At 57.6% G+C, this 115,343-nt stretch carries 93 protein-coding genes, 4 pseudogenes and 1 riboswitch (2 of these 98 cut by a window edge); of the genes and pseudogenes, 47 read left to right on the forward strand and 50 right to left on the reverse strand.

All coding sequences use genetic code 11. From position 1 onward, the window contains the following. From HW450_RS10860 to HW450_RS10880, 5 genes are all read right to left on the reverse strand, one after another. Positions 1-14, reverse strand: the start of a protein-coding gene (locus HW450_RS10860) for a siderophore-interacting protein (protein WP_182385634.1). 934 nt of this gene lie to the left of the window's left edge; the window shows 14 of its 948 coding nt (coding positions 1-14); it begins with the start codon at positions 12-14; the stop codon falls past the left edge of the window. Continuing rightward, entirely contained in the window at positions 11-823 is an 813-nt protein-coding gene (locus HW450_RS10865) for an ABC transporter ATP-binding protein (protein ID WP_182385635.1), read from the reverse strand. Before HW450_RS10865 ends, HW450_RS10860 begins: the two co-directional genes overlap by 4 nt. A 31-nt stretch (positions 824-854) precedes the next feature. Then, positions 855-1,871, reverse strand: a complete 1,017-nt coding sequence (locus HW450_RS10870; RefSeq protein ID WP_182385636.1) for a FecCD family ABC transporter permease — start codon at positions 1,869-1,871, stop codon at positions 855-857. Next, entirely contained in the window at positions 1,868-2,788 is a 921-nt protein-coding gene (locus HW450_RS10875) for a FecCD family ABC transporter permease (RefSeq protein ID WP_232843386.1), read from the reverse strand. The genes HW450_RS10870 and HW450_RS10875 overlap by 4 nt, the downstream gene beginning before the upstream one ends. A 98-nt stretch (positions 2,789-2,886) precedes the next feature. Then, positions 2,887-3,954 (reverse strand): iron-siderophore ABC transporter substrate-binding protein, encoded by a 1,068-nt coding sequence (locus HW450_RS10880; RefSeq protein ID WP_182385638.1) that lies wholly within the window; start codon positions 3,952-3,954, stop codon positions 2,887-2,889. Positions 3,955-4,080: 126 nt separating this feature from the next. Between HW450_RS10880 and HW450_RS10885 the strand changes: the two genes are divergently transcribed. The 8 genes and pseudogenes from HW450_RS10885 to HW450_RS10920 all read left to right on the forward strand — a co-directional run bounded on the left by HW450_RS10885 (position 4,081) and on the right by HW450_RS10920 (position 13,737). Beyond that, positions 4,081-4,881 (forward strand): class I SAM-dependent methyltransferase, encoded by an 801-nt coding sequence (locus HW450_RS10885; protein ID WP_182385639.1) that lies wholly within the window; start codon positions 4,081-4,083, stop codon positions 4,879-4,881. Positions 4,882-4,935: 54 nt separating this feature from the next. Further along, positions 4,936-5,616: a DUF6928 family protein gene (locus HW450_RS10890; RefSeq protein ID WP_182385640.1), complete on the forward strand. Its 681-nt coding sequence runs from the start codon at positions 4,936-4,938 to the stop codon at positions 5,614-5,616. 224 nt (positions 5,617-5,840) lie between these two features. Next, positions 5,841-6,173 (forward strand): type I phosphoribosyltransferase, encoded by a 333-nt coding sequence (locus tag HW450_RS10895; protein WP_182385641.1) that lies wholly within the window; start codon positions 5,841-5,843, stop codon positions 6,171-6,173. Between the two features lie 2 nt (positions 6,174-6,175). Beyond that, entirely contained in the window at positions 6,176-7,411 is a 1,236-nt protein-coding gene (locus HW450_RS10900) for a Zn-dependent hydrolase (RefSeq protein WP_182385642.1), read from the forward strand. A gap of 261 nt (positions 7,412-7,672) precedes the next feature. After that, positions 7,673-8,983: pseudogene (locus tag HW450_RS10905) on the forward strand (ISL3 family transposase). Between the two features lie 43 nt (positions 8,984-9,026). Further along, the gene (locus HW450_RS10910; RefSeq protein ID WP_232843387.1) at positions 9,027-10,367 is read left to right on the forward strand and encodes an anaerobic C4-dicarboxylate transporter family protein; all 1,341 of its coding nucleotides are present in this window, start codon (positions 9,027-9,029) and stop codon (positions 10,365-10,367) included. Between the two features lie 24 nt (positions 10,368-10,391). Further along, entirely contained in the window at positions 10,392-11,747 is a 1,356-nt protein-coding gene (locus HW450_RS10915; RefSeq protein ID WP_182385644.1) for a M20 family metallopeptidase, read from the forward strand. A 172-nt stretch (positions 11,748-11,919) separates the two neighbouring features. Next, a complete protein-coding gene (locus HW450_RS10920) occupies positions 11,920-13,737 on the forward strand; it encodes an NAD(P)-binding domain-containing protein (RefSeq protein WP_182385645.1) in 1,818 nt (605 codons plus the stop codon). A 114-nt stretch (positions 13,738-13,851) separates the two neighbouring features. Here the strand turns inward: HW450_RS10920 and HW450_RS10925 are convergent, their stop codons facing one another. Beyond that, positions 13,852-14,076 (reverse strand): hypothetical protein, encoded by a 225-nt coding sequence (locus HW450_RS10925; protein ID WP_182385646.1) that lies wholly within the window; start codon positions 14,074-14,076, stop codon positions 13,852-13,854. A 459-nt stretch (positions 14,077-14,535) separates the two neighbouring features. On the opposite strand from HW450_RS10925, the gene HW450_RS10930 reads away from it, so the two are divergent. From HW450_RS10930 to HW450_RS10940, 3 genes are read left to right on the forward strand one after another with little or no spacing between them, the layout of a single operon-like run. Beyond that, positions 14,536-15,558, forward strand: a complete 1,023-nt coding sequence (locus HW450_RS10930; RefSeq protein WP_182385647.1) for an ABC transporter substrate-binding protein — start codon at positions 14,536-14,538, stop codon at positions 15,556-15,558. A gap of 14 nt (positions 15,559-15,572) precedes the next feature. Further along, positions 15,573-17,141, forward strand: a complete 1,569-nt coding sequence (locus HW450_RS10935) for an ABC transporter permease (protein WP_182387515.1) — start codon at positions 15,573-15,575, stop codon at positions 17,139-17,141. After that, positions 17,138-18,043 carry an ABC transporter ATP-binding protein gene (locus HW450_RS10940; RefSeq protein ID WP_182385648.1) on the forward strand — a complete coding sequence of 302 codons (906 nt, stop codon included), beginning with the start codon at positions 17,138-17,140 and terminating at the stop codon, positions 18,041-18,043. Before HW450_RS10935 ends, HW450_RS10940 begins: the two co-directional genes overlap by 4 nt. Here HW450_RS10940 and HW450_RS10945 read toward each other — a convergent pair. Then, complete coding sequence (locus tag HW450_RS10945) at positions 18,040-19,068, reverse strand: Lrp/AsnC family transcriptional regulator (protein WP_182385649.1); 1,029 nt, start codon at positions 19,066-19,068, stop codon at positions 18,040-18,042. The two genes, HW450_RS10940 and HW450_RS10945, sit on opposite strands and share 4 nt — an antisense overlap. A 142-nt stretch (positions 19,069-19,210) precedes the next feature. On the opposite strand from HW450_RS10945, the gene HW450_RS10950 reads away from it, so the two are divergent. The 3 genes from HW450_RS10950 (at position 19,211) to HW450_RS10960 (ending at position 22,843) form a co-directional block, all read left to right on the forward strand. After that, the gene (locus tag HW450_RS10950) at positions 19,211-20,758 is read left to right on the forward strand and encodes an AbgT family transporter (protein WP_182385650.1); all 1,548 of its coding nucleotides are present in this window, start codon (positions 19,211-19,213) and stop codon (positions 20,756-20,758) included. Positions 20,759-20,782: 24 nt separating this feature from the next. Further along, entirely contained in the window at positions 20,783-21,931 is a 1,149-nt protein-coding gene (locus HW450_RS10955) for a M20 family metallopeptidase (protein WP_182385651.1), read from the forward strand. Between the two features lie 369 nt (positions 21,932-22,300). Beyond that, positions 22,301-22,843, forward strand: a complete 543-nt coding sequence (locus HW450_RS10960; RefSeq protein WP_182385652.1) for a GrpB family protein — start codon at positions 22,301-22,303, stop codon at positions 22,841-22,843. Positions 22,844-23,134: 291 nt separating this feature from the next. On the opposite strand, the gene HW450_RS10965 is transcribed toward HW450_RS10960, so the two are convergent. The 5 genes from HW450_RS10965 to HW450_RS10985 all read right to left on the reverse strand — a co-directional run bounded on the left by HW450_RS10965 (position 23,135) and on the right by HW450_RS10985 (position 28,590). Next, on the reverse strand, positions 23,135-23,476 hold the full coding sequence (locus tag HW450_RS10965; protein WP_182385653.1) for a PTS glucose/sucrose transporter subunit IIB: 342 nt from the start codon (positions 23,474-23,476) through the stop codon (positions 23,135-23,137). 395 nt (positions 23,477-23,871) lie between these two features. Then, positions 23,872-24,420: a hypothetical protein gene (locus HW450_RS10970; protein ID WP_182385654.1), complete on the reverse strand. Its 549-nt coding sequence runs from the start codon at positions 24,418-24,420 to the stop codon at positions 23,872-23,874. 74 nt (positions 24,421-24,494) lie between these two features. Next, complete coding sequence (locus HW450_RS10975; protein WP_182385655.1) at positions 24,495-24,935, reverse strand: hypothetical protein; 441 nt, start codon at positions 24,933-24,935, stop codon at positions 24,495-24,497. Positions 24,936-25,557: 622 nt separating this feature from the next. Then, positions 25,558-28,326, reverse strand: a complete 2,769-nt coding sequence (locus HW450_RS10980; protein WP_182385656.1) for a DNA methyltransferase — start codon at positions 28,324-28,326, stop codon at positions 25,558-25,560. Positions 28,327-28,428: 102 nt separating this feature from the next. Beyond that, positions 28,429-28,590 carry a hypothetical protein gene (locus HW450_RS10985; protein ID WP_182385657.1) on the reverse strand — a complete coding sequence of 54 codons (162 nt, stop codon included), beginning with the start codon at positions 28,588-28,590 and terminating at the stop codon, positions 28,429-28,431. Positions 28,591-29,020: 430 nt separating this feature from the next. Between HW450_RS10985 and HW450_RS10990 the strand changes: the two genes are divergently transcribed. Both HW450_RS10990 and HW450_RS10995 read left to right on the forward strand, forming a co-directional pair. Further along, positions 29,021-30,805, forward strand: a complete 1,785-nt coding sequence (locus HW450_RS10990) for a GmrSD restriction endonuclease domain-containing protein (protein WP_182385658.1) — start codon at positions 29,021-29,023, stop codon at positions 30,803-30,805. Between the two features lie 59 nt (positions 30,806-30,864). After that, positions 30,865-31,509 (forward strand): GIY-YIG nuclease family protein, encoded by a 645-nt coding sequence (locus HW450_RS10995; protein WP_220463898.1) that lies wholly within the window; start codon positions 30,865-30,867, stop codon positions 31,507-31,509. Here HW450_RS10995 and HW450_RS11000 read toward each other — a convergent pair. The 3 genes and pseudogenes from HW450_RS11000 to HW450_RS11010 all read right to left on the reverse strand — a co-directional run bounded on the left by HW450_RS11000 (position 31,496) and on the right by HW450_RS11010 (position 34,286). Beyond that, positions 31,496-32,806: pseudogene (locus HW450_RS11000) on the reverse strand (ISL3 family transposase). The gene HW450_RS10995 and the pseudogene HW450_RS11000 sit on opposite strands and share 14 nt — an antisense overlap. A gap of 487 nt (positions 32,807-33,293) precedes the next feature. Beyond that, positions 33,294-33,548, reverse strand: coding sequence for a helix-turn-helix transcriptional regulator (locus HW450_RS13255; protein ID WP_182385660.1), 255 nt, complete (start codon positions 33,546-33,548; stop codon positions 33,294-33,296). Positions 33,549-33,620: 72 nt separating this feature from the next. Further along, positions 33,621-34,286 carry a TetR/AcrR family transcriptional regulator gene (locus HW450_RS11010; RefSeq protein ID WP_232843252.1) on the reverse strand — a complete coding sequence of 222 codons (666 nt, stop codon included), beginning with the start codon at positions 34,284-34,286 and terminating at the stop codon, positions 33,621-33,623. Positions 34,287-34,392: 106 nt separating this feature from the next. On the opposite strand from HW450_RS11010, the gene HW450_RS11015 reads away from it, so the two are divergent. The 4 genes from HW450_RS11015 to HW450_RS11030 are packed head-to-tail and all read left to right on the forward strand — an operon-like array spanning position 34,393 to position 39,744. Further along, a complete protein-coding gene (locus tag HW450_RS11015; RefSeq protein WP_182385661.1) occupies positions 34,393-35,859 on the forward strand; it encodes a flavin monoamine oxidase family protein in 1,467 nt (488 codons plus the stop codon). Between the two features lie 23 nt (positions 35,860-35,882). Continuing rightward, a complete protein-coding gene (locus tag HW450_RS11020; RefSeq protein ID WP_182385662.1) occupies positions 35,883-36,734 on the forward strand; it encodes a universal stress protein in 852 nt (283 codons plus the stop codon). 30 nt (positions 36,735-36,764) lie between these two features. Next, positions 36,765-38,363: an APC family permease gene (locus HW450_RS11025; protein ID WP_182385663.1), complete on the forward strand. Its 1,599-nt coding sequence runs from the start codon at positions 36,765-36,767 to the stop codon at positions 38,361-38,363. A 7-nt stretch (positions 38,364-38,370) separates the two neighbouring features. Continuing rightward, positions 38,371-39,744 (forward strand): NAD-dependent succinate-semialdehyde dehydrogenase, encoded by a 1,374-nt coding sequence (locus tag HW450_RS11030; protein ID WP_182385664.1) that lies wholly within the window; start codon positions 38,371-38,373, stop codon positions 39,742-39,744. A gap of 144 nt (positions 39,745-39,888) precedes the next feature. Here HW450_RS11030 and HW450_RS11035 read toward each other — a convergent pair whose 3' ends face one another. From HW450_RS11035 to gabT, 3 genes are read right to left on the reverse strand one after another with little or no spacing between them, the layout of a single operon-like run. Further along, a complete protein-coding gene (locus tag HW450_RS11035; RefSeq protein ID WP_182385665.1) occupies positions 39,889-41,109 on the reverse strand; it encodes an aromatic amino acid transport family protein in 1,221 nt (406 codons plus the stop codon). Between the two features lie 33 nt (positions 41,110-41,142). Next, complete coding sequence (locus HW450_RS11040) at positions 41,143-42,576, reverse strand: NAD-dependent succinate-semialdehyde dehydrogenase (RefSeq protein ID WP_182385666.1); 1,434 nt, start codon at positions 42,574-42,576, stop codon at positions 41,143-41,145. Beyond that, positions 42,577-43,890 (reverse strand): 4-aminobutyrate--2-oxoglutarate transaminase, encoded by a 1,314-nt coding sequence (gene gabT / locus HW450_RS11045; protein ID WP_182385667.1) that lies wholly within the window; start codon positions 43,888-43,890, stop codon positions 42,577-42,579. A gap of 114 nt (positions 43,891-44,004) precedes the next feature. On the opposite strand from gabT, the gene HW450_RS11050 reads away from it, so the two are divergent. Then, on the forward strand, positions 44,005-45,453 hold the full coding sequence (locus HW450_RS11050) for a helix-turn-helix domain-containing protein (RefSeq protein WP_182385668.1): 1,449 nt from the start codon (positions 44,005-44,007) through the stop codon (positions 45,451-45,453). A gap of 10 nt (positions 45,454-45,463) precedes the next feature. Here the strand turns inward: HW450_RS11050 and HW450_RS11055 are convergent, their stop codons facing one another. Next, positions 45,464-46,759, reverse strand: a complete 1,296-nt coding sequence (locus HW450_RS11055; protein WP_182385669.1) for a hypothetical protein — start codon at positions 46,757-46,759, stop codon at positions 45,464-45,466. Between the two features lie 98 nt (positions 46,760-46,857). After that, positions 46,858-47,301, reverse strand: coding sequence for an Lrp/AsnC family transcriptional regulator (locus HW450_RS11060; RefSeq protein ID WP_182385670.1), 444 nt, complete (start codon positions 47,299-47,301; stop codon positions 46,858-46,860). Positions 47,302-47,445: 144 nt separating this feature from the next. On the opposite strand from HW450_RS11060, the gene HW450_RS11065 reads away from it, so the two are divergent. The 6 genes and pseudogenes from HW450_RS11065 to HW450_RS11090 all read left to right on the forward strand — a co-directional run bounded on the left by HW450_RS11065 (position 47,446) and on the right by HW450_RS11090 (position 55,120). Then, positions 47,446-48,675, forward strand: coding sequence for an NAD(P)/FAD-dependent oxidoreductase (locus HW450_RS11065; protein WP_182385671.1), 1,230 nt, complete (start codon positions 47,446-47,448; stop codon positions 48,673-48,675). A gap of 268 nt (positions 48,676-48,943) precedes the next feature. Beyond that, a pseudogene (locus HW450_RS11070) lies at positions 48,944-50,767 on the forward strand (pyruvate formate lyase family protein); the annotation flags it as partial. 3 nt (positions 50,768-50,770) lie between these two features. Continuing rightward, positions 50,771-51,304, forward strand: a pseudogene (gene grcA2, locus HW450_RS13185) (autonomous glycyl radical cofactor GrcA2). 77 nt (positions 51,305-51,381) lie between these two features. Then, positions 51,382-52,287 (forward strand): pyruvate formate-lyase-activating protein, encoded by a 906-nt coding sequence (pflA, locus tag HW450_RS11080; protein ID WP_182385674.1) that lies wholly within the window; start codon positions 51,382-51,384, stop codon positions 52,285-52,287. A 225-nt stretch (positions 52,288-52,512) separates the two neighbouring features. Next, positions 52,513-53,373, forward strand: coding sequence for a hypothetical protein (locus HW450_RS11085; RefSeq protein ID WP_182385675.1), 861 nt, complete (start codon positions 52,513-52,515; stop codon positions 53,371-53,373). Positions 53,374-53,539: 166 nt separating this feature from the next. After that, positions 53,540-55,120 (forward strand): cation:proton antiporter domain-containing protein, encoded by a 1,581-nt coding sequence (locus HW450_RS11090; protein ID WP_182385676.1) that lies wholly within the window; start codon positions 53,540-53,542, stop codon positions 55,118-55,120. 6 nt (positions 55,121-55,126) lie between these two features. Here HW450_RS11090 and HW450_RS11095 read toward each other — a convergent pair whose 3' ends face one another. Genes HW450_RS11095 through hutH form a run of 5 tightly spaced genes read right to left on the reverse strand, consistent with a single transcriptional unit; the run spans position 55,127 to position 59,413 of the window. Next, a complete protein-coding gene (locus HW450_RS11095) occupies positions 55,127-55,966 on the reverse strand; it encodes a hypothetical protein (protein WP_182385677.1) in 840 nt (279 codons plus the stop codon). A gap of 53 nt (positions 55,967-56,019) precedes the next feature. Then, positions 56,020-56,688: a hypothetical protein gene (locus HW450_RS11100; protein ID WP_182385678.1), complete on the reverse strand. Its 669-nt coding sequence runs from the start codon at positions 56,686-56,688 to the stop codon at positions 56,020-56,022. Positions 56,689-56,692: 4 nt separating this feature from the next. Beyond that, a complete protein-coding gene (locus tag HW450_RS11105; RefSeq protein WP_182385679.1) occupies positions 56,693-57,082 on the reverse strand; it encodes a hypothetical protein in 390 nt (129 codons plus the stop codon). A gap of 4 nt (positions 57,083-57,086) precedes the next feature. Then, complete coding sequence (locus HW450_RS11110) at positions 57,087-57,821, reverse strand: sulfite exporter TauE/SafE family protein (RefSeq protein WP_232843253.1); 735 nt, start codon at positions 57,819-57,821, stop codon at positions 57,087-57,089. Positions 57,822-57,877: 56 nt separating this feature from the next. Next, positions 57,878-59,413, reverse strand: coding sequence for a histidine ammonia-lyase (hutH, locus tag HW450_RS11115; protein WP_182385681.1), 1,536 nt, complete (start codon positions 59,411-59,413; stop codon positions 57,878-57,880). A gap of 175 nt (positions 59,414-59,588) precedes the next feature. Here hutH and HW450_RS11120 point away from each other — a divergent pair, with 175 nt between their 5' ends. Then, a complete protein-coding gene (locus HW450_RS11120; RefSeq protein ID WP_182385682.1) occupies positions 59,589-60,935 on the forward strand; it encodes an amino acid permease in 1,347 nt (448 codons plus the stop codon). 75 nt (positions 60,936-61,010) lie between these two features. On the opposite strand, the gene hutI is transcribed toward HW450_RS11120, so the two are convergent. The 4 genes from hutI to HW450_RS11140 all read right to left on the reverse strand — a co-directional run bounded on the left by hutI (position 61,011) and on the right by HW450_RS11140 (position 66,346). After that, complete coding sequence (hutI, locus tag HW450_RS11125) at positions 61,011-62,186, reverse strand: imidazolonepropionase (RefSeq protein ID WP_182385683.1); 1,176 nt, start codon at positions 62,184-62,186, stop codon at positions 61,011-61,013. Positions 62,187-62,188: 2 nt separating this feature from the next. Continuing rightward, the gene (gene hutU, locus HW450_RS11130; protein WP_182385684.1) at positions 62,189-63,868 is read right to left on the reverse strand and encodes a urocanate hydratase; all 1,680 of its coding nucleotides are present in this window, start codon (positions 63,866-63,868) and stop codon (positions 62,189-62,191) included. Between the two features lie 177 nt (positions 63,869-64,045). Continuing rightward, on the reverse strand, positions 64,046-65,428 hold the full coding sequence (locus HW450_RS11135; protein ID WP_182385685.1) for a YjiH family protein: 1,383 nt from the start codon (positions 65,426-65,428) through the stop codon (positions 64,046-64,048). 168 nt (positions 65,429-65,596) lie between these two features. Then, entirely contained in the window at positions 65,597-66,346 is a 750-nt protein-coding gene (locus HW450_RS11140) for an IclR family transcriptional regulator (protein WP_232843254.1), read from the reverse strand. Positions 66,347-66,380: 34 nt separating this feature from the next. On the opposite strand from HW450_RS11140, the gene hutG reads away from it, so the two are divergent. Then, on the forward strand, positions 66,381-67,295 hold the full coding sequence (hutG, locus tag HW450_RS11145) for a formimidoylglutamase (RefSeq protein ID WP_182385687.1): 915 nt from the start codon (positions 66,381-66,383) through the stop codon (positions 67,293-67,295). 294 nt (positions 67,296-67,589) lie between these two features. Here hutG and HW450_RS11150 read toward each other — a convergent pair whose 3' ends face one another. Genes HW450_RS11150 through HW450_RS11160 form a run of 3 tightly spaced genes read right to left on the reverse strand, consistent with a single transcriptional unit; the run spans position 67,590 to position 71,267 of the window. After that, entirely contained in the window at positions 67,590-70,064 is a 2,475-nt protein-coding gene (locus HW450_RS11150) for an FtsX-like permease family protein (RefSeq protein WP_182385688.1), read from the reverse strand. Further along, positions 70,061-70,744 (reverse strand): ABC transporter ATP-binding protein, encoded by a 684-nt coding sequence (locus HW450_RS11155; protein ID WP_182385689.1) that lies wholly within the window; start codon positions 70,742-70,744, stop codon positions 70,061-70,063. The genes HW450_RS11150 and HW450_RS11155 overlap by 4 nt, the downstream gene beginning before the upstream one ends. Before the next feature lie 4 nt (positions 70,745-70,748). Continuing rightward, positions 70,749-71,267, reverse strand: coding sequence for a PadR family transcriptional regulator (locus tag HW450_RS11160; protein WP_182385690.1), 519 nt, complete (start codon positions 71,265-71,267; stop codon positions 70,749-70,751). A 197-nt stretch (positions 71,268-71,464) separates the two neighbouring features. On the opposite strand from HW450_RS11160, the gene HW450_RS11165 reads away from it, so the two are divergent. Continuing rightward, positions 71,465-72,511 carry a bile acid:sodium symporter family protein gene (locus HW450_RS11165; protein ID WP_182385691.1) on the forward strand — a complete coding sequence of 349 codons (1,047 nt, stop codon included), beginning with the start codon at positions 71,465-71,467 and terminating at the stop codon, positions 72,509-72,511. Here HW450_RS11165 and HW450_RS11170 read toward each other — a convergent pair. From HW450_RS11170 to HW450_RS11180, 3 genes are all read right to left on the reverse strand, one after another. Next, the gene (locus HW450_RS11170; RefSeq protein WP_182385692.1) at positions 72,462-73,211 is read right to left on the reverse strand and encodes an SDR family oxidoreductase; all 750 of its coding nucleotides are present in this window, start codon (positions 73,209-73,211) and stop codon (positions 72,462-72,464) included. The genes HW450_RS11165 and HW450_RS11170 overlap by 50 nt on opposite strands. A 36-nt stretch (positions 73,212-73,247) precedes the next feature. Beyond that, on the reverse strand, positions 73,248-74,471 hold the full coding sequence (locus tag HW450_RS11175; RefSeq protein WP_182385693.1) for an MFS transporter: 1,224 nt from the start codon (positions 74,469-74,471) through the stop codon (positions 73,248-73,250). 127 nt (positions 74,472-74,598) lie between these two features. Beyond that, positions 74,599-75,834: an Nramp family divalent metal transporter gene (locus HW450_RS11180; protein ID WP_182385694.1), complete on the reverse strand. Its 1,236-nt coding sequence runs from the start codon at positions 75,832-75,834 to the stop codon at positions 74,599-74,601. 90 nt (positions 75,835-75,924) lie between these two features. Next, positions 75,925-76,045: riboswitch (SAM riboswitch) on the forward strand. Positions 76,046-76,064: 19 nt separating this feature from the next. Between HW450_RS11180 and HW450_RS11185 the strand changes: the two genes are divergently transcribed. From HW450_RS11185 to HW450_RS11200, 4 genes are all read left to right on the forward strand, one after another. Further along, positions 76,065-76,427 (forward strand): hypothetical protein, encoded by a 363-nt coding sequence (locus HW450_RS11185; protein ID WP_182385695.1) that lies wholly within the window; start codon positions 76,065-76,067, stop codon positions 76,425-76,427. A 105-nt stretch (positions 76,428-76,532) separates the two neighbouring features. Then, positions 76,533-78,146: an AbgT family transporter gene (locus HW450_RS11190; protein ID WP_182385696.1), complete on the forward strand. Its 1,614-nt coding sequence runs from the start codon at positions 76,533-76,535 to the stop codon at positions 78,144-78,146. 21 nt (positions 78,147-78,167) lie between these two features. After that, positions 78,168-79,514 (forward strand): M20 family metallopeptidase, encoded by a 1,347-nt coding sequence (locus tag HW450_RS11195; protein WP_182385697.1) that lies wholly within the window; start codon positions 78,168-78,170, stop codon positions 79,512-79,514. A 12-nt stretch (positions 79,515-79,526) separates the two neighbouring features. After that, on the forward strand, positions 79,527-80,309 hold the full coding sequence (locus HW450_RS11200) for an alpha/beta fold hydrolase (RefSeq protein WP_182385698.1): 783 nt from the start codon (positions 79,527-79,529) through the stop codon (positions 80,307-80,309). Here HW450_RS11200 and HW450_RS11205 read toward each other — a convergent pair. Continuing rightward, on the reverse strand, positions 80,301-82,004 hold the full coding sequence (locus HW450_RS11205) for an FUSC family protein (protein ID WP_232843255.1): 1,704 nt from the start codon (positions 82,002-82,004) through the stop codon (positions 80,301-80,303). The two genes, HW450_RS11200 and HW450_RS11205, sit on opposite strands and share 9 nt — an antisense overlap. Positions 82,005-82,184: 180 nt before the next feature. Between HW450_RS11205 and HW450_RS11210 the strand changes: the two genes are divergently transcribed. After that, positions 82,185-83,516 (forward strand): YeeE/YedE thiosulfate transporter family protein, encoded by a 1,332-nt coding sequence (locus tag HW450_RS11210; RefSeq protein WP_182385700.1) that lies wholly within the window; start codon positions 82,185-82,187, stop codon positions 83,514-83,516. On the opposite strand, the gene HW450_RS11215 is transcribed toward HW450_RS11210, so the two are convergent. The 3 genes from HW450_RS11215 to HW450_RS11225 are packed head-to-tail and all read right to left on the reverse strand — an operon-like array spanning position 83,500 to position 86,311. Next, a complete protein-coding gene (locus tag HW450_RS11215) occupies positions 83,500-84,636 on the reverse strand; it encodes an aminotransferase class I/II-fold pyridoxal phosphate-dependent enzyme (RefSeq protein WP_232843256.1) in 1,137 nt (378 codons plus the stop codon). The two genes, HW450_RS11210 and HW450_RS11215, sit on opposite strands and share 17 nt — an antisense overlap. Then, a complete protein-coding gene (locus HW450_RS11220) occupies positions 84,627-85,319 on the reverse strand; it encodes a 6-carboxyhexanoate--CoA ligase (RefSeq protein ID WP_182385702.1) in 693 nt (230 codons plus the stop codon). The genes HW450_RS11215 and HW450_RS11220 overlap by 10 nt, the downstream gene beginning before the upstream one ends. A gap of 20 nt (positions 85,320-85,339) precedes the next feature. Next, a complete protein-coding gene (locus HW450_RS11225; protein WP_182385703.1) occupies positions 85,340-86,311 on the reverse strand; it encodes a YeiH family protein in 972 nt (323 codons plus the stop codon). A gap of 57 nt (positions 86,312-86,368) precedes the next feature. On the opposite strand from HW450_RS11225, the gene HW450_RS11230 reads away from it, so the two are divergent. Then, on the forward strand, positions 86,369-87,622 hold the full coding sequence (locus HW450_RS11230) for an alpha/beta fold hydrolase (RefSeq protein WP_182387519.1): 1,254 nt from the start codon (positions 86,369-86,371) through the stop codon (positions 87,620-87,622). A gap of 90 nt (positions 87,623-87,712) precedes the next feature. Further along, positions 87,713-87,838, forward strand: coding sequence for a hypothetical protein (locus HW450_RS13160; protein WP_256435336.1), 126 nt, complete (start codon positions 87,713-87,715; stop codon positions 87,836-87,838). A gap of 154 nt (positions 87,839-87,992) precedes the next feature. On the opposite strand, the gene HW450_RS11235 is transcribed toward HW450_RS13160, so the two are convergent. Genes HW450_RS11235 through HW450_RS11250 form a run of 4 tightly spaced genes read right to left on the reverse strand, consistent with a single transcriptional unit; the run spans position 87,993 to position 92,840 of the window. Next, complete coding sequence (locus HW450_RS11235; protein WP_182385704.1) at positions 87,993-89,567, reverse strand: dipeptide ABC transporter ATP-binding protein; 1,575 nt, start codon at positions 89,565-89,567, stop codon at positions 87,993-87,995. Further along, complete coding sequence (locus tag HW450_RS11240; RefSeq protein ID WP_182385705.1) at positions 89,564-90,394, reverse strand: ABC transporter permease; 831 nt, start codon at positions 90,392-90,394, stop codon at positions 89,564-89,566. The genes HW450_RS11235 and HW450_RS11240 overlap by 4 nt, the downstream gene beginning before the upstream one ends. Then, positions 90,391-91,323: an ABC transporter permease gene (locus HW450_RS11245; protein WP_182385706.1), complete on the reverse strand. Its 933-nt coding sequence runs from the start codon at positions 91,321-91,323 to the stop codon at positions 90,391-90,393. Before HW450_RS11245 ends, HW450_RS11240 begins: the two co-directional genes overlap by 4 nt. Next, positions 91,320-92,840 (reverse strand): ABC transporter substrate-binding protein, encoded by a 1,521-nt coding sequence (locus HW450_RS11250; RefSeq protein WP_182385707.1) that lies wholly within the window; start codon positions 92,838-92,840, stop codon positions 91,320-91,322. The genes HW450_RS11245 and HW450_RS11250 overlap by 4 nt, the downstream gene beginning before the upstream one ends. A gap of 91 nt (positions 92,841-92,931) precedes the next feature. On the opposite strand from HW450_RS11250, the gene HW450_RS11255 reads away from it, so the two are divergent. Both HW450_RS11255 and HW450_RS11260 read left to right on the forward strand, forming a co-directional pair. Next, on the forward strand, positions 92,932-93,462 hold the full coding sequence (locus HW450_RS11255; protein WP_182385708.1) for a hypothetical protein: 531 nt from the start codon (positions 92,932-92,934) through the stop codon (positions 93,460-93,462). 89 nt (positions 93,463-93,551) lie between these two features. Further along, entirely contained in the window at positions 93,552-95,408 is a 1,857-nt protein-coding gene (locus HW450_RS11260; protein WP_182385709.1) for a BCCT family transporter, read from the forward strand. 212 nt (positions 95,409-95,620) lie between these two features. On the opposite strand, the gene brnQ is transcribed toward HW450_RS11260, so the two are convergent. After that, positions 95,621-97,006: a branched-chain amino acid transport system II carrier protein gene (brnQ, locus tag HW450_RS11265; RefSeq protein WP_182385710.1), complete on the reverse strand. Its 1,386-nt coding sequence runs from the start codon at positions 97,004-97,006 to the stop codon at positions 95,621-95,623. Between the two features lie 139 nt (positions 97,007-97,145). Then, positions 97,146-98,990 carry an ABC transporter ATP-binding protein gene (locus HW450_RS11270; RefSeq protein ID WP_182385711.1) on the reverse strand — a complete coding sequence of 615 codons (1,845 nt, stop codon included), beginning with the start codon at positions 98,988-98,990 and terminating at the stop codon, positions 97,146-97,148. Between the two features lie 90 nt (positions 98,991-99,080). Between HW450_RS11270 and HW450_RS11275 the strand changes: the two genes are divergently transcribed. Then, positions 99,081-99,602, forward strand: a complete 522-nt coding sequence (locus tag HW450_RS11275) for a hypothetical protein (protein ID WP_182385712.1) — start codon at positions 99,081-99,083, stop codon at positions 99,600-99,602. On the opposite strand, the gene crtI is transcribed toward HW450_RS11275, so the two are convergent. Then, on the reverse strand, positions 99,599-101,068 hold the full coding sequence (crtI, locus tag HW450_RS11280; RefSeq protein WP_182385713.1) for a phytoene desaturase family protein: 1,470 nt from the start codon (positions 101,066-101,068) through the stop codon (positions 99,599-99,601). The two genes, HW450_RS11275 and crtI, sit on opposite strands and share 4 nt — an antisense overlap. After that, positions 101,068-101,922 (reverse strand): phytoene/squalene synthase family protein, encoded by an 855-nt coding sequence (locus HW450_RS11285; RefSeq protein ID WP_232843257.1) that lies wholly within the window; start codon positions 101,920-101,922, stop codon positions 101,068-101,070. The genes crtI and HW450_RS11285 overlap by 1 nt, the downstream gene beginning before the upstream one ends. A gap of 92 nt (positions 101,923-102,014) precedes the next feature. Here HW450_RS11285 and idi point away from each other — a divergent pair, with 92 nt between their 5' ends. Next, positions 102,015-102,569 carry an isopentenyl-diphosphate Delta-isomerase gene (idi, locus tag HW450_RS11290; RefSeq protein ID WP_182385714.1) on the forward strand — a complete coding sequence of 185 codons (555 nt, stop codon included), beginning with the start codon at positions 102,015-102,017 and terminating at the stop codon, positions 102,567-102,569. A gap of 2 nt (positions 102,570-102,571) precedes the next feature. Here the strand turns inward: idi and HW450_RS11295 are convergent, their stop codons facing one another. Together HW450_RS11295 and treS are read right to left on the reverse strand one after the other, a co-directional pair. Beyond that, positions 102,572-103,717 (reverse strand): hypothetical protein, encoded by a 1,146-nt coding sequence (locus HW450_RS11295; protein WP_182385715.1) that lies wholly within the window; start codon positions 103,715-103,717, stop codon positions 102,572-102,574. A 14-nt stretch (positions 103,718-103,731) separates the two neighbouring features. Continuing rightward, positions 103,732-105,483 carry a maltose alpha-D-glucosyltransferase gene (treS, locus tag HW450_RS11300; protein ID WP_182385716.1) on the reverse strand — a complete coding sequence of 584 codons (1,752 nt, stop codon included), beginning with the start codon at positions 105,481-105,483 and terminating at the stop codon, positions 103,732-103,734. An 87-nt stretch (positions 105,484-105,570) separates the two neighbouring features. Between treS and HW450_RS11305 the strand changes: the two genes are divergently transcribed. Genes HW450_RS11305 through HW450_RS11315 form a run of 3 tightly spaced genes read left to right on the forward strand, consistent with a single transcriptional unit; the run spans position 105,571 to position 109,287 of the window. Beyond that, entirely contained in the window at positions 105,571-107,130 is a 1,560-nt protein-coding gene (locus HW450_RS11305) for an FMN-binding glutamate synthase family protein (protein ID WP_182385717.1), read from the forward strand. Further along, on the forward strand, positions 107,131-109,107 hold the full coding sequence (locus tag HW450_RS11310; protein ID WP_182385718.1) for a M3 family metallopeptidase: 1,977 nt from the start codon (positions 107,131-107,133) through the stop codon (positions 109,105-109,107). It begins immediately after the preceding gene. Positions 109,108-109,119: 12 nt separating this feature from the next. After that, on the forward strand, positions 109,120-109,287 hold the full coding sequence (locus HW450_RS11315; protein WP_182385719.1) for a hypothetical protein: 168 nt from the start codon (positions 109,120-109,122) through the stop codon (positions 109,285-109,287). Positions 109,288-109,553: 266 nt separating this feature from the next. Here the strand turns inward: HW450_RS11315 and malQ are convergent, their stop codons facing one another. Then, positions 109,554-111,629: a 4-alpha-glucanotransferase gene (gene malQ / locus HW450_RS11320; RefSeq protein ID WP_182385720.1), complete on the reverse strand. Its 2,076-nt coding sequence runs from the start codon at positions 111,627-111,629 to the stop codon at positions 109,554-109,556. A 96-nt stretch (positions 111,630-111,725) separates the two neighbouring features. Between malQ and HW450_RS11325 the strand changes: the two genes are divergently transcribed. The 3 genes in view from HW450_RS11325 to hemW are tightly spaced (at most 56 nt apart) and all read left to right on the forward strand, a layout consistent with a single transcriptional unit that may run on beyond the window. Then, positions 111,726-113,552 (forward strand): AMP-dependent synthetase/ligase, encoded by a 1,827-nt coding sequence (locus HW450_RS11325; protein ID WP_182385721.1) that lies wholly within the window; start codon positions 111,726-111,728, stop codon positions 113,550-113,552. 56 nt (positions 113,553-113,608) lie between these two features. Next, on the forward strand, positions 113,609-114,319 hold the full coding sequence (locus tag HW450_RS11330; RefSeq protein WP_232843258.1) for a hypothetical protein: 711 nt from the start codon (positions 113,609-113,611) through the stop codon (positions 114,317-114,319). After that, on the forward strand, positions 114,316-115,343 hold the 5' portion of the coding sequence (hemW, locus tag HW450_RS11335) for a radical SAM family heme chaperone HemW (protein WP_182385722.1). The gene runs 79 nt beyond the window's last position; 1,028 of the gene's 1,107 nt are visible here — the first part of the coding sequence; its start codon is at positions 114,316-114,318; the stop codon falls past the right edge of the window. The genes HW450_RS11330 and hemW overlap by 4 nt, the downstream gene beginning before the upstream one ends.

Consider the following 115,343-nt stretch of genomic DNA (forward strand, 5'->3'; position numbering starts at 1 on the left):
GGTCGGAAGGTCATGAAAGCTCCTTTGCATAAGTGGTGTGGTGTCGGCCGATGGGAGAAACCGATGGCAGGCCCGAAACTGGGTCGGTCACGATGAGCGTTTCCAAGTCGAATGCCTCGCGGGTAAGACGTTGGGTCAGTACGTCACTGGGAGCGCCCACAGCATGCAGGTGCCCATCCCGCATCGCCACCAGGTTGTCCGAGTAACGCGCAGCAAGGTTTAAGTCATGCAGCACCATGATGATGGTGGTCCCGTGGCGCCTATTGAGGTCCGTAAGTAAATCGAGGACTTCCAGTTGGTGCTTGAGATCCAGGTACGTGGTGGGTTCATCAAGGAGCAACACATCAGTTTGCTGCGCTAACGCCATCGCGATCCACGCGCGCTGTCGCTGGCCACCAGAGAGATCTTCCAGGCAGCGAGTAGCAAGTTCATCAACTTCAGTTGCCGCCATTGCTTCAGCGACAATCTCGTAGTCGGTGGCACTCCACCGTCCTAAAATTCCCTGGTAGGGTGTGCGGCCGCGACCAACCAGGTCAGCCACCGTCATCCCCTCTGGGGCAATGGGAGACTGCGGGAGCAGCCCAAGCCGCCTAGCTAGTTCCCGTGAGGAGTAGGAATTAAGGGCCTTGCCGTCGAGTTCAATAACGCCCGCCGTGGGGCGAATAAGCCGGGCTAAGGTGCGCAGAAATGTTGATTTACCACAACCGTTAGGGCCGACGATGGAGGTGATTTTGCCGGGCTCGAACGAAATAGTCAGGTCCTTGACAATGGGATCAGCCCCGTATCCAGCAGACAGTGCACGGGCTGTTAGCGTTGTAGGCAATTGGGTCACTCCTTGGCGGTGGCGAGGGGTGTCAGTGGGAAGTTTTCACGAGCAGATAGATCAGGAACGGCGCGCCGAGGCTGCCGGTGATAACGCCGACTGGGTAGCGTGTGCCGACGAGGAACTGCCCGGCAAAATCAGCTGCCAGGATCAGTAAGGCACCGACAATTCCAGCAGGTAAAACCAAGTTTGCGCCACGCGGGAAAAGCCGCATGGCAATGGGCCCGGCCATGAACGCGACGAAGGAAATTGGGCCGGTAGCGGAGGTGGCAACTGAGATCAGTGTCACCGCACCGATAAGCAGTGCGCCACGGAGCAGATTGACCCGCAAACCGAGTGAGGTAGCGACATCGTCCCCCAGCCGGAGGATTGACAGTCTATGGGTGCCGATGAGCAGCAGCGGTACCACGACCCCGACGGTAACCATGAGTGGAAGGCCTCGCTCCCAGGACATATTGTTGAGTGAACCGGTCAGCCAGCGGGTAGCAGTGGGTAAATCCCAGGCGGATGCTTTTGACAACACGTAGCTGGTCCACGCTTGCAACATCGCTGCGACACCGATCCCCATCAAAATAAGTCGCGTACCAGCGAAACCCGATTTAATCGAGAGTAAATAAACCAGTCCCGCGACGCTTAACGACGTCACCAGGGCCACTGCCGAGACAACAGTCTGAGGCGCGTGAAATAACACGATCATGGTGGCGCCCGCAGCGGCTGCGCCAGCTGAAATTCCGATGATGTCCGGTGAGGCCAGCTGGTTACGCAGCATGGTTTGGAAGATGACCCCGGAAACCCCAAAGGCAAAACCAGCGACGATAGCAACGGTGGCGCGCGGGAGCCGTAGCTCACCCACCGTAAAAGACGCGCCGGGGACGGTGTCGCCACGTAATACGCCGATGACATCAGCAAGTGAGTAGAAGGAATCTCCCAGCATCAGGCTTCCCAGCCACAACGCTATGGTGAGAAGTGCGATGAGGCACAGCTTGATGAGCGTCGTGGTGGTAGCGCGTCGGCGATGGTGCCGAATGGTAGTAGCTAGTGGTGTCATAATTCCCGGATCCTTGTCTGGCGCACAATCCAGATGAACAGTGGCGCGCCGAGGAAAGGCATGATGATGCCAACTGCAACCTCTGACGGATTATTGAGCAAGCGCCCAGCGGTATCTGCGAGGGTGAGTAACACGGCGCCAGCTAGGGCATTAGCTGGGAGCAAGATTCGGTGATCAGTTCCGAGGACCATGCGAATCAGGTGCGGTACGATAAGCCCCACGAAAGCAATGGGGCCGGTCACGGCAGTAACCGTGCCACACAGGAGTACCGCTCCCAGTGTTGCCAACACCCGGGTACGGGTGAGGTTGATTCCGAGTCCGGTGGCAACATCGTCGCCGAGAGCAAGCGCGTTGAGTCCATTGCAGCTCAGAAAAACAATGATGAAGCCAATGCCGAGCATGGGCAGAGCTACCGAGAGGGAGTCCCACCTGGCGCCACCGACGGAGCCGATCTGCCAATTCCGGAACGCATCCATCACTTCGGCGCGTGGTAGCAAGATGGCGCTGGTCAAACTGGATAGCGCTGCGGCCGTGGCTGCCCCGGCGAGAGCGAGCTTCAGCGGTGTAGCTCCGCCGCGGCCGATAGAACCCACGCTATAGACGAATGCTGCAGCGGCGAAGGCTCCCGTGGCGGCGATGAGCATGGTGGGGAAGGGGCGAGAAACGTTGAAAAATGCAATACTGATGACCACAGCCAGGGAAGCCCCGGACAAGACCCCGAAAATTCCAGGGTCAGCCAGCGGGTTACGCGTCACTGCTTGGAAAACCACCCCTGAGGTTGCGAGCGTAGCGCCGGCACACAATGCCAATACGGTGCGCGGAATACGTGTCCATGCTGCTGCTTCGCCCGCGGTGTCTGTTGCTCCACGCAGTGCCGAGAGAGCTTCAGCGACGGTGATACTCCGAACCCCGAACATCAGCGAAAACACTGTTGCAACCAGCGTGAGCGTCAGCAAGATGAGAAACACCGTGGCGACGCGGGTTCGGGGAGCTCGGAGTGCTGTGGCTGCCACAGTTACTGGAGTCCGTCGTTAAGCACGGCAAAATAACGGTCGATTGCCCATGGGATGGCCAGCGGGGAAGGATTGGCCGCAGCCCCGAGCGGTCCCTGCTCCAGGAAGGCGATGTGGCCGTCCTTAATAGCTGGGATTTTAGAAAGTAGTGGGTCAGCTTGCATCTCCTTGACCTTCTTCTCATCTTCGGATGCGTCGCCCGAGGAGTAGGAAATGATGAGGTCGACGTCTGCAAACTGCTCTGGTTTTTCCGTAGCAGCCTCAATCCAGAATTTCTCTGCCGTGGCTGATTGTTCCGTGACGATGTTGGGCGCGGAAAGGCCATGGCTGGTGAGGAATCCCATGCGGGGATCCTTGATGGAGTAGAAGCCGATCTTGGATGGGTCGGAGCTGCCGCCGAAGGAGGTGAACAGTACCTTCTTGTCTTTTAGGTTGGGGTACTTATCGAGGCTCGCAGCAATCTTACTGTTCAGCTCTTCCGTGAGCTTCTTGCCTTCCTCTGCCTTACCGAGGGCCTGGGAGCTAATCTCGATCATCTCCTCCAACGACGTGCCCCAGGCCATGTCGGGGTATGCGACTACTGGTGCGATCTTGGAGAGGGTGTCGTAGTCCTCCTGCGTGATCCCGGAGTAGGTGGCCAGGATGAGGTCTGGTTTGGTGTTGGCTATCTGTTCGAAAGGGACGCCATCTGTTTCGTCGAAGATCGCGGGTGCTTTGTCGCCGGAGTTTGCTCCGAGTTCTGTCAGCTTTTCTTCGACCCAAGGAAGAATGCCGTTGTTGTCGTCATCGCCGAATGTGGCTTTGCTGATTCCGACAGGAGTTTGGCCTAGGGCGAGGGGGACTTCATGGTTGGCCCAGCCGATGCTTGCGATGCGTTGTGGGGCTTTGGTGATGGTGGTTTCGCCAAAGGCGTGCTTGATGGTGACCGGGAAGGCGGATTGGGCGTCGGCCGTGCTGGCGCTGTTGCTGGTGCTCTGGTAGGCGGTGTCTGCGTTTCCGCACGCAGTCAGAGTGAAGGTGAGGGAAGCTGTGGCAAGGGCAAGTGTGAAAACCCGGAAGGTTTTGTTCATTTAGGTTCCTTTTAATGAAACAGCGGTTTGGTCAACTAAAGCGACACTAACAAAAGAAAGCCTAACCTAACAACAAATCGTTTGATGTGAGTTAGTTCTGTTTCGAGATGCGGTATTTTCGTGGATATGTCTCTCACGAAAACCCAGCAGACCCTGTTTTATCCGCTGATTGGTCGCGCGGAGGCTGCGCGGACCTGGCCCGAACTGTTTTCAGATTCTTGGGCTGAGCAGGCTCGGGAGATCGCACTCAGTCATGGGGTGGCCATTAACGATATGCCGCTATTTTCGCAGGCCTCCTATGGTTTGCGACATATCGCTTCGATAGCGGAAATCAAAACCTACCTGGCCAATCATCCTGAAGCCGCGGTGGTCAATCTCGGCTGCGGGCTGGATCGCCTGGAAGAAGATCTGGCTGAGATTCCGCACGGTCCCCTCTACAATCTGGACTTTCCCGAGGTCATCGAGTTACGCAAGCGGTGGCTACCGGCCAGCGATTCCATCGAGCTACCTTTCAGTGCATTCGAGCACGAGTGGATGAAGCAGGTGGACGCCCGCGGTGGCTTCGTCGCACTCGCGGCGGGTGTGATGTACTTCTTTGAAATTGAGCAGGCCACAGCGCTTATCGACGCCATGGGCCGCCAATTCCCGGGCGGAGAATTCATCTATGATGCTCAATCGCCAGACGTGACCAGTCGTAGCGAACGGGTACTTGCTAGTGCCGGGCTGCCAGCCACGATGCCGTTTAAGCTAGCGGATCCCTACTGCGTTCGGGATTGGTCGCCAGCGGTGTCGAATGTTGATATTGAGTTCAACTTCATGCACTACCTCCCGCAAGGGCAGCGGGAGCTACTGCCTCCTGATGTGGCTGATACCTTCACGCAGGTAGCGGAGCGGAAAGATATGTACCTGGTAAAGGTAGAGTTTTGAAAGGTTTTTTCTCACCCTGCAATGAGAGATAGCTTTTCGTTAAAATACTGTGGCATGGGTTACAGTTGTTGCTTATATGCTATCTCTGACGGAATTCCGCGCGAGGCTATCTGGACACAACCCGAAGCAGGACCAGAACGCGCTAATCAGTTCGTCCAATATTACTTCAAGGATAAGTTTGTCCTCGCTGGTGAGGACTCAATCAACCATATCGACTGTCGTGGACCAGAACTTTACTGCGGCTCGTGGGGAAACACGGTGCTGTTTTCCGGGGATATCGACACCCTCGATGTCGACTACGACATGCCTGAAGGATTCGGGTTGTGGTACCTGCAATTGGAATCAGTGGTTGACTATGTCAACTTCAGAGTTGAGGGCGGTCCATACGGGCCACGCGATTTTGAAATGGATTGTGAAACCACATGGCTCGAAGGTGTGGACTGGCCAGGCTTCTCACCACCACGTGAAGATAACCGCCGACTCCCCGTGGGAAAGAACAAAGGAAAACCGCTGGAGTTTAAGCTCTCCTACCTCCGCGGTGAACACGCCCTACCACCTGAAGAAGAATACCCGCTGCCATTTCATCCTGGTGAATACGGCGCGGCAGCATCAATTTGGGCATTCGGCATAGAGGGAGAAACACCAACAGGTGACGCCGTGATGACCCCTCTCATTGAACAATGCCGGGCAGCAACCGAGCATGTGAAGGTGCACCGTTTCGAAAACCGGGGTTGATTTTCGCACGACAAAAATCCGGCGTCGTGATTGATTGAAAAGGCATTTGTTCCCGACCGAACGAAAATTTAACAGTGAGAAATCGCACGTCATCATCTCTTTTAATTTGGATCATTAGTGATAGCGTCGTTTTTAGATGAGCTTGCTGGATTATTTAAGCACGCTTTCATTATTCAGCTGGCTCACCAGGTCTAAAGATCAGCGTGAACGGTTGGAGATACGAGATGTTTGAACTGTCGATTGCTCAGCTAAGTGAGGAATTGCGTCGTGACCTCGCCTCTTTTGGTGAGTGTGCTCGAACCAAGGGACAGTGTGAGCCAAACATACTGCGGAAAGCTGCACGAATTTTGGCAGCGCAGGTGCCACAAGGTACAACCAAGTTTGTGTGCACTCCTGAGGATCTTCCGCTGACAGTTGCGCTCAGCTTGCATACTGGCATCCCATTTTCGGTCGCTTCAGAAAAGCTTGAGGTGCCAAGTGGTCATATTCTGGTGAGTTTTGCGTCGTGCGCGAATGCACTTTCGTTAGTTGATGTGCTTGAGGAAGGCGGCGCGTAACTATGTCCGCCACCTCCTTCGCAGACCTCATTAATACATTTGCCGCCATCAGCGATCCAGCGTGCGCTGACGGGGTACAACGGCTCGGGTTCAGTGCATTAGAACGGCAATCGCATCAGGTATTCGTCGAATTTATGGAAAACCTGGGTTTGTCAGTGTGGACCGATGCAGTGGGAAATACCATCGCTCAATACCCTGGCGCACAACCGTTATCGGCAATTGGTGTTGGTTCACACCTCGACAGCGTCTATCGGGCTGGACAATATGACGGCATTGCGGGCGTAGTTACGGCAATGCTGGTTGCAGAGAGGCTGACTCAGGAAGCCGTAACAACGCGGCACCCGATTCGGTTCGTTGCTTTCGCTACCGAAGAGGGAGCGCGGTTTGGACAAGCATGTATCGGATCCCGTTTGGTTACTGGTCGCACATCAGTTCAGGACTTGCAGCGACTGAAAGACAGCGACGGTGTGAGCGCTTATCAAGCGATGAAGGACTGCGGACTCCGCCCAGATGATCTTGCTGAAGCCCTCTGGAACCCTGCAGATTGGGATTCCTTCCTCGAGCTGCACATTGAGCAGGGGCCAGCTTTGCATTCGCAGGGAATAGACATCGGCGTGGTCAACCTCATTTCGGGGTCGTGCCGCTTCTTGGTGACTTTCACCGGCATAGCCTCACACTCCGGTGGCACGCCGATGCACCTGCGAAAAGACGCATTCATGGCAGCAGCGGAGTTTGCCCTTGCCGCTGAAGCCATTGCACTTGATAGTGAACACCACGGGACACGAGTGACAATCGGTCAGGTCAGCGTTGAGCCCGGAAGTATCACGACCATTCCAGGAAAATGCACACTGTCAGTTGACGTCAGGGATATCGATAGCGTCCGGCAGCGCGAAACAGCGCGAGTTCTGGTGCACCTAGCAAGTTCAAGTGGCGAACGGAGAGGAATTGGGGTGGAAACTCAGTACCTTTCTGACGTCGCCCCTGCATTCTTATCCAACAAGATTCAAACCGCGCTGGCAGACGCCGCGCGCAGCGTGGGAGCTTCCCACACTTACATGTATTCCGGTGCTAGCCACGATGCGCAAATTGTCAGCTCGATCTGTGACACCGGCATGGTGTTCGTCCCCAGCCTCAACGGCGGGGTGAGCCATTCACCTCGGGAGCTTTCCCGAATCGACGACCTGGAAATGGGAACGAAGGTGGTGTACGAGGCAATACTGCGACTTGATCGAAAATAAAACATTCACACAAACCTTATGCACCATTTCTCTAGGAGAAAAAGATGGATTGGATACTGGTAATAGAGCTTCTAGTGATGCTCTTTTGTATCTGGTTAGGATCCCGTAGCGGTGGCATTGCTCTGGGTTTCTGGGCTCTTCCGGTTTTAGAGTGCGTAGCTGACCATGGGGTGGGGTTCGGGGTGGCACAACATATAGGGGTCCTGGCCGGTACAAGATGAGAGTTGCGAAGCTTCCATCCAACCGAACCAGGACCCTACTGTGCAGCCTACTACTGGCAACCTCGTCGCCGACACCATCTGCCGCACCGCAGAAATCGGCCTCACGATCACCGGAGCCGCCGACGCCGGAAACATCACCATCATCGACGCCACCCCGGTGGCCGTGAACCACACCTGCCCGGACTGCGGGCACCCAGGCAAGCTGAGGGATCACACCCTGCGCCGGCTCGTTGATCTTCCCGTCGTCGGGTTCCCCACCCGCCTGGACGTCCGCGTCCCCCGCTTTCTGTGCACAGAGCCCTTCTGCTCTAGGAAGATCTTCCAGGCATCCCTGGCCTGCGCGGATGACGGATCCAAGCTCACCCACCGAGTCACCCGCTGGATCCTCCAGCGCCTCGCCATTGACCGGATGAGTGTGTCTGCCACCGCCAAAGTACTCGGTATCGGCTGGGACCTGGTCAACCAGGTCGCACTCGATGCCTGCCGCCAGCTCGTCTACGACGACCCGCACCACCTCGACGGCGTGCGCATCCTCGGAGTCGATGAGCACGTCTGGAAACACACCCGAGGTTAGCCTTCGAACCTGGTGACCATCCTCGTGGACCTCACCCCACTGGTCGACGGCCGCGGGCCCGCCCGACTACTGGACATGAGACCGGGGCGGTCCGCGGACGTGCTGCGCGGGTGGCTGCAGGAACGCGACCCCGGTTTCCGCAGCCAGGTGCAGGTGGTGACCATGGACGGGTTCACCGGCTACGCCAGTGCTGTGGACCAGGTCCTCCCGGACGCGACCAAGGTGATGGATCCGTTTCATGTGGTGCATCTGGCGGCTGAGAAGCTTACCGGGTGCCGGCAACGACTCCAACGAGAGACCACCGGACGCCGCGGACGCAAAGATGATCCGCTGTATAAGTACCGTCGCACCCTGTTGACCAGGACGAACTACCTCACCGAGCGGCAGAAACAACGCCTGGACATGCTGTGGGCCACCGACGATGACTACGTGGCACTCGAGGTCACCTGGATGTTCTACCAGGACCTGATCACAGCATACGGGCACCCGCAGAAATCAGAAGGCAAGAAGTTGATGGAACGGATCATCACCACCCTGCGCAAAGGCTTGCCGAAAGGTCTGGAGGAGCTGGCTCAACTCGGGAGAACCCTGTGGCGTCGGCGGGAAGATGTGCTCGCCTACTTCGATATCGGGGCGTCCAACGGGCCGGTCGAGGCCATCAACGGCAGGCTCGAGCACCTACGGGGGATCGCCCTGGGATTCCGAAACCTCAACCACTACATCTTGCGGTGCCTGATCCACTCCGGACAACTACAGGACAAGATCAACGCACTCTAAAACCGGAAGAGCCGGTTTCTGGGGCGGTGTTGGTCTTCTCATCATTACTTTTGTTTTCCGCGAAGTACCGACTGAACCACCGGTCGATGTCATGCTTATCATTCTTGCTGTGACTTGCGCGACGGCCACAATGCAGGCCGCCGGAGGAATCGACTTTATGGTGAGGATAGCCGAAGCGATAATCAAGAAATATCCTTCCAGAATCACTTTTGTTGCCCCACTTGTGGCGTATCTATTCACGTTCGCCGCAGGTACAGGGCATATTTTGTACCCCTTGCTCCCCGTAATTCATGACACGGCATTACGCAACGGAATTCGACCTGAACGGCCGATGTCGGTATCTGTGGTGGCTTCTCTTCAAGGAATCACCGCTAGTCCGGTTTCCGCAGCTATGGCTGCTTTGATCGTGGTGGTAGAACCACTGGGTATGTCTTTGCCAAAGATCATGATGATTGCCGTGCCGGCAACAATAGTTGGTGTTTTAGCCGCGTCGGCGGTGATGCTGAAATGGGGCAAAGAACTGGAGGAGGATCCAATTTTCCAGGCTCGCGTTGCGGCAGGGGAAGTAGAGGATATCCCGGGGATCATCAAAGCTCGTCGGCTCGCTTCTCGGAAGAAGATTTCTGTGGAAGAGGCTTTGACGGAGCTGAATCTTGACACTGCTGTCGCAGTTGATGAGCAGGTAAGTGAACAAGAAAAACGTTTTGAGGAAGAGATTACTGCTGAGAAGAATGGTGCAATTCCAGGGTCTGGAAAAGTTACGGCAGCGATCTTTTTGTTGGCAGTCATCACCGTAGTTGTGTTGGGAGCTGTGCCTGAGTGGCGCCCTCCAGGGCCTGAAGGTAAGGCACTGAACATTGCGATTGTTATTCAAATCATCATGCTTACGGCAGCCGCAATTATGTGCATGATCACCAAAGTTAAAGTCAGAGCTATTGCAGAAAGTGCTATTGCAAGAACAGGGTTGATTGCTCTCGTCGGTATTTTCGGTCTGGCGTGGTTAGGGCTTACGGTGATTCAAGCGAATAAAGACACCATTGTTAATGGCCTGGAAAATATGGTGACTAATAGCCCATGGACCTTCGCAGTAGCCCTCTTTGCATGTTCTATCGTTCTGTTTTCTCAAGCATCGACGACCAGAACCTTGGCACCACTGGGAGTCTCTTTGGGACTTGCGGCCCCTGCCTTGGTGGGCATGTGGCCTGCTGTTAACGGTGCATTTTTCCTACCTACATATGGCACCAGTGTTGCAGCACTCAACTTTGACCGGACTGGAACTACTCGAATCGGCAACGCGGTGCTTAACCACTCGTTCATGGTGCCCGGTGTTGTCGCGATCATTGCAGCGGTTATCACAGGACTGTTGATTTCGACCGTCGTTTAACTCAATCCTGAAAGGAAAATCAAAATGTCTGAATATCAGCCAAGCACAGAGCCCGTTCCTCCATATGCTGGCTATCCCCAGCAGTTAGCGAAAGCCACTGCGCAACTGAAAGAATCGAGTGCGTTTTCTGTGGAGAAACGGGAGGGTGCTGCGCCCGAGCTTATGGACGCATTGGAGTCGAAGATCGACGAACTTTCGGAGACGATTGTAGGGATGTCGCATTTCCTGCACGAAAACCCTGAAGTTGGTTTTGAAGAATTTAAGGCACAAGCCAAATTCAAGGAGTATCTTGAAGCGCATGGCCTTGATGTAGAGCTCGGGGTTTATGATGTTGAGACCTCCTTTGAGTCTAAAATCAGCAATGGCAGTGGCCCAACGATTGCGATTCTGTCTGAGTACGACGCGTTGCCCAATATCGGTCATGCTTGCGGACACTGCGTCATGGGAGCAACTGGGCTTGGGGCATACTTGGCACTTGCAAAGTTGGTTCGAGAAAACCCAGATGCTTTTCAAGGCACCGTGAAATTCATTGGTACACCAGCGGAAGAAGGGACCTCGGGTAAAGCAGTAATGATTCGAGGGGGAGCCTTCAAACCAGAAGATATGGATGCAGTGTTGGCCTTGCATTCCTATGGCTACGATCTAGCAGATCAAGTCTGGTTGGGGCGCCGCACTCTCACCGTCCACTTCAAGGGTGTTCCCGCGCATGCCTCTTCGCAGCCATGGATGGGGCGTAACGCACTGGATGCTGCAGCATTGACTTACCAGGGCCTTGCCGTTTTGCGGCAGCAAATACCTCCGGTGGATCGCATTCATGCCATTATCACTGAGGGGGGAACTCGTCAGTCGATTATCACTGAGGATTCGACGATGAAGTTCTATGTGCGTTCCAAATACCCTGATACGCTGAAAGACCTCTCGGAAAGAGTGGAAAACGTGGTTAAGGGTGCTGCGCTTATGACTGGTTGTGGTGTGGAAATAGCTTGGGACGAGAGTCCTGCTACTTTACCAGTGCGCACTAACAATGAACTGGTGTCTCGTTGGGTTGCTGCTCAGCGTCGTCGGGGGAGGGACCCGCTGCCTTTGGGAGTTGTATCTGAAACCCTTGCGGCGTCAACCGATTTTGGCAATGTCTCTTATCGTATTCCAGGTATTCATCCGTTGATCAAAGTTAGCCCGGAAGATGTAGCTCTTCACACTCGGGAAATGGCGGAAGCAGCAGGTTCGCCAGCAGGCGATCAGGCCGCCATAGATGGGGCGTTTGGTTTGGCCGCAGTAGCGCTTGATTTTCTGAACGATGAAGAACTGCGTAAAGCAGTGAGTGAAGAGTTCGAAGCTGCCGGTGGTTTCATCGACGCCGAAGAATTCCTCAAGAACTAGCAGGTGCTGCCCCGTAAGAGGGGCAGCCTGAGTACCTAAAACATGTACAGCACAAAGTGTTGAACAGTTCTTGTTAAGTGGAGCCAAAGGGTACACGTCACGAATCGGGCAACGAACTTAGCCAGCTTTGCAGCGGTAACCATTGGATAAAAGCGCCCTTAGCTGTAGGACAATGCAATATAAACTCCACCCCAATGATGATCTAGATCACAGGAGTGTGATTGTGGGAATTGCTACGACTTGGCTCAATGCCTGGCAGAAACTACTTGATGGTTCCGCTCAGCCCCAGGAGGTCTTTGCAGAAGACTCGTTTTGGCGGGATTTTGTCACCTTCACCTGGAATATCCATACCGCTGAAGGGATCCCGCAGATCGAGGAACTGATAGCGCATAATCCGCCGATGCGTCCGGTCGATCGGATCCAGGTGACGGAGGAGGTTGCCGAAACTGAGGACGTTACCCGGGTGAGTTTCGACTTCGAAACCCCACTTTTCCTCGGCAAAGGCATTGTTCGCATCCGTGATGGCAAAGCTTGGACTTTGCTCACGAGCGCGCGAGAGCTGAAGGAGCGGAGAGAGAAGCGGGGACGTAATCGAGAATTGGGTGCGCAGCATGGAGTAAAAACTGATCGCCGCAATTGGGCAGACCTGAAAGCAGAGCGTGTTGCAGCGCTAGGAACCACTGAACAACCTTATGTGCTGATAATCGGAGGTGGTCAGGGTGGGATCGCGCTAGCCGCGCGTCTGAAGAGGTTGAGGGTGCCGGCACTGGTCGTCGATAAGCATGCGCGCCCCGGCGACCAGTGGCGCGGTCGCTACCACTCCCTGTGCCTGCACGACCCGGTCTGGTACGACCACCTGCCCTACCTGCCATTCCCTGACGATTGGCCGGTTTTCACCCCGAAAGACAAGATGGGGGATTGGCTCGAGCACTATGTGGGGATCATGGATCTTGACTATTGGTCCAACGCAACCTGCACCAAAGCTGAGCAAGTGGACGGTGGATGGAAGGTTCAGGTAGACCGTGACGGTGACGTGGTGGAGTTGCGACCAACTCAACTCGTGTTTGCCACCGGTATGTCGGGTGTGCCGAACATGCCGACGTTCCCCGGCCAGGAACAATTTTCGGGGGATATCGTACACTCCTCACAACACCCCGGCGGAGAAAAATATCAAGGCAAAACCGTGGTCGTGCTTGGAGCGAACAACTCTGCCCATGACATCTGCGCTGACCTGTATGAAAACGGTGCGCACCCGGTCATGGTGCAACGCTCATCGACGCACGTCTCCCGATCCGAAACATTAATGAAGCATGTCTTTGGCCCGCTCTACTCGGAAGACGCCGTGGAAGCCGGGATCGATACGGATACCGCCGATATGCTGTTCGCATCGTGGCCGTACAAACTCCTGCCCGAGGTGCAGCGGGAGGTTTTCAACACGATTCGGGAAGAAGACGCCGACTACTACCAGCGGCTCGAAGACGCCGGTTTCATACTGGACTTCGGTGACGATGACTCCGGACTCTTCCTTAAATACCTACGACGCGGCTCCGGATACTACATCGACGTTGGTGCCTGCGAGCTCGTCGCGAACGGCTCCATCGAACTCCATTCGCACTGCTCAATCGACCACTTCACACGCGATGGCGTGGTGCTCACCGACGGTGCAGCCATTGAATGTGCGGCCGTTATCTTTGCTACCGGCTTTGGATCCATGAGTGGCTGGGTAGAAAAAATCGTGGACCGCGAAACCGCCCACAAAGTAGGCCGTTGCTGGGGTCTTGGCTCTGACACCACCAAAGACCCCGGCCCCTGGGAAGGCGAACTGCGCAACATGTGGAAACCAACCACCGTGGACAACCTCTGGTTCCACGGTGGCAATCTCCACCAGTCGCGTCACTACTCCCGATACCTGGCCATCCAGCTGGCTGCGCGATATTTAGGGATGGACACGCCCGTGCACAAGATTCCAGAAGTGAATCACGTGGGGTAGGGCCTGCGCTGCTTCTAGCTGTTCATCGGGATGCTCTTTCAACGATCAGTTGAACCTATGGCTTTTGCCTATCTCGCGGCCCCGACCCCAATTAGCCTGCGCATGTAGGGTGGCTTAGTTGAGGTCAAACTCTCTTTTCAGCAGTGTTTTAGAGCGTCTGGTCGATGCAGATTCCGTAGCTACCCAGGCATTCCAGCCGAACCAATCTTGGTTGCCAGATGTTTGAACCAACGCTTGACCATCCGGGAACTCATCAACCCAGGACGCAGTGAAGTTTGGGCCTTCTGGCAAGGTGATGAGGTCGTCGTCAGGGATATGCTTCTTAAGGTATATCACCACACGGGGTTGTCTTTGAGGATGACTGTGGCGACGGCACGGATCGCAGGGTAGCCAGCGAGATCTCCGCGTAAAAAGTAGCCTGCTGGGGTTCGAGTGGGGGAAGAGAACGCATGCCGTAGCGTAATGTGATGTTTTAATCCCCCGCTTTGCAGTTGTTGCCTAATGTGACGCTGGCCCCGGTTGGTGCGTGAATGACGAAATCGACAGCGAACGTGTCGGTTGTAGGTTGGCGAGGATGGTGTGGTGCAAGCGCAGTTTTCTGAGTCAGATTCGACCGTGGGGTAATGACCGTGGCCTTTCATTCTGTAGGTAGGGGGAGAAGCTTCGTGGAGGTGAATTTTGGAAAATACCCCCGAATACCCCCGTGGCAAGATAGTTGCGCTGCGATGATTCAGGGGCCATATCAAAATGAAGGATCGTATTGCTTGATTCTTAATCAATTGAAAGGCTTCTTCGACCATGCTCCTCAAAGATGCACGCCTGGCCATCGCTACGCTGTCTGCAGCTGCTCTCCTCGTGGGTTGTGCAGAACCTGTAGAAAAGGTCGACGATAAGGCAAAGTCTGGTGAGAAGACCAAGATTACGGTGTACCCTTCGGAGCCTGAGGCGAAGGTTGATGAGATCAACAAGGCTTTCCAGGAGAAGAATCCAAACATCGAAGTTGAGGTCTTCCGAGCTGGTACCGGTGACCTGAACGCGCGCATCGAATCCGAGAAGAAGACTGGCAAGATCGGCGCCGACATCCTGTGGGCAGCCGACGCTCCAACTTTTGAGACATACGCAAAGGCAGGTGACCTGGCAAAGCTGGACAACTTGGACACCAAGGCAGTGATTGATGACGCGAAGGATCCAAACAACTTTTACGTCGGCACCCGCATCATTCCAACCGTTATTGCCTACAACACGAAGGAAATCACCGAAGCCCCAGGTTCCTGGAAGGATTTGACCGATCCTAAGTTCCTGGACAAGTTGGTTCTTCCTGATCCTGCCGTGTCTGGTGCTGCAGCGTTCAATGCATCTGCTTGGAAGAATGATTCAGCTCTCGGCGAAGAGTTCGTCAAGGGCCTTGGCGCGAACAAGCCAATGATCGCAAAGTCCAACGGGCCAGCATCCCAGGAGATTGCTTCCGGTTCTCGCCCGGTCGGCATCGTGGTTGACTACCTGGTCCGTGATCTTGCGGTGAAGGGCTCCCCAGTGGCCGTTTCTTATCCGAAGGAAGGCGCCCCATTTATCACTGAGCCCGCGGGCATCTTCAAGACTTCTGACAAGCAGGAAGCAGCCACGAAGTACCTGGAGTTCCTGATCTCCAAGGAAGGCCAGGAACTGGCAGTCAAGCAAAACTACCTCCCAGTTCGCGAGGACGCAGGTGCACCAAAGGACGCGCCTAAACTGAATGACATTGCGCTGATGGACCAGGACCTGGAGAAGATCACCGCTGATAAGAAGGCCGCCGTCGCTGCCTTCCAGGAAGCAATGAAGTGACACGAATTCGATTGATGAGGATGGGCGTTTGGCTCATCCTCATTGGCCTTTTTCTCGCTCCTCTTGGCCTGGTTGTCTCGCTCGCCTTCGGAGGCAACCAATGGCCCATTCTCTTTGAGCAAGGGCTCGGCAAAGCTACCTGGAACTCGGTCTACACCACCGTCTTCGCCAGCGTTGGCGCACTTGTTGTGGGTACGGCAGGCGCTCTCATTCTGGAACGCACCGATGTGCGTGGGGCGCAGCTGTTGAGGCTTTTCCTGCTTTCTCCGCTGCTGGTGCCACCGTTCATTGGCGCGATTGCGTGGATGCAGCTGTTTGGGCCGAAACAGGGAGTCAACAGTTGGTTTGGTCGGGAAGTATGGAATGTCTATGGCGCTGATGGCGTCATTGTGCTGATGATCCTCCACTCCTATCCAGTGGTGTATTTGGTGATCGCAGCAGCGCTCAAGCAAATCCCCGGAGACATGGAACACGCCGCCCGGATCAGTGGCGCCGGGACGTTCACCGCACTGCGCACCGTCACCATCCCGTTGCTGCGCTCTGCGCTGCTCAGTGCGTTTACCCTTACTGCAGTAGCCAATCTCGCAGACTTCGGCATCCCAGCTATTCTCGGCTCTCCCGAGCGCTTTGAAACACTGGCCACCATGATCTACTGCTTCATGGATTCCGGGACTGTAGCTAATCCACTCCAGGTAGTGTCGACAGTCGGCGTCGTGCTGTTGTTGCTGGGAATAGGTGCCGTTATCTGCGACTACCTGGTGTCCCTCTGGGCGTCGGCAAGTATGCCCGATACGGGCGCGACGCAGCGGTATCCACTTGGTATTCTGCGTCTGCCGGTCACTGTTGTCGCTTGGGGCCTCGGGCTCGCAGTGACGTTGGCGCCACTGCTCGGGCTTACCTACCGCTCGCTGCTGCCAGCTCCGGGCGTACCGTTCACTACGGAGACCGTCAGCTTCGATAATTTCCGCTTGGCGCTGGGCAACCCACGCGTCGTCGAGGGCTTTGGCAATTCCGCGCTGCTTGCTGTTTCGGCCGCCCTGTTGTGTGGCGTGCTCGGTTGGGTGGCGGGAATCATCGTGACCCGCACAAGGCACTGGAGCAATGTGCCCATGTCGCTGGTAATCCTGCTGCCCACCGCGCTACCAGGGCTGATCATTGGTGTGGGATGGCTGATTCTTGGCCGTTACACCGGCACCTACAACACTAGGTGGGTGATCCTGGGCGCATATGTGTGCGCGTTCACTGCGCTGGTACTGCAAGCCGTGCGAGCCCCATTGCAGCAAACCCCGCTCGCAGTGGAAGAAGTCGCACGCGTTTCCGGGGCCTCGCGCCTGCGCGCTCTGCTCACCACCGGTTTAATCTCGCTGCCGGCAGCCATTTCGGGTGCAGTGCTGGTGCTGGTCACCGCCGTTCGTGAGCTCACCATCTCCATCCTCTTGGTCGCGCCGGGCACCACCACTCTCGGCGTGCAAGTTTTCAACCTGCAACTGGCCGGTGACTACAACCAGGCCAGCGCTCTGTCACTCCTCTTCGTCCTCGTTGGCGTTGCAGCACTCGGCTTCACAGTAAAGGACCGCGCATGATTCAGCTCAGCGGCCTGGGGGTCACCTTCCCAGACGGCACAACCGGACTCAGCGACATCAACCTCAGCGTCGAACCCGGCGAATTCGTTGCCCTCGTCGGTCCCTCAGGATCAGGCAAGACGACGTTGCTGCGCACCATCGCCGGATTCATCGAACCAACCGAGGGCACGCTGCTTATCGACGGCGATCCGATGAGAGGAGTCCCGCCGGAAAAACGCCATCTGGGCATGGTCTTTCAGCAGCATGCAGTGTGGCCACACATGAATGTATATGAGAACGTGGCTTACCCACTGCGCCGAGGTGGCGTGTTCTCTGCGGAGCGCGTCGGCGAAGCGCTGGAAATGGTGGGGCTGGAAGGCTTTGCCAAGCGAAAGCCCGCGTCGCTGTCTGGTGGTCAGCGTCAGCGCGTCGCCTTGGCTCGCGCCATCGTGGCAGATCCGCGAGTATTACTGCTGGATGAGGCGCTTTCTGCGCTCGATGAGCCGCTGCGTGACTCCCTTCGACGTGACCTCGTTACCCTCGTACGATCGAAAGGGCTCACCACCATTCATGTGACTCACGATCGTGCTGAAGCCCTAGCCCTCGCGGATAGGGTAGTGGTTTTGTCTGGCGGAAAAATCTTGCAAGTAGCTCCGCCCGCTGAGCTGCTGTCTGCACCAATTTCTGCTGAGGTAGCGTCTTTCATTGCCGACGCAACCGTGCTGCCCTCCGGGGAATGGGTGCTGCCTTCCGATGTAACTGTTGTTCCGGAAAAAACCGGCAAACTCGACGGTACAGTTCAATCAGTGCTGTTTGAACGCGGTGGCTACTCCGTCACCGTTCTTGCTGGTGAACTGACCTTCCGCGCTTTCACTGAAGAAAAGCTCGAGGTTGGACAACACGTGGGAGTCGACTTTCCCTAGCTGGCGGGCCACAGTGCAGGCGGAGTGAATTCTCCTAGGTTTCCGTCCTCGTCGATGCTCGTCCAGTAGCGCTTCCAATCGCGCGCGATGATGTTGGTCTGGGTGGCCTTGAGCCCAGAGATCGCGGCGAAATCGTGGTTGAGGATCGTCGTGAGTTCGTGGCGATTTCTGCACACGCCGGTGGCGAAGACATCCGAGTCGCCGGCGATTTGCGTCACGAATCGGTTGGCGGGATGCGGGGAAAACTCACACAGAACGGACTCTGTGTGCTGCGGGTCGGACTGAACGCGCACCAGGAACTTGCAGCCCATGCCGATAGCTGCGAGGTTGCATTCGACGCGGGGACGGAACCAGCCGTCGTCGATAAGGCGGTTAATCAGGCGCTGCGCAGTGGGGATCGATGCGCCGATCACTCCACTAAGTTCCGTTGCAGTCAGTCGGCCATCTTGTTGTAGTGCGCTGAGCGCCATGACTTCCGCCTTGGTGCGTGGAAGCTCAGAGGTAGCTGTTATCTGAGGCAAGTGGGGTGGCCCATTCAGAGGCAGAATTGCTTGGGCTCTCTCCAGGTGTTCACCTTCCAGCAACATTGGATTCCAACCTGAAGCCTTTACAGCCCATTGCAGCACGGGAAGCGTGTAGACGGCGGAGACTCCGTCAATGCAATGAATCTGATCGATGACTCGGACGGTATCGATGTCGTTTTGGCCGTGCAGCGTGGCAAACACTGGTTCTCGACCATAAAGTGAGGCCACATGCTGGGCTTCGGGCAGCTGGGCGACTTCGCGGGCCACGGCGGAATATTCTCGCCCTGAAACGCTTATCCAAGCGTGAACCGGGTAGGTCTGGGAAAACAGATGCCAAGACACTTCACCGACTACACGAATTGTTCGCGATTCCACGAGGCGACGAAGTCGGCGGGAAGCTGTCGATGCTGAAACGCCCGCGACGTGCCCTAAGGCATCGAAGGTGGCGCGGGGATCAAAGAAAAGCGCTCCGACCAGGACAACATCTGTTTCATCAAGCATGTTTTCATCATTGCACAAAATTCTGGGTTTCAATTCCGGCATATGGACATGAATTCGTGAACAAAGTCGGCAAAGTGTGCTTTACTGTGAGCTAAGTCGCCAACAAGGGTCGAATAAATCTACTTCACTCAAGGGGGTTGAAATGTCAGCACCTGTCCAAGCTTCGACACAAGAGGTTTCGGGAGGAAAGCTCATTCAGCTTGCTTTCCGCTCAATTAATGCCATCGAAAAGTGGGGCAACAAGCTGCCACATCCGTTTTGGCTGTTCTGCATTCTTTCCGTGCTGCTCATCGTTCTCAGCGCAGTTCTCAAAGCAATGGGCGTTACCGCGGTGAACCCAGCTGACGGCAAGACAATCGCTATCAAATCGCTACTGTCCCAGGCTGGTGCAGAAGTCATCATTGGCGACGTAGTGAAGAATTTTGCGGACTTCCCGCCGCTTGCCACTATTTTGACCACGATGCTCGGCATTGTGATCGCCGAAAGGAGCGGGCTTTTCGACGCTGTCCTACGCCTGACCGTGCTGCGAATTCCAGCGCGCTTCACCACGTTTGCGCTCGCATACGCAGGCATGATCGGTCACGTTGCTGGCGACGCCGCTTACGTAACGTTGATTCCTCTTGGTGGAATCGTCTTCAAATCCTTGGGGCGTAGCCCAGTGCTCGGATGCATTGTAGCGTTCGTGTCTGTATCCGCGGGCTATGATGCATCGCCGTCGATTACTCCGACCGACATTTTGCTCTCCACCATTTCGACCGCTGCAATCCACACCATGGATCCTGCTGGATTCATGAACCCAACGTCTAACTACTTCTTCTCCTTGGCATCCTCCGTACTGGTCGCTTTGACTATCACCATCGTTGTGGAAAAGGTGCTGGTCAAGCGTCCAGATTTGGAGGAAGACGAAGACGTGACTGGCGAAGCTACCACCATTTCGTCATTGGATCTCAGCAGCAATGAACGCGCCGGAATACGCATGGCCACCCTCGTCGGAATGCTGTTTTTCGTTGCGCTCGTTATCGCTATGACAATTCCGGATTCGCCGTTCCGTGGTCCCCAGAATGAGCTGCTGAAGTCCCCAGTGATGGAAGGAATGGCAGGTGTTATTGGCCTGTTTTTCGCCTTTGTGGGCTTTGCCTACGGGAAGGCTGCAAAGACTTACTCGAAGCTTGGCGACGTCATCCCAGCCATGACTGAAGGATTTAAGTCTATGGCTCCGATTCTGGTGTTGTTCTTCGCCATCGCGCAGTTCCTCGCTTACTTCAAGTGGACGGGTATCGGTCAGGTTCTTGCGATCTACGGTGCCGATATCTTCAAGCAGATCAATGCACCTGGTTGGGCGATTCTGTTGGGAATGGCCCTCGTCATTTCGGTAATGAACCTGATCCTGACCAGTGGTTCCGCCATGTGGGCGCTCGCCGCGCCGGTTTTCATTCCAATGCTCATGCTGCTCGGAATTGAGCCGGAAGCCACTCAGGCTATGTACCGCGTCGCGGATTCGGTTACCAACTGTGTTACTCCGATGAGCCCATACTTTGTGATGGCACTCGGCTTCATCCAGTCCTACAAGAAGAGCGCAGGTATCGGCACCCTAGCTTCCTTCACGCTGCCTCTGGCAGGCGTCATCTGGGTAGTGTGGGTCGCGTTCTTCATGATCTGGTATCTCACCGGCATCCCGTTTGGATTCTAAAAAGAAAGAGGAAAGAGAAAACCAATGAAGTTGCTTACCGGAGTAGAAAAGCACCTGGATGAAATCATCTCGGATATTACTTGTTTGGTGGAAACCGAAACTTACAGCACCGACCTCAAAGGCCTAGACGATGGTGCTGACAAGATCAAAAAGATCCTTACTGCTCGCCTTGGTGCCAATATCAAAATTGAGACCATTCCAGCAGAAGGATTCGGTGACCATTTAGTGGTAACGGTGCCGGGCACGTCTGGCAAAAAGGCGTTATTTGTTGGGCATTACGATACGGTATGGCCACAGGGAACACTCGTACAGTGGCAGCAACGAGAAAAAACTGATGCGACTGGTCGACGCCAACTGTCAGGCCCCGGGATTTTTGACATGAAGACCGGGCTAGTTCAAGCCATCTGGGTTACCAAGGTACTGCAGGAATGGGATTTGCCACGCCCAACAATTACGTTGCTCATCAATGGTGACGAAGAGATCGGATCGCCTTCGTCGCGTGCGCTGATTGAAGATCACTCTAAGGGGAGTGACATGGCGTTTGTTTTCGAAGCCTCCCATGAGGGAAAGGTTAAAACGTCACGTAAGGGGGTTGGCCTTATCACCGTGGAAGCCATTGGAGTGGAGTCACACGCTGGACTCAACCCTGGGGACGGCGCTAGCGCTATCACCGCCTTGATGGAGTGGTGTTTGGAGGCAGTGAAACTGGCAAATCCTGTGGAGGGGACCACAGTGAACGTAGGGTTAATATCAGGTGGTACCGGCAGTAATGTCGTCGCAGGTAAAGCTACAGCGAAGTTGGATATTCGTCTCCGGACTTTTGCAGAACAGGAGCGACTCGATGTTGCCCTTGACCAAATTGAGTGGACTGATGATCGTGTTAAGATCAACGTCACTAAGGGATGGAACCGGCCTCCAATGGAGTTCACGCCCGCGAGCCAGGACCTGTACCGAGAATTAGAGACTACCGCCTTGGAAATGGGGAAAAGCATCGAGCACACAGCCGTCGGTGGAGCCAGCGATGCCAACTTTATTGCCCCATTGGGGATCCCTGTCATATGTGGCATTGGGGCTGATGGCGCGGGCGCGCACGCACGTCACGAATTCATTTATCCTGACTCGATTCCTTTTTTCATCGCACTGGTGGCGGGAACAGTGTCACGGCTAGCCTGAAGATGAAAAATCCCAAGGGTTTTTCAACGGTTGTTCATTGGATATAAACACATGCTCTGTTTAAACTGTCAGTGAAAGCATTCTTCGATTTCCAGCAGTTCTAGATTAAATTGGGGAGCTACAGCTTTGCCCACGCGGTAATAGAAACAATGTAGTTTTCGCGTGATTCAGGAAACTCGACTTATCTGGTACGACCTAGCATGTCGATGTGCTCGGACGCGCGAGATCGTGCGCGTCCTGCTTAGCCACCGTCGTCCTGGCCCACGGTGGCCCTTGCGCCGCGACTGGAACGTCCATAACTCTCCCATCGGTTTTCGGCTGTTTCGGTTACCGGCCCGTTTTTTCGCGGGCGGTGATAAAATCACCGCTATGTCTGTTCACGTCGTGCCGTACTCGGACGAGTGGCCAACACACTTCGCGGAGGTGGCGAGCGAGCTGCACCGCGCGCTCGAAACCGTCCCCGTCGTGGCGATCGAACACGTCGGTTCCACCGCAGTGCCAGGTCTTGCAGCTAAGCCCGTTCTCGACATCGACATCATCGTGGAACGCCAGCATGTTGATGCTGCGATTTCTGCACTTGCTACTGCTGGATACGTTCACCGCGGCGATCTCGGCGTGACAGACAGAGAAGCATTCACCGCACCAGACAATGATCCAGCCCGGCACGTCTACCTTTGCGTAGAAGACACCTTGCACCTGCGAAACCATTTGGCCTTCCGTGACGTCCTCCGGCAGCGGTCCGACCTGCGCGAGAAATACAGCGCGGTGAAAATGCACTTGGCTCGAGATCCCGAAATGGACATCGATACCTACATCGCGGGGAAGGCCGGCGTGCTGCAAGAGATACTCGCATACTCCGACCTCACCGATGAAGAGAAGGCACTGATCTACAAACTGAACACGCAAAGCTGAGGCTGGGGCTGGCTTGGGGCTTGACGACGAACCTGCCTGCGTTTTACTTGAGCAAAGCGGTGAAGTTGGAGAAGATCAGCAGTGGAGCGATACCGATGGCTACCGGTCGGTTCAGATCGAGTTTGCGGGCAATTGTGTAAGCGTACGAACCGGAAGACCGGGTTAGAGACGGAAAGCAACACACAATAGATGTCTGCCTACTTGCTCAGATAATCCAAGGTGAAGTCCAAGATCAGCAGAGGCTTCAGGATGCCGACGCCGACGATGACAGGAACGATCGGCACGAAGATGCTAACGACGAAGTCCATCACCGCATTGCCGACGTGCTTGGCCGTCCACGGCCGCTTCTCTGCGACAGTGGCTTTGGGCCTCGCTGGAACCGCCGCCAGAGCGACCGGTTTCCTTGATCATCGCCTCGTACGCCGGGACGACGTTATTGCCGATAACGATCTGGGTCTGCGGACCTGTGATGACACCAAGCACGCCATCAATAGCCTGCAGCTTTGCCTTATCGACCTTCGACTGGTCAGCAATATTAATGCGAAGACGAGTGGAGCAGTGCGGCACCAAATTGATGTTCTCGCTACCACCGACGTGTTCAGTGACTTGCTTGGCAAGGGATTGGTAGTCCATTGCGATCCTTCTTTCCGTAATGAGCCTCATGCGCTTGGCAAAAGACTTCGAAGAAACGAAAAGCTCGAACATAAGCCAATATTGCGCGCTGTCATCGAATTGTGCGAGGATCTTGCCTGCGAGACCAGTTATATATCCTGAAACTCAGTAATGTCCGATGCACATTGGAATGTCAATATGGTTTGGGTCTCTACCGATTACTTTCATGGGGGCGTTTGTGATTTTTATAGGTTCGTACAACTTGAGTTGTTTAAGTGTAAAGGCTGTTCGTGACAGTTCAGCTTGATGAACTGTCATTTCGGGCATGTACGAATTGGCACTGCAATGTTAGGCGGCGTTACTGTAGGCTCAGGCCGACTCGAAATTACGAACTCTTAGTAGTGTTAGAAAACTATCTAAAAAGAATCGGAATAAGGAACCGGGACCTCGAGGAAGCGAATTGGATCAACTGGGATTTTATCAAGTTTTCCGTTGTGTCTTCTTATCCAATGGATTCCGTTTGTATCAGTGAAAGCGATTTCAATACCTGGTTTACGACTCATTCCGCCCCAACTATTTTCGAAAGACACAATACGACTTCCAGGTGGAACTGATGAACTAGCTTTTCTAAGGTAAAGGTAATTGCCGGCCTTCTTCTCTAAGCTTCTGACTTCTTCGGAGCTGTGTGGTCCAGAACCGGAATAAATTACCAGTGAAGCAACGACATTGTATATTGGTAACTCCGAACCGTTATGGATAATAAAAGATGTGCAATTGGGGATGCTATTTCCTATATGAAGCCAGCCAGAAATTTTTGAAGCCTGATACAGTTCAATCTGTTTGAACTCTTGCTTTTCTCTTTTGATTCTTGAGGTTAGTTCAATTTTAATTTGAGTAAATGTGACGATAAAAGCCCCCAGGGTACTTAGGGAGCCTATCCAGATGGCGATTTCTGAACTTATCATGTGTTCCAGTTCTCATTCTGCTCGAAGTTGCATTTCTATCGAAAATCCCGGAAGGGAATTCCTATTTCGTTAAGTTATTCCGGATGGCTGTGGTAATGCTTAACTAGGTCATAGAATTTGAGCATTCGGCTAATTTGGCCGGAGTCGGGATTGTGGGATGAAAAGTAGTGCCTAAGTTCTGGACTGTGGTAGAAAAGCTTAGTTGAAGGTGAATATCCCAGTTTATAGATCGCTGAGATGGTCAATTTTATTGACTCAAGATCGGAGATAGGTCTGTCGCTTTTGGTTTGACAAACTCCGTAGCTTGCGGATCGCGTGAATCTGCCGAATATTCGTTCAAGCCGTCTAAACCACTTTGGGCGTTGTTGACATTCTGCGAGTGCGATTGCTGAAACAATGTTTGAAAGTTGCGGATCTTTGTTGCAAAGTGACGGAATTTCATTCCAGGTTTCAGCGCCAATGTCTTCAATTAGTTCATTTACCAGCTTTTTTCCTTCGAGCTTCTTCGCTGTCATTATTGACCTAAACATGAAAATTAAGATGGCGGCAAAAAAGCCTGACCAAACCGAGGTTACTAACTCCTTAGTTTCGGGAACGAGGATTGCAAAGTGTTTTCTAAAATGGTATACAGTGCTCGCTGAAATGATTACTGTAATTAATCCGTTAATGTGATAAACCGAAAAAAGTATTCGGTTACTTTGTGCGGGTCTATTCCATAAATTTATAATTGACGAAAAGTCGGTAATTGACAGATAAAGGCCAAGATATACAAGGAAGCAAATGGTTGTCGGACCTCCGATACGATCAACGAATGTGGTCGCGAACAATGTGACAATAGCTACCGGTGTCGCGCGGAAGACGACAAGGCTGCGGAACGGTGAGGTTCGCACATGATTATCCAGAGTTGATTTTACGCTTGTATAGGCTTCGGGCCACTCATTTTTTATGAATCGATAAATGAATTGAAGTAGGAATGCGCAGAGGATTGAGACTAAAAGAGAGCTTAAAAGTGGTACGTTAATGTCAAATGTCATGGTTTATGCCAACGTGGATAGGAGCGGGTATCTAGAGAAGTATCGTTATTATTTCCTGAATCATTGAGGCTTCCAGAATTTTTGGCTGTAAACAATGCCCTAGTTATGTATTGTGTAGCCTGAATAGATGAGCTACGATCTTCTGCTCGTCGCCATCAAAATCCACGCCGTACGCCCGCTCAACCGCCTTATCGAGCTCCCGGTGCGCCTTCATCAACTCCGGGTACAAGAAATCATTGTCCGGGTCGTACATGTCCGCCAACGTCGCACCGGGGTACAGCTTGCGCGCGTCAAGCACAGCTTGCGCCCGCTTCTCGACGTCGCCCCTCGCAGCCTCATCCACCTCGGGGAAAACGAAATTGTTGTAGAAGGTGGTGTTGCCGTAGCGGTAATCGCTCTTGAGTCGGCCGGCGACAACACGCATCCAAGCATTTTGAAATTGTGAGAGAAGAATACCAAAGATGAACAGTGATCCTGAGGGAATGAAATACAACATGTCACCTGGAATCATTCCGTCTTGGACAAAACCGAAGGGCACGTATCTCCGACGTTCGGACGACACCTTTGGAATGCCAATGTAAGTGCCGTCTTTGAACTTCGAGGTCGGCCTCAGCAAATGCGGTCGATCGGCCAACTTGTAGGCATCGCCAGTCTTGGTCTGAGCCAGGCGCCACTCTCTACAGTCATCAACTCGCTTCCGGAGATATGGAAGTTTCTTCATCTCAGACCCAGTAATTTCGGGTAACCAAAGGCAGTATCGGTCCTTGCCATTGATGAACTCGGCACCCATCGAGAATTTGCGAATCCATGGTTCAGCAGCTGGCTCGTTCGCGATTAATTCTGCCCGCTCGTCCGGCGAAAGTAAGAGGTGACCACCATCCGCTGGCTTAAATCCTTGTGCCATCTCCGGAACATCCGAAATTGGTTTCGACCTGCGCGTCAAGAACACATCTGGCGCATCTGCGAGATATCCGTTCAGATGTGCAGGTTCTGTGTATTCAACTCCAGATCGTGTGTAGGTCCACGCCTGTTTGAGCGGGCGGTCGACATATGAGAATCCCACAATGATGCAGAAAACATGTGCCTGATCAGTGGCTTCGTTACTCCACACGAATGTGCGGTGGGCAAAGTTGATTTTGATCCCGGCGTCGAAAAGCGGCTTCCACAGCGGCGTGACCTGCTGACCCTGGCAGATCGAGTTCGTGGAAACGAGAGCAGCTTCGCACAGGGTGCCCGTCATGAAGTCCGCGGCTTTCTTGTGCCAGCAAGCGACATAATCCAGGAGACCGCCGTCCTTGCCGAAGATGGCCTTCCGGTCTTCCTTCTGTTCATCAGTAAGACGGGAGTAGCCCAAAAATGGCGGGTTGCCAATGATGTAATCGCACTTCTCGGGCGCGATCACGTCAGCCCAGTCAACCCGCAGTGCGTTGCCGTGGTGGATGTGGGCGGCGTCGTGAAGCGGGAGGCTTTCGATGTTCGTGGTGACGATCGTTTCGGCCTCGATGTTGGCCTGGAGCTGCGCGATCCACAGGGCGGTGGAGGCGACGGCTACGGCGAAGTCGTTGATTTCGATCCCGTGGAATTGGTTCAGGCTGATCTTGAGTGTGACGTCGCTAAAACCCAGTTGGGTTTGGTCGCCGGCGAGCTCGGAAAGGATTTTGTTCTCGAGTTTGCGCAGGTGGATGTAGGTTTCCGTGAGGAAGTTGCCGGAGCCACAGGCCGGGTCGAAGAACGTCAGGCCCGCGATCTTGTCGTGGAACGCTTCGAGTTGCTTCTTGCGCTTATTCGCGGAGATGCCCTGGGCGTCGACAATGCCGGCTAGCTCGGCTTTGAGAGCGTCGAGGAATAGCGGGTCAATCACCTTGTGGATGTTTTCCGGCGAGGTGTAGTGCATACCGCCCTTCGCGCGGGTTTCCGGGTTCAGCGTGGACTCGAAAACGCCACCGAAAATGGTCGGGGAGATCTGCGACCAGTCGGTCTTCTGGGACACCTCGTTAAGGAGCAAGTCCAGGATTTCGTCCGTGAAGTGCGGGATCTGCTCCTCATGGGCAAACAAGCCACCGTTGACGTAAGGGAAAGCTTTCAGCTGATCAGATAGGTACGGATCACGCTGGTCTACCGGGGTATTGAGGACCTGGAACAGATCCAGCAGCGCGCCACGTACCTGATCCGCCCGCAACCCATCCAGGTAGCGATAGAACGCATCCTTATTAAACAGGCCTGCGTCCTCTGCGAACAAACAGAACACCAGCCGGACACACAGCACGTTGAGCGAATGCTGGGACGCATCTGTGTCGGGGTCTAGGTATTGGGCGCGAAGGGCGTCGTAAAGCTTGCCGACGAGCTGTCCCGCATCCATCGAGACCTTCTCTTCGCGGACCGCGCGGGCCTTCTGCGGGTCAACGAGGAAATCGAGAAGGTGGACCTGCGTAGGGAGCTCATCGAGGGTGAAACTGAGATAATTCGCCTCCGCGTTCTCCTTGTCCAGGTCATAGATGCGGAACTCCTGGAAATTGCAGGTGATGATGTAACGCGGGCGCTGGCTGAACTGCATCGTGTTCGCATAGTTCAGCGCCTGGCGGAACGCCGTCACCGTCTGCCCTTGGCGAATATCAGCCTTGTCTAGATCGACATTGATCGACTTCTGCTCAATGAACGTCTTCGCATCCGGAATCCACACATCGATGTACCCGCGCTGGCTCGTCTTCGCCTCAAAAATGACGTTGGTAGTCGTGTCCTTCATCCCCACAACGTTCTCGAGTAAATCGAGCCAAAACTGCTGCGTATCCGACTTCTCGTTGCCCCTGTCAGCCCAGGTGGTGACGAAGGTTCTGGCAGCAATCAGTTTTTCAGCGGGGGAGAGGGAGCTCATGGGTGTTATCTTATCGTGATTTAGCTGGAATTAAACCTTTGCAACTGGTCAATTGCTCCAGGTGGTTGCGTTGGCTCTCCAAGGTGCTGAGTCACAGCGGTTTTAGTCCTTGGAGAGGCCTCTTAAGGCGACGATAGCTCTTTCTAATGCTTCAGCTGCATCTTGGTGTGTCTGCGACCGCTGGCGCAAATTTTCGTTAGCTTTGCGCAGACGTGCGTTTTCCTCAAGGAGTCGTTTGATCTCTTCACTCTCGTTGGCGCTCATAACTACAGTGTGCCGTGGGAGTAAGAATCACGTCCATTTTCCGGCGATCAAGCGACCCGCCACTGGGTACATGGTGCTTGAAGAAAGCTTCCTTGGTGCTGTGAGTAGGCGGTCATAAGTTTTTTCTTCGGGACAAACACTCGCTTAATTTCTATGGGATAATCTTCGAGTGCTCCAAGTATTGTGGCGCGCAACATTTCATCCGTTCACCTCAGATTACGCTTCCGTTCTTCCCAGTACACTGCAGATTGAGCAGTATGATGTTTTCGTTGTTCGAGTACCCACGCGCCGAATTTTCGAATGACAGCGACCACACTGGCATTGTCGTTGAAGACATCCCGGGGCCAGCAGCGAAAAGGTGTGTCGTTTACCTCCCGCAAGGAATTGTTTAATGGGACTAACCGTAGCGAAACCTGGCACACTTGAAGTCATGAGCATGTACTCCGTGAACCAGAATCCGGTGAGCACACTACTTTCGTGGATCGAAAGTGACAAGATTGCCATCCCTGAGATGCAGCGGCCCTTTGTGTGGAATTCCACCAAAGTGCGCGATCTGATGGACTCTCTTTACCGCGGATATCCCGTCGGATACTTGATCACTTGGGAGTCTCAGGACGCCCCTAAGAAGGGCGGTGGGCAGGCTGGTTCCCAGCAGATCCTGATCGACGGTCAACAGCGAACTACCGCATTGCGTGCCGCAATTGCTGGAGAACCGGTCATGGGGAAAAACTTCAAAAAGAAGCGCATCATCATTTCCTTTAACCCTCAGACGGAAGAGTTTGAAACTGCCACGCCTGTTCTCCGTAAGCAACCCGAATGGATCTATGACATCCACGAGGTGGTGAGTAAAGCTAACTCCTTCATGCTTACTTCTGAGTATCTACAAAAGAACCCTGACGTGGATATGAAACAGGTTGCTGAAGCGATTCAAAAGCTCATAGATATCCCTAAAGCTCCCATCGGCATCATTAATCTGTCGAGCGAACTAGACGTTGAAACCGTCACCGAAATTTTCGTTCGTATTAATTCCAAGGGCGTCCCGCTTTCCAGCGCCGACTTTGTCATGTCCAAGATCAGCGCCTACGGTGAACAAGGACGCAACCTGCGCAAACTCATCGACTACTTCGCGCACTTAGCGGTAAGCCCACATGACTATGACGAGCTGCTTAATGACGACGAGTTCGCCCACACCCCGTTTTGGCAAGCTATTTCTTGGCTAAAGTCAGATGCAGAAGACCTTTACGACCCTTCCTATGTTGACCTCATTCGTGTCGCCTCCATGCTCGCTTTCCGTCGTGGCCGCATTTCCTTCGTTGTCAGAGAACTCAGTGGCCTGAATCCGGAAACTCGGGCTTTCGAACCCGAGCGCATCCAGCCAGCCTACGACAAGTTTGAAAAAGCACTACTGCGCACAGTAAACGAATACGAATTCAAGAAATTCCTGGTCATCCTGAAGAGTACTGGATTCATCCGTCCGAACATGATCAGTTCTGTGAATGCGGTGAATTTTGCCTATGCACTGTTCTTGATTATGCGGGAGCAAAAGCGCCCCGATCCAGAAATTAGCTCATTGGTACGCCGTTGGTTCGTGATGATCGCTCTTACTGGTCGATCATCGGGAAGCTTTGAAACCGCCTTTGAACGCGATCTACGAGGTGTCGATTCCATCGGTGCAGCAGCGACTCTCAAGGAAATCGAGGATGCAGAACTTGGTGAATCCTTCTGGGAAGTTGGATTGCCGCAGCGGTTGGCGTCGTCAAGCATCGGCAATCCGCAGTTCCGCACCTTCCTTGCCTCGCAAGTGAAGTCCAAGGCGCGTGCATTCCTGTCCAAGCACGCCGAGGTGAGCGCAATGATTGAAACCCAAGGCGATATTCACCACATGGTGCCTAAGGAATACCTGCGCAAGAACGGTGTGAACGACAAGCGTGAGTACAACCAGGTTGGTAACTTCGCGTACGCAGAGACAGCGACCAATATTAAGATCGGAAAACGTGAACCCGCAGAATATCTGGGTGAAATACTGGCTCAAACAGAGTCTGGCGTGCCGACCTTGGGTGAAATTACCTCGCGCGAGGACCTTGAACGGAACTTTGATGAAAACGCTGTCCCATGGTCTCTACTCGAGACCACTGTAGACAACTACGATGATTTCCTGCGGGAACGTCGAATCCTCATGGCCGCAAAATTGCGAGAGTATTATCAAAGTTTGTGATGGCTCGGTTTAAGCGATTTAATATCGCAGGGTTGGAATCGATCGCACCATTGTTTCCCGTGGATCAGCGCCGGGGAATTTACATTCTCGAGTTCGAAAACGGCGAACAGTATGTTGGGCAAGCGCTCAACGTTGTCACCAGGTTTGCCAATCACCGGCATGGATCAGCTCATCACAAGCCATGGACAGACATTGTCGCAATTCAATTCCTACCCGTCATTGAAGAGCACCTGACCCCGATCGAGTTCACACACATCGCTCGATTGCGGGGCCAAGGGATTGAGTTACGCAATAAGATGGGTAACTTCGGTCATCTGCAGCCTTCCGGCCTTGACGAAATCATTTCCGTTGAAGAACAAGAGCATTGGGTGCTGGGGCAGGGAACGTATGGTTCCGCTGCATTTAATTTCGTTGATGTTGCAGCATCGCCTAAGTTGGTCGAAAAACTGAGGCTGAAGGATCCGGAGCTTTTATCGAAGATTCTTTCCGACCTTCGATTTGCTTTTGAGAAACTCGTTCCGAATGCGCCGGAATTGGAATCCCAGTACTGGACTCTTTCCGATTATCCAAGTACTGCGGGTGGCAGGTTTGCAACGCTCAACCTGGGAGTACTCGAATTCGTGGTATTTCCACGTACGAAGTTTCGCATCGATGAGGAATGCCCTAAGTACTTTGGTGGCTCTTCCGGTTTTAGAGTGCGTTGATCTTGTCCTGTAGTTGTCCGGAGTGGATCAGGCACCGCAAGATGTAGTGGTTGAGGTTTCGGAATCCCAGGGCGATCCCCCGTAGGTGCTCGAGCCTGCCGTTGATGGCCTCGACCGGCCCGTTGGACGCCCCGATATCGAAGTAGGCGAGCACATCTTCCCGCCGACGCCACAGGGTTCTCCCGAGTTGAGCCAGCTCCTCCAGACCTTTCGGCAAGCCTTTGCGCAGGGTGGTGATGATCCGTTCCATCAACTTCTTGCCTTCTGATTTCTGCGGGTGCCCGTATGCTGTGATCAGGTCCTGGTAGAACATCCAGGTGACCTCGAGTGCCACGTAGTCATCGTCGGTGGCCCACAGCATGTCCAGGCGTTGTTTCTGCCGCTCGGTGAGGTAGTTCGTCCTGGTCAACAGGGTGCGACGGTACTTATACAGCGGATCATCTTTGCGTCCGCGGCGTCCGGTGGTCTCTCGTTGGAGTCGTTGCCGGCACCCGGTAAGCTTCTCAGCCGCCAGATGCACCACATGAAACGGATCCATCACCTTGGTCGCGTCCGGGAGGACCTGGTCCACAGCACTGGCGTAGCCGGTGAACCCGTCCATGGTCACCACCTGCACCTGGCTGCGGAAACCGGGGTCGCGTTCCTGCAGCCACCCGCGCAGCACGTCCGCGGACCGCCCCGGTCTCATGTCCAGTAGTCGGGCGGGCCCGCGGCCGTCGACCAGTGGGGTGAGGTCCACGAGGATGGTCACCAGGTTCGAAGGCTAACCTCGGGTGTGTTTCCAGACGTGCTCATCGACTCCGAGGATGCGCACGCCGTCGAGGTGGTGCGGGTCGTCGTAGACGAGCTGGCGGCAGGCATCGAGTGCGACCTGGTTGACCAGGTCCCAGCCGATACCGAGTACTTTGGCGGTGGCAGACACACTCATCCGGTCAATGGCGAGGCGCTGGAGGATCCAGCGGGTGACTCGGTGGGTGAGCTTGGATCCGTCATCCGCGCAGGCCAGGGATGCCTGGAAGATCTTCCTAGAGCAGAAGGGCTCTGTGCACAGAAAGCGGGGGACGCGGACGTCCAGGCGGGTGGGGAACCCGACGACGGGAAGATCAACGAGCCGGCGCAGGGTGTGATCCCTCAGCTTGCCTGGGTGCCCGCAGTCCGGGCAGGTGTGGTTCACGGCCACCGGGGTGGCGTCGATGATGGTGATGTTTCCGGCGTCGGCGGCTCCGGTGATCGTGAGGCCGATTTCTGCGGTGCGGCAGATGGTGTCGGCGACGAGGTTGCCAGTAGTAGGCTGCACAGTAGGGTCCTGGTTCGGTTGGATGGAAGCTTCGCAACTCTCATCTTGTACCGGCCAGGACCCCTATATGTTGTGCCACCCCGAACCCCACCCCATGGTCAGCTACGCACTCCGAAACCGGAAGAGCCACTTTGGTTTCATCAATCTGCCTGAAGGCACTCTCATCCCCGAGCAAGATTGGGAACCTTGGGAAGAATTTTCGTTTATAGGGCCGGGGCCTCTTTGCTTCTGTGTGTGCATTGAATACGACCTCTGTCGGACAGATCGATTGTATTTTGAGGTAGGGCGCCTGTCTGAACTATTCCAGGGCAGTGCAGAATTGCTAGGCGCTGCGCGCTCAACGGCAATCGAGCTGATGCGTCAGAACAAGTCCAACCTTTTCCGCAGATGGCATTCCCGGCCACTCGTTAAGGCTGTGATTGAGTCAGGCCCTTAACAACTGGCCAAAAACTTCAGCATTTCGGTCGCATCATCAGATCTGAAAAGCTCATCTAATGCCAAGTGGAATTCCAACGCCCGAGCAAAAGGGACGTTGATGGCGCCATATCCGTGGGAAAGCAGCAGCCGTGACATTCAACTCGATGTCAAAGCCTAAGGTAAGGGCAATTTTCTGCAACGTCTCCAAAGAAGGCTGAGTTTTGCCTGTCGCTATTCGATTCAAAGTGGAACGAGCAATCCCTGCCTCGCGAGCAGTCCTTGAAGGGTGCTCGCTTGCGATGCAGATGAGCTCGTTGACGTCCATATCCCAGAAATAGCAAGATGTCGCATAGATGCACCATGTGTTGCGTGGGTGCAACGCCTTGGAGGGTAAAGGTTAGTTGTTGAGAACAATGCCTCGGATGAGTGCGGACAAGCCCAGTTCAAAGGGCGGGTTCGCGTAAGGGTTTTGTGTGCCGACAACTGTCGGTGCGAGGCGTTGGCCCAGAGCGCGTCGTAACCCAGGGGCGTCCGTAACGTGCTCAGGTAGGTCGAAGATGTTGGCGGGGGCGGCAACGTCATAGGCAGAACCAAAAATGAAGGATTCAAACGCCACGATCACATCCATGACCCGATCTTCTGTCACTCCACCTTGCAGTAGAACCTGCACCAAAAGTTCGTACATATGGATTGTTTCTTGGGTGCCAAAAACAGGCATGGTGGCGATATGGGCAATGAGAGGTGAGTGTCGCGAAAAAACATCACGGTAGGAATGTGCCCAGCGAATAACCGCTTCCTCGGTAGAGATAGTGCCATCCAGATTCAACTCAAGCGCGCTCGTATCGACCTGGGCCATTACTGCGTCTTGGACCAACATGAGAAGTTCCTTCTTGCCTCGCACGTGGTTGTATAGCGCGCTCGTTGCAACGCCTAGTGATCTGGCAACGGCTGCCATTGTGATGGCGTCGTAGCCTTCTTGCTCGGCAATTTTTAATGAGACGGACGCGATCTTTTCCCTGGTGACGATAGATTTTTGGGGCCTTCCGCGGGATCTTTCGGACATAAAACACCTCTCAACTATTCCCAAATCACAAGTTGGCCTGTATTATGGCCAGCATCACATAATGAATCAGGTTCATTTAATTCCTGCTTTGACTGGAGGCAATCATATGGAGAAACTGAAACGTGATGTAGTAATTGTAGGCGCTGGTCCAGCTGGCCTCATGGCTGCCCGAACTGCAAAGAAAAAGGGGCTATCTGTCGCGGTGCTGGAAGCACGCAATCGCGTCGGGGGTCGCACTTGGAATGGCAAAGTTGCAGATGACAAGGGTGTTGAACACTTCATCGAGATCGGTGGCCAGTGGATCTCTCCGGATCAGACCCGTCTGACGGAGCTCGTTCAGGAACTCGGTCTGACAACCTTCCCACGGTATCGGGATGGAAAATCGATCTATGTCTCGCCGGACGGTACCCGTCATGAGTACGAAGGCGTCACTTTTCCTGCTTCGGAAAAGACAATCTCCGAGATGGAAAAATTGATCGAACGCCTCGATGAACTCGCCGCCGAGATTGACCCCCACAAGCCTTGGGAGCATCCCTTGGCTAAGGAGCTCGACCGGGTATCTTTCCGCGATTGGTTGGAACAACTATCAGATGATGCGGAAGCAATCGACAACGTCTCCATTTACGTCGCTTCCGGAATGCTGACAAAACCGTCCTACACATTCTCCACTCTTCAAGCCTTGCTCATGGCATCATCTGCTGGGTCATTTTCGAACCTGGTGGATGAAGACTTCATCCTAGATCGTCGCGTGGTTGGCGGAATGCAATCGGTTTCTTTAACCATGGCGAAGGAACTAGGTGAAGACATTTTCCTCGGCAACCCAGTTCGTTCCATAACCTGGTCCGACATTGACCCTGACACCGCAGATGACCTTAACAACGTAACGGCGGACGTTCGTAACGGCGTTCCTCACAACGGCGAAGCGGGCGACGTAATCGTCAATAGTGATGACCTGGAGGTTCACGCTAAATTTGTGATCCTCGCAGTCCCACCGAACTTGTACAGTCGCATCAACTATTTCCCACCGCTGCCTCGCGACCAACACATTGCGCATCAGCATATTTCAATGGGGCTAGTAATCAAGGTTCATGCGGTCTATGACACTCCGTTTTGGCGTGAAGAGGGACTATCTGGCACTGGTTTTGCCGGAGGCCGCCTGGTCCAAGAGGTGTACGACAACACCAACTACTTCAGCGACGGCGAGGACTCCTACGGAACCTTGGTCGGATTCGTTTCCGACATTTACGCAGAGCAGATGTGGGCATTGCCTCCTGAAGAGCGTAAAGAGGCCATCCTCGAAGCCATGGCAGCATTCCTGGGGCCGAAAACCAAAGAACCCATTGCGTTCTATTTGTCTGACATGGCTGCTGAGGAATGGACTCGCGGTGCGTATGCGACGAGCTATGACCTGGGTGGACTGTCGCGCTGGGGACACCTACAGAACCAACCCACTGGCCCGATCTACTACGCATGTTCCGATATTGCAGGAGCTGGTTACCAGCATGTTGACGGTGCTATCCGCATCGGTGAAACAGTCGCACTGCAAATCGCTGAACAAATCGGCAAAGGATAACAATGGTTCCTACCAGACGGATCATGGTCGCTTATATCGCAACAGGCGGTGGAATCGATGCGTTACGTTTAGCCATTGCTCTGGCTACCGGCCAGAATCTAGGAATCGATATTGTTATCGCTCACACGAATCGCGAAGTAACTCCAGGAGAGTATCCACACGACCGAGGCTTCGAAACGATCCTGGACAGTCAGCTTGCGTCATGGCTTAACGACGCACGGGCTGAGGTGCCAAGTGGCATTGATGTCACCACCCGGGTAGCTGTCGGCGATTCCATCCCAAACATTCTCATCGATACTGCGGTTGAGCTGGGCAGTGAAATGCTGGTAGTCGGTTCGCAAGGCGGAGGGTTTTTCAAACGACTGACCATGGGGTCTGTAGTAAACACGCTGTTGCACAGCTGCCCAATCCCGTTAGCTATTGCTCCTCGTGGGTACAGTTACCCGGGGCCAGTTGACCGGGTGACCGTTATGTTTGGTACTCGACCTGGTGCGACAGACTTGATCGCACTCGGTCTCATCCGGGCTGCACAGCGAAACGTCCCGTTACGTTTTGTTTCCTTAAATATCCACGAGGAGCAACCGGCAGCAAGCGATCCCTTAGAAGCCATCGAGCGCGTGGCAGGACACGACTTGGCAAATCAGGCTCGAGCTCTTGTTGATTCAGACGCAGCCTCTGCGGAGGTAATTTCTGGCAACAGCATAGAAAGCGCGGCCGCCAACTTGGAGTGGTATCCCGGCGACGTGGCTTATATGGGATCGTCGCGAATAGCTGCAGAGGGACGCCTTTTTTTGGGTAGCACGGCGGCCCAAATCCTGCGATACATTCCAGTACCCACCATTGTGATTCCCAACGGATATATGGCTGGTCGTTAAACAACTACACCCCTAGGAGGTGAGCTCACCATGAGTGATACCATGTCGCCGCACCAAGAAAGCACGACATTTTCAAAAGGCCTGCAAGCCGGCAGCGTTGGTTTGATCGGCGCTGTTGTAATCGGCATTAGCTGCATTGCACCTACATACACCCTTACCTCTGGCCTTGGTCCCACGATCTCCGCCGTCGGTGAGCATGTCCCAGCAATTCTCATCCTTGGTTTCATACCCATGCTTTTGGTTGCGTTTGCCTACCGCGAACTCAATCAGGCCGTACCAGACTCTGGTACCAGCTTTACTTGGGCTACCAAAGCCTTCGGACCGTACGTTGGCTGGATGGGAGGTTGGGGTCTTATCACCGCCACTATCCTCGTTATCTCCAACCTGGCAGCGGTAGCGGTTGATTTCTTCTACCTGCTACTGGCGCAAGTGCTGCGAAACCCGGAAATAGCAGAGTGGACCAATAATCTAGCCATTAATATTCCCACTACTGTAGTATTTTTGGCTATCGCTTGCTGGATCTCCTACCGTGGGATGGATTCCACAAAGAACCTGCAATATGTGCTTGTCACACTTCAAATGCTTGCCGTTGTAGTGTTCGATGTCATTGCCCTCCGCAAGGCGTATACAGGAGGTGGATTCGACTTCACTCCTTTCCAAGGGAGCTGGTTCAACCCGTTGAGCATCGATAGTTTTTCTATGATGGCAGCTGGTATTTCACTTTCTATCTTCATGTTCTGGGGGTGGGACGTCACGCTGACAATGAATGAAGAAACAAAAGACCCAGAGCGTACCCCGGGGCGCGCAGCTACGCTGACAGTGTTAATCATCATTTCCCTGTACGTGCTCACTGCTGTTGCGATAGTGAGCTGGGCGGGAACCGGAACCACCGGGCTTGGAGCAGGGAACCCAGAAAACCAAGAGTCTATCTTCGCTGCTCTGTCATATCCGGTACTAGGCCCATTCGCATTCTTAATCTACTTTGCAGTGCTAGCCAGTTCGTTCGCATCTCTACAGTCGACAATGGTTGGGCCAGCCCGTACGCTGCTGGCCATGGGGCACTACCGGGCGCTACCACCAATGTTTGCAAAAATCTCTCCCCGATACCTAACGCCTAGCGTGGCGACAGTAGCGTCGGCAATAGCTGCAGGAGTCTTTTACATAATCACTCGGCTGGTCTCGGAAAATGCGTTGTGGGACACAATCACGGCTCTGGGCCTGATGATTTGTTTCTACTACGGGATCACCGCAGTGGCTTGTATCTGGTACTTCCGGGACGACTTGATATCAAACACCCGGAACATTGTATTCAGACTGGTGTTTCCAGCCCTTGGCGGAGGCTTCCTACTACTGATGTTCGGTGTTACAGCCGTGGATTCACTCGATCCAAGTTATGGCTCCGGTTCATCAATCCTGGGCGTCGGTGCTGTGTTCGTGCTTGGCATGGGAATTCTCGGGCTCGGGGTAGCCCTAATGTTGTTCACACGAATCACACACCCGGCATTTTTCCGGGGAGAGACTCTCGTGAGGAATACCTCCGCGCACGATTCACAGACCCCATTAACGGAACTAGAGCCAACTAAAGATCGAGTTGGCTCCTCACATGATCTTCCACTATCTACTGAATAGGAGAAAAATGTCTACCACCTATCGTGTTCAAGATCCGTCCACTAACGAGATCGTCGAAAGCTTTGAACAAGCTACCGATGCTCAGGTCAAACAAGCTGTGGCCAATGCCACTGAGGCATACGGAAGCTGGGCTGATAAGTCCTTTGGTGAGCGAGGATCTGCCCTTAATCGCTTGGCCCAGTTGCTGCGCGACAACAAAGAAGAATTGGCTAAGATCTCGTGCATCGAAATGGGAAAGCCGTTGGAAGAGATGATCGAGGAGATTGAATTCTCCGCTGACATCATCAATTACTATGCGGATAACGGTGAGGATTTTGCTGCAGATCAGCCGATCGAATCACCGAATTCAGCCGCTTACATCCGGAAGCTTCCCATCGGACCACTCCTGGGTATCATGCCGTGGAATTTCCCCTACTACCAGGTGGCTCGCTTCATTGGTCCGAACCTCATGCTTGGCAACACCGTGATCCTTAAGCACGCTGAGATTTGCCCGCAAAGTGCGCTGCGCATTGAAAAACTGGTAAAAGAAGCGGGGATCCCTGAGGGGGTTTACACGAACCTTTTCGCCTCTCACGAGCAGATTTCTGACATCATCGCTGACTCGCGCATCAGGGGAGTGTCCTTGACCGGCTCCGAACGAGCCGGCTCTGCGGTGGCTGCCCAAGCAGGCAAGTATTTGAAAAAAGTAGTTTTGGAATTGGGTGGAACCGATCCGTACATCGTCCTTGACACCAAAGACGTTAAAGAAGCAGCGAAGCTTGCCTGGGACACACGCATGGTGAACACGGGCCAGGCCTGCAACTCCAACAAGCGGATCATCGTTATGAATGATATCTACGATGAGTTTGTTTCGGAACTCGTCGCGCTGGCAGAAAATATGACGCCAACTACCTGGGATGCTTTCGAAGAAGGAACATACTGCCCGCTGTCCTCGCGACAAGCAGCAGAGACTCTTCGTAATCAACTCGAAGAGGCAGTCTCCGCCGGAGCGACACTTCGCGTGGGTGGTGAACTTTCTGAAGCTGGTGCTTATGTTTCACCAGCTGTGATCACAGATATTCCACGTGGTTCTGAGCCGTTCTACACAGAGTTCTTCGGTCCGGTAGCCGCGGTGTTCAAAGCTACCTCCGAAGAGGAGGCCCTGGAGATCGCTAATGATTCCCGCTACGGGCTTGGTGGGGCAGTCTTTTCTCAGGACGAAGCTCGCGCTAAGGCAGTTGCTTCAAAGCTCGAGGTAGGAATGGCTAACGTGAACACCCCTGCCGGAGAAGGCACAGAGTTGCCATTCGGTGGTGTAAAGAATTCCGGCTACGGTCGTGAGCTTGGACCTCTGGGAATGGATGAGTTTGTGAACAAACAGTTGTACTATGTCGCAAAATAAACAGTAGGTGAAATTACTAAGCCCTTAGTGGGGGGCGGCGAAGTAAAACAGCCTGGAGCTATTTGCTCCAGGCTGTTTCTTTAGTACAAGGTGTTTCTAATATCCGCAGCTAGCTACGAATACGGACAACGAACTTACGGCTCCTTATTGCCATCCAGCAGGTACGATCCCGAGGATGGTCCCCACTGAGTAGAGGCCAGCGAGTCCGTAGACGAGGATGATCGTCCATTGGATCAAGGGATGGGAGCTCCAACCGACCGTCCAAGCGGGATCCCTGTTTCCGCGAACGCGAGAAGCATTGAGTAGCAGGACTGGAACGATTGACATGATTACTCCCGCGAGTCCACCTGCGTAACTCAGTGCAGAAACAAAACCACCGAATCCTGCTAAAGAGATAAACAGGGGGATCAAAACAGTAATGAGTACTGCGATCGCGCGTTGCTTACCGTGCTGGGGCCAATGCGCTATATCGATGACGTTGCGCATGGTGGTGTACCCGATAGCCATGAAGGAGGTAAACATAGCTAGCAGGGCGAAGACGTTAGCCATGTAGTACGCAGACCGGCCGAGTTCTTCTCCCCACGAGAGGGTGACAACTTCGGAAACTGAGTGGCCGAGTAGACCAAGAGCTGCAAACGGGACTAGCGAGAGCATGAACCCGGTGACAACCATCCCAGCAATAATTGCTTTGGAAATCTGTGCCGAATGCTGCTTTTCCATTCCTCGTGCGAGTTCAGGCACCACGTACTGTGCCATGAAGGTAAATACAGCGAGGTTCATGATCGGGATGATGAAGTATGGGTTGAACACCCATACGTTGCTGAGGCTGATACCCGGGCCGATAAAAGTCCAGCCACACAGGATAAAGATGATCAAGGCCATGGCTGTAGTGATCAGGAGTTCTGAAACTCCTGTCGCCTCAAGCCCTTTGTACATGATGATTGAACCGATGAGGAAGAACACCAACGTTCCTGCTATCGGGGGAATGCCGATCAGGTTGTTCAAGAGCTCACCGGAACCGGCGGCGTAAGCGATCAGGGCGCCGGTGCCGTTCACCATGATGGCGACGAACACAGCCCACCGACCCCAATTGCCTAAGTACTGTTCAGCCAGGCCTGACAGCTGCATAGGGCGTTTGGTTCGCAGAGAGACCTCGGCGACGTACAGCATGGAGATCGTCGTCAAAGTTCCAGCAATAAATAGAGCGAGGAACAGTGCCAGGAATCCGCCGTTTCGTCCCGCATAGGGGAGACTCAAAATTCCGGCCCCGATGTTAGTGCCGAAGATCAGCGCAACGCCTTGCAACGGGCTGATGTGGCTTTCCTTGTAGTCTTCACGAGGGGAGACCGTAGTGGTAGTGGACATTTTTCAGTTCTTTCAATGAGTAAATCGAGCGACCTAGAGGGCGACATATCTGACATCGAGGTACTCCTCGATGCCTTCAGTGCCTCCTTCACGGCCAAAACCGGACTGCTTGATTCCGCCGAATGGGGCTGCCGGATCAGAAATCGCGCCACGGTTGATGCCGACCATCCCAGCGTTCAATTCTGTTGCGAACCTGCGGCACGTGTGAATGTTTTCGCTAAAGCCGTAGGCTGCCAAGCCAAAATCGGTGTCATTGGCCAGCGCGATCGCTTCATCGAGAGACGAAAATGAGGTGACTGTTGCGACAGGGCCGAAGATTTCTTCCTTAATGATGCGTGCATCGGAGGGAACGTTGGATAGTACAGTGGCGGGATAGAAGAATCCCTTGCCGGCGGGAACTTCACCGCCGCAGTGGACAGTGGCGCCTGCGGCTCGTGCTTCGTCGACAAGCGCGGCAATGCCATCGCGTTGCTTCGCGGTGATCAGGGCTCCGAGGGTAACGCCGTCGTTAAGCCCCGGGCCCATGGTCACAGCAGACATCGCGCCGACCAGGCGGGAAGTGAATTCCTCGACAATATCCTCGTGAACCAGGAACCTGTTAGCGGCGATGCACGCCTCGCCACCGTTTCGCATTTTTGCCTGCATGGCGCAGGTCAGTACGAGGTCGAGATCAGCGTCGTGGTTAACCACGAAGGGGGCATTTCCGCCCAGTTCCATGGAGGTACGCAGTAGGTTGTCGGCAGACTGCTTAACCAACACCTTGCCTACACCGGTAGAGCCGGTGAAAGTGATCTTCCGTAGGCGACCGTCCTGCATGAGGGTTGTCGACATCCCCGCGGCATCGGTCGTGGGAAGGATCTGCACTAGATCACGCGGAGCCCCGAACGATTCCAGGATGTCAGCGATGATCTTGCCCACCAATAGCATGGTCAACGGAGTTTCCTGAGCAGGCTTGACCAGCACTGGGCATCCTGCTGCCATAGCAGGAGCAATCTTTCGGGTCGCCATCGCAAGGGGAAAATTCCACGGTGTGATCGCCAACACCGGCCCTACCGGGGTGCGGGTTACTAAGATATCGCCGTTGCCGGCTGGCGCGTGGGCCAGCCGACCCGGCACCCGAACGGCTTCCTCCGCGAACCAACGGAAGTACTCCGCACCGTAAGTGACCTCACCAAAAGATTCAACCAGTGGCTTGCCCATTTCAATGGTCATTGTCCGGGCAAAATCGTCAGCGCGTCGGGTGATTTCCTCAAAAACCGCCTGCATGATCTCCGAACGGGTACGAGGAGCGAACTGCGCCCAGGAGGCTTGCGCTGCTACGGCTTTGCCCAGGGCCTCCAACCAAACGGTTGCATCTGTGTCGTTGACTGTCGCGATCGCGTCCTCCGTAGCGGGATCGACCACTTCGAAGGACTTGTCACCGGTCCCAGTCGGGATATCTTGCGGGAGTCTTTGATCGAGCAGCATTTAGTTGGCCTCCTTCTTGATTGCATCGGAAAGGATGGTCAGCCCCTCGGTGAGCAGGGACTCAGGAATGGTGAGGGCGGGCAGAAGACGGATTACGTTGCCGTCCATACCGCAGGTAAGGATGAGAATGCCTTGGGCTTTGCACGATGCGGCGACCGCCGCGGTCGCAGAAGCACTTTCTAGCTCGATCGCCATCATTGCGCCACGGCCACGCACTTCACGTACGCCAGCCAGTGCAGTGAGAGGCTCAAGGTGCTCGCGGACGATGGCTTCGATTTCTAGTGCGCGCTCCTTAAGCTTCAAAGTTTTCATCTCTTCGATGGCAGCCAGGGCGGCGGCACATGCCACGGGGTTGCCACCGTAAGTGCCACCGAGCGCGCCAGCGATGGGGGCGTCCATCATTTCCGCGCGACCGGTCACACCAGAAAGCGGCATGCCGCCTGCGATGCCCTTAGCCGTGGTAACGATGTCTGGAACGACGCCTTCGTGGTCCACGGAGAACCATTCGCCCGTGCGACAGAAACCAGCCTGAATCTCATCGGCAACGAAGACGACATTATTGTCGCGACACCACTGGGCGATAGCAGGCAGGAAGCCGTCAGCAGGAACGATGAAACCACCCTCGCCCTGGATCGGTTCGATCACGACGCATGCTAGGTTCTCTGCTCCGATCTGCTGCTCGATCATCGTGATCGAACGGTGCGCAGCTTCCTCGCCGGAGAGCCCGTCGCGAAGCGGGTAGGATCCCGGCACCCGGTACACATCGGAAGCGAATGGGCCGAACTTGGTTTTGTAGGGCTTGTTCTTGGCCGTCATCGCTAGCGTCAAGTTGGTACGGCCGTGGTAGCCACGGTCGAACACTGCAACACCATTTTTTCCAGTGTAGGAACGGGCGACCTTTACCGCGTTTTCGACGGCCTCGGCGCCCGAGTTGAACAGGGCTGACTTCTTCTCGTGGTCACCAGGGGTCAGTTCGTTGAGCTTTTCGCACACTGCCACGTAGGACTCGTAGGGGGAGACCATGAACGACGTGTGAGTGAAGGCTGCGGCAGCCTCAGCAACAGCCTTAACGACGCGCGGGTTGGACGCGCCCACGGACGTTACCGCGATCCCGGAGGCGAAATCGATAAAGGAGTTGCCGTCAGCATCGACGAGCACACCGCCGTCTGCGGCAACGACGTACCCTGGCAATCCTGGGGACAAGGCGCGGGCGACGGAAGCGCGACGGCGCTCGTCCAGAGCTGAACTCTTGGTCCCCATCCCGTCGGTGACGAGTTGACGTTGCTGCGGGAGATGGTAGGTCAGGTCCTTCATGGGAACTCCTTATGTGTAGGGAAAAGTGCTGCGCGTCAGCATAACTACACAGATGTGTCCTAGGCCATGTACACTATGGCGAATGTGTGTTTCCTAGTTGTACATAGAGGATAAATGCTGACATTTTCCTGGCTCGCGAACAACCGAAGTCTTGCGCTAATTGAACACATAGCCCCAGCTGCACAGGGATTCTCGGTAGTGCAACCTTCGGAGTTGGAGAACGCGGAGGAATTCATTCAAGCGGATTCTTTGGTGCTCACCCTAGGAATCGCTTTCCGTGAGCGGCCGGAGGAGCTTGGCCATTACATCGACCACCTCGTTGATGCAGGTGCGGTGGCGATTGGCTTTGGCACTGGTGTGCCCTTTGCTACGGTGCCCGAAATTGTTATGGACACAGCACGTCGACGAGGTATCGGTCTATATGAGGTCCCTCAGCATATTCCTTTTATTTCGATCGTCACAGCGGCTCATCAGGAGAGGCAGCGGCTCGCGCATCTTGAGCAGCAGAAGCTCATGGATGCACAACAACGACTCACGGCCTCTGCCACAACAGGCTCTCTTGACTCCCTTCTCAAGGAAGCTGCGGAGCTCCTTCAGGCGCGCGTGAGCATTGTTGGTAGTGCCGGTTCGCTGGCTGGAAGTGCTAGTGCTTTGTCATCGCCTGCCAGTGAAAAACTGCATTATTCTTCCTACAAGATGCCGGCTCGCTCGGGAAGACATCATGTATTGGAGATTCGTTCGGCCTCTCGGTTAACCAGCGCGCAGCGTACTCTCGTCCGTCATTGTGCTGGCCTTGCAGACGTTCTGCTAGCACGCCCGCATGAACTCCGAGCAGCCCGCAACGAATTGAATTCCTTTGCACTCGCAGTGCGGTTAGGGCTGACCAAGGAAGGTGAACTTCTACCCAGTGCATTTGACTCGCCTACGGATGATAAAGGACTGACCAGGCCGATTGTTTTGGTGGCGGATAATTCTTCGGGTCTTCGCCTCGCTCTTTCCTCGCTGGACCACAGCGCAGAGGAAGTAGGAAGGTTCTTGTTTTCGGTACTGTTGCCGGACCACGCAGCATTGGTCCTTGCTCTCCCAAATCAACCAGTGGAGGAGATCCTTACAGAGCTAGGGTCGGCAGCCAGGCGTGTTCGCGTAGCAATCGGTCGACCAGTGGCGCACCCAGATGAAACTTATGTCGCAGCTTTGCGTTCCCGGGCAGAGCTCCTCGCTTTAGGAGAACACGCACTTCCTGACTCTATTCAGCTTCCCTGGCTTCATGAGCCCACAGTGGTTCAGGCTCTTATCGCTCGTAAACAGGAGCTTTTCGGCCGCCTGGAACTCGAAGATAAGCACTCCGGTACGTCCTATGCCCGCACCTTGACTGTGTATCTCAAGGAGGGAGGCAAGCTTGAGGACACAGCGCAGGCCTTAGGTATCCATCGGCATACTGTTAGGAATCGGATCGCAAAGATTCAGCAGATCTGCCAGATCGATCTTTCCGAGCCCGGCACGTTTGCGGAGGCCTACTTTTCTAGTGCGGTAGACGATCCCGGCGCTACCGCCCGTCGGTAAGCGGTGCTTGCTAGTCCAGTACTTCTACCTGGTAGTCGGCCTGGAAGTTGTCTACTCGTGGTTTGCCCCAGGGCAGGCTCGCATCGGTTTGGTAACGCATTGAAATAGTGTTGATGTGCAAGCGGATCCGTTTGCCTTCGTAGAGGCGCCAGGGCGCGGTGGTATCCAGAACGCCGTAAGGTGTGAAATCTTTTCTTGCCAGCCCAATGGAATCGACTGTGTTGGTCACTGGGCGGTCTGGGCCTGCTTTCATCGCGGTCGCTGGCTGAGGCGTGTCCAGGACAAGCATGAAGTACTCGTTGTCAGGGCCTTCGCCATTGGGGACGCCGAGGTGGTTTGTAACTTCCAGTGCCCGTTTTAGAACTACGGTTCCTTCGAATGATTGGTCGTATACAGTGTTCAGCTCAACTGCCCCTGCTGGCCGCAGCACCACGGAGGCGTTGTTGCCGCCGGTGCAGACGGTTTCGGCGTCGGTTCCGCTGCAGTTCATGGTGTAATTCTGGTTCGTGACTGGGCTGGTTGCTGTTACCTCGAACGAACCGGTTTTACCGGCAGCTGCGGTCGCTACTGCTCTGGCGAATTCGCATGAGGTGGCGTCGGTTCCGGTGAATACTGCGGTGTCTGCGTACACCCCGCATTTGTGCGCAATTGTCTCGGTGGCTTCGCCTTTCGGCGCCGCAGGTTTACTGGCGCCCAGTTGGTTCAATGGGCCAAGGTCGGTACTCGGGGTCCATTCCACTTCCCGATATCCGCCGCTATACAGATTCGTAGCCGGGACGGTGGCTTTGCCATTGCCAGGAACCAACTGGTGATCCTTGACCACGAACAGCTCAGCTTCCCATTCTCGCTGAATTGATTGTCCTGTGATTTGAAACAGGCCGTTCCCAAGCGGGGAAGTGGCGATGTTCGCGCGTCCGCCACCGGCGGAACCCGCGCCCCAAATCAACACCTCACGAGTATTGAAAAGCTCACCATCTTTGGGCTTGCTGAAAACCGTTACGGGAGCCCAGAAGTCGCGGGCGTCGGCTTTCAGGAGCAGATCGGGTTGATCATCCCCGGTGACCTCGGCGATAGCGTAAGAATAGGTGCCGGTGGGTTCGAAACGGTCGGTTTTGTTGAACTCGTAAGCCCCCGGGTTGTTGAGGACGGTGGTGTAGGCGTCGATAAGCGCTGCGTGCTTCGTCTCCAACGCGGCAGCTTCGGCGGTCACTTCGCCGGCGGTCTCTGGCGCTGGCTTATCGACGCCATTGCCCGAAGAACACCCCACCAATAACAGGCCACATGCAAAGACTGCGATTCGACGCATGACACACTCCATAATCCACTGTTAAATGCTCTCTAAGAGTCTAGGGGAGGAGCTTGCTTCGAGCGCGCTTTGGTTAGTAGGGTGCCCCCAACTGCACGTCAATCGCTGTACGTAAAGATGAAGCTGGTGTTGGTGGAGGCCACTTCTTCCCGCCGACTAATGGTGTCTGAAACAAACGTCGAGAGCGCTGCCGAATCTCTGCAGTTAACGTGCGCCGCGAAATCGTGCGCGCCGGAGAGGAAATACACGCGTTGCACCTCCGGCAGGTCGCGTAAAAAGTCATAAAATCTCCGCAGCGTACTGCGGTAATTGTTGTGCAAACTGATGTGGACCAGGGCCTGGGTGCCCTGCTCGTTCGAGGTTTGGGCAACAAGGGTGGTAAACCCGCGGATAACGCCAGAATCGATGAGTTTCTTCAGTCGTCGGTGTGCAGTAGCGGTGCTGATGTGTGCAGCGGCTGCGACGTCGGCGATGGGCAGCCGGGCGTTGCTCTTCAGAGCATTGATGATCGCTTGGTCTGTGTCATCGATGACATTATCCATGCCTGTTTGGCCTCCCTTCTGAGCGGATCCTCTCATTTTTGCAGGTCATCGTGAGAGTTTTCTGCAACTGATAGTCCGTAGTCTAGCTACGAATCTACAATGAGGTGACAATCGAGAATGTGAGCAAGAGCACAAGGAGGAGATGTGAGTACGGCACTGGTTGTTGGTGCAGGAATGACGGGATTGGCCACCGCCTGGCATCTGCAAAACTACGGCTACGAGGTCAAGGTTGTGGATCGCATTGGCGTGGCAGGTGGCGCGTCATGGGGTAATGCCGGTTGGCTCGCGCCGGGAAAAACGATCCCGCTTGCGAACACGGGCCTATGGTCTTACGGGCTCACCGCGCTGCTGGATCCGGATGCTGCACTGTCCGTACCCAAGCGCGTTGATCCGAAGCTGTGGTCCTTTGTCGCGCGCTTCATGTCGCATGCTACGCAACGCAAATGGGACACCACGATGGCTGCGTTGACCGAGGTGGACCTGCTTGCCCTCGAGGCCTTTGATGAACTTGCTGAAAACGGCGTCGAGGCGAAGCTAAGCGATGAGGACTTTGTTGTCGCCTTCCGCAAAGAATCCGAGGCCAAGGGGTTCCTGGAGGAAGTCGAGGGTGCGGTGCGCCACGGCCAGGAGATCCCGTTTGAACGGGTCAGCGCTGACCAGGTGTCTTCCTTCGAACCGCTGCTGTCGGAGGAAGCGCAGGTCGTGTACCGGCTGGGCGGCCAACGGTTCATTGAACCTGGCCCGTACTGCGAGGCACTCGCGAAGTCCTTCCTCGGCCGCGGCGGACAGATCGAAACGGGCGTTGAGGTGACCGGGGTGACGTCGACACGCAAACCTGCGGTGCAGCTTGCCGACGGCCAGTGGCGCACCGCGGACGCCGTTGTCCTTGCAAACGGGGCGTGGCTTCCGAAGCTTGCCCGCCCGCTGGGCGTGAAAACAATGGTGCAAGCCGGGCGTGGCTACTCATTCTCTGTCCCAACAGAAAACGAACCGAAACACGCGATCTACCTGCCGCACCTTCGCGTTGCCTGCACTCCATACCAAGGTCGTCTCCGCGTTGCCGGCACCATGGAGTTCCGTGGTCCTGATGAGGCGTTCGAGCCTTCACGTGTGGACGCGATTGAACGCGTCACCGCACCAATGTTTACTGGGGTGAACTGGGAGGATCGTCAGGATGAATGGGTGGGGTCGCGTCCTGTGACCCCGGATGGTCTGCCGCTTATCGGCGCTACCAAGGCCCCAAACGTCTATGTTTGCGGTGGTCATGGCATGTGGGGCATCGTTCTTGGGCCAGTATCAGGAAAGCTGCTGGTACAGCAGATTGCCACCGGGGAGGTCGACCCTGCGATCAAGCCGTTTGATCCGTTGCGGTAGGTTTCTGACACGGCGTCCGCCATCTAGATCGGTTCGAGAGGGCGGGCAGCGATAACAAAAAAGTCTCGTTTTCAATGTTTTGGGACTCAATTTGGTTAATCGATAAAAGGGGATTCGGAAGAATTTAAGTGAGCCTTCTCACTTAGTGGTAGCCGACCTGGGATTTTGTTCAACAAACCTTATGTGATCTATCTCCCTGCCCTTCAAAAGCTGGGGTGAATGTCTCTAGAATGGAGACGAATTTGGCAAGACCTAAGGAGTATAAGGCGTGGCCATCGAATCAGAATCGATCAAGCACACTGAACAGTGGCAAGGATTCACAGAGGGGGAGTGGCAGCGGTCAATCGACGTTCGCGACTTCATCCAAAAGAACTACCAGCCCTACGAAGGCGATAAGGAGTTCCTCTCTGGCCCTACAGACAAAACCCTCGGTCTGTGGGAAGACCTCGAAAAGAACTTCCTCTCGGTGGAACGAGAGAAGCGAGTCTACGACATTGACCTGGAAACCCCAGCGGATATTGACGCATTCGCACCCGGATACATTTCCGAGAACGATGATGTGATCGTCGGTCTGCAGACCGACACTCCGCTCAAGCGCGCAATGATGCCGTTTGGCGGTTGGCGCATGGTGGAAACCGCAATCCAAGAGGCAGGCATGGAAGCCAAGCCTGAGGTCAAGGAGATCTTCTCCCGCTACCGTAAGACTCACAACCAAGGCGTCTTCGACGTCTACACCCCACGCATCCGCGCAGCCCGCTCGTCACACATTATCACCGGCCTGCCAGATGCCTACGGTCGTGGCCGCATCATTGGTGACTACCGTCGCGTGGCCCTCTACGGTGTGGATCGCCTCATCGAAGAAAAGAAGGCCGATAAGAACGCTCGCGCAGACATGCCATTCTCGCAAGACTGGGCACGCGACCAGGAAGAGATCGCAGAGCAGATCCATGCTTTGGAAAAGCTCAAGGCCATGGCTGCTGCCTACGGCTTCGACATTTCCCGTCCCGCTGACACGGCAAAGGAAGCCGTGCAGTGGACCTACTTCGGCTACCTCGGCGCGATCAAGTCGCAGGACGGCGCAGCAATGTCCTTCGGACGTGTGTCTGCCTTCTTCGACATCTACTTCGAGCGTGACTTCAAGCGCGGCATCCTGGACGAACAAGCAGCCCAGGAAATCATCGATGCCCTGGTGATCAAGCTGCGCATCGTCCGTTTCCTTCGTACCGAGGCCTACGACCAGATCTTCTCCGGTGACCCATACTGGGCAACCTGGTCCGATGCTGGCTTCGGCGCTGACGGTCGCACTCTCGTGACAAAGACTTCCTTCCGTCTGCTGCAGACCCTCGTGAACCTGGGCCCAGCACCGGAACCAAACATCACCATTTTCTGGTCGGAGAACCTCCCCGAAGGCTACAAGCGCTTCTGTGCTGAGATCTCCATCAAGACCTCCTCGATTCAGTACGAAGCTGACCGCCAGATTTCTGACCACTGGGGCGACGACGCCGCGATCGCGTGTTGTGTGTCTCCGATGCTCGTCGGTAAGCAAATGCAGTTCTTCGGCGCACGCGTCAACGCCGCGAAGTCGCTGTTGTACGCGATGAACGGTGGCCGTGACGAGATGACGGGTAAGCAGATCGTCACCGGATACGACGCCATTGAGGGCGACGGCCCACTGGACTTTGACCAGGTTTGGGAGAAGTACGAGGATATGCTCAGCTGGGTGGTCGCCACCTACGTTGAGGCCCTCAACATCATCCACTGGAGCCACGACAAGTACGCCTATGAGGCCCTGGAAATGGCGCTCCATGACACCGACATCGTCCGCACCATGGGCTGCGGTATCGCCGGCCTGTCCATCGTGGCTGACTCCCTGTCCGCCATCAAGTACGCCAAGGTGTACCCGGTTCGCGATGAAACCGGCTTGATTGTTGACTACCGCACAGAAGGTGACTTCCCTCGCTACGGCAATGACGACGACCGCGCCGACGAGATCGCTGCCACCGTCGTCCACACCGTGATGAGCAAGATCAAGGAAAACCCGATGTACCGCAATGCGATCCCAACGCAGTCGGTACTGACGATCACCTCGAACGTCGTGTACGGCAAGAACACGGGTAACTTCCCATCGGGCCACCGCGCAGGCACCCCATTCGCCCCAGGCGCAAACCCAGAAAACGGAGCCGATACCCATGGCATGCTGGCTTCGATGCTGTCCGTCGGTAAGCTTGACTACAACGATGCCCTCGACGGAATTTCACTGACCAACACCATCATCCCAAGCTCCCTCGGCCGCAATGAAGACGAGCAGATCACCAACCTCGTCGGCATCCTCGATGCCGGCATGGTGGTCAAGGGCTAACCAGGAAAAGGAGACCAAAAAATGGCTGCAACCTATGAAGAGCGACTCGCCTCGATGAAGGCTCAGCGCGAGAGCAACGGTGGCGTTCAGGGCCTGTACCACGCCAACGTTAACGTTCTCAACCGTGAAACCCTCGAAGACGCAATGGAGAACCCGGAGAAGTACCCACAGCTCACCGTCCGTGTGTCGGGTTACGCCGTGAACTTCGTGCGCCTCACCCGTGAGCAGCAGCTCGACGTGCTGTCCCGCACGTTCCACGACCAGATGTAACACGACTACCGCACAGCGGTAAACGAGCCGGGCGCAAGGGAGACACTCCCGCGCCCGGCTCGTTTTAAGGAAGAACGATGGCAAATCAGCAGCTTGATGCTCGCACATACTTCAGGGTAGGGGAGGGCTCTACCGGCGAGTATGCGCCGCAACCCCTGGAAAATGAGGTCCCCCGCGCCGCCGGAAAAGGTTTAGACGGAATCGCGCGCGCACCTGAGATGACCCACCACGAACACATCATGGCAGTGCGCAGTGGTGACCTCGGGTCCCTGCACTCATGGGAATTGGTCACAGCCATGGACGGGCCAGGAACCCGGATGACAATATTTTTCGCGGGCTGCCCACTGCGCTGCCTGTACTGTCACAACCCGGACACGATGCACGCACACGACGGCACCCCAGCCACAGCGGATGCCGTTCTCGAACGCATCAAGCGCTACCAGACCATCTTCCGCGTCTCCAAGGGCGGTGTGACGTTCTCCGGAGGAGAGCCACTGATGCAGCCAGCCTTCCTGGCTAAGCTGCTCCGCGGTGCAAAGGAAATGGGGATCCACACGGCCATCGACACCTCCGGGTTCCTCGGCCGAAACCTCAGCGACGAGATGCTATCAAACACCGACCTCGTTCTCCTCGATGTCAAGTCTGGCCTACCTGACTACTACGAGCGCACCACCGGCCGGAAACTACAGCCGACCATCGACTTTGGCAAACGCCTGTCCAAAGCCGGGGTGGAGATTTGGGGTCGCTTCGTCCTCGTGCCAGGCCTTACCGACGACCCCCGCAACATCGAAGCCGCCGCAGAAATCATGAAAGGCTGGAGCTCACTATCCCGGGTTGAGGTGCTCCCCTTCCACCAAATGGCGCGCGATAAATGGGAGTCTTTGGGGATGGAATACCAGCTCAAAGACGTCCAGCCACCAAGCAAAGAGGACACCGAACGAGTTCGCGAGATCTTCCGCTCTCATGGGTTGAAAACGCTTTAGGGCTGGGGCCCGCTGCTGGTGGCTGTTTCAGCCAGATGTGTTTCGACCGGGGCTGACTAAGCGTTTAGTGCGCCAATAGCAAGATTTGCCCCATGTTAGGACCGTTCCCTTTGGCGTGACCTGGGGTTTTGCTGTAGCAGAGTATCTAACGTGGGGCGGATTGTGTGAGGCGCCAAGATTTGCCCCGGACTGAAGCCCACCCGCTCCACTACTATGGTGGAAAACGTGATGGTTCGTAACCGTGGTTCGTTGGGTTGTGTGTTGGCCATTGTGGTGCTGGGCGCGTGCCTTGTCCCGGCGATGTTCGGTGCGAAGCTCCTCCTAGGGACGCACCCTGGGGCAATACCCGGATCGCGCACGCAAGAAAAAGAGCTGCTGCCTGTCCTCAAAGACGCCGTCGGCCCGCTTCCGGCCGCGTTTAGCGCTGAGGCAAAACTCATGGTGAACAGTGGGGTGAGTTTCTCGGCGAGGGGGACGGGGACGGTGGAGGATGGCGTCGTCACGCACCGCATGCTTATCGACGCCATCTCCCAGTCGAATCCAGGTTCCGTCCAGGTGCGCCCTTCCACAACTATCGATACGGGGGATGCAAAAGTGGAGATCACCGGCGTTGACACCGCCCGGCTTGACGCCATGGCGGGACTCGCAGGTGAACTTGCTGGACCAGCAAAACAAGTGAAGGTAAGCCTAGATCAACCCCGGCTGTTTGTTCGTGCTGGTTATCGTCTGGTAGAAACCGCTGATGCGAACGGTGGGGAAGCAGGCCCCTGCGAGGCTGCGAGGTCAGAGTTTGTTGCGCAGTTGCCTGAAATTGCGGAACTGCAACGTCAAGGAGTTCCCGTGGAGGCGGACTTCATGCAGTGTAGCGATAACGCTCCGGGCGCTGAGTTCCCTGGATTCGCTCCCGCAGAGCAGGTGAAGGATGTTGACCAGCTGCTACGCGGCTCGCTAGGAAACACCGTGTATTGGGCCAAACTGAGAGACGACGGAAAGGTATATGTTCGCTTCCGCGATGGGCAAGAATCTGCGGAAGCGAACTGGCGGGCCCAGTGGAGGCACGGCGAGGTGAGCGTGTTTAGGGGATGACATCCGCGAGGTAGGGGTATGTGAAATGGGCTGTGTAAATCGCGGAGTACTTCCTCTTAAAATTATTCTGCGGGGGTGGGAAGGAACCCCGGAATGACATAGCTAACTCTCGCGTAAATTATCGTGCATTCGAGAACTTACAGCGCTTTTTAACTAAGGTGGACCTGTGGATTCCCTGTACCTGACAGCGTTGCTCTTTTCGATCATTGGTGGCCTCACGGCGTCGGTTCTTCGCCTGCCTCCACTGATCGGATTCCTGGGTGCCGGTTTCGCGATTAGCGCGATTGGGCTGAACGAGATCCCGTTCATTGATGTGATGGCCGAGCTGGGCGTGACCACGTTGCTGTTCACAATCGGTCTGAAGCTAAAGCCCCGCGAGGTGGCTGGTCCGCGCGTTATTGGGTCAGCGACGGTACACGCGATCATAAACACCCTGATCTTCGCAGTAATTTTCGGTGCCGCGCGTTTCCTGCCGCTAAAGGAAGTGATGGGGCTTGATGTCACGGCCCTTATCTACATTGGCATTGCCACGTCATTTTCCTCGACGGTGTTTGTGATGTCTCAGCTGCGGGAGCAGAACCGTAACGGGTCGTCGGTTGGGCGTATCGCGATCGGCGTGTTGGTGCTGCAGGACATCATGGCGGTGGGCGTGCTGGTGTTTTCCTCCGGCCGGATTCCGGAGCCGTGGGCCATTGCGCTGCCGCTATTGTTGCTGCTCCGGCCATTGGTGTCGCATATGCCGGACCGGATGTTCCGCCGTGAGATGCTGGTCTTGACGGGCATCGGAATCGCCGTCGGCGCGTACTCGTTGTTTGAGCTGGCTGGCGTGTCCGGCTCATTGGGGTCGTTGGTAGCAGGCATGGTGCTGTCTGGGCACCCGGTGTCGGAGCGGCTTTTCGACGCCCTGGTCAGCGTCCGCGAGCTGCTGTTGGTCGCCTTCTTCATCAAGATCGGCTTGGGCGGATTGCCGGGGGTTGGCGGCTATCTGATCGCAGGGCTCTTGGTTGTTGCCTTGGTGGCGAAGGCCCTGATTTTCATGGTGACCATTCACCGCATGGGGATGTCCTCGCGCACCAGCGTGCTCTCTGGCGTGACGTTGGCCAACTACTCCGAGTTCGGTCTGATCGTGATGTCGGTGGCGGTGACGAACGGGATCCTCGAGCCGTCCTGGACCTCCATCATGGCTATCGCCGTAGCTGGCAGCTTCATCGCAGGGTCGGCGATGGCTAAATTTGAGGACCCAATTCTGCACGCTGCGCTCCGGCACCTGCCGGAGTTGCCACCAGAACGCCTTGCCCCGAACGAACGGCCCGTACACATCGATGATGCTGACGCCCTGATTTTCGGCATGGGGCGCGTTGGGCTCGGCGCCTACCACCGCTTGGAAAACGAATATGGCATGAAGGTCTACGGCTTGGACTTCGACGAAGACCGCATCGAACTGCTCCGGGAGACCGGGCACAACATCATCGCTGGGGATATCACCGACTCTGAGCTGTGGTCACGCATTAAACTCAGCAAGCGTCCACGGGTCATCGTGATGGCAATCCCATCCCACTACGATGCGCTCCACATCCTGGAAGCCATCAGACGGTCCAACACCGAAGTGGTTGTAGCCAGCACCACCCAAAAACGCCAGCACTGCCAACCCCTACGCGAACAGGGTGCGGACGTCGCCGTCTATCTCTACGATGGTGCTGGCGAAGAGCTTGCCGACCAAGCAATGCGCGCCTATCTGTCCAAGTAACGCGGGCTATAGGTGTCGGTAAGCTGCGTGGGCGAGGCGCTCCAACGGGCCTTTCCCGCGGTGCCACGCGCACACCGCGCACACCGCCAGCATGCCGATCCCCACCCAGAGCTGTGGAAGCGTAAAGCCCAGCGGCCACGTGGTAGGGCCACCACTATAAGGGGCCGGCTCCGGGATGTACATCGTCCACCCAAACGTCACCGACCCCTCGCCAAAGCCCGCGGCCAACGCCAATCCCAACGCGTACAGCGACACCGCATGCCGCCCCACGTTCTCCAGCGGCCTCCATATCGGCATCGCCAACGTCAGCAAACCGAACCCTGCCATCAGTAACATTCCGGGGCCATTGAAGAATGTGCCCGCAAACGCCATCCACAGCCCCACGCCAATGCACACCGCGCCGAGCGCCCCCAACACCCACCACGGAACTCGTACCAGCAACATTCCTAACACGCCTACCAGCAGCCACCGCCACGGATCAAAAGAGCCAAACTGCGACACCTCAAAAACAATCGCTATGGCAGCAGCCATCGCTAGCACCCACCAACGCTGCCCGAGGAGAAACGCTCCTACCAGCAGAATTAGCGCAATACCGGCCGTGATCTCTTCAATCACGACCATCGGGTTGACCACCTGATGGATAACACCGAACACCAAGGCCCAAAGCAGCACCGCAAATCGATTTTCCTTGTTGGGGGCAACATCTGCCAAGGTAGCACCGACTCCAACAGCCAGCGCTCCCACCGCCGCATTCCAGACCAACATGTCAGGCACCGGAGGAAGCGAAAAGAATCGCCACACCAACAACAGCGTCGAACCAATACCTAAAATGGAAAGGGATCTCATAAGAATTAACAGTAGTGCGGTGATAGGGGTTCGGGGTGGGAAACTAATCGCTATCAAATCCCCTTGTTAGGGTTTGTCTCGTTGGATACCAGCGTCAGCACCGGTTCGGTTCCATTGAGGGTGAGCTCGTAGGTGAGCAGGCGGGACGGTGCGACCGAGGCATCTCCCGGCATCCACCCATAGGTATCGACGTACACCTTCGAGTCATCCCACCTCAGAGTGCGAATATGGGCGCGTAGCGCTGTCATGTCCCCTTCGGTCCAGTCCGAGATGGCCGTGATGAAGTTCAGGTCATTGTCATAGATGAGCAGGTTGGTGGGCCACGATGCGCCACCCTTGTCGCAGTTGTAAGCGACCACGGCTTCATCGCGACCGTCACCGTTGATGTCGGTATAAGCGCCCTGAGGTGACCCATCCTTGTGGCGGACCAGCCGGGCTAATGCATTGGGATATTGGCTGTGCTTTTCGACGGGCAGTTCACCATTTACCAACCGCCCACCTTCATGCCCGCACAAAGGTGGCACTTCGAGCGTTTCCAAAGCTTCAACCGGAATGACCTTGTTTTCGGGCTGTGCCGGTTCAGCTGGTTGCTGTGCTAGTGTTCCGGATTCGGTCGCTGCTTCCACGACGGTGGTGACGGTGACCATTTCGGTATCGGGCGTTTGCCCCTGGGAACAGGCGACGAGGGGTAGAACGGCGAGAGTAGTGAGCAGACGTTTCATGCCTTCACGGTACGACAACCGGTTTCTTTTGGCTCAAAGATTTGAAGATTGTTATCCATCCGCAAACTGCTATAGGCACTAATGATGCTGGAACCGTAAAAACGGCGGGCGCGAGAACACTGTCAGGATCGGATAGATACATTCCGCCTCCAACCATGGAAATGGCGACTAGCAGGATATAGCCGATCTGCATGAACGTCTGCCCGGTGTTGAATAAAGCAATGGAGCGTAGCACTGCAAACGGGACGAGGACGAAAGACGCAAAAGACAGTGGGATCAGCAAGAGAAAGTAAATGCCCATTTGCGGGTTTTCATTAGTTAGTAGAACAACAAGAAGAATAGCCCCGAGGATCAGGTGGGCGAAGATGAAGACAAAGGTGTCGAGGATTTTCATACTCCTAAAAAGTAATGGAAGTACTGAGAGACTGCCCGATAAGTAGCAACGAAGCGCTCCCCGCGACGATGACAACCAGCTTATTGAGCAAAACCGTGTCAATTCGCCGATTTATTTTCCCTGCGATGAACAGCCCCAACGCCGCCAGCGGGAGATATGCGCCCGCCACCACGACGTGATGCATGGTTACGTGTTGGCTGAGCGTCAAAATGGTGAGCGATATGAGACAGCCGATGACGAAGGTAGCTGAGAGGGTGCCGCGTACCTTCGCTGGGTTGAACCGCTTGAGCACCAGCGCCATCGGTGGACCACCAATGGACGTGGTGGTGCCAAGGAAGCCGGAAGCAACACCTGCGATCACGGTGTTTCGATTATTGTGGCGGGGCGTCCACCCCAGCCAGGACAGGGACATCGCCAGGATCACGGCGCAGCCAATGAATAGCTGCAGGCCACGCAAGGAAAGTACCGTCAGCGACCATGCCCCAAGCAATGATCCTGGTAACCGTGCTAGGGAAGAGATCCCCACGAGGCGCCACTCGGTCTCAGTACGGTTCTTCATCAAAGTGTAGGCCGCGATGAAGAAAGCCAGAATGAGCAGCACAGTGGGAAGGAGCTCCGGTGCAATCAGGGCGATGATAGGTGTGGCTATGGTTCCTAAACCGAATCCGATGGTGCCTTGGATAATGGTGCCGGCCAAAACCAGCACCCCAATGAATATGTACACCGCGGATATATCCACGCTAAGAACCCCTCGCAAAAACTAGGAAAAATAGGACGCACCTAGCCTAGCGCTCGTTAGCCAAGCGGGCCGGATTCGCCCTCAGCTGCCGTCAGCAACGTTCCGTCAGCAACCAGGGAGATGGTCGCTTCAATCTCAGGAGAGAGGAAGCGGTCCGTATCCGGTGCTGGAACCTGCTCACGCAGTGCACTGATCACCGCGTGAACCGGAGCCGAAGGTGCCTCGCCCCGCATATCAATGGCGCGCGCAGCAGTGAGGATTTCGATGGCGAGAACGCGAGTGAGGCCATCGATGGCTTTCCGCAGCTTGCGGGCAGCAGACCATCCCATAGACACATGGTCTTCTTGCATTGCCGAGGAAGGGATGGAATCGGCGGAGGCAGGATTGGCGAGCCGCTTCAGCTCAGACACAATGGCTGCCTGGGTGTACTGGGCAATCATGTGGCCCGAGTCAACACCAGGGTCATCGGCTAGAAAAGCGTTCAATCCACGGTTGCGGGCGGTGTCCAGGAAGCGGTCCGTACGACGCTCAGAGATGGAGGCCAAATCTGCGACGACGATAGCAAGGAAGTCGAGCACATAAGCAACCGGAGCTCCGTGGAAATTGCCGTTGGAACGGACCTCCCCGTCCTTGGTGACTACCGGATTATCTACCGCCGAGTTCAGTTCGATGTTGGCTACATTCACGGCGTGCGCGACGGTGTCGCGGAAACCACCTGCCACCTGTGGCGCACAGCGGATGGAGTAAGCATCCTGCACTTGGGTGGTTTTGAACTCTTCGAAAGCGGCGTCCAGCAGCGGAGAGCGAGAAGCGAGCTTGAGGATATTGGCTGCCGATACTGCCTGGCCGGCGTGTGGGCGCAGTTCGTGCAGGTGTGGCTCGTAAACCCCGGTGGTGCCACGCAGTCCCTGAACAGTCATTGCGGTAGCAAGATCGGCGTGCTTGGCCAGTTGCTGCAAATCAGTGATAGCCAGACACAGCATTCCGAGCATGCCATCCGTGCCATTGATCAGCGCCAGCCCCTCCTTCTCACGCAGGACGATCGGGGTGATACCCGCTGCAGCGAGGGCGTCACCAGCAGGGAGTTTGGTTCCGCTGGCATCACGGACGAAACCTTCGCCCATCGCCGCGAGAGCGCAGTGGGCGAGCGGTGCCAGATCGCCGGAGCAGCCGAGGGAGCCGTACTCGTGGACCACGGGAGTGATGTCGGCATTGAGAATGTCGGCGTAGGTCTGCGCGACTTCGGCTCGGACACCAGTGCGGCCGGTCGCGAGCGTCGACAAGCGCAGCAGCATCAACGCACGCACCACTTCTTTTTCCACCTCCGGTCCGGAGCCTGCGGCGTGCGAGCGGACGAGGCTCAGTTGCAGCTGGGCGCGGAGCTCGTGTGGGATGTGGCGGCGTGCGAGCGCACCGAAGCCAGTGGAAACGCCATACACTGGGGTCTCTTGCTCGGCTAGGGCTTCAATGTGGGTGCGGGTGGCGGTGATCTCAGTAAGCGCTTCCTCAGTGAGTTCGACGCGGGCGCCGAACCGCGCCACCTTGACGACGTCAGTAATGCTCAGCCCGTACTTGCCAACGGCCACGGTCATGGTGTCCTCCTTGGTTGATTAATTTCAGTCGAGTGTAACGGGGAACACAGTTGGATCTGTAGGGGAAGATTATGAAGAAGTCTGAAATGCCAGACTTTTGCAGTCTGTAGTGTGTTCCAGCACGCGGTATGTGGTGAACATGATCCGGGTTACAAAATCTGGAAGGGAAGGTTATATGGAACAACGAACAGGTGGCCTGTCCCACCGCCATCTACACTTCATCGCCCTCGGGTCAGCTATTGGCACTGGTTTGTTCTACGGCTCCGCCGGGGCAATCCAAGCTGCGGGCCCGTCGGTCCTCATCGTTTATCTCCTGGGCGGCGCAGTCGTCTACTTCATGTTGCGGGCACTGGGAGAAATGGCGGTGCGCAACCCCATCACCGGTTCGTTTGCGGAGTACGCGCGACAGCACTTGGGCAATTGGGCTGGATACATCACTGGTTGGATGTTCGCCTTCGAAATGATCATCGTGTGCCTGGCTGACCTCTCGGCTATTGGCATCTATATGAAAATGTGGTTCCCCGATACCTCGCAGTGGGTGTGGGTGGCAGTAACCCTTTTGATTGTCGGTGCTGCCAACCTGGTCACCGTTAAAGCGTTCGGAGAACTAGAGTTCGTCTTTACCCTGATCAAAGTGGGCGCAGTCATAGCAATGATCCTGGGTGGCGCAGCCATTTTGATCTTCAACCTTGGCAACGGTGCTCACAACCACGGGGTAGACAACCTGTGGAACGACGGCGGGTTTATGCCCAATGGCATCGGCGGACTCGTGGCCTCCTTCATCCTGGTGCTGTTTGCCTTCGGCGGTACGGAGATCATCGGAGTCGCGGGCACGGAAGCAGAACACCCCGAGCGCTCGGTGCCCAAGGCCATCAACACCGTCCCGATGCGTATCCTGCTGTTTTACGTTCTTGCCATCACGATCATCCTGATCCTGAATCCATGGCGCACGATCACCGGCGATGAGTCGCCATTCGTGCAGATCTTCTCCTCCCTCGGTGTCACCTGGGCTGCCGCCCTCCTCAACATCGTGGTGATCTCGGCTGCACTGTCCGCGATCAACGCTGATCTGTTCGGTGCTGGGCGCGTCTTGACGGGCCTGGCCAAGCAACGCCTCGCTCCACCTGTGATGGGCAAGATTGTTCGCGGTATCCCCGTCATGACCACCGTCATCCTGGTGTTCGTGCTGATCGTAGGCGTCGCCCTCAACGCCGCGCTGCCAGATCGCGTGTTCGAAATCGTCGCTTCCCTGGCAACGTTCGCCACCGTGTATGTCTGGCTGATGATCCTCCTGGCGCACGTCGCTTCACGACGCAACCTCACCCCATCCGACGTCGCTGCGCTGAAGTATCGGGTTCCGTTTTGGCCGTTTGGCCAGTACTTTGCCATCGCGTTCATTGTGGGAACCTTCGGGATCATGGCCTGGATCCCGGACTATCACGTGGCTCTTGTGGTAGGCGTGGGATTCCTCGCGGTGATGAGCGCGCTGTACTTCCTGGTGGTGCGCCACCGAGTGGAATAAGGATGGCTTTAAGATTCCTCTCGCGAATCAAAGCCCCCATACCAGCAGGTATGGGGGCTTAAATCTATGATTTGGCTACACCAGTGAACCAGCAACGTAGGTCTGGTACGTCAATGGCATTCCTGGGCGATACGCCAGGTCAATGGCGTGCGGGGTATCCAAAACATGCAGGTCCGCCGCGGCTCCCACCACGAGGGATCCCTTTGCTGGGCGCCCTTGGGCGTCCAGGCCGGATCCTAGGGATTCGCGTCGTAACGCGCGGGCGCCTCCCCAGGTTGCGGCCTTGATGGCCTCGTCCAGGGTGAGTTCCTGCTGGAGGACCGCAGTGCCAACGCAGAAGTTCATCGCGGAGGTGTACGAGGTGCCGGGGTTCAGGTTTGAGGCAATGGCAACCGTGACACCGGCGTCGATGAGCTTGCGGAGGGGAGTCAGCGGCGCGCGGGTGGACAGATCACATGCCGGCAGCGCGGTTGCGACCGTGTCGGAACCGGCGAGCAGTTCAATGTCTTCGTCGGTAACAAAGTTGACGTGGTCAACGCTGGCAGCGCCAACCTCCACGGCGAGCGCCACACCTGGTCCCAGCCCCAGCTGATTGCCGTGCACACGTGGGGTCAGGCCCTTGGCCAGGCCAGCGTGGAGCACGCGGCGGGATTGCTCTTCATTGAAAGCGCCCCGCTCGCAGAACACATCGATCCAGATGCAGTAAGGAGCGACGGCGTCGAGCATGGGGCCGCAGACGAGGTCGACGTATTCCTCGGCGTCCGCTCCTGGTGGCACTAGGTGTGCGCCGAGGAACGTTACGTCCTCAATGCGGGAAGCGGCGATGCGCGCTGCTTCCTCCTCAGAGGCGACGTCCAAGCCATAGCCGGTTTTGGTCTCCAAGGTGGTGGTGCCACCGGCGTGAGCAGCGGCGATACGCATATCTAGCAGCTCAGTGAGGCGATCTGCCCCGGCATTCCGGGTCGCGTCCATCGTCACAGCGATACCGCCGGCCTCGTAGGACTTCCCGGCGATGCGCGCTTCGAATTCGGCGGAACGGTCGCCGTCGAAAATCATGTGGGTGTGGGAATCGACCCAGCCAGGAAGCACGGCGCGGCCGCCGAGATCAACACGATCATCGGCGGCCGGTGCCTGGCTGGCAGAACCGATCCATTCGACCACCCCGTCCGTGGCCACGAGGGCCGCGTCCGGCACGGTGCCCAGCTCGGACACCGTGCGAAGTTCGGAAATTCCAGTAAAAAGTGTGCTCAAGGCTACTTCTCTCGGGAGTTGAACGGCATAGGGATACGGACGCCACGTTCCTCAGCGACCTCCTGCGCGCGATTGTAGCCAGCATCCACGTGGCGGATCACGCCCATGCCAGGGTCGTTGGTCAGAACGCGGGAGAGCTTCTCGGCTGCCAGGTCGGTGCCATCAGCGACGGACACCTGGCCAGCGTGGATAGAACGGCCGATGCCGACGCCACCACCGTGGTGGATGGACACCCAGGTTGCGCCAGACGATGTTGCCGTCAGTGCGTTCAGCAGTGGCCAGTCCGCGATCGCGTCGGAGCCATCCAGCATGGACTCGGTTTCGCGGTATGGGGAGGCGACGGAGCCGGAATCCAGGTGGTCACGGCCGATGACGATCGGTGCCTTGACCTTGCCCTCGCGGACAAGATCATTGAACAGCAGGCCGGCCTTGTGGCGCTCGCCGTAGCCAAGCCAGCAGATACGCGCTGGCAGGCCTTCGAACTCCACGTATTCCTCGGCAGCATCCAGCCACCGGTGCAGATGCTCATTCTCAGGGAAGAGCTCCTTCAGGGCCTGGTCAGTGACGCGAATGTCCTCTGGATCGCCGGAGAGTGCAGCCCAGCGGAATGGGCCGAGGCCCTCGCAGAACAGCGGACGGATGTAAGCGGGGACGAAGCCAGGGAACTCGAAGGCACGACCGTAACCGGCGTGGCGGGCTTCGTCGCGGATGGAGTTGCCGTAGTCGAACACCTCAGCGCCCTCATCTTGGAACTCCACCATCGCTTGCACCTGCGCGGCCATGGACTCGCGCGCCTTCTTGGTGAAGGTCTCCGGATCCTGGCGAGCCTCGGCCTGCCAGTCGGCGAATGGGATTTCGGACGGCAGGTAGGACAGCGGGTCGTGGGCAGAGGTCTGGTCGGTGACGATGTCGACCTGAATGTCACCGGCGCGGTGGCGACGCAGCAGCTCTGGGAAGATATCCGCAGCGTTGCCTTCGACGCCGACCGACAGGGCGCGACCCTCGGTCTTTGCAGTGGTGGCGCGGGCAATGGCGTCGTCAAGGCTGTCGGCGACCTCGTCGAGGTAGCGCTTTGCTTGACGACGCTCCAGGCGCGCCCGATCCACGTCCGCGATGATGCACACGCCACCATTGAGCGTGACTGCCAGTGGCTGCGCACCACCCATACCGCCACAACCGCCGGTCAGGGTGATGGTGCCCTTGAGTGTGCCATCGAAGCGCTTGCGGGCGATGGCGGCGAAGGTCTCGAAGGTGCCCTGCAAAATGCCCTGGGTGGCGATGTAAATCCAGGAACCCGCGGTCATTTGGCCGTACATCATCAGGCCCTCGGCCTCAAGCTTGCGGAATTCTGGCCAGGTGGCCCAGTCGCCCACCAGGTTGGAGTTGGCGATCAACACGCGTGGTGCCCATGGGTTCGTCTTCCAAATGCCCACCGGCTTGCCGGACTGGACGAGGAGGGTCTCGTCATCCTCAAGGTCTTTGAGGGAGGCAACGATCGCGTCGAAGGCCTCCCAGTTGCGGGCAGCCTTGCCGGTGCCACCATAAACAACGAGGTCTTCCGGACGCTCAGCGACCTCCGGGTCCAGGTTGTTCATCAGCATGCGAAGTGGCGCCTCGGTCTGCCACGATTTTGCGGAAATCTCGGTACCGCGTGGGGCGCGGACAATGCGGGGTTCGGACATGAGGACTCCTGAGAAAGCTGTAGTTATCACCCTGTCGAGTGATCCGGTGGGGCCGGGGCTGTCATCACTCGAAAAGTCGATAGTGTTGTGGATCACTTACGGTCGCCAGTGTAGGCGGGACAATTGCAAAAAAGGAGAGCGTGGCTAGCGATAGTGTCTGAAATGCCAGACTTGAGGTTAGAGGAGAAGGTAGGCAATCGGAGTGGCAATAAGGAACGTCAGCGCCACCCGCTCGAACCAAATGACCACCATGTGCCACATCTTCACCGGAATCTGCGTCGCCAAGATGCATGGCACCAGCGCGGAGAAGAAGATGATGGCGCTCACTGCCACCACGCCAATGACGAAGCGGAGCACCAGAGACTCTTGATCGGACACCAGCGTGGCCGGAAGAAGCATTTCAGCAATACCTGTGGCCGCAGCCTTAGAAGCCAACATCGGCTCCGGAACCCGGGCAACCCACGCAAACGGGTAAAAAAGAAACCCAAGCCAATCGAAAACTGGGGTGAACTTAGCTAACAAAAGACCGCCCAGGCCAATCGACATGATGGACGGGGTAATCGCAGCCGCCATGTTGGTGCCATCAACAAAGTTTCGCCACGCTGCTTGCGGAAGCGGTGGCGCCTCATCCAACGTATTTTTCGCTTCGGACCAGGCCACCTTCATGCGATCCTTGCGCACAATCTCTTCTGGCTGAGCGGTCGCCCCCTCGTAGTAGTCGTTGGGGAGCAAGGATAGGGGAGGGATCCTGACTGAAATTGCGGTGACAATGAACGTGACAACAAGAGAGACCGCGAAGAACGGGCCCCAATAGGCCATCAAATCGAGAGTTTTGGCGACGATAACCATGAAAGCTGCCGAGACCGTCGAAAAGCCCGTTGCGATGATCGCTGCCTCCCGGGCAGTGTATTTGCCTTCGCGGTACACCCGATCAGTGATCAAAATGCCAAGCGAGTACGAGCCCACAAAGCTAGCAACCGCGTCAATCGCGGAACGTCCTGGGGTGCGCCAGATGGGGCGCATCACCGGCTGCATAAGGACCCCTACGAACTCCAGGAACCCGTAGCAAATAATCAACGCGAGGAACATCGATCCAATGGGAACAATGAGGCCAACCGGCGTGGCGATCTTCTCAAACAGAAACGGAACCAGGTCCTTCGCCGCCAGGGGACCGGACAAGAATCCGGACACATAGAGCCCGGCGACAATGACGCCGACAATGTTGGCGAAAGAGAAAACGCCGGTCAGGGCACCGTTTTTCCAGCGGCCAGTGATGAACTGGCGCACTGTTCCGTACAACATAAATGCGAGGAGAATCCAAGGAACTACGGGGCCCGCCACATCGCGGAAAGCAGTGACAACATGATCCACGATGATGGTCGTGTTGCCTCGCCAAGAAAGCGGGAGGAAAAAGATGGCGATGCCAAGCGCAGAGTAGACGAAGAACGGCCACGTCGATCGATGATCCGTACGATCTTCGGATCGAAGAATGGCAGCTTCGAAAGCGGGGGCACCAGGATGGTGTTCTTGAACCTTGGGATGATTTTTGTGTGCAGGCATGGGTCGTCACCTTCGGGAATAATCGTCGCTTCACAATGGGAAGAGACGCATTCAGTTACGGACAACTGCGCGACAGCCTGCGCATTGGTACGAATTCTAGGTGACGCCCGTTGTATTTGTCGAGGCTGCGAGCGGGGGCGCCCACCGCAGCACATTAACAGTCTGCAATTACAGACTGCGTTTGCCGAAGACTGACTGCGAGATCAGGGCGGCTTTTGCGGCGACCTCCTCGGCCAGCTCTTCGTGGGCCAGCTCCCCGAATTTCCCCATACTAAAGGTCAATGCCAAAGCGGCCGCTGGCCTGCCCAAATGGTCCATGATGGGGGCTGCGACGGTTTGCTGGCCAGGGGAGACCTCGCCAATTTCCTCGGCCCAGCCACGCTCCCGGACCTGCTGAAACTCTTTTCGTAACGCTGCCCACTGCGACCCGCCCGCGCCGGCAAGCGTTACCGTCGCTTTCAGATCCTGCTCCGGTAAATAAGCGAGCTGACATTTCCCGCTCGCGGTCATCAATGCAGGTAGATGCACCCCTTCAGCAGTGACGAGGCTTACCGCGCCCGGGGCGCGTTCTTCCAGGAGATAGTGGACTTGGGTCGTCGCTAAGCGAGAAATATGCGCGCTGCCACCCACCTTCGCCGCCAGCTGCTGCGCGTGCTTCGCCCCCACCCGCACGAGCGGCTGCTGCGTCACATACGCCCTGGTCATCGCATAGGCGGCGAGCCCTAGACCGTAGGTGCGTTGCTCCGGGATATGCACCACAAACCCCGCTTCCTCCATCACATTCAGCAGGTGATACACCGTGGAACGGGGAAGACCGAGCTCAGTATGAATGCGAGACGCCGAAATTGGGGTATCGATGCTGGTCAGCAGCGTGAGGATCTTCAAGGTATTCGCAGCAGCCGGCACTTTCGAACTCACTCGGGCCTCCTTAGGGCTTGGTAGTGTGCTAGGCATGAGCAACCACATGGACGTTTGGACAGGCCGCATCGATGGCCCCGGCGCCGAACACGCGCGCTGGCATTCGACGATACAGCCTGCGACCGCCGACGCGACACCCGGCGTCGTTCTCCTTGGATTCGCCAGCGATGAAGGCGTCCGTCGCAACCAGGGGCGCGTCGGTGCAGCCACCGCCCCCGACATCATTCGCGGCGCGCTCGGCAGCCTGGCCGTGCACCACAGCACGCCGCTATACGACGCCGGAACCTGCACCCTAACCGGCCACGATTTAACCGGTGCTCATGACGAGCTCACCGGTGCGGTAGGAAAACTTATCAAGGCAGGTCACACCGTGATTGTCCTCGGCGGTGGCCACGAAACCGCATACGGTTCACACCGCGGGCTGCGGGACAATGTTTCCGGCAGCGTCGGGATCGTGAACCTGGACGCACACTTTGACCTGCGTAGCGCGCCCGAACCGACCTCGGGCACTCCGTTTCGGCAGCTCGCCAACGAAACCGAGGACTTTCGCTACTCAGTGTTCGGCATCTCCCGACCAAACAACACCCGCGCGTTGTTTACAGCGGCTGACGAACTGAATGTTCACTACACACTGGACACCGAACTGGCAGCCATGAGCCCGGCGGAGTGCGCAGAGCTGGTCGCTCAAGCAGCTGAATCCGTTGACACCCTGCACCTTTCCATTGACCTCGATGTCCTACCAGCTGCAGTTGCGCCAGGAGTTTCTGCTCCTGCTGCCTACGGCGTCTCTTTTGACCGTATCCACGCGATGGCCGTCGCAGCGGCGCGCAGCGGGAAACTTCGATTGGTGGATGTGGTGGAACTCAACCCCACATACGACATCGACGGCCGCACCGCCAAAGCAGCGGCACGGCTCATCGACGACATCGTGTCTGCGCTCGATTTCTAGGGGTGAGGGGGTTTGGATAGTGATTAGGGGGCGTGCGAGAAATCCCTACGCCTTTTGGTGATAAAAGTCCAGGTCATTGGAGATCAACGGCGTAGGGATTAGTTTCGCGCTTCAACTCCCTATCAGGGGTTCACTGTTGAGGGGGCTACCAGTAACAATTGGCTCCCGCACCCCGTATCCCCGGGAAGCATAACCCGGGTCTCGGGAGGAATCTGAGCTGCACAGGTGCTATTTCAGTGTTTTTCTTCCGAAACCCGGGAAATGCTTCCCGGGTTTCTCAGAAGCAGCCAACCCCTAGCGTGTGGCCAGATCACCGCTAAAGCGTGACCCGAAGATCAGGCCTGTCAGCCATCCGACGAGCAGGATCGCGCCACAAACAATCAGCAGTGGGGCACTGATGCTGTAGAGCATCGTTTGGTAGACGTCGGCAATGGCTATTTCGGTGTTTCGCCATAGGAACGCGAGGAATAGCAGGGCTGCCCCGATCACAGCGCCGAGGAGCCCGAGAGCACTTACCAACATGCCTTGGGCGCCGCAGTAGCGACGAAGCAGAGCGGGGGAACCGCCGAGGGATGCCATGATCCTTTGATCTTTGCGGGTTTCCATTCCCGTGAGCAGAACTAGCAGAAGGGTAACGATGAAGGTGAGCACGATCGCCAATCCCAGCGGGATGAGGAAGAAGCTGCCCAGGCCGTCGTCTCCTTCATTAGTGATCTGAAGGGTGTTGTTCCCGAAGTTGAGGCGGATTTGCTGGAAGATGTTGAGCGGTTTCCCTTCCGCGAAAAGGGAGCCGTTATAAGAGGCTTGGATTCCGATGTCGCGGGCCATATCTGGGGTGATGATGACCGATGGGGCTTCGGAGTCGAAGGGCAGCGAGATTGCTGGGAGTTGGACGCTGTCCTGGTCTTTAGTGAGGGTGATTGTGCCGTCGGTAAGCAGGTTGTGGCTGCCTGCGATGGCAATTCCATTCTCTAAGGCGTCCCGGTATTCCGTGGCTTTTGCTGGGGGCACGGTTTCCGGGGCACGCAGCGCGAGGAAGTCGATGATGTTTGGGGTAGCGATAAAAACGCCACTGCCGTATTCGAAGGAGCTCGGGATGTGCAGTGCCTCGGCCAGCGGGCTCATGCTGTAGGGGGTGACGCCGTCCTTGGCGGTTGCGTTGTAGTCCTCAGAACCGAACTGCTCGTACCGATCTACCCGTAGGGGCGCATGAGTGACGTGTTGGGCGTTGTGCAGGGGCTCTTGGAACACTACTGGATCGCTGGCAGACACCATAGTTGGTTTCGCGATGACTACCGGGTGCTCTCCCGGGATGAGCGGCGTCGCAAAACCAGCGCTGAACAGACCGATGAGCAGGCAGCCGGCAATAGCGCCGATAGCTGGCATCGTGCGGCCATAGTTGCGCACGCCGTCACGGATGGCGAGCCGCGCCGGTAGAGAAACAAAACGAACGAGCCGCGATGCTCCCAATAACAGCAGTGGAGCGCTGAGCACCACCACCGTGATCAACCCTGCGATGTGGATCGGTAGCGCGTCGCCGTCGTCGAAAATGATGAGGAGGAAAAACAGCGCACCGAACGCGAGCGGGATAAGGTGCCAAGGGCGCAGCCGACGCATGCGTACCGACGCTCCTCCCGCCAACGCCTGTACCGGGTCCATTCGGGAGGCCCGAATCGCAGGGACGAGTGCGGCGACGAGACCCCACAGCATCGCGAGCACGATCAGTGCAACCCATAAGTCCAGATGGAATGCGAAGCCGATGTCGGTGCTGAACACCCGGATTCCAATCCCGGCGAGTGCGGTTAGTGCAGTGCCCACGATCGCCCCGGCAAGCCCGATGAAAATACCATGCCAGAGCATGATGCCCCGCAGATGAGCTGAGGTGGCGCCATTGGCGGCGAGTATGCCATTGATCCGCAGGTTCCGCCCCGCCGCGACGGCGAAAATTGGTCCCACGATGGAAGCAAGAAGAACTGCTATCAATACGGTGAGTGCGATGGTGCCTGCTAGGTCATCTGCGTTGAGGTTTTTCAAAAAGGACACCACGAGCAGGTCCTTTTTATCCGTATTAGCTGGCGGTGGAGTGGGAATCGAGGAATACACACTCACGCCCTGGTCGGTGTCGAAAACTTCGCGAGTGTTGTCGGAGTACCACTGCACATGCCAGTCTGCGGGGAGCTGTGCGGATACAGCCGTGGCCGGGTCGAAGAAAGACAGGTCAGCGATGTTCACACTGGACCGGCCACCGTAGAAGCCTCCCGTTTCTGGAGCTCCAACGACAAAGTCTTGGGTGCTATTTGTACCAGAGAAAGTGAGAGCTACCCGATCACCTTCCTGCACGCCTAGGAGCGCAGCCTCTCGTGGTGATAAGTAGATCTGGCCGGGCGGGGGAACGGCGATCGAACTAGTATCCACCTCGGAGGCTGTAACCGCCTGATAGAACTCTGCGTCACTGCCATGAATGGTTGCAGTGAGGTTCAGTTCGGGGACGAACTCCCCGGGAACGGTCGCGGCAATGCGCTGCAGGTCAGGGCGATTAAGCGCTTCGGGATCCTTGGTGCAGAATCCATCGTCTGAGGTGTTTTTGCATTGCCAGGTGGATACGGATGCGACGAACTCCTTTCCTTGGTAGGTGGGAGGCTGCCAAGGGCCTTCAACCAGGCCGAGGAAGGTACCGATGAGGAACACTGGGGCGGCGAAAAGCAGTACAGCCAGGATGGATCGTTTCCAGTTTTGACGCAGGTCGCGCCAGGCGAGGCGGGCTGTCACTTGGCACCTCCATGAATGTGGCCGTCGCGTAGGTAGATGGTGCGGTCGGCGTAGGCAGCGAGGCGTGGCTCGTGGGTGACCAAAAGACCTGCGGCGCCGGCGCGAACTCGGGAAACCAAGAGCTCGAGGACGTCGTCGGCGGTGGTGCTGTCGAGAGCGCCGGTCGGCTCGTCAGCCAGCAAAAGCTGCCGCTTGCCGACGACCGCCCGCGCAATCGCGATGCGCTGCCGCTGTCCACCGGACATTTCAGACGGGAAGCGGTCGCTTAATTCCGTGAGCCCCAGTTCTTCCAGCGTGTGCAGCGCTGCTGCACGAGCGTTTCGAGTGTTCATCCCATCTAACTCCAGGGGGAGCGCGATGTTTTCCGTCGCGGTAAGTGTGGGCAGGAGATTGAAGTCTTGGAAGACGAATCCGATGAATTGGCGTCGTAAAGCTGCGATCTTGTTAGGGCTCATCTCGCTGGTGTCGGCACCGCCGAGCAGCACACGCCCGGAGGTGGGAGTGGTGAGAGTACCTGAGACGTTGAGCAGCGTGGACTTTCCGGAACCGGAGGCGCCCATGATGGCAACGAGTTCGCCGGGCATGACTTCCAGGGTGACGGAATCCAGGGCGTGGATGTGGTTCGGGCCGTCTTGGTGGATCTTGGTGACGTTGTCGAGGAAAAGGGTAGGGGCGGTCATGGTTCTAGGCGTCCTTGAGGGTGTCGATGCGGTCAAGCCAGCGGTTTTCAGCTTCGAGATTGAAAATGCGTCTTTCAAGCAGTAACCGGTCAGCGCTGCGGATCTTGGGCAGTTCGCGCAGCTGCATGGTTGTGGATCTCAATTCACTCATGACAGCCTCGCGTTGCCGCTGAATGAGGTCTGGAAGCTGCTGCGATTTGGTCGCGGCTGCGAGGGAAATTTTGATCACCAGTTCATCGCGTTGGTTTTCGGAGTGCACCACGGGGCTGCGCCACCAACGAAGCAACTCTTCGTTGCCAGTTTCTGTAATGGCAAAAAGCTCGGTGGCGTGGCCGCTAGGGCCGTACTCGGAACCCATGCTGCGAATGAGGCCATCTCGATTCAGACGGCCCAAGGTCTGAGAAACCTGCCCCTTGTTAAGAGGCCATTGTTGATGGGTGAGCTCCTGGAATCTTCGGCGAAGATCACTAGCAGAGGCTGGTCCATCCGTGAGGAGCTCCAGTAGGGAGTGGGGTATTGGCATGAGTCACCTTCCGAAAGGTTACCGGGTAACTGTTATGGCTGTAGGTTACCGGGTAACCCTTAAAGGGTAAGTTGTTTGTGACTGTAATCACAAGGTGTTATGGTGAAGTTACAGCCACACCTGGCTTTGCAAAGTTCACCGTGCTCCACCCCGCACGCACTGCACAGTATCCACCCTGTCCTCATGGAGCACTTCGCATGTCTCACAACTTTTCCGCAGCTGACCGTTCCGCAGCTATAGCTGTTACCGCTTTCCCAGCGTTCATCCTCGTGGGCACTGTGATCGCCTTCCTTTATCCTGCGCCGTTCTTGCCTGCAGCCGCGTACATTACCCAGTTCCTCATGATCATCATGTTTGGTATGGGACTGACTCTCACCATCCCCGACTTCCAAGAAATCGCGCGCCGACCACTGCCCATCCTGATCGGAGTGATCGCTCAGTTCGTGATTATGCCCCTGGCGGCGATTGTCGTCGCTAAGCTGCTGGGCCTGAATGCTGCACTTGCCGTGGGCCTACTCATGCTCGGCTCTGTCCCCGGCGGAACCTCCTCCAACGTCATCACCTTCCTAGCCAAAGGAGATGTGGCGCTGTCCGTGGCAATGACTTCGGTTTCCACGCTGGTTTCACCGATCGTGACGCCGATGCTGATGCTGGTGCTCGCAGGCGCGGAAACCGACGTTAATGCCCGGGCGATGGCGATCTCCCTGGTGCAGACGGTGCTGTTGCCGGTGATCGGTGGTCTGGTGCTGCGTTACTTGCTTGACCGGTGGATCGGGCTCATTTCCCCAGTGCTGCCATGGATTTCCATCCTGGGTATCGGCGGCGTGGTGTTCCCGACCGTGGCGAAGAACGGCGCCAACCTGGCCAAGGTGGGGCTGCTGGTGTTCCTGGCTGTTTTGCTGCACAATGCGCTCGGGTACCTGCTCGGATACCTGGCGGGCAAGGCGCTGAAGATGCCGGAATCCTACAACCGAACCATGGCTGTAGAAATCGGAACCCAATCCGCTGGCCTATCCTCCGGCATGGCCGCGAAATTCTTTAGTCCCGAAGCTGCACTGCCGGGCGCCGTCGCGGCGGTTCTGCATAACGTCACCGGGGCAGTGTTCTCGGCAGTAGCCCGACGATTCCCTACCGAAAATGATCTGGCGCGCCAGCGCCAACGCAGCGAGCGCAAACTCAGCAACGAATTGATTGCTACTCCGGCAGGATCTGTCCACCATCCACCACAAGCCCGTGGCCATTAATAAAGCGGGCGGCATCGGAAGCCAAAAACGCCACCGCGTAGCCAATGTCCGACGGTCGGCCGAGCTCGCCGCTCGGTACCGCCGCGGACATAGTCTTTAGGTAATCCTCGGACAAGTCCTCGAGGCCGCCGGTCAAAATATTCCCAGGTAACACAGCATTGACCGTGATACCGTGTGGCGCCAGCTCAACCGCCGCGGTGCGCACGTAGCCCATCTGGGCGGCCTTCGTGGCACCATAGTGTGCCCAGCCCGGGTAGCCAGTCATGTTTCCGGTAATGGAGCTGGTAGCAATGATGCGACCTGCAGTGGACCTCTTCAGCTCAGGAAGCGCAGCCTTCACGCAATTAGCCAGGCCACCGACGTTGATTCGGGTGATCTGCTCCAGGACGTCGGCATCAATAGTGTCGAGATTTGCCTGTGGGAAAACCCCAGCGTTAGCTGCCAGGATATCCAGCTGACCGAAGTGCTCTACAGTGGTGTTCACGGCGCTGGAACAGGATTCGACGTCAGTCACATCGCATGGGATAGCCAAGGCATCCGGGAGGTTCTCGGGCAGGGAATCGAGGTGGGCGTCGGGAAGCGCTGCGACGGCGACGCGGGCGCCAGACTCCGTAAGAGCGCGCGCGATCCCCAAACCAATGCCGGTAGAGCCACCCGTGACCAGTGCAACGCGAGACGATAGCTCAAAAGGATGGGACATGGAAAGCTCCTGAAAAATCGGGAAACCTGTCACCGTCTAGTGTATTGGCGCTTGCTTCCCCAGCCAGAGGATTGCGCCTGACGTCACAGCAAGTAAAACGATAGCGATCGCAGCAACCCCCGGCATGCCGGTGAAGAGCAACATCGGACCGGCCGCCGCACCACCCACAGCACCAGCGATATTCATAGTTAGATCCGAGGCACCCTGTACTCGGGTCGCCTCCGTCCGTGTCTCTGCGCTTTCCGCCACCAGACCGGAACCTGCCACCAAGGAGGCGGACCAGCCCAAACCAACGCCCACCAGCGCGACCGTCACCACGGTGTGACTTTCTGGCAATAGGACAAGCGCTCCCGCCGACGCCACCAGGATGAGGAACCCAAGCCAGATCACCACGAGCTTGCCCACCTTATCCGCAGCAATACCGAACACCGGCGACAGACCAAACATGCCCGCGATATGCAGGCTGATCGTCAAACCGATGATGACCAAGCTTGCCCCGTGGTGGCTGAGATGCAGGGGTGTTACCGCCATGATCCCCACCATCGTCAAATGTGACACTGCGATAGCTAGCATGCCAATGAGTGCGCCGGTAGGAATTCCGTTCGTGCGCTTCGGACTACCGGTCTCCGGGGTAGTCTCGTGCCGCTCTGGAATGACTACCGCGGGATCCGGGCGAAGCCCGAAGAACAGGACCACGACACCGACTAGTTGTGCGGCGATGGAAAACAGGAACGGGCCAGCGAACTCGTTCAACCCCACAGCAGCGGCGACTCTGCCACCTGGGGCGATGAGATTGGGGCCGAGCACTGCTCCGAGAGTCGTTGCCCAAATGACAATCGACAGATTCCGGCTCTTGGTATCTGGGTGCGCGACATCCGCCGCCGCGAAACGCGCTTGCAGGTTCGTTGCGGTGGCGGCGCCCAGCAGCACGAACCCCAGCAGCATGATGGGGAAGCTATGTAGCTGGATAGCGAGGATCGCGAGCGCTGCGCCCACAGTGGCCACAATTAGCCCGACGGACATGGATGCCGCTCGACCAAACCGCAGGACCAAACTCGCGAGTGGAATGGAAAACAGCGCAGCACCCACCGTGTTGAGTGTTGCCGACATACCCGTCCAGCCATCGCCACCAATATCGGCGGCGACCAGTGCGCCTACCGAGGTAGCCGCCCCCATACCGACGGCGCCTGCAATCTGCGCAATGATGAGCGTAGATAGTGCGCGGATGCGATACGTACGCAGATCAAAAACGTGGCTCACTATGCCTCCCGCTACTCACATAAGTGAGAGGGATTTTAATTAGTGCTGCTTAAGTGTGCAAAAGGATCGAGGGTCGAGAATGGGGAAAGATGCACTATCGTTTTAGTAGCTGTGGGGTGGAATACCGCTAGTTAAACACCTTGATCAGCTCGGTCACGCAGATGTAGACGAACGCCGCGGAGATCACTCCCATGAAGGTGTTGACCAGCCAACCGTTGCGCCATTCCTTTGGAGTGTGCTTGGTGTTCAGCAAAATGAGCAGTGTCAAACCCAAGAACGGCATGAAGAACGCCCCCAGCACACCATAGGCGATGACCAATGCCGTTGGCTTGCCCAAGAACAGTAGCAGCATCGGCGGGAACGTGAGCCACAGCAAGTACCAGCGGTAGTAACGTCCACCGACGTGAATCGCGGGATCGTCCTTAGGGAGCTGCTTCACATGGCCCACGAAGTCTGCGAACATCAAGGAAACACCGTTCCATACGCCGAGCACGGAAGAAAAGGCTGCGGCCCAGAACCCGACGAGGAAGACCTTGGCCATGATGGGACCGTAGCGCTCGTCCAGGATGACGGCGAGGTCAAGCAAACCGCGGTCGCCCTTTGCGACGGCTAGGTTCGCTGAATACAGCAAGTCCGCACCGATCAGAAGCATGGCGGCCACGAAGATACCAGTGACCACGTAAGCGACAGTATTGTCCAAGCGCATGACCCTCATCCACGATGGGCCGTGCCAGTTCTTTTCCGTAAACCAGTAACCGTAGGCTGCCAGCGTGATGGTGCCACCCACGCCACCTGCGAGTGAGAGAACGTACACGAAGGACCCGTCCGGAATCGTGGGAACGAGGCCAGAGGCGATCTCTCCAATATTTCGCAGGGACAGTGTGGCGATACCGCAAACCGTGAGGAACATGATGCCGACTAGAACGGCGATCACCTTCTCAAAAGTGCGATATTTCCCCAACCAGGTAAAAGCGAAACCAAGCAGTGCGGTGAGCACCGCCCACATCTCCAATGGTGTACCAGGGAACAGCGCTTTCAGTGGCATAGCGGAAGCGCTCATGGCGGCGGCGCCATAGACAAAGCCCCAGATCACGATGTAAGGGACGAAATACCAGGAGGTCCACTTTCCGAGCTCACGCCAACCGTGGAACATGGTATTGCCAGTAGCAAGGGTATAGCGTCCCACGCCCTCCACGAGCACGATCTTCATAACTGAGCCGGCGATGCACGCCCACAACAGGGCATAGCCGTACTTTTGTCCAGCGATCAAGGTGGCTACTAGATCGCCGGAACCGACGCCGGTGGCAGCGGCCACAAGGCCAGGGCCAATGATTGACCATTTTCTAACTTCAGGTTGTGTCATAGCACACACTATAAGTTACTGCAGAGGCTGACGTGGGCTTTTTGAAATCAATAGACAGCTTAGTCTGTTGTCTGGTAGGCTCCAGGGCACGATCCTGAAGCTCGGCCCACAATCCCCTTGAATTGGCCGACTGGCAACCGCATATCGCATGACGGTGCCCACAAGGGAAGATCGGCCCGCGATGTCACCTTCATCGTGGGAAGTGCGATTTTGGAAACGAGGCCATTGTTATGACCGCATCATATGCCCCCGGATTTGAGGTAGATCCGCTCCGTATCAAACTGTCCCGAAACTCGGGAGACTTCTTAGATGCCAGCCTTGTGCGTCGTGAAGGCAGTGCCTTCTTGCTCGCTATCGACGGTCGCGACCCGGTCTGGGCCTGGGTGCACGACCCGGAGTTGGTGGGCAATCTCTTTGAGTGGTTCGCCGACTGGGGGATAGCCCGCTATGACCATCAATACGGGTTGCTCAAAGTGTGGGCGGGAGGTTTCTTCGCTATCGTGCATCCGCTTGTTGCCGCGCCGGGCCAAGAAGCTAGGGTAGGGGAGCTACTGAGCGACGTCATGCGGCGCAGTGTGGGGCAGCTCGGTTAGGAAATGTTTCGGTTCTATTACGATGCATCCGTTCTGGTGTCGAGGTAGCACATTTATGAATAGTGTTGTGGGTCACATGTAAGCGATGAGATGGGACCCACGGAAATGACGCATACTACCGCGACCTCCAACCGAACCAACCCGCCGCAGCAAACGCGCTGGGATAAAGCCTTTAACACCATCGAAGTGATAGGAAACAAGCTTCCCGAACCGTTCACGCTGTTCCTCATCCTCTTCCTTATTACTGGTGTGGCCTCCACAGTTATGCACTACATGGGGGTCAGTGTCCTCGTTCCCGGAAAAGATGAACTGACCATCAATGGCCTGTTCACCGGGGAAGGAATGACCTGGCTGACCACCAACCTGGGCAAGAACTACATCGGATTCCCGCCGCTGCTCACCGTGATGCCCATCCTTCTTGCAGTGGGCGTGGCGGAACGATCCGGCATGCTCAGTGCCCTCGTGCGCAAGCTGTTTGCTACGGCAAAAAAGTGGACGCTGCCGTACGCGGTGGGCATCGTGGGCGTGTCGGCCTCCATCATGGCTGACTCCGCCTTCGTGGTGATTCCACCACTGGCCGCCATGGTGTTCAAAGCCGCTGGCCGCCACCCAGTGGCCGGACTGCTCGGCGGATTCGCCGCCGTCGGCGCAGGCTACTCGACGTCCTTCTTCCCAACCAGCTTGGACGCATTGTTTGCTGGTATTACGAACGCGGTCATGCAGACCCTGCCCGGGACAGCAGCCACCGAAGTGAACCCGGTGTCCAACTTCTACTTCAACTTCTGCTCGGCGCTGATCCTCGGTCTGCTATCCGGCTTTATCACCGACCGGATCCTGGAGCCTCGCATGGAGAAAATCGGCGTCCCTACCGAAGAAACTATTAGCACTGAGGACGCCAAAACCCGCGGTGACCGCGATGAAGAGGGCAACGAGCTCTCCCCGCAGCTGAGCACCATCGAAAACAAGGCGCTCTGGATGTCCTTGTTCGCCTCATTTGTGCTGACCGTCGTGATCATGGCGTCGGTGTTGGTTCCCATCTCGCCGTGGCGTAACGAAAACGGCCAGTTCCTGCCGAAATCACCATTGCTTGACTCGATTGTCTTCATCGTCTTCGCCTACTTCATGGTGATGGGCATTGCCTACGGCGCGGTAATCCGCACCATCAAGGGCATGCCCGATGTGGTGAAGATGATGGGGCTGGCCATGAAGGACATGATCGAATTCCTGGTCCTTGCCTTCATCCTGGGACAGTTCGTCGCCCTGTTCTCCTGGACGGGCATCGGCACCTTCACCGCAGTGAAGGGAGCAGCCTTCCTGGAATCCATGCACCTGACCGGCTTCGTTGCCATCTTGGCCTTCATCATCCTCGCCTCCTGCCTGAACCTGCTGATCATTTCCGGCTCCGCCATGTGGACCCTCATGGCAGCCGTCTTCGTGCCAATGTTTGCGCTGCTCGGCTACGAGCCAGCCTTCGTCCAGGCAGCCTTCCGCGTCGGCGACTCTGCTACTCAGGTGATGACACCACTGAACCCATACATGATCGTGATCCTGGGCCTGCTTCGTCGCTATGAACCGCAAGCTGGTCTCGGAACACTCATGTCTCGCCTCGTGCCCTTCGTTGTGCCGTTCTGGATGGCGTGGGTACTGATGCTGTTCGGCTGGTACGTGCTCGATCTGCCACTTGGCCCAGGTGCCGGAATCTTGATCCCCAACCAGTAACAATCACGGATAAGGACGCTCATGACTGACAAGTACACCCCGTCAACCGCTTACCTCGATCAGATCAACGCCCGCGTCGAAGAAAAGATTGCTACCGCGTCACCCGTTCCTACCGAACTAGGACATTATTCCGGGCAGGAGGAACTGTGGGACGGCGTCGATAAGGCAGCGCAGCAGTTCCACGAAGAGCTCGTCGAACTCGCCCTGGACCTGCATGCCCATCCAGAAACCGCCTTTGAGGAATTCCGTTCCGCAGAACAAATCACCAACCTGCTGCGCCGCCACGGTTTCGACGCACGCAAGGGGGTGCATGGCGTGGACACTGCCGTGCGGGCAGAATGGGCCAGCCCAGACTTCACATCCGGCGAGCACCCCACCATTGCCGTGATCAGCGAGTACGACGCGCTGCCCGGGATCGGCCACGCCTGCGGACACAACGTCATCGCAGCCTGTGGGCTCGGCGGATTCCTCGCTGCCACGCAGGTGCTGAAAGACAGTGACGCGCAAGGAAAAGTGGTGTTTCTAGGAACTCCCGCCGAAGAGGGGCACTCCGGGAAGGAGTATCTCATCCAGGCCGGCGCCTTCGACGGGATCGACGCCGCCGTCATGATCCACCCCTTCACCTACGACATCGGCAGCCACGTGTGGGTGGGACGTCGCAACCTGGAAGTGACCTTCCACGGCAAGCCCGCCCACGCCTCCTCCGAACCCTTCATGGGACGAAACGCTCTCGACGCGGCATCGCTGGCTTACCAGGCATTCGGACTGATGCGTCAGCAAATGCCCCCGAGCGATCGCCTGCACGCCATCATCAATGAAGGCGGAGAACGAGCCTCCATCATCCCGGAGACCGCCCAGATGAACATTTACGTGCGCTCGCTGTACACGGACACCCTGGTAGACCTTTCCCAACGCGTGGACGACATCATTACCGGTGCAGCGCTCATGGCCGGGGTGACCGTGACCACGAACTGGGACGTGCACCCGGCGACACTGCCGGTACGTAACAATCACGCATTGGCGGAACGCTGGCGGACAACGCAGGCTAGGCGAGGCCGAGACCCCCTGCCCGCCGGGATCATTCCGGAAACCCTAGCGGCCTCCACGGACTTTGGAAACGTCTCCCACCTCATCCCGGGGATTCACCCGATGGTGAAAATCGCACCGGTGGGGGTGGCGCTGCATACCGGTGATTTTGAACAAGCGGCCGCTTCCGACGCCGCAGCGGAGGGGATCCTGGATTCGACAATTGGGCTGGGGCAAGTGATCGTGGATGCGATCGTGGACCCGGCGCTGCTGGACGCGGCGCGAGCGGATTTCGCAGCTGCTGGGGAGCCGGTGCGGTGTAGTGAGCTGTTTAGCACCTAAGCTTTAGCTGTTATGCCTAAACTTCGCGCCCTCGATTTCCGCTCCGCTCCCTTCGCACCGCGCTACTACGATTCCGACCCAGAAGGGCCTGAGACGGGCGCGATTGTGCTGCTCCACGGCACGTTTGGGAGCACCGCCTCCCACTTCGGGCTCGTGTTTCCCGAGTTGGCGCGCCACCGCCGGGTCATTGGACTGGATTTCCAGCCAGTCCAGGAGGAGCTCACCGTGTCGCAATTGGTGGAGCAAACGCGACAGCTGATTGACGGTCTCGGGCTACAGCGTCCAGTGATCGTCGGCTATTCCCTGGGCGCAGTGGTAGCGGCGGCCTTTGCGGGTACCCACCCGGAGCTGCTGAGCCAGTTGGTGGTACTGGCGGGCTGGGCGCGCAGCGATCAGCAGCAACATGCCCGCAACGATATCTGGTTCCGGCTGCGCGAGACCGACGAAGACGCACTCCGCACCTTTACCGTGCTTTCGGTGTTCGGGCCGGAGTTCATCGCCTCGATGAGCCCACGGCAACTCGAAGCGAGCAGGAAATCACTGGTTTTTAGCGCTTTCGGCGAAGCTCAAATGCGACTCAACCGGAGCGTCGATATTAGCGCGCTGCTGCCCAGCATCACCGCGGAGACGTTGGTGCTGTCGTGCACCCAGGACGCGATGGTACCCCCACACCATCAACAACAGCTCACCGCCGCGCTTGCCGACGCCCACCTGCGCTATCTCCACGGCGGCCACGGCATCGTCTTTGAAGACCCGGATGCTGTCGTGCGGGAAATTCTCGAGTTCTTAGCCTGAGGAACTCCGTCGAACTCGCTGCGCGAGCTGCTCAATCTCCTCCAGTTCCAACTCCCGATCGGCGTGGGCGGTGCAATAGTCCAAGACTGCGTATCCGGCGTCCTGCAAGCGCAGGTGAGAGTCCCAGCGCTGCTCGGCCACAGCGCGACAGTTGGCGGCTAACGACTGGATAGCGCCGCGTTCGCCGAGGAGTTCGTGTTGAAGGGCGCGTCGAGAAGCCAGCGCTGCGTCGGGAGTCTTGGTGGTGAGTGCACCGATGAGGTTGCCCATCGCTCCGTAACAGCGCTCGACCAGCTCGGCGTGGCGCACCTGATCCGCACCCCGGAAAACCAACCAGAGTGCAGCGATAGCGAACGCCGTGGCGATCGTGGTCTCCGCGATACGCGAGACAAGCACCGGCGCGAGCTCAGTGTGCGTGGCGCCACCCATGAGCAGCGCCAGTGGGGTAGTGAAAATCACCGTGATAGCGTAGTTGCGAACCACGAAAATTTCCGCCATGAACTGCGTGAATGCCAAGAAGAACAGCAACCCCCACGGGCCCGGATCAAGCAGATGGATGAGGGCAAAAGCGCCGATGCCGACGATGGACCCCACCAAGCGGTGCACCCCACGGATGGTTCCCGGAATCAGATCCGGGCCCATTTGTAGCATCATCACTGCCGAGACAATCGCCCAGTCCGGGCGGTCAAAGTCCAACGCGATGCCGACCACCGAGGCAGCCAGCGCCGCGGAAAGAATACGTACGGTAGTGACCGTCGCGTGGCTGTGCCAGCTCGCGGACCGGTAGAGCCGAAATGTCACCGAGGGGCGAGTATGCGGAATGGTGACGCGTGAGGTGTTGACGTAGGACGGTGAATCGCTGGCCGTGGCGCCAGTGTCGGTGAGACCCGCGGACAGCCGAGCTAGCTCTTGCTGAGCCGCTAGCGCGCGCTCTACCAACTGGGTACGGGACTGGTCGATAACCTTGCCTCCCCGCACCACCTTCGCATCGGAGAGCGCAAACCATGCATTAGCCAGGGCTGTTTCCGCTTGGTGGCGCCGCGCTACATTGACGCCTCCGCACTCCTGCAGCGCGGCGATTGCGCCTTCTAAGACCTCAACCGCTGATTCCTCCGGCTGCTGCGGGTGGACCAGGGCCGGTGCCATTCCGATCACGATGGCGCTCAGCGCGCCGATGCTGGCAAACAGCGATACCTGCCAGGGCTCCACCCCTAGCCGAGGAGTCATCGTCGAGGCAGACGCCACCATCACGATGAAAAACGGTCCAGGTGGTGGCAGCCGAAGCGCGTTCGATACGAAGAGGAGTGCCCCGGCGATCGCGCAGGAAAACACCGCCGTGAGAAGCAGCCACCAGTGCGTATCACCAGCATTAATGTGCCCCCACACCGTTTGCCCTACCAGTGCACCTGAGCCGGTGCCCATGATGATGAGAGCCGCCGCGATCACCAACACTTTAATGCGAGTACGGAAGGGGTGCCCTTCGCCGTAAATGACAGTGCACGACCCGGCGGTGATCAACACGACCTCATGATCCAGCCCGAAGAGCAGCGCAAGGGAACCCGGAATCAGCATGGCGAGGGCCGCGCGCAGCGCGCCAGGCCAGCGCGGGCCGGGGGTGTGGAAGGCAGTGAGGAGTTGCCATGGATTGGGTGCTGGCGGGAGTTGCTCAACGAGTCGTTGGTCTTTGCCCGCCACATGTACTCCTTTGTCTGTTTTCTTCGCCATGACTATATAACTCTTCTTTGCGTGGGGTTGCCAGTTGTGATGGTTTTTCAGAACAAAAAAGACTAAGCGGTCTGTTTTGAGTAGACAAAATTGGTTTTTGAGTTTAAGTTAGATGCACAACTTAGTCTTCAAGTGAAAGGGAAGATCACCATGATCGTGACTGGATTACTCGTCGGCCTCCTGCTCGGCGCCGTTATGCAACGAGGCAGGTTCTGTGTCACGGGCATGCTGCGAGACATTTTCACCCTGAAATCATGGCGCAGCATCGTCGCCCTCCTGGTGGTCATTTCGGTACATGCCGTTGGCCTAGCTGGCCTCACGACGGCCGGGATCATCTCCCCCGAAGTGGACGATTTCGCCCCCTTCGCTGTGATTCTCGGCAGCCTGCTGTTCGGCTTCGGAATCGTCCTCGCTGGCGGCTGCGCCTCCGGTACCTGGTACCGCTCGGGCGAAGGCCTGGTGGGTTCCTGGATCGCTCTGATCTTCTACGGGCTGTCAGCTGCAGCAATGAAGCGTGGCGCGCTCCAACCAGTTAACGAGTTCCTCCGCTCCAAGACCATCCCGATCCGCACCATCCCGGAAACGCTGGGGGTTTCTCCGTGGTGGTTTGCGCTGGGGCTCACGGCATTCACTATCTATGCGGTGAACTTCTACCTGCAGCGTGACGCGCTGCGTGGCCGTAAAACTGCGCTTGACCTGCCACTGTGGCAGCGCCCGCTGCACCTGTACACCGCCGGTGCGCTGGTGGGTATCCTCGGCGTGATTTCCTGGCCACTCTCCGCGGCCTCTGGTCGCAACGGTGGCCTGGGTATCACCACGCCATCTGCTGACATCTTTAGCTTTGTGGTTACCGCGCAGGCGAAGCACCTGAATTGGGGAACCCTGCTCGTCGTAGGTATCTTGCTCGGGTCTTACTTCGCTGCGAAGGCTACTGGGGAGTTCCGCGTCCGCCTGCCAGACGCAATCCAGGCGCAGCGCTCGGTGTTTGGTGGCATCCTCATGGGTGTTGGCGCGGCATGGGCCGGTGGCTGCACCGTGGGTAACGGCATGGTCGAGACCAGCCTGTTCAGCTACCAGGGTTGGGTAGCGCTGCTGTTCACCGCCGTTGGCGTGGGCGCCGCATCGAAGGTGCTGCTCAAGCCGACGCAGAACACCGCACTTCCAGTGTCTGCATCAGAGTCCTCTGTCTCCTTTGCCACTGCTCCGGTAGCGCTGAAGGTTCGCACGGAAACTCAGCAGGGCCTGCGCCAGATCGCACCGAACACCTATGCGCTGGACACCCTCGGCGCAGTGTGCCCATTCCCGCTGGTTGATGCGCGTTCTGCGATGGCTAATCTCTCCGAAGGTGACTCCCTCGTCATTGACTTCGACTGCACCCAAGCCACCGAAACCATCCCGCAGTGGGCAACCGACCAGGGATACCAGGTCACTGACTTCAGTAAGAAAGGCAGCGCTGGCTGGCAGATCACTGTCCAGAAGTAGCGAGCGCCCGAGCTAGCTGCTCGATGTGCTCCGGGGTGTGCTCCGCCATTACGGTAACTCGCAAGATGGCGGCTCCCCGCGGCACCGTGGGGTACCGTATCGCTGGAACCCACAGCCCTTGCTCTTTGAGGGCAGCCGAGCGCTTCGTCGCCTCGGCTTCATCACCGACCGGGATGGGGATGATTGGGGAGGGGGATACCGGCAGATTCAGAAGCTGGCAAAGGTGCGTAACATTGCGGCGGAGCGCGGGGAGAGCTTCATCTACGAGCGTGAGCGCCGAACTGATCGCGGCTGCCGAGCTGGCAGGCACCGCGGTGGAAAACACATAGCTGCGGGCGCGATTGCGCAGCAGCCCAGCTACCTCCGAATTGCAGCAGACGAACCCGCCCTCGGCGCCGAGGGCTTTGCTGGCGGTTCCGATGAGGATGTCCGGAAGTGCGCACCCGAAGTATTCGACTGTTCCGCGCCCATGGTCGCCGAGCGTACCGACGGCGTGAGCATCGTCAACCATGAGCCACGCCCCGCGGTCCTGGCAAAGACGAAGCAGTTCCGGCAGGGGCGCGATATCCCCGTCCATGGAAAAGAGTCCATCGGTGATGACCAGCGCGTGGGTGGTTGTTCTGGCAGCTAGGAGGTCTGCCAATACAGCCATGTCACGGTGAGGAAACACCTTAAGTGGGGTGCGGGAGATCCGGCAGCCATCGATGATGCTGGCGTGGTTCAGGGAGTCTGAAAAGATCACCAGATCCTCCGTGAGTGTACCGATCGTGGCGATGGTGGAAAGATTCGCCTGGTAGCCAGTGGCGAACAGAACGGCGTCCTCGCTCCCAACAAACTGGGCGAATTCTGCTTCGGCCCTGCGGTGCCAGGTGGTGGACCCGGTGGTGAGACGTGACCCTCCGGAGCCAGCCCCGAATTCCTCGGTTGCTGCCGTTGCTGCGGCAATGACAGCTGGGTGGGCAGCCAGTGAGAGGTAGTTGGAGGAGGAAAACAACACGTAGTCGCGGCCGTCGATGGTGGCCACCGGGTGCTGGGCGGAACTGAAGATCCCGGGAGTGCGCAGCAGGCCTTGAGCTTGCCATTCTGCCATTGCGGTGCGGGCAAGATCCGTTAGGTGCATGGCCATCCCTCTACTAGTACGGGTGTGTGTTCCAGGTAATCGATGGTGTCGGCGATTTCTTCCTGCGGCCCGTTATAGAGGAATACGCGGGTGCCGATGGTGGCGCCTGGTTCTTTGCAGTTCGCCAGCCGATAGTAGGTGCCTTCGTGCGCGACATAGCCGGTGGTGTAGTTCGGGTCGTCGGAAATGCAGAGCTCAGCCACGATGTTTGGGTGAAAATTCACTTTGCTGGCCAGCGCCATAGCTTCAGCGAAATGCTGTTTGCCCTCGCGGACGCTAGAAACCACGTGGTCCATATTGGTCACCCGCACGCCACGATCTTCGTTGGGATCGAGGCGTTCGCCGGTGTGGGCGTCGATAAGCATGGCGCCCCGCAGGCCGGTGACGGTGTAGAGCAGTTCGTGGGCAGCTTCGCTCAGCCCGTGCTCACGTAGGAAGTCGGGGATAAACGTCTGGGACTGTGGCACTTCCACCACCTGCAGCGCTGGGACCCGGGTGATCTCTTCGGTCAGGAGAGTCGTTTTGATGTTGACGCTGTCGGGGACACCATGCGGGTGAGTGAGCGCACGCTCGGTGAGGGCGCTGACCTCGGTTGCGATGTCGGCCTGGGGCACGATGCGTTCCGCGCCGGAAATGTGGGCGCCGGCGCGGGAGGCGCGCATCTTGATTGAGTAAAGGCTCATAACGCCATCTTAAACGGCGTTCAAATCAGCTGTGTTCCTAGCAAAGCGATAACGATAATCACGCCGCTGACCACCGCTCCCACCAGGAACGGACGCGCCCCCGACTTCAGCAGCGCCCGCGCCGTCACCGACGTGCCCAGCGCAAACATTGCTGCCGCAAACAACCAGGTACGCAGCGTATCGACGCCGTCCAACACCACCTCGGGAATCGGCAGGAAAGTCCGGGCCAGGACCGCCAAGATGAACATTTGCACAAACACCGGAACCAGCGTGGTCCAGCGGGTTTTCTGCTCACCGCCCATCCCGATCAGAGCCACAACTGGAGCAAGCAACAACACCCGGCCCAGTTTGATCGCCACCGCCAGCTCGACTACACCGGCCATCAAGCCACCAGCTACCACCTGGCCCACCTCATGAGTCGCCCCACCAATAAACAGCGCGCCTTGCTCCGGGGAAAAACCCAGACCCCAGGCAACCAGCGGGCCGGCGAAAATCATCATGGTCCCCAGCACCACGATCACCGCAATCGCCGACGCAATCTCCTCAGTCTTGCGCTTCGGCAGTACCGACTCCACGGCACTGATCGCCGCAGCGCCACAAATGGAGCATCCCGCGCCGATCATCAGCACATGCTCCCGCGACAACGACGACCACTTCGTGAGCGCATATGTGGTCCCAATGCCACCCGCAACGATGGCGAGCACCACGCCCAGCATTGCAGGGCCAAGATGGGCAAGAGTGGCCAAGGAGATAGAAAAGCCCAGGATAGCCACGCCGAAGCGCAGGACCTTCTTCGCGGTGAATGCTACGCCAGGGTTGAGTGCACCAGAGACCGGACGGACGTTACCCACCACGATCCCCAGCACAATCGCGATGAGGATCAGCGCAGAAAACCCAGCAGTGGAACGGAACGCCAGATCCAGCGCATAGGCGGCGACCGCGCCGATCACGCACAATCCGACACCAGGAGCAAGCGACTTAACGGTAGTCATGTTTAGTTATTGTGCACCGTCGCGGGCATGAGGCCAAGTACAGTGGCGATTATGAGTTTGTTTGAACGTCGCTCCCGCCGGATGGGGCACACCTTCATTGAGCACACCCTTGAGCTGCCACTGTCCTACGAGGATCCGGCCGGGAAGAAGATCTCTGTTTTCGCCCGCGAAATTCAGCGCGATGGGGGAGAAGACCTTCCCTTCCTGGTATATCTGCAGGGCGGTCCCGGTTTTCCAGCTCCGCGCCCCACGGGGATCGACGGCTGGATTGCTCCGATGCTCGACAACTACCGCATTCTGCTGCTGGATCAGCGTGGAACGGGGCGCTCCACGCGAGTGGATGCCGACTCGGGATGGACCGCAAACGAACTCGCCTGCTTGCGTGCGGATTCCATCTGCCGTGATGCTGAGCAATTCCGCACCGCCCTCGGCGTGGACACATGGTCCCTCATTGGGCAGAGTTTCGGTGGTTTTTGCATCACCACGTACTTGTCGTTGTTCCCTAACTCCGTGGAGCGCGCCTACCTCACGGGCGGTTTACCGGCGGTGGGAGTGGAAGTCGATGACATTTATCGGGCCACCTACACGGCGCTGCGTCGTCGCCACGACGACTTCTACCACCAAGTTCCGTGGGCAGCGGATCGGGTGGCGGAGATCTGCCACCACTTAAACAACACGGAGGAGCTGCTCCCGACAGGAGAGCGACTCAGCGCCCGCCGCTTCCGCACCATCGGCATTGAACTGGGCCGAGGCTCCGGGTTTGACACCCTCGCCTACCTGCTGGAAGAGCCATTCCACCAGGTGCGCGGGGAGAAGCGCCTGCGCTCGGACTTTCTCCTCGACGTCGGTGCCCGGGTGTCCTTCGCGGGCGGCCCGCTCTACGCAGTGCTGCACGAAACTCTCTATGCCGGCCCCGGCTGCGCGACCAACTGGTCGGCGCACCGCATTCGCGAGGAATTCGCTGGCTTCGAGGAAGGCGCCGACCATTACCTCACCGGCGAACACATCTACCCGTGGCTCTTCGAAGAAGACCCAGCGCTGCGTCCCTTCGCCGCCGCGGCGAACGAGCTGGCCACCCGCACTGATTGGCCTGCGCTTTACGACGTCCACAACCTCTCAAACTCCCCGGCTACCGCGGCAGCGGCTGTGTATGTGGACGACATCTTCGTGCCGTTCGGCTACTCCATGAACACCGCAGCCATGTACCGCGACTTGCGACCGCTCGTGACCAACCGTTTCCAGCACGACGGACTACGCGTGGATGGGGCCGGAATTGTGCAGGAGCTCGATCGGATGCTGCTTGATCACTAGCCTCGCGTGTCTCATGAAGCAGGAACGAAAGAAGTGGCCTAGGCTAAGGGGAAGTTCCTCGTTGCCTCACATCCACTAGGAGAGGGTTTCATGGAGTTTTCCGCCATCACGGCCTATGAACAGCAAGAATTCGATCGCCTCGTCGCGAGCTTCGAAGTGCACCAGGAGCATGTGCTGGGCACCACCACCCTTCGCCCCGCTGCGTACTCGGGGTAGCTAAGTTCACCAAAATCATTGTTGTTGTCGTGGCCAGTTAGCTTTTGTCATTCCCGCGGGATTGATGCAACAGCGAATCCGCAAGGGGTCGGAAGACCCGACGTGGAAACTCGTCAGCAATATTGATCGAGGTCGATCAGGTTGTTAACCCCAGCTACACCCGTGGCACCGCTGCAAGCAGCTCGCGGGTGTAATCGGAGCGAGGGGTGGCGTAGACGTCGGCCACCGCGCCCCGTTCCACCACCTCCCCGTGGTGCATCACCAACACATCGGTGCAGATTTGACGCACGACCGACAGGTCGTGAGAGACAAAGATCATCGACATGTTATGCGCACTGACCAGATCCTCAAGCACGTTCAGAACCATCGCACGAACCGAAACATCCAGTGCGGACACCGGCTCATCGGCCAGGATGATGTCGGGTTTTACTGTCAGTGCGCGGGCGATCGAAATGCGCTGGCGCTGACCACCAGAAAACTCGTGCGGATAGCGGCCCAACGCTGACAACGGAATACCGACTTCTTCCAGCACCTCCCGCACTCGGGCCTGGCGCTCCGGACCAGACATCCCACGCAGGGGTTCCGCTACGCAGGCGGCGATGGTCATCCGCGGGTCCAGGGACGCGAACGGATCCTGAAACACCATCTGCGTGCTGCCCGTGACCGCAACGGTGCCGGTAGTTGGGATGTCGAGGCCAGAGATCATCCGCAGCAGCGTCGATTTTCCAGAGCCCGATCCGCCTACGATCCCGAGGCGCTGGCCCCTGCGCAGTTCAAAGGAAACGTCACGAACTGCGGTGGTTTCCGTGCGCTTGAGGAACCAGCGGCGCTGATACACCTTTCCGAGTTTGTTCGCGGAAACTACCACGTCACCAATTTCTGGGCGGATAGGCATGGCGAGCGCTTGTCCCTTGCGATAGGACCCGGCGCTGGCAGTGTGCACGGTGTACAGGTGTCCCTCCGCGTCGCGTGCCTCAAGGTCAGAGGCAGCCAACAGCCCGCGGGTGTACTCGTGAGACGGCGTGTTGAGAACCTCCGCCACCGGTCCATCCTCCACAATGGACCCGCTCTTCATCACGACCACCCGCTCACATAGGGACGACACCAGCCCCAGATCATGAGTGATGAAAAGCAGCGCGGTGTCATGCTTTTCCGCAAGCGTCGCGATCAGCTCCAGGATGTGCCGCTGCACCGTCACATCCAGCGCGGTGGTGGGTTCGTCGCAGAGCAACAGCTTGGGTTTGTTCGCAAGTGCCATGGCGATGAGGACACGCTGCCGTTGGCCACCGGACATTTGGTGCGGATATCGGCTTGCCATGCCAGGCTCCAGGCCAACGTCGTCGAGAAGCGCGCGGGTGCGCTCTTTTGCCTGGCTTTTCGACGCCGTACCGTGCACCACCATGACCTCAGCGATTTGCGCGCCCACAGGCATCAGGGGATTGAGCGCGGTCATGGGCTCCTGGAAAATCATGGAGATTTCCTCGCCACGCAGGCCAGCAAGCTCTGGTTCGCGCAGCTGCAGCAGCTCTTGCCCTTCGAAGCTGATGGAACCGGCGGCCGACAGATCGGGGTCCAACAATCCCATGATGGATAGCGCGGTGAGGGATTTACCGGAGCCCGATTCGCCGATCAAGCCGACCCGCTCGCCAGGGGCGATCGTTAAGCTCACGCCGTGCACCAGCTCGTCGCCCTCACGGGTGCCGACGCGCAGATCAGAAATGGAGATCATAAGGAGTTCACCTTCATCGAGCGCCGGTATCTAGGGTCCACAAAATCACGCAAGCTATCGCCTAACAGGTTAAAACCGAGCACTGTTATGGCGATCGTTGCGCCTGGCCACACCGCAAGCATCGGGGCTGAAGCTAGGGAACTCTGCGCGTTTTGCAGCAACCGACCCCACGAAGGATCCGGCGGTGGGGTGCCCAGCCCCAAGAACGAAAGCGCCGCCTCCGCAAGAATCGCCAAGGCAAAGGACACCGACGCCTGCACGATCAGCATGCTCGTGATGTTCGGAACCACGTGGCGCAGCGCGATCAACCACCCCGGAATCTGAGAATCGCGGGCAGCCAGGATGAAATCTTTACTCATCACCTGGATGGTTCCTGACCGGGCAATACGGGTAAAAGCAGGGATCGAAGCCACACCGATCGCCGCCATCGCCGTAACCGTAGAGGAACCCCACACCGCACCCGTCACGATCGCCAACAACAGGGCAGGGAACGCGAGCAGCACATCGGATACCCGCATCACCAGGCTTTCCACCCAGCCCCGGCGCATACCAGCGAAGACACCCAAAGGGGTACCGATCGCCGCGCCGATCCCCACCGCGACTACGCCCACAAGCAACGCGATCTGGGACCCCGCCATCATCTGAGAAAACACGTCACGCCCGTAGCGGTCCGTGCCCATCAGATGCCGCCACGAGGAACCCTGCAACCGCTCCGCGGGGATCGCATGGATCGGATCATAAGGAGTCCATACGAGGGACACGAGGGCAGCCACCACTACCGACGCCACAATAGCCAGGCCGATGCGGCCGGAAAGATTCAGTTTCATTGCGCCCTCGTTCGTGGATCGATGATGGTGTAGGCGATATCTACCGCCGCGTTAACCAAGAGGGTGAACATCACCAGCACCATGACGATTGTTTGCACGGTAGTGATATCGCGGCCGACGACGGCGTCGAGAAGCATGGAGCCGAGCCCCGGGATGGTAAACACCCGCTCAATCACCACGGCGCCCACTACCAGCGACGTCAGCTGCAAACCAGCCACGGTCACCACCGGAAGCGCCGCATTACGTAGGCCATGTTTCCGCAGCGCGCCGATGGTGGTCAGGCCCTTTGCCCGCGCAGTCCGCATGAAGTCATCCCGCATGATGTCCAGCACGGCGCTGCGCACATATCGAGTCATAATGGCTCCTTGCACCGCTGCCAACGCGCCGGCGGGAAGAACTAACCGTGACAGGAAGCCAGCAACGGAATACCCCGGCGGGACCCAACCATTAGCAGGGAACCACCCGAGCTGGACCGAAAACAAAGACACCGCCAGGACCGCAGCCAAAAATGATGGAATCGCGATACCCACCTGGGAAGCCGCAGTGATCAGCACCCCGTCCAGCGACCGGGTGCGCAGCGCCGCCCACGTTCCCAGCGGCAGCGCCACCACCAGCGATAACACCATTGCTGTGGCTACCAAGATCAGGGAGACCTGGATCCGATCCCACAACAACGGAGTCAGCTCAGCTCCCGAGGTGAGCGAAATCCCGAAATCGCCACGCAGAATCCCGCCGATCCAGGACACATACTGATGAAGGAGTGGCTGATCCAATCCCAGTTCGGTGCGTTTCGCGGCTACCGCCTCGGGTGTTGCGCTGACCCCCAGCGCGACCTCCGCCGGATCCCCAGGAACCACCCTGAGCAGGAGAAAGACTGCGACACTGGCGAAAAAGAACGTGGAAAGATAACGAGCGGCCTGGCGGATCATGGCAGTTTTCCTAACTTACCGAGGGCAATCCCATCGGTACGCACATCCGGGCTCACCCCGGTGATGTTGTCACGAGAGACCACGATATTGGGGAAGTTAAACAACGTGTCCGCGGCGGCAGCATCCATGATCTGATCCACTGCCTCGCCCATGTACTGCTGAAACTCCTCAGGGGTTCCCACGTCCGCCTTGGTGAACAACTCCGTGGTGGCTGGGTTGTCATATCCCAGGTAGTAGCCCGGCGCGAACAGCGTGGTGAGGTCACGCGGTTCCACATGCGCGATCAGCGACATGTCATAGTCCTTGCCTTTGTGCACCTGCGACAACCACACTGCGGGGAATTCCACGGACTGGATGGTGACGTCCAGGCCGACATCCCACAGCTGGGACACCACCAGCTCAGAGATAGCGGTGGCGTAGGGCAGTGACGGGACAGTGAACGTGATGTCATTGTTGTCGTCGGAGATTCCGGCTTCTTTCAGCAGCTCGCGGGCTTTTGCGGGATCAAAAGGGTATTGGTTGGAAGGCTGGAACCACGGGTCGGTCGGTGGTACGGGAACACCACCGGTGTCTTGGCCGTAGCCGTCCCAGGCGGTGTCGATCACGGCCTGACGGTCAATGGCATGCATGACGGCTTGGCGCACACGTACGTCGTTGAAGGGGGCGCGCTGGTTATTCATAGAGAGCAGCACTTCACCGTTGGTGGTGCCCACCGCCACATGGTAATTGCCGCGGGCGCGGAGGACGTCGATAAGCTCGGGCGACTGCATTGCCCACACCACGTCCACGTCGCCAGACTGCAGGGCGTTCGTCGCACCCACCGCGTCGGCGAAGTAGCGGATGGCCGCGGTGCGGTTTGGGGGCTGGTCACCCCAGTAATCCGGCCGGGCGGTGAACGTCAGCGACTGCCCGATCGCCCAGTGCTCAACCCGGTAGGGGCCGGTGCCTATCGGCTCAGACGCTAGCTTATCGACGCCATGAGGCGTCATCATTGCCCCGACGAAAGTCCCCATCGCCCACAACCATTGATTACTGGGGCGTTCCAGCGTGACTTTGAGAGTGAGCTCGTCTAGTACTTCGGTGGCTTGTACCACCTTCATCTGGGATTTGAGTCCATTGGTCCAGGCGTCGGATGAGACCCGGTCAATGGAAAACTTGGCGGTGTGGGCGGTGAACGTATCGCCGTTGGAGAACGTGACACCTTCGCGCAGGTGGAAGACATACTCTGTGCCATCCGCTGAGCGTTCCCAGTGGGTAGCCAACAGGGGAGCAATGTCGCCGTTATCGTCGATCTGCACCAAGCCCTCATAGACGTTCTTCATCAGCGCACCTGGGATCGCGGCACCGGCAGTTCGGGTGAAATCGAGGGAAGCTGGTGGGCCAAAGGTTGCCACGACAACCGCATCCTCATCGGCAGTACGGCCAATTCCAGTGGCGGTGCTGCCCGCAGAACACGCGCTGACCAGCACAGTTGTGGCAAGCGCTAGGGTGGTGAGGGCGATGCGGAAATGGCGCATGTAATTCCACTCTCATTGTGAGGACTAGACACGCAACATTATAGGGATGCGGTACCCGATCCTTAACCCAGGGTGGTTTACACTCACACCCGTGGCCCTTATCAAAGTAACGTCTCGATTCAGCGCCTTGCTGCGCTCGCCAGCTGCGCGCACGCTCGTAATCCTGACTGTGTTGCTTGCGCCGCTGACCTGGTTCCTCTACCGGGAATTCGAGGAAGCTACCAACAGCACCATTCGGGCCCTCTACGCCGTAGGCGTGGCGGCGCCCGCATGCGGCATCGTGGTGGCAGTATTGAGTTTCATCGCTTTTGTGATCCGACGCCGACGGATCGTGCTTGAAGTAGGGGAGCAGGTCACGATCCCCGGCACCGGGGTCAGCTTCCCGCTAGCGGAGCTAGGCACCCTGCAGCTGTTTAGCAAAAACGGATACTCCTACATGGCCCTGTTGCCAGTCCACGTGACAGAGCGCTTGACGGCCCAAAGCGCCCGTAGTGGGCAGCACCACGTTCACGGCTACATTGTGGAATTTCCCGCACAGCCAACAATTCACAGCTTCGAGCTAGCAGACGTCATTGTTGCTGCTCATGGCGATGTTCGAGTGGAAAAAATAGGCGCTGTGTGACAAAAGCGCTTGCTAAAAAAATGGGCAAGTTGCCGTGAGATGAACTAATTTACAAGGGTTCCGTTTCATCAAAACACAGGAAGAAATTCATGGATTCCATCAAAGTGGTCGAACAGACCACTCCGGAGAACCCGAATGACAAGAGATTCCTCGGTCTGAAAACTGACCCGGTCGTCTTTCTGGTAGCCACCGGCTTCATCATCACCTTCGTCATCGGCACGATTATCGCCGGTCAGAAAGCTCAGCTCGCGTTTACCAACATTGCTGGGGGATTGCTGACCAACCTGGGCTGGATGTACATCGGTGGTGTCTCGCTGGCATTCCTGTTCCTCATCGCGGTTTTCGTCTCCCGCTTCGGCCGAGTCAGACTCGGCGACGATGACGACGAACCAGAGCACTCCCTACCCGTGTGGTTTGCCATGCTGTTCGCTGGCGGCACCGGTGCGGTGTTGATGTTCTGGGGTGTTGCCGAGCCAATCAACCACTTTTACAACGTGCCTCGTGCCGACGTCGATTCGCAGACGCAGGAAGCAGCCCGCGAAGCAATGGCGTTCACCTTCTACCACTTTGGCATCCACATGTGGGTGATCATGGTGTTGCCAGGGTTGGCGCTTGGTTACTTCATCTATAAGCGCAAACTCCCGCCACGCCTGTCGTCGGTGTTCGCGCCATTGCTCGGCGCCCGTATCTACTCTACGCCAGGCAAGCTTATCGACGCCCTGGCCATCATCGGCACGGTCTTCGGTATCGCGGTCTCTGTTGGCTTGGGCGTGCTGCAAATTAATGCTGGCTTGAACAAGCTGTACGGTGTGCCGGAAATCAGCTGGGTTCAGCTCGGAATTCTGCTGGTGCTCACCGTTATCGCCTGCGTGTCTGTGGCCTCCGGCCTGGATAAGGGCATTAAAATCCTCTCGAACATCAACATCGCTATGGTTGTGGTGTTCCTGGGATTCGTCTTGGTAGCGGGGCCAACCCTTACCCTGCTGCGCGGCACGATCGAAGCCTTCGGTATCTACGCGGAAGAGCTGCCAGAATTGATGTTCTGGACGGATTCCTTCCACCAAAACCCTGGCTGGCAGGGCAAATGGACTGTGTTTTACTGGGCATGGACGATCTGCTGGTCCCCATTCGTGGGCCTCTTCGTCGCCCGTATTTCTCGTGGCCGCACCGTCCGTGAATTCATCGCCGGCGTGCTGGCGCTGCCCACCATTTTTGCTGTGGTGTGGTTCGCGATCTTCGGTCGCGCGGGCCTGGAGCTAGAATTTGCTGACCCAGGATTTTTGACCAAGCCTGTCGTAGAAGACGGCGATGTCCCTGCCGCCTTGTTCAAATTCCTGGAAGCGTACCCGCTCACTGCGATCGTCGCTCCAGTCGCGTTGGCAATCGTCGTCATTTTCTTCATCACGTCTATTGACTCCGCCGCAATGGTGACAGACATGATGTCCACCGGTGAAGAGAACAAATCCCCAACGTCCTACCGAGTGTTGTGGGCGCTGCTCATCGGTGCCGTCGCAGGTGCGTTGCTGCTGATTTCCCCAGAAACCGGCATTGCCACACTGCAAGAGGTTGTCATCATCGTGGCCCTGCCGTTCTTCCTCATGCAGTTCGTCATGATGTACTCGCTGATCAAAGGCATGACAGATGACTCTGCCGCCCGACGTCGCGTTGTGACCCGACAATGGGAGAAGACTGATACCGCTGAAAAGCTGGAAGCACACGAAGCTCTCCCTGCCCCTGGCTACGACGAAGAAGGCAACGAACTGCCAGTGCTGCGCTACGAACATGACGACGAAGGTCGCATCGTCATCGCAGGTGACGTGGTGATCGCCGGCGACCTCGGGGTGGTCGGTGACGTGGACGAAGACCCACTGTCAGAATCCAAGCCCGCCATTGGCGACAGCCACCGCATCATCGAATCGATGTCCCCCAAAGGACGTGACGAGTAACTAGCTGCGAGCTGGTTGGTTGAGGTGTGAAACCCGGGAAGCGTTTCCCGGGTTTCGGTGGTTTTTGGGGCTGCAGGTTTGCTATTTGGGTGGTTTTGTTCCGAGACCCGGGTTATGCTTCCCGGGTTTTGCAAGAAAAAGGGAGGGGGGACCATAGTCCCCCTGAACCCCAAAATGCCACCCCATAGGGGTGGCATTCCATGCTTGGCAGGCTATACGGTTGGTAGCTCTGCTTTTGCGTCTTCGCGGAAGATGACTTCTTCCTTTGGGCGTTTGAAATCAACTGCGAGGCCGATCGCAGCGGCGATCACCACGGGGACAACCCAGCCGAGATCCATGCTGTGCATTGGGGACCAGCCGATCATTGGCTCGATGATGTTTGAGCCCCAGCCCAGGGAGTTGAAGCTCATCAGGGCTGCCCAGATGGTGGCAACCGGCAGGGCCAGCTTGAACACGGTGTTGATGCGCCGTCCGAACACTGGCTCCAGCAGGACTAGGAAGATCAGTGCGATGGCTGGTGGGTAGAGGAAGCCGATGATGGGGCCGGCCACAGCGAGTACCGCATCAAGGCCCATGATGGACAAGGCGATGGCGATGAGGGTGAACAGGACGGCCCAAATGCGGTAGGACACGCCAGGCATGAGGTGGTTGAAGAACTCAGAGGTGGCGCCGATCAGGCCGACTGCGGTGGTGAGGCAGGCGAGGAGAACGATCGCGCCGAACACGATCATGCCGGGCTGCCCCATGGTGAGCTTGGCGGCGTCGGCAAGCAGCGATGCACCATTTTCGTACTTGCTTGGGTCCGGAATCACCTGGCCGATCACGCCGAGGCCCACGTAGATCACGGCGAGCAGACCACCAGCGATCACAGCAGCGGTGGAGACCCCGCGGACGAGGGTGTTGCCTTCTGGGAAGCCCTTGTATCGCAGGGCGTTCACGACCACGATGCCGAAGGCGAGCGCTGCGAGGGAGTCCATGGTCAGGTAGCCCTCGACTAGGCCGCTGGCAAGTGGGTGCGCGGCGTAATCTTCACCAACCGTGCCCGGGGTGCCATCCAGCTTGACCATGGACAACACGACCAGCACCACCAGCAGGATCAGTAGCAGTGGAGTCAGGGCCCTGCCCAGGGCGTCCACGATGCCGGCAGGGTTCAGTGCCAGCGCCAGTGCGATGCCGAAGAAGATGATGGAGAATACCGCGTTGGCGCCGGTGCCGCTGACCCCAGCGATGGGGACGATAGCGGTCTCAAAGCTAACAACGCCGGTGCGTGGCAGGGCGTAGAAGCAGCCGATGGACAGGTACACCAGTACCGGGAAAATAAGACCGAAGATGGAGCCGCCCCGTTTTGCCAGGTCTTGGACGTTGTTACCGGTCAGCGCAATCGCGATCACACCGACGACGGGGAGAGCGACACCGGCGAGGCAGAAACCAATGATGGCTGGCCAGAAGCTGGTGCCGGAGTTCACGCCGAGCATCGGCGGGAAGATGAGGTTTCCGGCGCCGAAGAACATAGAGAAGAGCATGAAGCTCGTCGTGAGGATGATGGTGGCACGCGACCTACTGCTCAGTGTGGCGGTAGTGGAGTCCGCGTTGGTCATGGGGAACCTTTCAAAAGTCTTATTTCATGGTGCTGATGACCCGGCCACAATGGGTGGTAGTGGCGCGGGGTCTGATCGAGCAAGAAGTTAAGGGGATCGGAAAAGATAGTACCGGCCGTCCCATATCTTGAGAAAATTTCTAGGACTTAAATCCAAATTTTTGGAGCTTTCTGCGATTTTCCAGGGAGTCTTCGGCGGTGAGGGCCAAAAGCTCAGCATAAATACCACCCGTTTGGGCGAGTTCGGCTGGGCTACCAACTTCGTCAACACGGCCATCAACCAGGGTGATGATCTTGTCCACACTCGCGATAGTCGACAGCCGGTGCGCAATGATCATGGTGGTACGACCCACCATCAACTCGTCCAGGCCCTTCTGCACCGCGCGCTCCGCCTTGGTATCGAGCGCCGACGTGGCCTCGTCCAGCACCAGCACCGGCGCGTCCTTGAGGATCGCGCGGGCCACCGCCACGCGCTGCTTCTGGCCACCGGACAGACGAAGTCCGCGCTCACCGATGACGGTGTCGTAGTCGTCGGCAAACTTTGTGATGAACTCGTGTGCATTCGCTTTCCTCGCGGCGTCCAGGATCTCTGCCTCGCTCGCCCCCGGGCGACCATAGGCGATGTTCTCCCGGATCGTGCCGGAAAACAGCGCCGCCTCCTGGAACACCACACCCACGGATGCGCGTAGCGTGGCGTTGTCCAGTTCCGCGACATCGCGCCCGCACACGGTCATGCTGCCGGAACTCGGCCGATACAGCCCCAACAGCAGATTCACCAGGGTGGATTTGCCACCACCCGACTCACCGACCAATGCGATCCGCTCCCCGGCCGTCGCAGAGAAGGTCACGTCGTGGATGACCTGCTCGTCGGTGTAGCCGAAGCTCACACTGTTAAAACCGATCACCGGTTCGTCGGGGCGCGGGGTGAGGGGCTGAGCTTGCTCGGGCGCCAGCTCCGGTGCTGAGCTTGCCGACGTCGCAGCCAACAGTTGCTTATTCGCCGTCGGCTCCGGGACCTGCGCCATCACCTCAAAGTAGTCCTTGGAACCCGCCACAGCGCGCTGCGCCGTGTCCACGAGGTAGCTCATCATGAACACCGGTTGTTTTGCCATGTTGATGAGCTGCAGCAGCAACACCAGGTCGCCCAACGTGAAGTAGCCGTGGAGGGTGCGGTAGAACAGCACGGCATAGATGCCGAAGAACACCAGGTTTAGGGCGCTGCCACGTGCGAAATCCATGGTGTGCCAGTAGCGGGACTGCTGCCGGGTCAGCGACACCGTGCGAGCATACCGGGCACCGAACCCGCCTAACTCGCGCAGCTCGGAGACGAAGGATTTGACCACCTTCACCTGGCCCACGACCTCCGCGAAGCGACCACCGGCTTGGTCGATTTCGCTGTTTTTCTCGCCTTCAATGCGCTGCCACTTCTTGGAGGTCAGGGTTGTCAGCCACATGTACAGCGGGAAAATGATGGCCAGGAGTGCCGCCAGCGGCCAGTAGTACCACCCTGTGATCGCCAGCACCGCGACGGTGGTGATGAGCATGGGGAAGAAGTTGTTGGAAAAGGACTGGAGGAATTGAGTGATCGACGTGATCGACCTGTCCAGGCGTGCGATTATCGTGCCGGTCACCTGGTTATCAAAGTATTTCTGCGGCAGGCTGAGCAACCGGGCGAAATACCGTGTGGAGAGAATCTGACGCATCCGGGCCGCCATCACATCGCCCACGTATCCGCCCAGATTGTGGATGGTGGTGTTGGCCAGCTCCGCGACTAGCAACGCCACCGCGAGCATGACAATGGTTCGAGTGACGCTGTCTGGGGTGACCTCACCACTGACAGCGGACACGATCGTGTTGGTGGCTGACCGCAGAATAAACGGCGTGACCAGCGACAGCGCCGCCACCGATACCGAGGCGCAAATGACGCCGAGATAAAAGGGCCAGAGAGCGGAAGTGCTCCGCAAGATTCGAGCTAAAGAACGCACAGCTTTCCCATCAAAATAGTTGGTGACCTAGCTACAATATCCCTTTGAGACGGGCAACGGTCCGTGAGAAGTTACATAACAAGGTGCCATATGAAACACATACCCCTGATTTCTACAAGCCTCGCAGTCGCGCTGGTGCTTACTGGTTGCGCACCCCTGGGTGAGAAACTAAATGGCAAAACAGCGGCGCAAGCAGGGGCGGAAGAACAGGTAGCGGTGACCGAGACCCCTAAACCGGAATTCTCCGCCAAGCAGGTACCGCCGACGACGGCCCAAAGCCCATTCGATACCGTCACCGACGAAGGCCTCGGAGTGGAGTGGCAGATCCGCTCCGTGCGCCAGGGGCCGACGGGCGGTGCCCAGATCCTCATCAGGATGAAAAATCTCAACAAAGATTTCGCGGTCCCACCATCAGCAATCGGCGACCCAACGCTGAGCTCCGCCGGCGGGAACGTCGCCCTGATGCAGGTGCCTGATCAAGGTCTGGATGCACCGCTGGGCGCCCTGGCGGAAACAACGATCAGCTACACCTTTAACACCTCACCGTGGAACCTCAGCAATGCCGAGCTCAAACTCGGCAACGCTGTGTTCAAGGGCTACCTGTCTCGCTAGAGCCGCCCTTCTTCTCGCAGCCTGGTCAGCACGTTGTCAGCGCTGATCAGGCACATCGGGAGCCCAACGCCAGGAGTGGTGGTGGCGCCAGCAAAATACAGCCCAGCTACTTTCGCAGTGGCGTTGCTGCCTCGCAGGAACGCCGATTGACGCAGGGTGTGTGCCAACCCAATCGCGTTGCCCTGCCAGGCGTGATAGCGCTCAGCAAAGTCCGTCGGGGCGATGCTGGCACGCGTGACGACGTTCCCCGCAATCGAGGTGCCGGTGCGGGCGTCGATAAGCGCGATAGTGCGATCGATGATCTGCTCGATGTGCGGGTCGCCGGCAGCGCCAAAATCCTCCCGCGCGGACACCGGGATCAGCACGAAAACATTAGAGTGCCCGGCAGGTGCACAATCCGGGTCAGTAGCCGACGCCTTGCATACATAAATCGAGCGGGATACCCCAGAACCGGAATCCAAGGCCGTGAAGTCCTCGTCCCAGTCGGCGTTAAGCAACAACTGGTGGTGCACCAGCTCCGGTAGCTCGCCTCGCACTCCCAGCAGCGCCACCACACAACTAATTCCCGGATCTTTGCGACTCCACTTGATACTGCGTTGCTCCGGGCGAAGCAACATCTCTGTGTGATGCATATCCGCAGCAGAAACCACAATGTCAGCGGGAATATGTTCCCGGCCGTGCTCGGTGCGCACCCGCACCCCAGTAACTTTCTTGGCACAGGTGATTTGTTCCACCTCGGTGGCGGTTCGGATCTGCACCTTGTTCTGGCGGGCCAGCTCGGCAATCACAGCGATGAGCTGAGAAAAACCGCCCATGGGGTAGCGCACGCCCTCCACCAAATCCGTGTGGGAAAGCAGGTGATACATCGCCGGGGTTCGCTTCGGGGCGCTGGAGAGGAATACCGCCGGATACTCCAACACCTGGCGGATCCGAGGGTCTGTGAAATCCCGGGATACCCACTGGTGCAAATTCAACGTCAGTAGCTGCGCCAACAGCGCGAGATTACCCAGTATGGGGCGCGTCATAAACGGCCATAGGGAGCTGAACGTGGTGTACAAAAAGGAGTCCACTGCCACTCGGTACGTCAAGGACGCAGTATCTAAATATTCGCGGGTCTTTTCGCCCGCGCCGGGCTCGAAGGATTCGAACAGCTCCGGGGCGTGGCCCGTTGTTACATCGAAAGGCTCATGACCTTCCGGAAACACGCGATAAGCAGGGGAGAGATCCACCAAGTCCAGCTGTTCTGCGGTGGATGTGCCCACGGAGGCAAAAAACCTGTCGAAGGCTTCCGGCATGAGGTACCAGCTCGGGCCCGTATCAAAGACGAACCCGTCCTGCTCGAGGCGTCCCGCCCGCCCGCCTAGCTCCGGGTTTTTCTCCACCAGTGTCACGTCGAGGCCTTCGTGACCGAGCAGGGTGGCCGTCGCTAAGCCAGCTATGCCACCTCCAATAACCACTGCACGCATTAGCGCTCCTTCAACCGTGGGGCGCAGGCCGCCGCCTTGCCCGCCAAAAAAGTCTTCCGCACCGCCGGTACCCGCACCCGCTGCGCGGCAATGTCAGACAACGTCGCAGCATCGAGGCGGTCAGTGAGGTCCTCGAACAGGTAGTACGCCGCCAGGACTCCGGTGCGCGCCGAGAGCGGCAGCACTGGAATCCCCAGATAAGCAACCCGCAGGTCCTCCCGAATTTCCGCGATGAGATCCGCTTTCGCGTCCTCGGTGAGCTCAACATAATGACGCCCCAACGCGGTGTCATCCGTGTGATAATCACGCAGAAAATTAATCAGCTGAAACGCCTTCCCCAAATGACGCGCGGCCACCACACAATTGGCTTGCGCCCGATCATTCAACGGACGCCGATGCGTGAAAATACTCAAACACATCAAGCCAATAACCTCGGCTGAACCGAACACATATTCATCACGGGACGCCGGCGTATGCCAGCCCGGAGTCACATCACTGCGCATCGAGCTGAAAAACGCCCGCAAATGCTCCGGTTCGATGCCACAGGTGCGACAGGTCCCAGCGAAAGCATGAAGCGCTGGATTCGGCGAAAACTGTAGCTCAATGGCATCGAAGGTGTCCTGTTCGAAACGATCCAACGCCTGCTTAATTTGTTCCGGAGCAAGCCCTGCCTCCGCGCCGACACCATCAACAATCTCATCTGCAATGCGCACGACCGCATACAAGTTTCGGATATGCACGCGGGTATCCGGCGCCAACAAAGAAGTGGCGAGCGAAAAACTAGTGGAGTAAGAAGCGATGACAGTTCCAGCCGCCTGGGCAGACATCCGGTTGAATTTTTCCAGAGGGGTCACTGGCACACCCTAAACTCGCACAACATCATGTCTTCCATAATCTCATGCCCCGTGCTACAAAACCCAGCCACAACCAGCTACGGTGTGTAGCTATGACTGTGAGCCCAGAACTGGTCGTGCTGACCGACGCAGCCGGAAACCCACGAGGTACCGCTCCCAAAGCGACCGTACACACCACCGACACCCCACTTCACCTGGCCTTTTCCTGCTACGTCACCCGGGAAGACGGGGCGCTGCTCATCACTCGTCGCTCGCTGCACAAACTCACGTGGCCCGGGATCTGGACGAACTCCATGTGCGGGCACCCAGGACCGGGGGAGTCCTTCGACAGCGCCATCCACCGACGTGCCAGCGTAGAACTCGGACTCCCTGCTGGCTCACTATCCGATATCACGTGTATCTTGCCGTCGTTTGAGTACCGGGCGACAGACTCCTCTGGGGTCGTCGAATGGGAAATCTGCCCCGTGCACCACGCCGTGCTCGCAGCAGGAGTCGACGTGGCACCATCCGCCGCGGAAGTGGACTCGCATGTCTGGGTGCGGCCTGCGGACCTAATTAATGCCGTGACCAGCGCCCCGTTCGCCTTTAGCCCGTGGATGGTGGAGCAGCTGTCCCACGCAGAACTTCGCAACGCGCTGTTGCGGTAGAGCTACGCTCCGATCAGGCGCTTGACTGCCTCCAGCGGGATGTGTAGCCAATCCGGTCGGTTGTTGGCCTCATACACCACTTCGTACAGGGCTTTGTCCAGGACGAGGGCGTCGAGAAGCGGGCTGGCCTGCGCCCCGTAGGCCTCCAGCATGGCAGCGGCACAATCCGCAGCCCAGCCCTCTGGATCCGCCAGATTGGAACCAAAGTGGGCGGCGTAACCGAACGACCTGATGAAGCCCGCTAGGTCTTGCAGCGGGGAGAACATCTGCCTGCGCTCGGCCAGTGGCCGGGCGGGCTCTCCCTCGAAGTCAATCAGCAAGTATTTATCCTGGGTGCGTAGGATTTGGCCCAGGTGAGCGTCGCCATGAATGCGCTGCACCGTGGCTGTCCCCGTTGCTGCCCGGGCGTACAACTCCCGGATGGCAGGCTCGAATGGACGCAACACCTCGGCTTGAGCGATCAGTGATTCCAATCGATCTGACAGCCCCTCCACTAGGGACGCTGCGGCCACCTGCTCCGTTCCGAATGCTGTGGTCAGGTCCCGGTGGACTGCGCTCAGTGCCGTCCCGATCAGGCCTGCTTCCTCGGTAAACGGCTGCATGTCTGTGGCGTAGTGTAGGGCGAGATCCCACCCTTCGCGGGAGCCGGCGGCGAAATCCTGCACCATGGCCGTGACATAGGTGTCCCCCGACCACTCGATGGTGGAATACGCGCGCAGGGCCGGGACGTATTTGCAGCCAACGTGGGATAGCCCAGAGAGCAACTCGACATCGGGGTTGATTCCTGGCTCCAGTTTGCGGAAAATTTTAGCTATCGCCGGGGATTCACCGGAGAAGATCACGGAGGAATTCGACTGCTCGGCGGCCGAGATCTTCACCGACCCATCCTCCGGAACGACAGGGCGGGACAGCACCTCGAGTTCTCCCATGCCGAAGGCCTGCTCCGCCAGGAATGCGTCCCGCAGTGCCGCGAGTTCATCTGGCAGCACGTCGTCGTCGCCGGAGAGCACCAGCTGGTACAAGTCACCGTCGATGTCGGCCAGCACCCAGCGAGCGTCGCCCACTGGGGTGGATTGCAGCTGGGTCAGTGAGGTGATTCCGGCTTGTTTGGACCGGAAAAAGCGTTGTGCGGCAAGGTTTTCGTACACGTCGTATGCCCCCTTTACCGGGTCAGATCGAACCAGAAGAACCCATGGGGAGCTAGTGTCACTGTCCAGTCGCGATCGTCGATTTTCGGGAAGTCAGCGCCACCGGTGAGCTCCCGCGGAACCACCCGCACGAACTCCGAAAGGTCTAACGACACTGCCTGTGGCCGTTTGGACAAGTTGTTCACACACAAAATGGTTTGCTGCCCATATTCCCGCAAGTAGGCGAATACCGCGTTGTTGGTCGATTCGATCTCGCGGAATGACCCCAGGCCAAAGGCCTTGTACTGCTTGCGGACGTGAATCAGGGAACGAGTCCACTTGAGCAGGGAATTTTCCTGGTTCATCTGGGTTTCCACATTGACCGCGCCGTAGCCGTACTGCGCATTTTGGATTGCAGGAAGGAACAGGCGCTCTGGGTCGGCTTTGGAAAAACCGCCGTTGCGGTCCGCATTCCACTGCATCGGGGTGCGCACGCCGTCGCGGTCGTGCAACCAGATGTTGTCGCCCATGCCGATCTCGTCGCCGTAGTACAGCACCGGCGAGCCAGGCAGGGATAGGAGCATGGCGTGAAAGAGCTCGAGCTGGTTGCGGTCGCCGTCGAGAAGCGGCGCTAGACGACGCCTAATTCCCACATTCGCGCGCATCCGAGGTTCCTTCGCGTACTGCGAATACATGAAGGCACGTTCTTCATCGGTGACCATCTCCAGGGTCAGCTCGTCGTGATTACGCAGGAAGATGCCCCATTGTGCGGAACTTGGGATAGCCGGGGTGTCCCGGATGATGTTGGAAATCGGGGTGCGGGATTCTTTGCGAACTGCCATGAACAGGCGTGGCATCAGTGGGAAGTGGAATGCCATGTGGCACTCGTCGCCTACCACGGGCTCTCCGAAGTATTCCACCACGTCTTGGGGCCACTGATTCGCTTCCGCGAGGAGCACCCGACCTGGGTATTCTTGCTCGATGACCTGTCGGCACAGCTTCAAAAAGCCGTGGGTTTCTGGGAGATTTTCGCCGTTGGTTCCAGGGCGTTCGTAGAGGTACGGCACGGCGTCGAGTCGGAAACCGTCCAGGCCGAGGTCGAGCCAGAAGCGCATCGCATCCAGCATTGCGTCCTGAACAGCGGGGTTGTCGTAGTTGAGGTCCGGTTGGTGGCTGAAGAACCGGTGCCAGTAGTACTGGCCACGCACCGGGTCAAAGGTCCAGTTGGACTCCTCGGTGTCGATGAAAATAATTCGGGCATCTTGGTAGAGCTCGTCGGTGTCGCTCCACACGTAGAAGTCGCCGTAGGGGCCTTCCGGGTCACGTCGGGACTCCACGAACCATGGGTGTTGGTCCGAGGTGTGGTTCATGACCAGGTCGGTAATCACGCGGATGCCTCGCTGGTGGGCTTTGTCTACCAACTCAACGAAGTCATCCACGGTGCCGAACTCAGGGAGAATTTCGCGGAAGTTGCGGATGTCGTAGCCGCCGTCCTTCAGTGGGGAATCGTAGAACGGCGGGATCCAGATGCAATCGACTCCCAACCATTGCAGGTAGTCCAACTTGCTGGTGAGGCCTGCGAGGTCGCCGATGCCGTCATTGTTGTCGTCCGCGAAGGCGCGGACGAGGACTTCGTAAAAGACTGCTTCCTTGTACCACTCGGGTTGTGAGCGCTCCCAGGGTTCTTCGCCAGGTGCCGGGGCAGGCGTGCGGAAGGAATCGGAGGATGGCTCGACGACGAATCCTTGATCGTCAACTAGTGGGGTAGTGGAGATTGGTTCAGTCATACCCACCAGCGTAGGCAAAGTGCTGCTGTCATGTCGTGCCCGTCACTGTTATGGTTAGTGACATAGCTAACACCAAAGGAGACCTCTATGAGAAACCTCAAGCTCGGTGCTATCGCACTAGCAGCGGGAACCTCTGCACTTGCTGTCTATGATTTCGTGCAACCCAAGCACTCCATCAGGCGGAATTTTCCCGTTGTCGGCCGAGCTCGTTGGATCGCGGAATCCCTCCGCGCTCCAGTCCAGCAGTACTTCGTGGAATCTGACACGGACGGCGCACCATTTGACCGCGAGACCCGCACCATGGTGTACCAGCAAGCAAAGAACCTTGGCGCTGAGGAAGCATTCGGAACTGAGCGTGACCTGCTTAAGCCTGGTCGTGATCACATCATGCACTCCGCACATCCAGCGCCGATGATGACCGAGGCTCCGAAGGTGCGTCTCGGCGGGCCGGATTGCACCCAACCCTTCGACATTCCGCTGTTCAACATCTCCTCCATGTCCTACGGCTCGCTATCCAAGAACGCCGTGCTGGCCATGAACAAGGGCGCCGCGATGGGTGGCTTTGTCCACGAAACCGGTGAAGGTGGCCTTACCCAGTACCACCTGAAATACGGCGCTGACCTGGTGTGGGAGATCGGCTCCGGCTACTTCGGCTGTCGCAATGCTGACGGAACCTTCAGCCCGGAGAAGTTCGCGGAAAAAGCCAAGATCCCGAATGTGAAGGCCATCCTGATCAAGCTCAGCCAGGGCGCGAAGCCAGGCATGGGCGGTATGCTGCCGGGCGAGAAGGTCACCGCTGAGTTGGCGGAAATCCGCGGCATCCCGGAGGGGGAGGACTGCCTGTCCCCAGCGAGCCACAGCGCCTTCACGACGCCCACCGAGCTTATGCACTTTGTAAAGAAGCTCCGCGATCTCTCTGGCGGTAAACCAGTGGGCTTCAAACTGTGCGTCGGCACCCGTCATGAGGTGCTTTGTATGGTCAAGGCGATGGTGGCTACCGGGATTACCCCGGACTTCATCACCGTTGATGGGGCGGAAGGCGGCACGGGTGCCGCGCCGCTGGAGTTCCTAGATCGCGTGGGTACGCCACTGTCCGAAGGGCTCATCGTGGTGCACAATGCGCTGGTGGGATGCAATTTGCGTGAGAATATCGCAATCGGCGCTGCCGGCAAGATTGTCGGCGGTGCGGACATTATCCGCCGTTTGGCGATCGGCGCTGACTTCACCAACTCTGCCCGCGGCATGATGATGGCGGTCGGCTGCATTCAGGCCAAGGAATGCCACTCCAACGAATGCCCCGCAGGCGTCGCGACCCAGAACCCGCGCTTCTACCGTGGCCTTGACGTGGACAATAAGGCTGAGCGTGTGAAGAACTACCAGGCCAACACCCTCAAGTCCGCGATGCGTATTTTGTCTGCCATGGGACTGACCGACTTCCGCGACCTGGGCCCCGCCCACATCGTGCGACGCATCGACCCGACCCAGGCCCGCCCCTACGAAGATATTTTTGACTGGCTGGCACCCGGATCTTTGCTGAACAACGAAGCCCCGTACGACTGGCAGCGCGACTTTGATCGCGCCTCCGCTGACACCTACACCGTGCCACCAACCCGCGCTGGCTTGGTGCGTACCCGACAGGAGCCTTAAGTGAACCCACTTGTAGAACCATCCCAGCTCGACTACCAACTTCCGCCGTTCGCGGAGATTAAAAACGAGCATTATCTGCCGGCTTTTCTCGCCGCTCTCGATGACCACAACGCGGAGATTTCCGCCATCGTGTCCAATCCGGAGCCTCCGACCTGGGAAAACACGATGGAAGCTTTCGAGGCTTCTGGAACTGCGCTGACCCGGGTGTCTAACGTCTTTTTCAACCTTTCCGGCACCGACGCTTCCGACGAGTTCAACGAGATTTCCGCCGAGATCCTGCCGAAGCTGTCCGCGCACAGCTCCGCGATCTACCAAAATGAAGCGCTCTACCAGCGGCTCCAATCGGTCACTGCGCCGGAAGACGAGGAGAGCCAGCGTCTGCATGAGCACACGCTGCGCGCTTTCCGACGCCGTGGTGCCGATCTTTCTGCCGAAGGAAAAACCCGACTGACGGAGATCGACCAGCGCCTGTCCACCCTCGGCGAGGAATTCCGTAACAACCTGCTGGAGGACACCAAAGAACTGGCGGTATCCTTCACCCGCGAAGAACTCGACGGCTTCTCGCAGTCCCGCATCGACTCTGCCGCGGCCTACGCCAAGGAGATCGGACGCGAGGGATACGTGATTCCGCTGGAGCTGCCTACCGTGCAGTCCGAACAGGCGGTGCTGACCCGACCTGATTCCCGTGCTCGCCTCTACGAACAGTCCCAGCAGCGTGGCCGAAAGAACGGCGACGTGGCCCTGGAAATGGCTCGCCTGCGCGCCGAACGCGCGGAGCTCTTGGGATACGCCAACCATGCGGAGTTCGTGGTGGAGGAAGAAACCGCCGATAGTGCGGAGGCAGTGCGCAACCTGCTACGCGACCTCGCCCCAGCCGCCTCCGCCAACGCAGCAGGGGAGTACAAGCTCCTTGCCGACGCCGCCGGCACCGAGATCACCGGCGCTGACTGGCCCTACTGGGAGTCCAAAGTGCGCGCGCGTGATTTCGCGCTCGACGAGGACGAACTGCGCCAGTACTTCCCGCTTAACCGGGTACTTAAAGACGGCGTGTTCTACGCAGCGAACCTGCTCTACGGCATCACTGTGACGCCGCGTCCTGATCTCCAGGGCTACGCCGAAGGCGTGGACGTGTGGGAGGTCAAGGAGGAGGACGGCACCGGGATCGGCCTGCTGCTCACAGATTACTTTGGACGGCCGTCGAAAAGAGGCGGTGCCTGGATGAGCTCCTTCGTCGACCAAAGTCACCTCATGGGAACTAAGCCGGTGATCGTCAACGTCATGGGCATCACCCAACCCGTCGACGGCGAGGCCTACCTCACCCTCGACGAGCTCACCACCGTCTTCCACGAGTTCGGCCACGCCCTGCACGGCCTGCTTTCCGACGTCTGTTACCCCAGCTTCTCCGGCACGAGCGTGCCCCGCGACTACGTTGAATTCCCCTCCCAGATCAACGAAAACTGGGCATTCCACCCCGCGGTGCTGGCCAACTACGCGCCGGATCTGCCACAGCGCCTCGTCGACGCCATCGAAGCCGCTAAGCAGTTCGGCCAAGGATTCGGCACCGCCGAATACCTCGCCGCTTCGATCATCGACTACGCGTGGCACAGTCTCTCCGCCGCGGAACTGGCCAAGATCGACGACATCGATGCGTTTGAGAAGCAGGCTTTGGAGGATTACGGCCTGAACGTTGACCACATCAAAGCCCGCTACCAGACCCGCTACTTCAACCACATCTTCGGCGGTGGCTACTCCGCCGGCTACTACTCTTACCTGTGGGCGGAAGTCCTCGATGCAGATGGTTTTGACTGGTTCAGTGAACAGTCTGATCTGCGGGCTGCAGGGCAGCGGTTCCGCGACCTGGTCTTGTCCCGGGGTGCGTCCCGCGACTACACCGCAGCCTTCACAGAACTGCGCGGTCGCGAACGCGACATCGCCCCACTGCTGCGCCGACGTGGGCTCGGGGGAACAAAGGTGTAGGATCTGTAACCTATGCAGGTTCTCGATTGGCTCAGCTCAGCGCCACTGTGGCTGCAAGCACCCATCGTGGTGACGGTATCAGTGGTGCTGTGCGCCGTCCTGGCCTTCTGCTTCCTCCGACTCATTGATATCGTCGGGGCGAAAACACTGCGATGGTTCGAAGGAAAAAATGAAAAATAAATACCCACGTTCCCGGGTCCAACTGGCACTGTACGCACTGCTCGCACTGGTCATCATCGCCTGGGCGGTTAGCTACCTCTAGTGAGTTTCTTGAGAAACCCGGGAAGTGCAACCCGGATTTCGGGAGAAAACCAGCCAAATAGCAGGTGTGCAGCCTTGAAAGGCGCCGAGACTCGGGAAACACTTCCCGGGTTTTCGGATTTGGGGGTCTGTTGCGGGCTAGTGATAGGGACTTGTCGCCAGGTACAAATCCCTATCCAACCTCCCTACACCCGAGCTGAGGCCTCCGCAACCTTCTTAAACAGCGGATGCTGGGCCAGGTCCTCAATCAGGACTGGCTTGCCGGTGGAGTCACACAGCGGGACGCACCAGTTCGGGTACATGTCGCGGGTGGTGCCTGGTTGGTTTTGGGCGCGGATATCTCCCACCATGTCCACGAGGCAGACACAGGTCAGCAGTGATGGGGTGGAGGCGATGAAGCGGTGCAGGTCTACCAGCAGCTCTTCCATGTCGCCACCGAAGCGCTTGTCGCCGAAGTCCTCGCCACGCACCATGGCAAAAACTTGGTTCTGCCAGGCCACGTCCTCAGCTTCCTCGAGCTCCGCCGGGCGGGTGAGGACGCCGAGGTTCTCGCGGAGCGTGATGTGGGATCCCTGGATGTATCCCATCGTTGGTGGCAGATCGTGGGTGGTGACGGAGGAAAGGGCCAGCTCGCGGTACTCATTGGCTGGCTTCGGGGTGCTGCCGTTGTTTTCGAACCACAGGATGGAGGTGCCCATGATGCCACGGCTGGCCAGCACTTCCTGGACCCACGGTTCGAAGGTACCGAGGTCTTCACCGATCACGACTGCGCCTGCGCGCTCAGCTTCCAGCGCGAGGATGCCGACGAGCGCGTTGTGGTCGTAGTACACGTAGGTTCCGGTGAGCGGTGATTGCATGCGTGGGATCCACCAGAGGCGGAAGAGTCCGAGGACATGGTCGATGCGGATACCGCCGGAGTGGCGGAGCACGGTGCGGAGCATGTCGCGCCATGGCTTGTAGCCGGCTTCGGCAAGTTTACGTGGGTGCCATGGTGGCTGGGACCAGTCCTGGCCTTGCTGGTTGTATCCGTCTGCCGGGGCGCCGACGGAGGCTGCTGGAGCAAGGACGGAGGCAAGGTTTTCCGCGTCGGCGCCGCCAGGGTGAACACCAACGGCGAGGTCAGCCATGATGCCGATGCTCATTCCGGCTGCTTTGGCGCGGGCTTGCGCGTTTTCCAGCTGCTGGTCGCAGATCCACTGCATCCAGCGGTAGAAATTCGCGGTCTCTTCGAGGGAAGGGGTGATGCCGTGACTGTTGTCCTCCGGCTTCTCTTGCTGCTCGCGGGCGGCGCACCAGCGGGCAAAGTCATCCAGGCCCTTGCCCTCGAGATCGCAGTAGTCCTCGAATGCTTTCTGACGCTCCGGGGTGCGGACGACGTGGTAGATCTCGTGCAGGACCTGCAGTTTCGCCTGGAAGATCGGGTTGCGCTCGATCATGGTATCCGAGGTGTTCAGTGCCTGGAACTCCGCGGCCATCTGCGTGATGTCCTCCTGCAGATCCGCATCCAGCCCCGCGGTTTCTGGAATGTCTTCTACCCGGATGTAGATCGGGTTGATGAAGCGGCGGGTGGTGGGCAGGTAAGGGGAGTCTTCCGTGGGTGGGAACGGCTCGGCAGCATGCAGGGGGTTGATCAGGATGAAATCTGCATGAGCATGCTTTGCGACGACCTCAGCCGTCGCTCCCAGATCATTGAAGTCACCCATGCCCCACGACTTTGAGCTGCGCACAGAGTAGATCTGGCTCATAACACCGGTAACTTTTCCGGTGTTCGTCGATAAGCGTTCTGGCGTGACAACCAGCGTGGCGGTAGCGGTCGTGTCCCCGGACACCAGGGTGATCTCATGCCAGCCGAGTGGGGTGTCACCCGGGATGGCGAATGATGCCTCCCCCCACATCACGCCGGCCACCTCACGCGGAGGGGTCCAGTTCTCTCGCTGTTCGGCAGCGAAGGAGCTGCCGTCCTCCAGGTGAACAGTGACCTCTGCTGGAGCGCCGTCGTGGACATGCACGTTGACCACATAGTCGGTGCCCGCCGTCATCACCACGGTTGGTGGCAGCATCTGGGTCGCTGCGGCGTCGTGGAACGCCATGATGGCCTCCCCGATGCTTTCCTGGTTTGGCTCCACAGCTACGTCTAAGGCGTGGAGCGTCTTGAGCAGTGTATCTTCCGAGACTTCAATGAATTCACCGTTTGAAGACCAGTAGTTGGTAGCGACACCGTGTAGGTCCGCTAGTTCCTTTAAAGATTCGAAGTAGCTCACAAGGATTAATATTGCCACCTCACTGCGCCTAATGCCCGTTGCCGGGGTGAAAAGTGTACCGTGAACATGAAAGAAACCTCATGAAAAGGACCTAGGATGCAGGAATACGAAACCCCGGCCCCTTATGTTGTCGAACCGGATGACACAGTACTCAAACTGCTGTTTGCGCAGGCCAAGGCCCGTCCACACGGAGTGATGTTCACCCGCCCACAGAACTATGAGTGGGTGAATGTCACGGCGAAAGAGTTCGTTGATGAAGTGTTGGAAGTCGCAAAAGGACTCATCGCCAACGGGGTGCAGGCGGGGGATAGGGTGGTGCTGCTTTCGGAAACCCGCTACGAGTGGTCCCTGCTGGACTTCGCTATTTGGGCCGCTGGCGCCGCCTCGGTACCGATCTACGGTTCCTCGTCCCAGTCGCAGATCCAGTGGATCATTGAGGATTCCGGTGCTGTCTTCGCGGTGACCGAAAGTCGCGAGCACACCGAGCTGATGCAGCACCTCGTCCTTCTTGAGGATGGTACTGCGCAGTTGCAGGGGTCGCCCACCCAGCTGCGTCGCATCCTAGAGATCAACGCCTCTGCTATTGACACCTTAAAGTTCGAGGGACGCTCCGTGAGCGATGACGAAGTGATGGGCCGCGCGACTGCCGCGCAGGGCGCTGACCTGGCATCCCTGGTCTACACTTCCGGAACCACCGGCCGTCCCAAGGGCTGCCACCTGACGCACAGCAACTGGGTCGCGGAAGTCCGTGGCCTGCTCAGCAACCCGATTGGTGGCATCGCCACCCCTGGCACCCGAGTCCTGACGTTCCTGCCGATGGCGCACGTGCTGGCCCGCGCGGTATCGCTGGCCATTGCCGTGTCCGGTGCGACCCAAAACCACTGGTCGGACTTTAGTTCTTTGAACGTCGAGTTCCAGCGCTCCCGCCCAAATATGATCCTGGGTGTGCCACGCGTGTTTGAGAAAGTTCGTAATGCGGCTGCCGCCAAGGCCGCGGACAAGTCGCCTATCGCTGGCCAGATGTTCCTGGAAGCGGAGAAGGTGGCCATCGAATACTCCAAATCCCTGGATGCCACCGGGCCGTCCCGCGCGCTGAAACTCAAGCACAAGATGTTTGACAAGCTGGTGTACAGCAAGATCCGTTCCGCAATGGGCGATGAGGTGAAGTACTGCATCTCCGGTGGCTCGGCGATCAGCCATGATCTGCTGCACTTCTACCGCGGTCTCGGGGTGCCGATCTACGAGGGCTACGGCCTCACCGAAACCACCGCTGCAGCTGCTGTGGACTTCAAACCACAGCGCATCGGCACGGTAGGGCGCCCGGTGGGAGGCATGGCTGCACGCATCAACGAAGATGGCGAGATCCTACTGAAGGGCAACATGTTGTTCCAGGGGTACTGGAACAACCCGGAGGCCACCGCGGAAGCGATCCAGGATGGCTGGTTCAATACCGGTGACCTTGGCGAAATCACCGAGGATGGCTACCTCATCATCTCCGGACGCAAGAAGGATCTGATCGTGACTGCCGGTGGCAAGAATGTGTCCCCGGGGCCACTGGAGGATCTGCTGCGTTCCCACCCGCTGATCAGTCAGGCGTTGGTGGTGGGCGACGGCAAGCCGTTCATCGGTGCGCTGATCACCCTGGACGAGGACGCGTTCCGACGTTGGAAGCTGATCCACAACCTCCCCGAAAAGGCGACGGTCAACGATCTGGCGATGAACCCACAGCTGCGGGCAGACATTCAGGACGCCGTGAACTCAGCGAATGCTTCCGTGTCCCACACCGAGGCAATCAAGAAGTTCTACATTCTCGACCGCGACCTGACCGAAGAAGCCGACGAGCTGACCCCGACGATGAAGGTCAAGCGCAACGTGGTTACTCGGCGTTTTGCCAAGGAAATCGCACACATTTATACGCGTTAGGGTAAAACTCCGGCGGGGCACACAGTTTTTGCCCCGCCTTCTGTATATGGTGGGCAATGCACCCCACCGCGATGGAAGAAAAGGAGCTTGAGGACGTGCAGCTGTTCGACGCTAAGTTACGCCATCGCGAGCTCACCCAAGAGGTGTACGACATCGGAGATGAGGTTGTCGAATACATTGAACACCTCATGGAAGCCATCGCGGATTGGGATTCGGAACTCGTCGAGGATTGCCACGCAGAGTTCACGGAGATCGTTGAGGAAGCCCGCAATGATTCGCGACGCGTCGTCGCTGAGCTAGCTGGGCTGCGACAGGCCCTCACCTCCGGGTTGCGGTCCGGTACGGTGAGCGTGCGGGCGAAGCGGGAGAAAGGCGTGGCTACGCCAGATTCCCTCGCCATGTCCGATCTTTCCGACGCGTTTCCGCTGGGTGCCCCGGCCCCCATCCGAGAAATGACGGCCGCAATGAACGGTCGTTCCCAGGCCATTTTGGACCGCTTGCGCGAGGTTAATGACTGGATTTTGGACCAGACCGCAGTGGTTGCTGACGACCTCGACGCGCTTAGTCTGCCCGTAGTGTTCAGCAGGACCCAGCGCATCGTGGACACCACCATTGAGTGCTGGTTCAACGCCGTAGCCAAGCAGCACCCGGAGTATGCCCGCAACATGCGGGGGAGCAACCCGCCAAAATTCCTGGCGGAGCGGGCGCGTATCGACGCCATCGTCGCCAAGGTGGCTGCCAAGCGCGCAAAGGGCAGGGCTTCGTGACCTTCGGGATTTACCTTCACGTCCCGTTTTGTGCTTCCCGCTGTGGCTACTGTGATTTCAACACGTACACCCCCGGCGAACTGGGCATGGGGCCGGAGCCGTACCTCGAAGCCCTGGCCATCGAGCTGGAACTGGCGGCCGAACGCACTGGGGACCGACTGGTAGACACTGTATTTGTTGGTGGCGGTACCCCTTCTATGCTCGGCTCAGTGGGGCTGACCAGGGTATTGGATGCGGTCACAGCGAACTTCCGGCTAAAAACCGGCGCCGAAATCACCACGGAATCCAACCCGGAGAGCACCAGCCCAGAATTTTTCGTAGCCCTCAAGGAAGCGGGGTTCACCCGGATTTCCCTAGGGATGCAGAGCGCTGCGCCCCACGTGCTGCGCGTCCTGGAGCGGAAACACACCCCGGGACGCGCCGTTGCAGCTGCGAAGGAAGCACGCGCCGCGGGGTTCGAGCACGTGAACCTGGACATGATCTACGGCACCCCGGGGGAAACCGACGATGACGTCAGAAGAACCGTCGAAGCGATCTTGTCAGCCGACGTGGATCACGTCTCGGCCTACTCCCTCATCGTCGAGGACGGCACCGCCATGGCGCGGAAAGTGCGCAAGGGCGAGCTACCAGCTCCGGACGAGGACGTACTGGCAGACCGGTACGAAATTATCGATAACATGCTGGATGGCTACGACTGGTACGAGGTGTCCAACTGGGCGAAGCCTGGTGGTGAGTGCCAGCACAACCTGGGGTATTGGCGGAACGGGGACTGGTGGGGCGCCGGGCCCGGCGCGCACTCGCATATCGACGGTACCCGGTTCTACAACGTCAAGCACCCGCGTCGCTACAACGACACCCTCAGTCGCGCTGAGCTTCCGATCAAAGAATGCGAGGTGTTGACCGAGGAAGACATCCGCACTGAACGAGTCATGCTGGGCCTGCGCCTCAAAGAGGGAATCCCCGCGCAGTGGGTAGACGCGCCGCTGGCCGTCGATAAGCATGTGCGTGCTGGCCTGCTGACCGC

It is taken from the genome of Corynebacterium hindlerae, from assembly GCF_014117265.1.
Classification (GTDB): Bacteria; Actinomycetota; Actinomycetes; order Mycobacteriales; family Mycobacteriaceae; genus Corynebacterium; species Corynebacterium hindlerae.

Coding starts and splice junctions, on each gene's coding strand:
- HW450_RS10870 (WP_182385636.1), bottom strand. CDS start 1,871: ATGACACCACTAGCTACTACCATTCGGCACCATCGCCGACGCGCTACC.
- HW450_RS10915 (WP_182385644.1), top strand. CDS start 10,392: ATGTCTGAATATCAGCCAAGCACAGAGCCCGTTCCTCCATATGCTGGC.
- HW450_RS11325 (WP_182385721.1), top strand. CDS start 111,726: ATGCAGGAATACGAAACCCCGGCCCCTTATGTTGTCGAACCGGATGAC.
- HW450_RS10960 (WP_182385652.1), top strand. CDS start 22,301: ATGTCTGTTCACGTCGTGCCGTACTCGGACGAGTGGCCAACACACTTC.
- HW450_RS11030 (WP_182385664.1), top strand. CDS start 38,371: ATGTCTACCACCTATCGTGTTCAAGATCCGTCCACTAACGAGATCGTC.
- HW450_RS10920 (WP_182385645.1), top strand. CDS start 11,920: ATGCAATATAAACTCCACCCCAATGATGATCTAGATCACAGGAGTGTG.
- HW450_RS10940 (WP_182385648.1), top strand. CDS start 17,138: ATGATTCAGCTCAGCGGCCTGGGGGTCACCTTCCCAGACGGCACAACC.
- HW450_RS11215 (WP_232843256.1), bottom strand. CDS start 84,636: ATGCACCTAACGGATCTTGCCCGCACCGCAATGGCAGAATGGCAAGCT.
- HW450_RS10890 (WP_182385640.1), top strand. CDS start 4,936: ATGGGTTACAGTTGTTGCTTATATGCTATCTCTGACGGAATTCCGCGC.
- HW450_RS11180 (WP_182385694.1), bottom strand. CDS start 75,834: ATGACACAACCTGAAGTTAGAAAATGGTCAATCATTGGCCCTGGCCTT.
- HW450_RS10880 (WP_182385638.1), bottom strand. CDS start 3,954: ATGAACAAAACCTTCCGGGTTTTCACACTTGCCCTTGCCACAGCTTCC.
- pflA (WP_182385674.1), top strand. CDS start 51,382: ATGGCAAATCAGCAGCTTGATGCTCGCACATACTTCAGGGTAGGGGAG.
- HW450_RS10945 (WP_182385649.1), bottom strand. CDS start 19,068: ATGCTTGATGAAACAGATGTTGTCCTGGTCGGAGCGCTTTTCTTTGAT.
- HW450_RS11160 (WP_182385690.1), bottom strand. CDS start 71,267: ATGCCAATACCCCACTCCCTACTGGAGCTCCTCACGGATGGACCAGCC.
- HW450_RS11210 (WP_182385700.1), top strand. CDS start 82,185: ATGATCGTGACTGGATTACTCGTCGGCCTCCTGCTCGGCGCCGTTATG.
- HW450_RS10885 (WP_182385639.1), top strand. CDS start 4,081: ATGTCTCTCACGAAAACCCAGCAGACCCTGTTTTATCCGCTGATTGGT.
- HW450_RS11025 (WP_182385663.1), top strand. CDS start 36,765: ATGAGTGATACCATGTCGCCGCACCAAGAAAGCACGACATTTTCAAAA.
- HW450_RS11220 (WP_182385702.1), bottom strand. CDS start 85,319: ATGAGCCTTTACTCAATCAAGATGCGCGCCTCCCGCGCCGGCGCCCAC.
- HW450_RS10990 (WP_182385658.1), top strand. CDS start 29,021: ATGAGCATGTACTCCGTGAACCAGAATCCGGTGAGCACACTACTTTCG.
- HW450_RS10975 (WP_182385655.1), bottom strand. CDS start 24,935: ATGACAGCGAAGAAGCTCGAAGGAAAAAAGCTGGTAAATGAACTAATT.
- hutH (WP_182385681.1), bottom strand. CDS start 59,413: ATGACCGTGGCCGTTGGCAAGTACGGGCTGAGCATTACTGACGTCGTC.
- idi (WP_182385714.1), top strand. CDS start 102,015: ATGACTGTGAGCCCAGAACTGGTCGTGCTGACCGACGCAGCCGGAAAC.
- HW450_RS10900 (WP_182385642.1), top strand. CDS start 6,176: ATGTCCGCCACCTCCTTCGCAGACCTCATTAATACATTTGCCGCCATC.
- HW450_RS11275 (WP_182385712.1), top strand. CDS start 99,081: ATGAAACACATACCCCTGATTTCTACAAGCCTCGCAGTCGCGCTGGTG.
- HW450_RS11020 (WP_182385662.1), top strand. CDS start 35,883: ATGGTCGCTTATATCGCAACAGGCGGTGGAATCGATGCGTTACGTTTA.
- HW450_RS11050 (WP_182385668.1), top strand. CDS start 44,005: ATGCTGACATTTTCCTGGCTCGCGAACAACCGAAGTCTTGCGCTAATT.
- HW450_RS11195 (WP_182385697.1), top strand. CDS start 78,168: ATGACTGACAAGTACACCCCGTCAACCGCTTACCTCGATCAGATCAAC.
- HW450_RS10950 (WP_182385650.1), top strand. CDS start 19,211: ATGTCAGCACCTGTCCAAGCTTCGACACAAGAGGTTTCGGGAGGAAAG.
- HW450_RS10930 (WP_182385647.1), top strand. CDS start 14,536: ATGCTCCTCAAAGATGCACGCCTGGCCATCGCTACGCTGTCTGCAGCT.
- HW450_RS11060 (WP_182385670.1), bottom strand. CDS start 47,301: ATGGATAATGTCATCGATGACACAGACCAAGCGATCATCAATGCTCTG.
- hutU (WP_182385684.1), bottom strand. CDS start 63,868: ATGTCCGAACCCCGCATTGTCCGCGCCCCACGCGGTACCGAGATTTCC.
- HW450_RS11305 (WP_182385717.1), top strand. CDS start 105,571: ATGAGAAACCTCAAGCTCGGTGCTATCGCACTAGCAGCGGGAACCTCT.
- HW450_RS10895 (WP_182385641.1), top strand. CDS start 5,841: ATGTTTGAACTGTCGATTGCTCAGCTAAGTGAGGAATTGCGTCGTGAC.
- HW450_RS11315 (WP_182385719.1), top strand. CDS start 109,120: ATGCAGGTTCTCGATTGGCTCAGCTCAGCGCCACTGTGGCTGCAAGCA.
- HW450_RS11260 (WP_182385709.1), top strand. CDS start 93,552: ATGGATTCCATCAAAGTGGTCGAACAGACCACTCCGGAGAACCCGAAT.
- HW450_RS11170 (WP_182385692.1), bottom strand. CDS start 73,211: ATGTCCCATCCTTTTGAGCTATCGTCTCGCGTTGCACTGGTCACGGGT.
- HW450_RS11240 (WP_182385705.1), bottom strand. CDS start 90,394: ATGAAACTGAATCTTTCCGGCCGCATCGGCCTGGCTATTGTGGCGTCG.
- HW450_RS10955 (WP_182385651.1), top strand. CDS start 20,783: ATGAAGTTGCTTACCGGAGTAGAAAAGCACCTGGATGAAATCATCTCG.
- hutG (WP_182385687.1), top strand. CDS start 66,381: ATGAGCAACCACATGGACGTTTGGACAGGCCGCATCGATGGCCCCGGC.
- HW450_RS11100 (WP_182385678.1), bottom strand. CDS start 56,688: ATGAAACGTCTGCTCACTACTCTCGCCGTTCTACCCCTCGTCGCCTGT.
- HW450_RS10875 (WP_232843386.1), bottom strand. CDS start 2,788: ATGTTCGGGGTTCGGAGTATCACCGTCGCTGAAGCTCTCTCGGCACTG.
- HW450_RS11015 (WP_182385661.1), top strand. CDS start 34,393: ATGGAGAAACTGAAACGTGATGTAGTAATTGTAGGCGCTGGTCCAGCT.
- HW450_RS10965 (WP_182385653.1), bottom strand. CDS start 23,476: ATGGACTACCAATCCCTTGCCAAGCAAGTCACTGAACACGTCGGTGGT.
- HW450_RS10980 (WP_182385656.1), bottom strand. CDS start 28,326: ATGAGCTCCCTCTCCCCCGCTGAAAAACTGATTGCTGCCAGAACCTTC.
- HW450_RS11225 (WP_182385703.1), bottom strand. CDS start 86,311: ATGACTACCGTTAAGTCGCTTGCTCCTGGTGTCGGATTGTGCGTGATC.
- HW450_RS11330 (WP_232843258.1), top strand. CDS start 113,609: ATGCACCCCACCGCGATGGAAGAAAAGGAGCTTGAGGACGTGCAGCTG.
- HW450_RS11035 (WP_182385665.1), bottom strand. CDS start 41,109: ATGTCCACTACCACTACGGTCTCCCCTCGTGAAGACTACAAGGAAAGC.
- treS (WP_182385716.1), bottom strand. CDS start 105,483: ATGACTGAACCAATCTCCACTACCCCACTAGTTGACGATCAAGGATTC.
- HW450_RS11250 (WP_182385707.1), bottom strand. CDS start 92,840: ATGCGCCATTTCCGCATCGCCCTCACCACCCTAGCGCTTGCCACAACT.
- HW450_RS11185 (WP_182385695.1), top strand. CDS start 76,065: ATGACCGCATCATATGCCCCCGGATTTGAGGTAGATCCGCTCCGTATC.
- HW450_RS11055 (WP_182385669.1), bottom strand. CDS start 46,759: ATGCGTCGAATCGCAGTCTTTGCATGTGGCCTGTTATTGGTGGGGTGT.
- HW450_RS11235 (WP_182385704.1), bottom strand. CDS start 89,567: ATGATCTCCATTTCTGATCTGCGCGTCGGCACCCGTGAGGGCGACGAG.
- gabT (WP_182385667.1), bottom strand. CDS start 43,890: ATGAAGGACCTGACCTACCATCTCCCGCAGCAACGTCAACTCGTCACC.
- HW450_RS11190 (WP_182385696.1), top strand. CDS start 76,533: ATGACGCATACTACCGCGACCTCCAACCGAACCAACCCGCCGCAGCAA.
- HW450_RS11135 (WP_182385685.1), bottom strand. CDS start 65,428: ATGCCTGCACACAAAAATCATCCCAAGGTTCAAGAACACCATCCTGGT.
- HW450_RS13255 (WP_182385660.1), bottom strand. CDS start 33,548: ATGGACGTCAACGAGCTCATCTGCATCGCAAGCGAGCACCCTTCAAGG.
- HW450_RS13160 (WP_256435336.1), top strand. CDS start 87,713: ATGGAGTTTTCCGCCATCACGGCCTATGAACAGCAAGAATTCGATCGC.
- HW450_RS10970 (WP_182385654.1), bottom strand. CDS start 24,420: ATGATAAGTTCAGAAATCGCCATCTGGATAGGCTCCCTAAGTACCCTG.
- HW450_RS11105 (WP_182385679.1), bottom strand. CDS start 57,082: ATGAAAATCCTCGACACCTTTGTCTTCATCTTCGCCCACCTGATCCTC.
- HW450_RS11155 (WP_182385689.1), bottom strand. CDS start 70,744: ATGACCGCCCCTACCCTTTTCCTCGACAACGTCACCAAGATCCACCAA.
- HW450_RS11010 (WP_232843252.1), bottom strand. CDS start 34,286: ATGTCCGAAAGATCCCGCGGAAGGCCCCAAAAATCTATCGTCACCAGG.
- HW450_RS11245 (WP_182385706.1), bottom strand. CDS start 91,323: ATGATCCGCCAGGCCGCTCGTTATCTTTCCACGTTCTTTTTCGCCAGT.
- HW450_RS11095 (WP_182385677.1), bottom strand. CDS start 55,966: ATGAGATCCCTTTCCATTTTAGGTATTGGTTCGACGCTGTTGTTGGTG.
- HW450_RS11120 (WP_182385682.1), top strand. CDS start 59,589: ATGGAACAACGAACAGGTGGCCTGTCCCACCGCCATCTACACTTCATC.
- HW450_RS10935 (WP_182387515.1), top strand. CDS start 15,573: ATGAGGATGGGCGTTTGGCTCATCCTCATTGGCCTTTTTCTCGCTCCT.
- HW450_RS10985 (WP_182385657.1), bottom strand. CDS start 28,590: ATGAGCGCCAACGAGAGTGAAGAGATCAAACGACTCCTTGAGGAAAAC.
- HW450_RS11200 (WP_182385698.1), top strand. CDS start 79,527: ATGCCTAAACTTCGCGCCCTCGATTTCCGCTCCGCTCCCTTCGCACCG.
- HW450_RS11040 (WP_182385666.1), bottom strand. CDS start 42,576: ATGCTGCTCGATCAAAGACTCCCGCAAGATATCCCGACTGGGACCGGT.
- HW450_RS11165 (WP_182385691.1), top strand. CDS start 71,465: ATGTCTCACAACTTTTCCGCAGCTGACCGTTCCGCAGCTATAGCTGTT.
- crtI (WP_182385713.1), bottom strand. CDS start 101,068: ATGCGTGCAGTGGTTATTGGAGGTGGCATAGCTGGCTTAGCGACGGCC.
- brnQ (WP_182385710.1), bottom strand. CDS start 97,006: ATGACCAACGCGGACTCCACTACCGCCACACTGAGCAGTAGGTCGCGT.